At 68.1% G+C, this 109551-nt stretch carries 120 protein-coding genes, 2 tRNA genes and 3 pseudogenes (1 of these 125 only partly in view); 47 read left to right on the top strand and 78 right to left on the bottom strand.

Annotated elements, in window-relative coordinates:
• The 3 genes from ACGG9C_RS04720 to ACGG9C_RS04710 all read left to right on the top strand — a co-directional run.
• Nucleotides 1-599: the 3' portion of a DNA polymerase Y family protein gene (locus ACGG9C_RS04720; RefSeq protein WP_390178324.1), read on the top strand. It extends 985 nt beyond the left edge of the window; only the last 599 of its 1584 coding nucleotides appear in the window; its start codon lies beyond the left edge, outside the window; the stop codon is at nucleotides 597-599.
• Nucleotides 599-4015, top strand: a complete 3417-nt coding sequence (locus ACGG9C_RS04715; protein WP_390178323.1) for an error-prone DNA polymerase — start codon at nucleotides 599-601, stop codon at nucleotides 4013-4015. The genes ACGG9C_RS04720 and ACGG9C_RS04715 overlap by 1 nt, the downstream gene beginning before the upstream one ends.
• Before the next feature lie 43 nt (nucleotides 4016-4058).
• A tRNA-Arg gene (locus ACGG9C_RS04710) sits at nucleotides 4059-4130 on the top strand.
• A 219-nt stretch (nucleotides 4131-4349) separates the two neighbouring features.
• Here the strand turns inward: ACGG9C_RS04710 and ACGG9C_RS04705 are convergent.
• Together ACGG9C_RS04705 and ACGG9C_RS04700 are read right to left on the bottom strand one after the other, a co-directional pair.
• Nucleotides 4350-4619: a tyrosine-type recombinase/integrase gene (locus ACGG9C_RS04705; protein WP_390178322.1), complete on the bottom strand. Its 270-nt coding sequence runs from the start codon at nucleotides 4617-4619 to the stop codon at nucleotides 4350-4352.
• 12 nt (nucleotides 4620-4631) lie between these two features.
• Nucleotides 4632-5480 (bottom strand): tyrosine-type recombinase/integrase, encoded by an 849-nt coding sequence (locus ACGG9C_RS04700; protein ID WP_390178321.1) that lies wholly within the window; start codon nucleotides 5478-5480, stop codon nucleotides 4632-4634.
• 437 nt (nucleotides 5481-5917) lie between these two features.
• Here ACGG9C_RS04700 and ACGG9C_RS04695 point away from each other — a divergent pair, with 437 nt between their 5' ends.
• Nucleotides 5918-6187, top strand: coding sequence for a hypothetical protein (locus ACGG9C_RS04695; RefSeq protein ID WP_390178320.1), 270 nt, complete (start codon nucleotides 5918-5920; stop codon nucleotides 6185-6187).
• A gap of 45 nt (nucleotides 6188-6232) precedes the next feature.
• Here the strand turns inward: ACGG9C_RS04695 and ACGG9C_RS04690 are convergent, their stop codons facing one another.
• The 4 genes from ACGG9C_RS04690 to ACGG9C_RS04675 all read right to left on the bottom strand — a co-directional run bounded on the left by ACGG9C_RS04690 (nucleotide 6233) and on the right by ACGG9C_RS04675 (nucleotide 8500).
• Nucleotides 6233-6661 (bottom strand): very short patch repair endonuclease, encoded by a 429-nt coding sequence (locus ACGG9C_RS04690; protein ID WP_390178319.1) that lies wholly within the window; start codon nucleotides 6659-6661, stop codon nucleotides 6233-6235.
• Between the two features lie 45 nt (nucleotides 6662-6706).
• Entirely contained in the window at nucleotides 6707-7438 is a 732-nt protein-coding gene (locus tag ACGG9C_RS04685; protein ID WP_390178318.1) for a hypothetical protein, read from the bottom strand.
• Complete coding sequence (locus ACGG9C_RS04680; RefSeq protein WP_390178317.1) at nucleotides 7435-8112, bottom strand: hypothetical protein; 678 nt, start codon at nucleotides 8110-8112, stop codon at nucleotides 7435-7437. Before ACGG9C_RS04680 ends, ACGG9C_RS04685 begins: the two co-directional genes overlap by 4 nt.
• Nucleotides 8113-8215: 103 nt before the next feature.
• Nucleotides 8216-8500 (bottom strand): integrase core domain-containing protein, encoded by a 285-nt coding sequence (locus ACGG9C_RS04675; RefSeq protein ID WP_390178316.1) that lies wholly within the window; start codon nucleotides 8498-8500, stop codon nucleotides 8216-8218.
• Nucleotides 8501-8663: 163 nt separating this feature from the next.
• On the opposite strand from ACGG9C_RS04675, the gene ACGG9C_RS04670 reads away from it, so the two are divergent.
• The 4 genes from ACGG9C_RS04670 (at nucleotide 8664) to ACGG9C_RS04655 (ending at nucleotide 9889) form a co-directional block, all read left to right on the top strand.
• Nucleotides 8664-8984 (top strand): hypothetical protein, encoded by a 321-nt coding sequence (locus ACGG9C_RS04670; RefSeq protein ID WP_390178315.1) that lies wholly within the window; start codon nucleotides 8664-8666, stop codon nucleotides 8982-8984.
• A gap of 246 nt (nucleotides 8985-9230) precedes the next feature.
• Nucleotides 9231-9476: a glutaredoxin-like protein NrdH gene (nrdH, locus tag ACGG9C_RS04665; RefSeq protein ID WP_390178314.1), complete on the top strand. Its 246-nt coding sequence runs from the start codon at nucleotides 9231-9233 to the stop codon at nucleotides 9474-9476.
• 3 nt (nucleotides 9477-9479) lie between these two features.
• Nucleotides 9480-9686 (top strand): hypothetical protein, encoded by a 207-nt coding sequence (locus ACGG9C_RS04660; protein ID WP_390178313.1) that lies wholly within the window; start codon nucleotides 9480-9482, stop codon nucleotides 9684-9686.
• Nucleotides 9686-9889 (top strand): hypothetical protein, encoded by a 204-nt coding sequence (locus tag ACGG9C_RS04655; RefSeq protein WP_390178312.1) that lies wholly within the window; start codon nucleotides 9686-9688, stop codon nucleotides 9887-9889. The genes ACGG9C_RS04660 and ACGG9C_RS04655 overlap by 1 nt, the downstream gene beginning before the upstream one ends.
• Before the next feature lie 81 nt (nucleotides 9890-9970).
• Here ACGG9C_RS04655 and ACGG9C_RS04650 read toward each other — a convergent pair whose 3' ends face one another.
• The gene (locus ACGG9C_RS04650) at nucleotides 9971-10366 is read right to left on the bottom strand and encodes a heavy metal-responsive transcriptional regulator (RefSeq protein ID WP_286932801.1); all 396 of its coding nucleotides are present in this window, start codon (nucleotides 10364-10366) and stop codon (nucleotides 9971-9973) included.
• Nucleotides 10367-10420: 54 nt separating this feature from the next.
• On the opposite strand from ACGG9C_RS04650, the gene ACGG9C_RS04645 reads away from it, so the two are divergent.
• Complete coding sequence (locus ACGG9C_RS04645) at nucleotides 10421-10735, top strand: thioredoxin family protein (RefSeq protein WP_390178311.1); 315 nt, start codon at nucleotides 10421-10423, stop codon at nucleotides 10733-10735.
• A complete protein-coding gene (locus ACGG9C_RS04640) occupies nucleotides 10732-12084 on the top strand; it encodes a dihydrolipoyl dehydrogenase family protein (protein WP_390178310.1) in 1353 nt (450 codons plus the stop codon). Before ACGG9C_RS04645 ends, ACGG9C_RS04640 begins: the two co-directional genes overlap by 4 nt.
• A gap of 414 nt (nucleotides 12085-12498) precedes the next feature.
• Here ACGG9C_RS04640 and ACGG9C_RS04635 read toward each other — a convergent pair whose 3' ends face one another.
• From ACGG9C_RS04635 to ACGG9C_RS04580, 12 genes are all read right to left on the bottom strand, one after another.
• Nucleotides 12499-13131, bottom strand: coding sequence for a recombinase family protein (locus tag ACGG9C_RS04635; RefSeq protein ID WP_286932806.1), 633 nt, complete (start codon nucleotides 13129-13131; stop codon nucleotides 12499-12501).
• Nucleotides 13128-13886, bottom strand: a complete 759-nt coding sequence (locus tag ACGG9C_RS04630) for a Fic/DOC family protein (protein ID WP_390178309.1) — start codon at nucleotides 13884-13886, stop codon at nucleotides 13128-13130. The genes ACGG9C_RS04635 and ACGG9C_RS04630 overlap by 4 nt, the downstream gene beginning before the upstream one ends.
• Nucleotides 13879-14082, bottom strand: a complete 204-nt coding sequence (locus tag ACGG9C_RS04625; protein WP_071043057.1) for a hypothetical protein — start codon at nucleotides 14080-14082, stop codon at nucleotides 13879-13881. The genes ACGG9C_RS04630 and ACGG9C_RS04625 overlap by 8 nt, the downstream gene beginning before the upstream one ends.
• Nucleotides 14083-14310: 228 nt before the next feature.
• Nucleotides 14311-14931 carry a DUF305 domain-containing protein gene (locus tag ACGG9C_RS04620; protein WP_390178308.1) on the bottom strand — a complete coding sequence of 207 codons (621 nt, stop codon included), beginning with the start codon at nucleotides 14929-14931 and terminating at the stop codon, nucleotides 14311-14313.
• A 128-nt stretch (nucleotides 14932-15059) separates the two neighbouring features.
• Nucleotides 15060-15464: a four-helix bundle copper-binding protein gene (locus tag ACGG9C_RS04615; RefSeq protein WP_390178307.1), complete on the bottom strand. Its 405-nt coding sequence runs from the start codon at nucleotides 15462-15464 to the stop codon at nucleotides 15060-15062.
• A gap of 101 nt (nucleotides 15465-15565) precedes the next feature.
• Entirely contained in the window at nucleotides 15566-16402 is an 837-nt protein-coding gene (locus tag ACGG9C_RS04610) for a F510_1955 family glycosylhydrolase (RefSeq protein WP_390178306.1), read from the bottom strand.
• A gap of 65 nt (nucleotides 16403-16467) precedes the next feature.
• Nucleotides 16468-17082 carry a DUF305 domain-containing protein gene (locus ACGG9C_RS04605; RefSeq protein WP_390178305.1) on the bottom strand — a complete coding sequence of 205 codons (615 nt, stop codon included), beginning with the start codon at nucleotides 17080-17082 and terminating at the stop codon, nucleotides 16468-16470.
• A gap of 95 nt (nucleotides 17083-17177) precedes the next feature.
• On the bottom strand, nucleotides 17178-17597 hold the full coding sequence (locus ACGG9C_RS04600) for a DUF6153 family protein (protein WP_390178304.1): 420 nt from the start codon (nucleotides 17595-17597) through the stop codon (nucleotides 17178-17180).
• Nucleotides 17598-17631: 34 nt separating this feature from the next.
• The gene (locus ACGG9C_RS04595; RefSeq protein ID WP_390178303.1) at nucleotides 17632-19689 is read right to left on the bottom strand and encodes a heavy metal translocating P-type ATPase; all 2058 of its coding nucleotides are present in this window, start codon (nucleotides 19687-19689) and stop codon (nucleotides 17632-17634) included.
• Nucleotides 19690-19804: 115 nt separating this feature from the next.
• Nucleotides 19805-22069: a heavy metal translocating P-type ATPase gene (locus tag ACGG9C_RS04590; RefSeq protein WP_390178302.1), complete on the bottom strand. Its 2265-nt coding sequence runs from the start codon at nucleotides 22067-22069 to the stop codon at nucleotides 19805-19807.
• Nucleotides 22066-22389, bottom strand: a complete 324-nt coding sequence (locus ACGG9C_RS04585) for a heavy-metal-associated domain-containing protein (protein ID WP_179561448.1) — start codon at nucleotides 22387-22389, stop codon at nucleotides 22066-22068. The genes ACGG9C_RS04590 and ACGG9C_RS04585 overlap by 4 nt, the downstream gene beginning before the upstream one ends.
• Nucleotides 22390-22419: 30 nt before the next feature.
• On the bottom strand, nucleotides 22420-22701 hold the full coding sequence (locus tag ACGG9C_RS04580; protein ID WP_114587688.1) for a metal-sensitive transcriptional regulator: 282 nt from the start codon (nucleotides 22699-22701) through the stop codon (nucleotides 22420-22422).
• A 132-nt stretch (nucleotides 22702-22833) separates the two neighbouring features.
• On the opposite strand from ACGG9C_RS04580, the pseudogene ACGG9C_RS04575 reads away from it, so the two are divergent.
• Together ACGG9C_RS04575 and ACGG9C_RS04570 are read left to right on the top strand one after the other, a co-directional pair.
• A pseudogene (locus ACGG9C_RS04575) lies at nucleotides 22834-23152 on the top strand (ArsR/SmtB family transcription factor).
• A pseudogene (locus ACGG9C_RS04570) lies at nucleotides 23149-23591 on the top strand (cobalt transporter); the annotation flags it as partial. The pseudogenes ACGG9C_RS04575 and ACGG9C_RS04570, both read left to right, overlap by 4 nt.
• Before the next feature lie 196 nt (nucleotides 23592-23787).
• Here ACGG9C_RS04570 and ACGG9C_RS04565 read toward each other — a convergent pair.
• The 22 genes and pseudogenes from ACGG9C_RS04565 to ACGG9C_RS04460 all read right to left on the bottom strand — a co-directional run.
• The gene (locus ACGG9C_RS04565) at nucleotides 23788-24396 is read right to left on the bottom strand and encodes a cadmium resistance transporter (RefSeq protein ID WP_210006387.1); all 609 of its coding nucleotides are present in this window, start codon (nucleotides 24394-24396) and stop codon (nucleotides 23788-23790) included.
• Entirely contained in the window at nucleotides 24393-24866 is a 474-nt protein-coding gene (locus ACGG9C_RS04560) for a signal peptidase II (protein WP_228176924.1), read from the bottom strand. The genes ACGG9C_RS04565 and ACGG9C_RS04560 overlap by 4 nt, the downstream gene beginning before the upstream one ends.
• 61 nt (nucleotides 24867-24927) lie before the next feature.
• Nucleotides 24928-26847 (bottom strand): heavy metal translocating P-type ATPase, encoded by a 1920-nt coding sequence (locus ACGG9C_RS04555; RefSeq protein ID WP_390178301.1) that lies wholly within the window; start codon nucleotides 26845-26847, stop codon nucleotides 24928-24930.
• Nucleotides 26844-27203 carry an ArsR/SmtB family transcription factor gene (locus tag ACGG9C_RS04550; RefSeq protein ID WP_390178300.1) on the bottom strand — a complete coding sequence of 120 codons (360 nt, stop codon included), beginning with the start codon at nucleotides 27201-27203 and terminating at the stop codon, nucleotides 26844-26846. The genes ACGG9C_RS04555 and ACGG9C_RS04550 overlap by 4 nt, the downstream gene beginning before the upstream one ends.
• A 123-nt stretch (nucleotides 27204-27326) precedes the next feature.
• Nucleotides 27327-28337: a c-type cytochrome biogenesis protein CcsB gene (gene ccsB / locus ACGG9C_RS04545; protein ID WP_390178299.1), complete on the bottom strand. Its 1011-nt coding sequence runs from the start codon at nucleotides 28335-28337 to the stop codon at nucleotides 27327-27329.
• An 80-nt stretch (nucleotides 28338-28417) separates the two neighbouring features.
• Nucleotides 28418-28618, bottom strand: coding sequence for a M23 family metallopeptidase (locus ACGG9C_RS04540; protein WP_307803450.1), 201 nt, complete (start codon nucleotides 28616-28618; stop codon nucleotides 28418-28420).
• A gap of 91 nt (nucleotides 28619-28709) precedes the next feature.
• On the bottom strand, nucleotides 28710-30332 hold the full coding sequence (gene lnt / locus ACGG9C_RS04535; RefSeq protein WP_390178298.1) for an apolipoprotein N-acyltransferase: 1623 nt from the start codon (nucleotides 30330-30332) through the stop codon (nucleotides 28710-28712).
• 3 nt (nucleotides 30333-30335) lie between these two features.
• Nucleotides 30336-30674, bottom strand: coding sequence for a cytochrome c oxidase assembly protein (locus tag ACGG9C_RS04530; protein WP_390178297.1), 339 nt, complete (start codon nucleotides 30672-30674; stop codon nucleotides 30336-30338).
• A complete protein-coding gene (locus ACGG9C_RS04525; RefSeq protein ID WP_274179341.1) occupies nucleotides 30607-30861 on the bottom strand; it encodes a hypothetical protein in 255 nt (84 codons plus the stop codon). Before ACGG9C_RS04525 ends, ACGG9C_RS04530 begins: the two co-directional genes overlap by 68 nt.
• 120 nt (nucleotides 30862-30981) lie before the next feature.
• Nucleotides 30982-32670, bottom strand: coding sequence for a cytochrome c biogenesis protein ResB (locus tag ACGG9C_RS04520; RefSeq protein ID WP_390178296.1), 1689 nt, complete (start codon nucleotides 32668-32670; stop codon nucleotides 30982-30984).
• Nucleotides 32651-33415, bottom strand: coding sequence for a cytochrome c biogenesis CcdA family protein (locus ACGG9C_RS04515; protein ID WP_390178295.1), 765 nt, complete (start codon nucleotides 33413-33415; stop codon nucleotides 32651-32653). Before ACGG9C_RS04515 ends, ACGG9C_RS04520 begins: the two co-directional genes overlap by 20 nt.
• Nucleotides 33412-34014: a TlpA family protein disulfide reductase gene (locus tag ACGG9C_RS04510; RefSeq protein ID WP_390178294.1), complete on the bottom strand. Its 603-nt coding sequence runs from the start codon at nucleotides 34012-34014 to the stop codon at nucleotides 33412-33414. Before ACGG9C_RS04510 ends, ACGG9C_RS04515 begins: the two co-directional genes overlap by 4 nt.
• A gap of 58 nt (nucleotides 34015-34072) precedes the next feature.
• A complete protein-coding gene (locus tag ACGG9C_RS04505; RefSeq protein WP_390178293.1) occupies nucleotides 34073-34735 on the bottom strand; it encodes a DsbA family protein in 663 nt (220 codons plus the stop codon).
• A gap of 89 nt (nucleotides 34736-34824) precedes the next feature.
• Nucleotides 34825-35277, bottom strand: a complete 453-nt coding sequence (locus ACGG9C_RS04500) for a hypothetical protein (RefSeq protein ID WP_390178292.1) — start codon at nucleotides 35275-35277, stop codon at nucleotides 34825-34827.
• A 268-nt stretch (nucleotides 35278-35545) separates the two neighbouring features.
• Nucleotides 35546-35809, bottom strand: coding sequence for a hypothetical protein (locus tag ACGG9C_RS04495; protein ID WP_390178291.1), 264 nt, complete (start codon nucleotides 35807-35809; stop codon nucleotides 35546-35548).
• Nucleotides 35810-36070: 261 nt separating this feature from the next.
• Entirely contained in the window at nucleotides 36071-37096 is a 1026-nt protein-coding gene (locus ACGG9C_RS04490; RefSeq protein WP_390178290.1) for an arsenic resistance protein, read from the bottom strand.
• Entirely contained in the window at nucleotides 37057-37500 is a 444-nt protein-coding gene (locus tag ACGG9C_RS04485; RefSeq protein WP_390178289.1) for a MerR family transcriptional regulator, read from the bottom strand. The genes ACGG9C_RS04490 and ACGG9C_RS04485 overlap by 40 nt, the downstream gene beginning before the upstream one ends.
• A 192-nt stretch (nucleotides 37501-37692) precedes the next feature.
• Complete coding sequence (locus ACGG9C_RS04480) at nucleotides 37693-39078, bottom strand: FAD-dependent oxidoreductase (RefSeq protein ID WP_390178288.1); 1386 nt, start codon at nucleotides 39076-39078, stop codon at nucleotides 37693-37695.
• Between the two features lie 12 nt (nucleotides 39079-39090).
• The gene (locus ACGG9C_RS04475) at nucleotides 39091-39741 is read right to left on the bottom strand and encodes an arsenate reductase ArsC (protein ID WP_390178287.1); all 651 of its coding nucleotides are present in this window, start codon (nucleotides 39739-39741) and stop codon (nucleotides 39091-39093) included.
• Complete coding sequence (locus ACGG9C_RS04470; RefSeq protein WP_390178286.1) at nucleotides 39738-40154, bottom strand: arsenate reductase ArsC; 417 nt, start codon at nucleotides 40152-40154, stop codon at nucleotides 39738-39740. Before ACGG9C_RS04470 ends, ACGG9C_RS04475 begins: the two co-directional genes overlap by 4 nt.
• A gap of 52 nt (nucleotides 40155-40206) precedes the next feature.
• On the bottom strand, nucleotides 40207-40704 hold the full coding sequence (locus ACGG9C_RS04465; protein WP_390178368.1) for a low molecular weight phosphatase family protein: 498 nt from the start codon (nucleotides 40702-40704) through the stop codon (nucleotides 40207-40209).
• A gap of 180 nt (nucleotides 40705-40884) precedes the next feature.
• Nucleotides 40885-41127, bottom strand: a pseudogene (locus tag ACGG9C_RS04460) (ArsR/SmtB family transcription factor); the annotation flags it as partial.
• Nucleotides 41128-41160: 33 nt separating this feature from the next.
• Between ACGG9C_RS04460 and ACGG9C_RS04455 the strand changes: the two are divergent.
• Both ACGG9C_RS04455 and ACGG9C_RS04450 read left to right on the top strand, forming a co-directional pair.
• The gene (locus tag ACGG9C_RS04455; protein ID WP_210006355.1) at nucleotides 41161-41481 is read left to right on the top strand and encodes a helix-turn-helix transcriptional regulator; all 321 of its coding nucleotides are present in this window, start codon (nucleotides 41161-41163) and stop codon (nucleotides 41479-41481) included.
• Entirely contained in the window at nucleotides 41478-42443 is a 966-nt protein-coding gene (locus tag ACGG9C_RS04450) for an arsenate reductase ArsC (RefSeq protein WP_390178285.1), read from the top strand. Before ACGG9C_RS04455 ends, ACGG9C_RS04450 begins: the two co-directional genes overlap by 4 nt.
• Here ACGG9C_RS04450 and ACGG9C_RS04445 read toward each other — a convergent pair.
• From ACGG9C_RS04445 to ACGG9C_RS04410, 8 genes are all read right to left on the bottom strand, one after another.
• Nucleotides 42425-43126 carry a winged helix-turn-helix domain-containing protein gene (locus ACGG9C_RS04445; RefSeq protein WP_390178284.1) on the bottom strand — a complete coding sequence of 234 codons (702 nt, stop codon included), beginning with the start codon at nucleotides 43124-43126 and terminating at the stop codon, nucleotides 42425-42427. The genes ACGG9C_RS04450 and ACGG9C_RS04445 overlap by 19 nt on opposite strands.
• Nucleotides 43123-43917: a phosphate ABC transporter ATP-binding protein PstB gene (pstB, locus tag ACGG9C_RS04440; protein ID WP_390178367.1), complete on the bottom strand. Its 795-nt coding sequence runs from the start codon at nucleotides 43915-43917 to the stop codon at nucleotides 43123-43125. Before pstB ends, ACGG9C_RS04445 begins: the two co-directional genes overlap by 4 nt.
• A 77-nt stretch (nucleotides 43918-43994) precedes the next feature.
• Nucleotides 43995-44906 carry a phosphate ABC transporter permease PstA gene (pstA, locus tag ACGG9C_RS04435; protein WP_363360850.1) on the bottom strand — a complete coding sequence of 304 codons (912 nt, stop codon included), beginning with the start codon at nucleotides 44904-44906 and terminating at the stop codon, nucleotides 43995-43997.
• Entirely contained in the window at nucleotides 44906-45865 is a 960-nt protein-coding gene (pstC, locus tag ACGG9C_RS04430) for a phosphate ABC transporter permease subunit PstC (RefSeq protein ID WP_292858938.1), read from the bottom strand. The genes pstA and pstC overlap by 1 nt, the downstream gene beginning before the upstream one ends.
• 26 nt (nucleotides 45866-45891) lie before the next feature.
• Entirely contained in the window at nucleotides 45892-46851 is a 960-nt protein-coding gene (locus tag ACGG9C_RS04425) for a PstS family phosphate ABC transporter substrate-binding protein (protein ID WP_292858935.1), read from the bottom strand.
• Nucleotides 46852-46979: 128 nt separating this feature from the next.
• Nucleotides 46980-47276, bottom strand: coding sequence for a hypothetical protein (locus ACGG9C_RS04420; RefSeq protein ID WP_390178283.1), 297 nt, complete (start codon nucleotides 47274-47276; stop codon nucleotides 46980-46982).
• The gene (locus ACGG9C_RS04415; RefSeq protein ID WP_390178282.1) at nucleotides 47273-47779 is read right to left on the bottom strand and encodes a GNAT family N-acetyltransferase; all 507 of its coding nucleotides are present in this window, start codon (nucleotides 47777-47779) and stop codon (nucleotides 47273-47275) included. The genes ACGG9C_RS04420 and ACGG9C_RS04415 overlap by 4 nt, the downstream gene beginning before the upstream one ends.
• Nucleotides 47776-49092, bottom strand: coding sequence for an FAD-dependent oxidoreductase (locus ACGG9C_RS04410; RefSeq protein ID WP_390178281.1), 1317 nt, complete (start codon nucleotides 49090-49092; stop codon nucleotides 47776-47778). Before ACGG9C_RS04410 ends, ACGG9C_RS04415 begins: the two co-directional genes overlap by 4 nt.
• 86 nt (nucleotides 49093-49178) lie before the next feature.
• Between ACGG9C_RS04410 and ACGG9C_RS04405 the strand changes: the two genes are divergently transcribed.
• Nucleotides 49179-49547, top strand: coding sequence for a metalloregulator ArsR/SmtB family transcription factor (locus ACGG9C_RS04405; RefSeq protein WP_390178280.1), 369 nt, complete (start codon nucleotides 49179-49181; stop codon nucleotides 49545-49547).
• Between the two features lie 74 nt (nucleotides 49548-49621).
• On the top strand, nucleotides 49622-50734 hold the full coding sequence (arsB, locus tag ACGG9C_RS04400; RefSeq protein ID WP_390178279.1) for an ACR3 family arsenite efflux transporter: 1113 nt from the start codon (nucleotides 49622-49624) through the stop codon (nucleotides 50732-50734).
• Nucleotides 50735-50898: 164 nt separating this feature from the next.
• Here the strand turns inward: arsB and ACGG9C_RS04395 are convergent, their stop codons facing one another.
• From ACGG9C_RS04395 to ACGG9C_RS04385, 3 genes are all read right to left on the bottom strand, one after another.
• Nucleotides 50899-51339, bottom strand: coding sequence for a hypothetical protein (locus ACGG9C_RS04395; protein ID WP_390178278.1), 441 nt, complete (start codon nucleotides 51337-51339; stop codon nucleotides 50899-50901).
• Nucleotides 51317-51589: a hypothetical protein gene (locus tag ACGG9C_RS04390; protein WP_390178277.1), complete on the bottom strand. Its 273-nt coding sequence runs from the start codon at nucleotides 51587-51589 to the stop codon at nucleotides 51317-51319. Before ACGG9C_RS04390 ends, ACGG9C_RS04395 begins: the two co-directional genes overlap by 23 nt.
• A 90-nt stretch (nucleotides 51590-51679) precedes the next feature.
• On the bottom strand, nucleotides 51680-52564 hold the full coding sequence (locus ACGG9C_RS04385) for a helix-turn-helix transcriptional regulator (RefSeq protein WP_390178276.1): 885 nt from the start codon (nucleotides 52562-52564) through the stop codon (nucleotides 51680-51682).
• A gap of 135 nt (nucleotides 52565-52699) precedes the next feature.
• Between ACGG9C_RS04385 and ACGG9C_RS04380 the strand changes: the two genes are divergently transcribed.
• Nucleotides 52700-53044, top strand: coding sequence for a carboxymuconolactone decarboxylase family protein (locus ACGG9C_RS04380; RefSeq protein ID WP_390178275.1), 345 nt, complete (start codon nucleotides 52700-52702; stop codon nucleotides 53042-53044).
• A gap of 41 nt (nucleotides 53045-53085) precedes the next feature.
• On the opposite strand, the gene ACGG9C_RS04375 is transcribed toward ACGG9C_RS04380, so the two are convergent.
• The 7 genes from ACGG9C_RS04375 to nirD all read right to left on the bottom strand — a co-directional run bounded on the left by ACGG9C_RS04375 (nucleotide 53086) and on the right by nirD (nucleotide 61999).
• On the bottom strand, nucleotides 53086-53454 hold the full coding sequence (locus tag ACGG9C_RS04375; RefSeq protein WP_390178274.1) for a DUF2255 family protein: 369 nt from the start codon (nucleotides 53452-53454) through the stop codon (nucleotides 53086-53088).
• Between the two features lie 4 nt (nucleotides 53455-53458).
• Nucleotides 53459-54313 carry an aldo/keto reductase gene (locus ACGG9C_RS04370; protein WP_390178273.1) on the bottom strand — a complete coding sequence of 285 codons (855 nt, stop codon included), beginning with the start codon at nucleotides 54311-54313 and terminating at the stop codon, nucleotides 53459-53461.
• A complete protein-coding gene (locus ACGG9C_RS04365) occupies nucleotides 54310-54741 on the bottom strand; it encodes a cupin domain-containing protein (RefSeq protein WP_390178272.1) in 432 nt (143 codons plus the stop codon). The genes ACGG9C_RS04370 and ACGG9C_RS04365 overlap by 4 nt, the downstream gene beginning before the upstream one ends.
• A 164-nt stretch (nucleotides 54742-54905) precedes the next feature.
• Nucleotides 54906-55229: a hypothetical protein gene (locus ACGG9C_RS04360; protein ID WP_390178271.1), complete on the bottom strand. Its 324-nt coding sequence runs from the start codon at nucleotides 55227-55229 to the stop codon at nucleotides 54906-54908.
• A 100-nt stretch (nucleotides 55230-55329) separates the two neighbouring features.
• Nucleotides 55330-59442 (bottom strand): molybdopterin-dependent oxidoreductase, encoded by a 4113-nt coding sequence (locus ACGG9C_RS04355; protein WP_390178270.1) that lies wholly within the window; start codon nucleotides 59440-59442, stop codon nucleotides 55330-55332.
• 12 nt (nucleotides 59443-59454) lie between these two features.
• Nucleotides 59455-60870, bottom strand: coding sequence for an MFS transporter (locus ACGG9C_RS04350; protein WP_390178269.1), 1416 nt, complete (start codon nucleotides 60868-60870; stop codon nucleotides 59455-59457).
• Between the two features lie 64 nt (nucleotides 60871-60934).
• Nucleotides 60935-61999: a nitrite reductase small subunit NirD gene (gene nirD / locus ACGG9C_RS04345; protein WP_390178268.1), complete on the bottom strand. Its 1065-nt coding sequence runs from the start codon at nucleotides 61997-61999 to the stop codon at nucleotides 60935-60937.
• Between the two features lie 222 nt (nucleotides 62000-62221).
• On the opposite strand from nirD, the gene nirB reads away from it, so the two are divergent.
• The 7 genes from nirB to ACGG9C_RS04310 all read left to right on the top strand — a co-directional run bounded on the left by nirB (nucleotide 62222) and on the right by ACGG9C_RS04310 (nucleotide 70709).
• The gene (gene nirB / locus ACGG9C_RS04340) at nucleotides 62222-64783 is read left to right on the top strand and encodes a nitrite reductase large subunit NirB (protein ID WP_390178267.1); all 2562 of its coding nucleotides are present in this window, start codon (nucleotides 62222-62224) and stop codon (nucleotides 64781-64783) included.
• On the top strand, nucleotides 64783-65859 hold the full coding sequence (cobA, locus tag ACGG9C_RS04335; RefSeq protein ID WP_390178266.1) for a uroporphyrinogen-III C-methyltransferase: 1077 nt from the start codon (nucleotides 64783-64785) through the stop codon (nucleotides 65857-65859). The genes nirB and cobA overlap by 1 nt, the downstream gene beginning before the upstream one ends.
• 14 nt (nucleotides 65860-65873) lie before the next feature.
• Complete coding sequence (locus ACGG9C_RS04330) at nucleotides 65874-67022, top strand: uroporphyrinogen-III synthase (RefSeq protein WP_390178265.1); 1149 nt, start codon at nucleotides 65874-65876, stop codon at nucleotides 67020-67022.
• Nucleotides 67023-67133: 111 nt separating this feature from the next.
• Nucleotides 67134-67553: a glucose-6-phosphate dehydrogenase gene (locus ACGG9C_RS04325; RefSeq protein WP_390178264.1), complete on the top strand. Its 420-nt coding sequence runs from the start codon at nucleotides 67134-67136 to the stop codon at nucleotides 67551-67553.
• Nucleotides 67554-67635: 82 nt separating this feature from the next.
• Nucleotides 67636-70026, top strand: a complete 2391-nt coding sequence (locus tag ACGG9C_RS04320; RefSeq protein ID WP_390178263.1) for a phosphoketolase — start codon at nucleotides 67636-67638, stop codon at nucleotides 70024-70026.
• Between the two features lie 42 nt (nucleotides 70027-70068).
• Nucleotides 70069-70332: a hypothetical protein gene (locus tag ACGG9C_RS04315; RefSeq protein WP_071044502.1), complete on the top strand. Its 264-nt coding sequence runs from the start codon at nucleotides 70069-70071 to the stop codon at nucleotides 70330-70332.
• 68 nt (nucleotides 70333-70400) lie between these two features.
• Nucleotides 70401-70709, top strand: coding sequence for an ATP-dependent DNA ligase (locus ACGG9C_RS04310; protein WP_071044503.1), 309 nt, complete (start codon nucleotides 70401-70403; stop codon nucleotides 70707-70709).
• A 1-nt stretch (nucleotide 70710) separates the two neighbouring features.
• On the opposite strand, the gene ACGG9C_RS04305 is transcribed toward ACGG9C_RS04310, so the two are convergent.
• Entirely contained in the window at nucleotides 70711-71196 is a 486-nt protein-coding gene (locus ACGG9C_RS04305) for a MarR family transcriptional regulator (protein WP_390178262.1), read from the bottom strand.
• 185 nt (nucleotides 71197-71381) lie between these two features.
• On the opposite strand from ACGG9C_RS04305, the gene ACGG9C_RS04300 reads away from it, so the two are divergent.
• The gene (locus ACGG9C_RS04300; RefSeq protein WP_071044505.1) at nucleotides 71382-72347 is read left to right on the top strand and encodes a TIGR03557 family F420-dependent LLM class oxidoreductase; all 966 of its coding nucleotides are present in this window, start codon (nucleotides 71382-71384) and stop codon (nucleotides 72345-72347) included.
• On the opposite strand, the gene ACGG9C_RS04295 is transcribed toward ACGG9C_RS04300, so the two are convergent.
• The 7 genes from ACGG9C_RS04295 to ACGG9C_RS04265 form a co-directional block, all read right to left on the bottom strand.
• Nucleotides 72340-73209, bottom strand: coding sequence for a metal ABC transporter permease (locus ACGG9C_RS04295; RefSeq protein ID WP_390178261.1), 870 nt, complete (start codon nucleotides 73207-73209; stop codon nucleotides 72340-72342). The genes ACGG9C_RS04300 and ACGG9C_RS04295 overlap by 8 nt on opposite strands.
• Complete coding sequence (locus ACGG9C_RS04290) at nucleotides 73206-73946, bottom strand: metal ABC transporter ATP-binding protein (RefSeq protein WP_390178260.1); 741 nt, start codon at nucleotides 73944-73946, stop codon at nucleotides 73206-73208. Before ACGG9C_RS04290 ends, ACGG9C_RS04295 begins: the two co-directional genes overlap by 4 nt.
• Nucleotides 73943-74869, bottom strand: coding sequence for a metal ABC transporter substrate-binding protein (locus ACGG9C_RS04285; RefSeq protein ID WP_390178259.1), 927 nt, complete (start codon nucleotides 74867-74869; stop codon nucleotides 73943-73945). The genes ACGG9C_RS04290 and ACGG9C_RS04285 overlap by 4 nt, the downstream gene beginning before the upstream one ends.
• An 83-nt stretch (nucleotides 74870-74952) precedes the next feature.
• Nucleotides 74953-75237, bottom strand: a complete 285-nt coding sequence (locus ACGG9C_RS04280) for a Fe-S cluster assembly protein HesB (protein ID WP_194384840.1) — start codon at nucleotides 75235-75237, stop codon at nucleotides 74953-74955.
• 112 nt (nucleotides 75238-75349) lie between these two features.
• Entirely contained in the window at nucleotides 75350-75697 is a 348-nt protein-coding gene (locus ACGG9C_RS04275; protein WP_390178258.1) for an Lsr2 family protein, read from the bottom strand.
• A gap of 67 nt (nucleotides 75698-75764) precedes the next feature.
• Entirely contained in the window at nucleotides 75765-76625 is an 861-nt protein-coding gene (locus tag ACGG9C_RS04270; RefSeq protein ID WP_390178257.1) for a LuxR C-terminal-related transcriptional regulator, read from the bottom strand.
• A gap of 77 nt (nucleotides 76626-76702) precedes the next feature.
• Nucleotides 76703-77212 carry a methylated-DNA--[protein]-cysteine S-methyltransferase gene (locus ACGG9C_RS04265; RefSeq protein ID WP_390178256.1) on the bottom strand — a complete coding sequence of 170 codons (510 nt, stop codon included), beginning with the start codon at nucleotides 77210-77212 and terminating at the stop codon, nucleotides 76703-76705.
• A gap of 181 nt (nucleotides 77213-77393) precedes the next feature.
• Here ACGG9C_RS04265 and ACGG9C_RS04260 point away from each other — a divergent pair, with 181 nt between their 5' ends.
• Together ACGG9C_RS04260 and ACGG9C_RS04255 are read left to right on the top strand one after the other, a co-directional pair.
• On the top strand, nucleotides 77394-81128 hold the full coding sequence (locus ACGG9C_RS04260; RefSeq protein WP_390178255.1) for an AAA family ATPase: 3735 nt from the start codon (nucleotides 77394-77396) through the stop codon (nucleotides 81126-81128).
• Nucleotides 81115-81300, top strand: a complete 186-nt coding sequence (locus ACGG9C_RS04255) for a hypothetical protein (RefSeq protein ID WP_194384844.1) — start codon at nucleotides 81115-81117, stop codon at nucleotides 81298-81300. The genes ACGG9C_RS04260 and ACGG9C_RS04255 overlap by 14 nt, the downstream gene beginning before the upstream one ends.
• Nucleotides 81301-81312: 12 nt before the next feature.
• Here the strand turns inward: ACGG9C_RS04255 and mscL are convergent, their stop codons facing one another.
• The 3 genes from mscL to ACGG9C_RS04240 are packed head-to-tail and all read right to left on the bottom strand — an operon-like array spanning nucleotide 81313 to nucleotide 82662.
• Nucleotides 81313-81735 (bottom strand): large conductance mechanosensitive channel protein MscL, encoded by a 423-nt coding sequence (gene mscL / locus ACGG9C_RS04250; protein ID WP_286718403.1) that lies wholly within the window; start codon nucleotides 81733-81735, stop codon nucleotides 81313-81315.
• A gap of 28 nt (nucleotides 81736-81763) precedes the next feature.
• A complete protein-coding gene (locus tag ACGG9C_RS04245; RefSeq protein ID WP_390178254.1) occupies nucleotides 81764-82045 on the bottom strand; it encodes an FmdB family zinc ribbon protein in 282 nt (93 codons plus the stop codon).
• Between the two features lie 20 nt (nucleotides 82046-82065).
• A complete protein-coding gene (locus ACGG9C_RS04240) occupies nucleotides 82066-82662 on the bottom strand; it encodes a 5-formyltetrahydrofolate cyclo-ligase (RefSeq protein ID WP_194384847.1) in 597 nt (198 codons plus the stop codon).
• Between the two features lie 57 nt (nucleotides 82663-82719).
• Here ACGG9C_RS04240 and galU point away from each other — a divergent pair, with 57 nt between their 5' ends.
• The 5 genes from galU to ACGG9C_RS04215 all read left to right on the top strand — a co-directional run bounded on the left by galU (nucleotide 82720) and on the right by ACGG9C_RS04215 (nucleotide 86067).
• The gene (gene galU, locus ACGG9C_RS04235; protein ID WP_071044517.1) at nucleotides 82720-83607 is read left to right on the top strand and encodes a UTP--glucose-1-phosphate uridylyltransferase GalU; all 888 of its coding nucleotides are present in this window, start codon (nucleotides 82720-82722) and stop codon (nucleotides 83605-83607) included.
• Nucleotides 83608-83632: 25 nt separating this feature from the next.
• Nucleotides 83633-84262: a GNAT family N-acetyltransferase gene (locus ACGG9C_RS04230; RefSeq protein ID WP_194384849.1), complete on the top strand. Its 630-nt coding sequence runs from the start codon at nucleotides 83633-83635 to the stop codon at nucleotides 84260-84262.
• A 78-nt stretch (nucleotides 84263-84340) separates the two neighbouring features.
• A complete protein-coding gene (locus tag ACGG9C_RS04225) occupies nucleotides 84341-85222 on the top strand; it encodes a large exoprotein (RefSeq protein WP_390178253.1) in 882 nt (293 codons plus the stop codon).
• Nucleotides 85223-85273: 51 nt separating this feature from the next.
• Nucleotides 85274-85346, top strand: a tRNA-Ala gene (locus tag ACGG9C_RS04220).
• 94 nt (nucleotides 85347-85440) lie between these two features.
• Nucleotides 85441-86067 carry a hypothetical protein gene (locus ACGG9C_RS04215; RefSeq protein ID WP_071044520.1) on the top strand — a complete coding sequence of 209 codons (627 nt, stop codon included), beginning with the start codon at nucleotides 85441-85443 and terminating at the stop codon, nucleotides 86065-86067.
• Nucleotides 86068-86083: 16 nt separating this feature from the next.
• Here ACGG9C_RS04215 and ACGG9C_RS04210 read toward each other — a convergent pair whose 3' ends face one another.
• Complete coding sequence (locus tag ACGG9C_RS04210) at nucleotides 86084-87160, bottom strand: Glu/Leu/Phe/Val dehydrogenase dimerization domain-containing protein (protein ID WP_390178252.1); 1077 nt, start codon at nucleotides 87158-87160, stop codon at nucleotides 86084-86086.
• Between the two features lie 121 nt (nucleotides 87161-87281).
• On the opposite strand from ACGG9C_RS04210, the gene ACGG9C_RS04205 reads away from it, so the two are divergent.
• Nucleotides 87282-87755 carry a YbaK/EbsC family protein gene (locus ACGG9C_RS04205; protein WP_390178251.1) on the top strand — a complete coding sequence of 158 codons (474 nt, stop codon included), beginning with the start codon at nucleotides 87282-87284 and terminating at the stop codon, nucleotides 87753-87755.
• A gap of 274 nt (nucleotides 87756-88029) precedes the next feature.
• Here ACGG9C_RS04205 and ACGG9C_RS04200 read toward each other — a convergent pair whose 3' ends face one another.
• The 4 genes from ACGG9C_RS04200 to ACGG9C_RS04185 all read right to left on the bottom strand — a co-directional run bounded on the left by ACGG9C_RS04200 (nucleotide 88030) and on the right by ACGG9C_RS04185 (nucleotide 91351).
• Entirely contained in the window at nucleotides 88030-88500 is a 471-nt protein-coding gene (locus ACGG9C_RS04200) for a histidine phosphatase family protein (protein WP_194384854.1), read from the bottom strand.
• A gap of 38 nt (nucleotides 88501-88538) precedes the next feature.
• The gene (locus tag ACGG9C_RS04195; RefSeq protein WP_194384855.1) at nucleotides 88539-88880 is read right to left on the bottom strand and encodes a gamma-glutamylcyclotransferase family protein; all 342 of its coding nucleotides are present in this window, start codon (nucleotides 88878-88880) and stop codon (nucleotides 88539-88541) included.
• 19 nt (nucleotides 88881-88899) lie between these two features.
• The gene (locus ACGG9C_RS04190; protein ID WP_194385445.1) at nucleotides 88900-90105 is read right to left on the bottom strand and encodes a DUF445 domain-containing protein; all 1206 of its coding nucleotides are present in this window, start codon (nucleotides 90103-90105) and stop codon (nucleotides 88900-88902) included.
• 67 nt (nucleotides 90106-90172) lie between these two features.
• Nucleotides 90173-91351, bottom strand: a complete 1179-nt coding sequence (locus ACGG9C_RS04185; RefSeq protein ID WP_194384856.1) for an acyl-CoA dehydrogenase family protein — start codon at nucleotides 91349-91351, stop codon at nucleotides 90173-90175.
• 70 nt (nucleotides 91352-91421) lie between these two features.
• Here ACGG9C_RS04185 and ACGG9C_RS04180 point away from each other — a divergent pair, with 70 nt between their 5' ends.
• Both ACGG9C_RS04180 and ACGG9C_RS04175 read left to right on the top strand, forming a co-directional pair.
• Nucleotides 91422-92426, top strand: a complete 1005-nt coding sequence (locus tag ACGG9C_RS04180) for a TIGR00341 family protein (protein WP_194384857.1) — start codon at nucleotides 91422-91424, stop codon at nucleotides 92424-92426.
• Nucleotides 92427-92464: 38 nt separating this feature from the next.
• Nucleotides 92465-92869 (top strand): pilus assembly protein CpaE, encoded by a 405-nt coding sequence (locus tag ACGG9C_RS04175; protein ID WP_194384858.1) that lies wholly within the window; start codon nucleotides 92465-92467, stop codon nucleotides 92867-92869.
• Between the two features lie 8 nt (nucleotides 92870-92877).
• Here the strand turns inward: ACGG9C_RS04175 and ACGG9C_RS04170 are convergent, their stop codons facing one another.
• Nucleotides 92878-94083 (bottom strand): MFS transporter, encoded by a 1206-nt coding sequence (locus tag ACGG9C_RS04170; RefSeq protein ID WP_194384859.1) that lies wholly within the window; start codon nucleotides 94081-94083, stop codon nucleotides 92878-92880.
• Nucleotides 94084-94458: 375 nt separating this feature from the next.
• Here ACGG9C_RS04170 and nrdH (ACGG9C_RS04165) point away from each other — a divergent pair, with 375 nt between their 5' ends.
• The 6 genes from nrdH (ACGG9C_RS04165) to ACGG9C_RS04140 all read left to right on the top strand — a co-directional run bounded on the left by nrdH (ACGG9C_RS04165) (nucleotide 94459) and on the right by ACGG9C_RS04140 (nucleotide 100170).
• The gene (gene nrdH / locus ACGG9C_RS04165) at nucleotides 94459-94692 is read left to right on the top strand and encodes a glutaredoxin-like protein NrdH (protein ID WP_071044530.1); all 234 of its coding nucleotides are present in this window, start codon (nucleotides 94459-94461) and stop codon (nucleotides 94690-94692) included.
• 3 nt (nucleotides 94693-94695) lie between these two features.
• Nucleotides 94696-95160, top strand: coding sequence for a class Ib ribonucleoside-diphosphate reductase assembly flavoprotein NrdI (gene nrdI / locus ACGG9C_RS04160; RefSeq protein ID WP_194384860.1), 465 nt, complete (start codon nucleotides 94696-94698; stop codon nucleotides 95158-95160).
• Nucleotides 95142-97298 (top strand): class 1b ribonucleoside-diphosphate reductase subunit alpha, encoded by a 2157-nt coding sequence (gene nrdE / locus ACGG9C_RS04155; protein ID WP_194384861.1) that lies wholly within the window; start codon nucleotides 95142-95144, stop codon nucleotides 97296-97298. The genes nrdI and nrdE overlap by 19 nt, the downstream gene beginning before the upstream one ends.
• Before the next feature lie 12 nt (nucleotides 97299-97310).
• A complete protein-coding gene (locus tag ACGG9C_RS04150) occupies nucleotides 97311-98117 on the top strand; it encodes an NUMOD3 domain-containing DNA-binding protein (RefSeq protein WP_228480956.1) in 807 nt (268 codons plus the stop codon).
• A 4-nt stretch (nucleotides 98118-98121) separates the two neighbouring features.
• Complete coding sequence (gene nrdF, locus ACGG9C_RS04145) at nucleotides 98122-99096, top strand: class 1b ribonucleoside-diphosphate reductase subunit beta (protein WP_194384862.1); 975 nt, start codon at nucleotides 98122-98124, stop codon at nucleotides 99094-99096.
• A 363-nt stretch (nucleotides 99097-99459) separates the two neighbouring features.
• Nucleotides 99460-100170 (top strand): hypothetical protein, encoded by a 711-nt coding sequence (locus ACGG9C_RS04140; RefSeq protein WP_228480957.1) that lies wholly within the window; start codon nucleotides 99460-99462, stop codon nucleotides 100168-100170.
• Here the strand turns inward: ACGG9C_RS04140 and ACGG9C_RS04135 are convergent.
• A complete protein-coding gene (locus tag ACGG9C_RS04135) occupies nucleotides 100167-101405 on the bottom strand; it encodes an IS256 family transposase (RefSeq protein WP_194385447.1) in 1239 nt (412 codons plus the stop codon). The two genes, ACGG9C_RS04140 and ACGG9C_RS04135, sit on opposite strands and share 4 nt — an antisense overlap.
• Before the next feature lie 166 nt (nucleotides 101406-101571).
• Between ACGG9C_RS04135 and ACGG9C_RS04130 the strand changes: the two genes are divergently transcribed.
• From ACGG9C_RS04130 to ACGG9C_RS04105, 6 genes are all read left to right on the top strand, one after another.
• The gene (locus tag ACGG9C_RS04130) at nucleotides 101572-101949 is read left to right on the top strand and encodes a BlaI/MecI/CopY family transcriptional regulator (protein WP_194384863.1); all 378 of its coding nucleotides are present in this window, start codon (nucleotides 101572-101574) and stop codon (nucleotides 101947-101949) included.
• Between the two features lie 23 nt (nucleotides 101950-101972).
• Entirely contained in the window at nucleotides 101973-102773 is an 801-nt protein-coding gene (locus ACGG9C_RS04125) for a M48 family metalloprotease (RefSeq protein WP_228481048.1), read from the top strand.
• A 245-nt stretch (nucleotides 102774-103018) separates the two neighbouring features.
• Nucleotides 103019-103249 carry a heavy-metal-associated domain-containing protein gene (locus ACGG9C_RS04120; RefSeq protein WP_228480958.1) on the top strand — a complete coding sequence of 77 codons (231 nt, stop codon included), beginning with the start codon at nucleotides 103019-103021 and terminating at the stop codon, nucleotides 103247-103249.
• A complete protein-coding gene (locus ACGG9C_RS04115) occupies nucleotides 103246-105303 on the top strand; it encodes a cytochrome c oxidase assembly protein (protein ID WP_228480959.1) in 2058 nt (685 codons plus the stop codon). The genes ACGG9C_RS04120 and ACGG9C_RS04115 overlap by 4 nt, the downstream gene beginning before the upstream one ends.
• On the top strand, nucleotides 105300-107567 hold the full coding sequence (locus ACGG9C_RS04110; protein WP_194384864.1) for a cation-translocating P-type ATPase: 2268 nt from the start codon (nucleotides 105300-105302) through the stop codon (nucleotides 107565-107567). The genes ACGG9C_RS04115 and ACGG9C_RS04110 overlap by 4 nt, the downstream gene beginning before the upstream one ends.
• 51 nt (nucleotides 107568-107618) lie before the next feature.
• Nucleotides 107619-108245 (top strand): DUF5134 domain-containing protein, encoded by a 627-nt coding sequence (locus ACGG9C_RS04105; protein ID WP_194384865.1) that lies wholly within the window; start codon nucleotides 107619-107621, stop codon nucleotides 108243-108245.
• Nucleotides 108246-108360: 115 nt separating this feature from the next.
• On the opposite strand, the gene ACGG9C_RS04100 is transcribed toward ACGG9C_RS04105, so the two are convergent.
• Nucleotides 108361-109551: heparan-alpha-glucosaminide N-acetyltransferase domain-containing protein (locus tag ACGG9C_RS04100; protein WP_390178250.1), on the bottom strand; the 1191-nt coding region annotated here is incomplete at its 5' end.

The following is a 109551-nucleotide window of genomic DNA, read 5'->3' as shown; positions in this document are numbered from 1 at the left end:
GGCAGCTGAGTGAGGACACCGCCGAGGGGATGCTGGCCAGCGGCGTGTCCGTCGTGCGCATCTCTCCCGAGGCGGTCGATGCGGCGGCCCACCACGCCCCCACGGTGTTCGGTTCGGGGGCGGAGGAGCGCGTGCATCACGCGCTGTCGCGGGTGCAGGCGATGCTCGGGCACCGGGGTGTGGTGACACCGGCGGTGGGGGGAGGCCGGTGGCTGGCGGAGCGTCAGGTGATGGTGCCGTGGGGAGACCGCGCCGTGCTCGAGCATGACCGAGGGCAGCCGTGGCCGGGGAGTCTGCCCGATCCGCTCCCGGGAACGGTGTTCGCCGATCCTCCCGCGGTGAGCGTGGTCTCGCCGCGCGGCGAGAGCGTGTCCGTCGATGACCGTGGTCGCCTCAGCGATCCCCCCGCCGAGATGACCGAGGGAGGGTCGCGCCGGGGCATCCGCTCGTGGGCGGGGCCGTGGCCGGTCTTCGAGCGCACGTGGGATGCCGCGAGGGCGCGTCGGGCGCACCGGTTTCAGATGATCGACGCCGCCGGTGTCGCCTGGCTGCTGGTGTGCCAGTCCGGCGTGTGGCGGGCCGAGGCGAGGTACGACTGATGGGCTGGCGGAACCCCCCGGTGCCGTGGTCGGAGATGGAGGGGCTGCTCAGCGACCGGCGGCGGCCGGGGAACCGGCCCGCCGGGGCCGACGGCGGCGACAGTCCGGCCTGGTCCACCAAGCGCGCTCCCTACGTGCCGCCGGTGATCGAGCGCCCGGCGGGGGCGGTGCCCTACGCCGAGCTGCATGCCCACTCATCCTTCTCGTTCCTCGACGGCGCCTCTTCGCCCGAGGAGCTCGCCGAGGAGGCGGAGCGGCAGGGGCTGCATGCCCTCGCGATCACCGACCACGACGGCTTCTACGGCATCGTCCGCTTCGCCGAGGCCGCTGAGGGTCTCCGGCTGAAGACGGTGTTCGGGGCAGAGCTGTCTCTCGAGCTGCCCGCGCCGCAGAACGGCGAACCCGACCCCGTCGGCGCCCACCTGCTCGTGCTCGCCCGCGGCGAGGAGGGGTATCACCGGCTCGCCGGCGCCCTCACCCACGCCCAGCTCGCCGGGCGCGAGAAGGGTCGGCCGGTCTACGACCTCGACGACCTGGCCGCGCGCTCCCGCGACGCGTCGGGGGTCGGGCACTGGGTGATCATGACCGGATGCCGCAAGGGCACCGTGCGCCGCGCGCTCGCCGCCTCCGGCGCCGCCGGCGCCGCGACCGAGCTCGACCGGCTCATCGAGCGGTTCGGCGCCGATGCGGTGTGCGTCGAGCTGATCGATCACGGCTCTCCGCTCGATTCGCGGCACAACGATGTGCTCTTCGCCCTCGCCCGGGAGCGCGGCCTGGATGTGGTGGCCACCAACAACGTGCACTACGCCGTGCCGGACCGCGCGCACCTGGCTGCCGCGGTCGCCGCGGTGCGGGCGCACCGGGGGCTCGACGAGATCGACGGGTGGCTGCCCGCGCACGACGGCGCGCACGTGCGCTCGGGGGCCGAGATGGCGGAGCGGTTCGCGCGGTATCCCGGGGTGATCGAACGCACGGTGACGCTCGCCGACGAGCTGGCCTTCCCGCTGCGTCGGGCCCGGCCCTCGCTGCCGCGCCAGGAGGTTCCCGACGGTCATACGCCGATGAGCTGGCTGCGGCACCTGGTGTGGGAGGCGGTGCCGCGGAAGTATCCCGACCTCACCGACGACGACGCCGCGCGCATCGACAAGGAGCTCGGGGTGATCGAGGCGAAGGACTTCCCCGGCTACTTCCTCATCGTGCACGGCATCGTGCAGGAGGCGCGTCGGCGCGGCATCCTGTGTCAGGGGCGTGGGTCGGCCGCGAACAGCGCGGTCTGCTATCTGCTCGACATCACCGCGGTGGATTCGATCGCCTACAAGCTGCCGTTCGAGCGGTTCCTGTCGTCGCTGCGCGACGAGGAGCCCGACATCGACGTCGATTTCGACTCCGATCGCCGCGAGGAGATCATCCAGTGGGTCTACGAGCGTTACGGGCGAGAGCGTGCCGCGCAGGTGTCGAACGTCATCCAGTACCGGCCGAAGAATGCCGTGCGCGATATGGCGAAGGCGCTGGGGCATTCGCCCGGGCAGCAGGATGCGTGGTCGAAGCAGGTGGAGCGCTGGGGGGCTTCGCTCGACAGCGCGCCCGACCACGACATCCCGGACCGCGTCATCGCGTACGCGTCCGAGCTGCTGAAGGCGCCGCGGCACCTCGGCATCCACTCCGGCGGCATGGTGCTCACGGACCGGCCCGTCGGCGAGGTGGTGCCCATCGAGCACGCGCGCATGGCGGGTCGCACCGTCATCCAGTGGGACAAGGACGACGCCGCGTGGATGGGGCTGGTGAAGTTCGATCTGCTGGGCCTCGGCATGCTCGCCGCGATCCAGTACTGCTTCGACATGATCCGTGCGGCCACGGGGGAGGAGTGGGAGCTGGCGACCATTCCCAAAGAGGAGCGGGCGGTGTACGACATGCTGTGCCGGGCCGATTCGATCGGGGTCTTCCAGGTCGAATCCCGTGCCCAGATGGGGCTGCTGCCGCGGTTGCAGCCGCGGCGGTTCTACGACCTCGTGGTCCAGATCGCCCTGATTCGGCCCGGACCCATTCAGGGGGGCGCGGTGCATCCGTTCGTGCGACGCAAGCTCGGTCACGAACCGGTCGTCTACGCGCATCCGAAGCTCGAGCCGGTGCTGGAGCGCACGCTGGGCGTGCCGGTGTTCCAGGAGCAGCTGATGCAGATGGCGATGGCGGTGGGGGAGTGCACCGGTGAAGATGCCGATCTGCTGCGGCGGGCGATGGGCTCCAAGCGCGGGGTGGAGCGCATCGAGTCGCTGCGCGAGAAGCTGTATGAGGGCATGGCCACCAATGGCCTGGTCGGAGAGGCCGCCGACGCGATCTACGCGAAGATCCAGGCGTTCGCGAACTTCGGCTTCGCCGAGTCGCACTCCCTTTCGTTCGCCCTGCTCGTCTATGCCAGCTCGTGGATCAAGCTGCACTACCCGGCGGCGTTCCTCGCGGGACTGCTGCGCGCCCAGCCGATGGGGTTCTATTCGCCGGCGACGCTCACCGCCGACGCCCGCCGCCACGGCGTCGAGGTGCGGCGCCCCGACCTGCACGCCTCGGGGGTCGAGGCGGTTCTCGAACCGGTGTCGGGGGATGCGGTGGCGGCGCCCACTGGGCGTGCCGCGTGTGCGGAGCGCATCCAGGATCCCGTCGGCGACTTCGACCCTCAGGGCGTGGATGAATCGGCGGCTCACCGCCGCGACGCGGGATATGCCGTGCGGCTGGGGCTGGCGGCGATCAAGGGCATCGGTGCGGCGCCGGCCGGCCGCATCGTCGCCGAGCGGGGGAGCGGTGGGCCGTTCCGGGACATGCGGGATCTCGTGCGGCGCACGGGTCTCACCGCCGCCCAGCTCGAGGCGCTCGCCACGGCCGGGGCGTTCGAGTGTCTCGGGCTCAGCCGGCGCGAGGCGATCTGGATGGCGGGGGATGCCGCGCAGGACCGCGCCGAATACCTTCCGGACTCCCTCGTCGCGGTGCAGCCGCCGCTGTTCACCGACCCTTCCGGCTACGACGTGCTCGCCGCCGACCTGTGGGCGACGGGTGTCTCCACCGACGACCATCCGATGACGCACTTCCGGTCCCGTCTCGACGCGCGCGGCGTGCTGACGTCGGCGGGGCTGAGGACCCACGAGACCGGACGCCGCGTCGAGGTCGCCGGGCTCGTCACCCACCGGCAGCGCCCGGCGACGGCATCTGGCGTGACCTTCATCAACCTCGAAGACGAGTACGGGCTCGTGAACGTGATCTGCTCGGTGGGGGTGTGGAACAGGTATCGCCGTGTCGTGCGCGACGCGCCCGCTCTCATCGTGCGGGGCATGCTGGAGCGCTCGGTCGAGGGCGTGACGAATCTGCTCGCCGACCGCTTCGACGACCTGCGGGTGGATGTGCCCCACAACGCGCGGAACTTCCGCTGACGAACCGGACCGCCACGCCTCGGCCGGTAGACTTCTGCGGCCAGCCTCTGTAGCTCAATGGAAGAGCAGTTGCGTCCTAAGCAAACGGTTGGGGGTTCGAGTCCCTCCAGGGGCACAACATATTTTTGCTTCCGACCAGGTCTTTATTTTGGGGCAGCCTAGCTAGTTTTCCGGTTTTGCCCGCATTTTGCCCGCATTTGAGAACGCTATGAGCCGAAAACCGGGCAGCTTCGAGGGGCATCACGACGCTTCGTTCGACGTCTCAGAACGACGAAATCGAGCGTTTCTGGTTGGGTTTGCCTCGTCGAAAAACTGAGCAATCTGCTCTCTGCGGCTACTGCGGTCGGGCGTAGCGCGTCTGCGGACCCGACGGCAGCGCCACCAACGGCATCCGGGCGTTCAGTCGCGTCGCGACGGCATCCAGATCGTCGTCGAAGAGGTCGGCGTAGGTGTCCAGCGTCATCGCCGCCGGCGCATGCCCGAGCATCCGCTGCACGGCCTTCACGTTCGCGCCCGAGCTGATTGCGAGTGACGCGGCCGTGTGACGGAGGTCGTGGGGCGTGACCCGCGGGATCGACGGATCAAACTCCTGCGCGCGCCGCACCGCGTTCGCGAATCATCCCTTCGCGCCGGAGTTGCGCATGTGATTGACCCCGTCCCCGAACAGCAGACCCTCCGGGCCCTTACCTACGCACGCCTGATCGATCATCGGCGCGAGACGCTCCGGGTACGGCACCGATCGCTTCTCGTGCGTCTTGGGCGTACCGACGTGGATCTCGTAGGCGATCATCACCGCGTTCTCCTCGATGACGAAGCGTCGACGAAGCCGGTTCACGCTCCGCACGCGCAGACCCGTAGCCTCGCCCCATCGCAAGCCGCAGTACGCCAGCGTCAGGACGAGCGTCGGATGCGCGGAGCACGCGGCCAGCGTCGCCACCTGGTCATGTGTGAGGTAGACGCGGCGCTTGCCCGGCCCATGCCGAGGAAGGTTGCGCACCTGGCGGGCCGGATTGCTCGCGAGGCGACGATCGTCGATGGCGACGTCGAGGATGCCGGCCAGGATCCCCAGCGAGCGAAGGACGACGGTCCGTGACTTCTGCGTCGCGAGGTTGGACCCCCAATCCTGGACTTCGGAGCGCCGGATCGACGAGATCTCCCTGTGGGCCCAGACCGGCGCGACGTGGTTCTTCCATGCCCGCTCGAGCGTCATGTAGTACGAGGGCTTCGACATCGGCGGTTGCTTGGAGCGCAGCCAGCTATCGGCGAACATGCGGACGGGAACTCGCGACGAGGCGGGGTCGATGTACTCGCCCTTCGACTTCGACACCGTGACCATCGAGAGGTAGAGCTTCGCTTCGCGCATCGTTGTGAAGCCACGCTTCTCCGCCTCGGTGCGATCCGGCTTGCGATAGCGCACCCGGTAATGGCGACCGTTCACCGACTCGTACGGGGTGATGCTGCCCATCTCGACCTCCGCTCGTGCCGGCTCGACAGTCAGTATCGGGCCAGTGTCGGACACTGATCGGATGCCGTCAATGCGGCCGGTGAGACATGTGGATAGATGACGGAAGACGTCGTCAACTGGCGTTGAGGCGAAGGGGCGTCTCGCTCGACGCCGAGAGTGTAGCGATCGTTCGCGTCTCCGTTCTCGCCGCTCACTCCTTGCAGACTCCGCGCTGGAGCGCGTCGCTTAGCAGCCGTTCGGCGACGAGCACTGCGCCGCGCCCAATCGCTGATGTGGCTGAATGTCGGAGCGAACGAGACGTGTGCGGTACCGTCACACCGGGACTAGAGAGCGTTTCGAGAAGTGCTATCGGAGTTCGCCAGTGAGCGTGACTGAGCTGTCTGTCGGGTAATAGCGACTCACCGCTCACGGCTGGCGTGATGTAACGGGAGGAACAAGTGGCACGGGTGGAGCGGATTGAGAAGGGCGACCTTGAATCGGGAGTCCATCCCACGAGCGTGGTGTGTGCCGCGCAGCTGGTCCCTGATGACCAGGGGTCGTTTGTGGTGCAGCTCGCTTCGTTCGGCTCGAAAGCGGCCGAGTCCAGTGGGAAGCGGCACGTCACGCAGACCTATCAGTTCGATCGTTATGCCGCTGCAACCCTAGTGCGCTACTTCACGGAGGCGTTCGGCGACGACTTCGTGAGTGAGACTCCCGGCGACATGTAGAGGCCCACAGCGGAGGCGCGTTCTCGACGCCGGCCAGTCTGTTACTCATCTCGCGGATTCTTCGACTGCCAGCCAATTGGCGATGATCCACTGTGCCACCTGGGCGGGATCTTCGTGTTCCCAGAATCGCAGTACCGTCCAGCCCGCTGCCGTCAGCGCCGCCGTGACCGCGGAATCACGCTCCGCGTTTCGGTCGAGCTTGGGTCCCCAGTAGGCAGCGTTGGCTTTCGGGGCGGTGCCGTGGATGGGGCAACGATGCCAGAAGCACCCGTCGATGAACACGGCGATCCGACGCCGTGTGAACACGATGTCGGCGCGCGACGTCGACGCCGCAATCGGTCGTGTATCAACACGGTATCTCAGGCCGGCGGCGTGCAGAATCCGCCGAACACGCATCTCGGGCTTGGTGTCGCGCCGACGATTCGACACCATCGTCCGTCGTGATGCTTCGCTGGATGCCCAGGAGCCTGTCATGACCTGGAGCGTACCTTCCGGATGGGCAGTGGGCCCCGCGAGGCGTCAGCCACCTGATGATTCGAACAGTCCGCCAAGCAGCGCGCGCAACGCCTCATCCTCCATCGCAGCCACATCCGTCACACGCAACTCAAACTGCAGAGCCTTGAAGCCGGTTCGAACTGCCTCTCGACGACTTGTGCTGCGGTCGAGCGCGACGATCTGCTCGCTGACCATGCGTGCAAGTCGATGGTCGGACGAGAGGTTGCGGTCAATAAGGCCGACGAGTTCGTCCTCGAACAGCGGCAATTCAGGGTCGTTGAGTAGCTCACCGAGGATCGAGGACCGAAGGTACAGGCGTTGGAAGACGTTGCGACGGCCAGAGCGATATCGATCGTGGGGAAGATGACCGTTCGCGTCAGGTCCGAAACGCTCTACTGCGAGGTCCGGCAGGACCACCAGAGCCAGGTATGGCCAGACGTCAGGATGTGCGGCACCCGCCCGCCCCTCCGATTCGAACCATCGAGCAAGTGCGCCGCCCACCGCTATGTCGAAGAGGCGGTCGCGATCGCCGCGCTTGCGGCTGCTTGCTTGAGGAAGGGCATCGGCGACCGCCTCGTGGAGATCGCGAAGGCGCTGTGCAGGAACGGGGATCCCAGTTGCAGGGAAGATGGCACCCGGATGGTGGCCGCCGTCGGGAAACGGCTGAGCGGTGCCCCCTGCGGCGAGGGTGCGCTCGATTCGCGAGATCTCGCTATCCACATCAGCGCGGCTGAGCCGAGGATAGGTGAATGTCACTTGCCGCTTGCCTTTCCATGAAGTGCCAGCGCCTCACGCGAGCGGGATACCAGAGTCATTGGATCCTCGAGAGCCAACCGGCATCCCTCTTCCAACGTCAGGCCCAGGGACGAGGCGATGGACAGGCCCAAGGCAACGACTGAGCCTAGATCATCGTCGGCGATGTCCCGCATGCGGTCGGCGGGAATCGAGTTACGCCATCCACCCAAAAAATGAAGCACGCCCAGGTGAATGTCGCACTCGATTGCCTTATAGACGTCCTCCGGAGCATCGCCGTCGACGATCTGGTGACAGATTTCGAGATCGGTATTCACGAACAGTCGAATCGAGGAGCTGATGCTCCAATGCGGTTCGGCATCGGCTGCGATCTCGAGCGCCCACGGCACGGAGCGCCGCCCGGTCGAGCCAAACGATGTGGCGGAGGTCGGGAAGTCTGCTTCATCGCGTTCAAGCCGGAGCGAGATGGGGCTGGGGAGTTGCCAGAGCCTCGCGCTCTGATGAATTGCTTTCATCGGATCCGGGCTGGCGGTGCGGCCGGGACCAACCACCCATAGGTCAGCCGTCAACTCGACTGCGAGCTCGCTCCCATCGGCTTTGAGCTCGACGTCCGCGCGCCACACTCCATCCTGTTCTCTGAAGTGCGCCTGGGAGCGCCAACGAGTTCGGGCGGCCATGCAGCCCACAATTGCCACAAGTAGCACACCCTCGCCGGGCGAGATTCCAGTTTCATCCCAGAAGCTCTCTGCCAAAGTGGCCGACGCGCGAACGTGTCCCGCGTCAAGTTGTTGGCAGGATTTCTTCTCTTTCGAAGGTGGGGGTGGTGGGGTCGGCCAGGCCCATGTGCACCTCTATCGGCCGGTTCCAGGCGATCGCCTCGTGCGGGCGTTCGGTGTTGTACTCGGTCCGGTAGTCCTCGGCGCGTTCGATCAGCGTCAGCGCGTCGGGGATCTCGTCGAGGAACAGTCGCTCGTACTTCAGGGTCCCGAACCCGCGTTCGCGTGACCCGTTCTGCCCGGGGGTCTTCACCCGGGTGCGGACGTGCCGCAATTCGGGGTGTCTCATGATGAACAGCTCGAAGTTCAGCGACCGGAACGGGCCGCCGTTGTCGGTGACGATCTCTGCCGGAGGCTCCGCTCCGACGAGAACGGTAGTGCCGCGAGGGTCACACCGCTAGGGGTCATCCTCGCGGTGTTCGAGGGACTCGGCGCGAATTAAGCTGAGTCGCATGAGCGACGCGATTTTGAACCCCGATGATGCAGCGCAACGAGCGCGCGAACTGATCGAAGCCGACGTGAACGCGCGGGTTGAGGCCGTGCGTCAGGTCGTGGCGGCGACCAACGATGCGGACGATGCCGAGCGGCGATGGAAGGATGCAACAGCCATACACGAACGGGCGTGGCGTGCCGCGCTCGATGCTGGCTGGTCGGAGAAGGATCTGCGCGCAACGGGCGCGCGCGCACCTGGTCAGACGAGCCGCCCCCGGCGTGCTCGAACCGCCGGCACACGATCCTCCAACGGCGCTGGTTCTGCTTCTTCTGAGGAGTAGCCTTCGGCTCTGATCTTCTCAACGGCCCCCGTCACGCTTCGCGCTGATGGGGGCCGTTGCGTGGGCAACTTCGTTGCCTTCCGGCCTGTGGATGATACGCGCCGGTTTCGCTGCGGCAAGGGCTTTCGCGGCATATCCTCCCTCGCTGCGCTCACTCCGGTATTCCACGGTCCCCTGCCTCCGCGCCCCCAACGCTGTAATTCGGCTTTTGCCGAAAGGCAATGAGGTTTGGAGAGGAGAAGTGCCATGAACGATGAACCGCTGACCGTGTACTCCAAGGCCGGCTGTGTGCAGTGCACGGCGACGCTGCGGGCGCTCGATGCCGCCGGCATCGCGTACCGGGTGATCGACCTGACCGGTGACCCGGTGGCGCTGGAGCACGTCAAAGAGTCGGGCTTCCTACAGGCTCCGGTGGTCGAGGGCGCCGGCGACCCCTGGTCGGGTTTCCGACCCGATCGGATCGACGAGCTGGTCAAGTCGAGGGCGGCGTGAGCGATGAACACGACAGTGAGCTTCGCCACGATCCAGACGACGTTCCCCAGCGGCGACGACGACCACTACCGGTTGTCGCAGAAAGTCGGGGAACGCGACCAACAGCTGCACGACTACGGCCGGCACGGGTACCGGCTCGCGAACACGGTGACAGTCCCCGGAGCCGAGTTCGTGACGGTGATCGACACACTCACGAGGGAGAACGACTGATGCCGTACGAACACTCCCCCGCACCCATTCTGCTCACCCCCCACGAGGCGGCAGTCATCCTCGGCCGTGACGTGGCAGAACTGCGGCGGTGGCGTGGCCAGAACGTCGGGCCCACGTTCCACGACCTCGGCCGCGGACTCATCCGCTATGCCCGTAAATCGGTGATCGAGGAGGCCAGCTACGACGCCGAATCAAAGCGCTAGCAGAAACCGCTGCACGCACAGATAGTCATCATGACGAGGCATCGCTCCCGAGCACCGCCTCTTCCCCTCCGGAGCTGCTGGCTACTGCGGAATTATGTTGCAAATGCTGCGCTCGGAGCACGTCGCCGGGTCAAGCGTCCGACTTATCGCGATCATGCCGACCAGTTCCGCCTCGAGGCGGGCGAGTTCTTCTTGCCGTGCCCGGACCTCTGCAAGTTTGCCAGCTAGCAGGGAGTTCACATGTGAGCACGGGGCCCGTCCGACCTCGCGCAGTTCAAGAACTCCTGCGATGTCGGTCAGCTTCAGTCCGGCCGCTTTAGCGGCGCGGATAAACCCGACACGTGCAACCGCACGGTCCTCGTACGCCCGGTATCCGTTGCCTTCCCGAGTTGGCGCCGGCAGCAGTCCTTCCCGTTCGTAGAACCGGATGGTCTGTGTGCTGACGCCGGTCATTTCGGCGAGATCTCCGATGCGCATGTCTCTATCCCACCACTTGACCTTGCACCTGGCTACAACGTCTATGGTCGGTGGATGGAAATCACGGTGCAGTACTTCGACGGTTGTCCGAACTGGGAGACGATGGCGGAACGTTCCGCGGTGATTGCCGCGGAACGTTCCGACCTCACGGTGAAACAACAACTCGTGTCGTCGCAGGCGGACGCGGAAGCGCTCGATTTCCGCGGGTCACCCAGGCTCCTCGTCGACGGGGCTGTCTTGTTTCCGGCACCAGATGGGCCGCCAGGCTTGTCCTGCCGGGTCTACCTGACCCCCGAGGGTCTTGCCGGGTCTCCGACCCTGGATCAACTGCGCGATGCCATCGCCCACACGGAAGCGGCGGCGCAATGAGTGGCAGGTTCGATCTGGTCGTGATCGGCGCGGGTATGGCGGGAATGACCGCGGCCAACAAGTGCGCCGCGCAGGGATGGCAGGTTGGGATCGTCGATGAACTGCCCTACGGCGGAACCTGCGCGCTGCGCGGTTGCGATCCGAAGAAGATTCTGCGCCGCGGCGCAGAAATCATCGACGCCGCTCAACTGATGAGCGACACCGGGGTCCAGGAGAACGGGGTATCGGTGGATTGGCCAGCGCTGATGCGGCGGAAACGCGGCTTCACGGACCGTGTCCCGAAGCGGATGGAGGACGAACTCGTCGGCAATGGCGTCACTACCTTCCACGGGCACGCCGAGTTCAGCGGGCCGAACGAGCTCATCATCGACGGCACTGCCCATCGGTCGGACCGGTTCCTCATCGCCTCTGGTGCGACACCGCGCCCCCTGGTCTTTCCCGGTGCGGAGCATCTGATCGACAGCACCGGGTTCCTGGATCTCGATGAGCTGCCTCGCCGAATGGTGTTCATCGGCGGCGGCTTCATCTCGTTCGAGTTCGCGCACATCGCCGCTCGTGCCGGTGCGGAGTGCACGATCATCGACCGCGGGTCCCGACCGCTGCGGGAATTCGATCCGGACCTTGTCGAACTCCTCGTTACCCGATCCGAAGAGGCTGGCATCCGTGTGCTTCGCAACACAACGGTCACCGGAGTTGGGACCACGCTCGCCGGTTACCGGGTGGGTATCGACACCGCCGGAACAGCGGCCAGCATCGACACCGGCCTCGTAGTCCACGGCGCGGGTAGGGTTCCCAACCTCGACAGCCTGCATTTGGACGCTGCGGGTATTGCCAGCAGTCCACGCGGTGTGACTGTCGCCGCCCACTTGCAAAGCATCACCAACCACGCCGTGTTCGCCGCCGGCGACGCCGCGAACACGATTGGCCGTCCCCTCACGCCCGTTGCCGTGTTCGAAGGCAAAGTCGTCGCGTCCAACATGATCAAAGGCACCACTACCACGCCCGACTACACGGGCGTGCCCACCACCGTGTTCGCCATCCCTGAGCTCAACCGCGTAGGTCTTCTCGAGCACGAAGCCGCTGACGCCGGACACGAAATCGCCGTCCGTTTCACTGACACCAGCGACTGGTACTCCACCTACCGGGTAGCCGAAACCACCGCCGCAGCAAAGATCATCATTGACACCGCATCGGACCAGATCCTCGGCGCACACCTCCTAGGCCCCGGCTACTCTGAACTCATCAACACCTTCGGCCTCGCCATCAAACTCGGCCTCACCACCCGCCAACTCAAATCCGTTACTGCCACTTATCCCTCCCTTGGCTCGGACCTCGGATCCCTGCTGTAGTAGACCGCGAAATCGCTCGCTGTGACGGGGCGAGATAGCCTTCCATGGTTGGTCTCTGCTGAGGACGCAATCCAGGTCCGTTTCGAGTCTCGCCCGATCCTTCTGACTGGCCAGGATTACGTTCGCCACACGGAACCGAGGTTGAATCGGCCTGGCGTATACGCGGCATCGGCTGGCTGGGCTTGGACTGCCGGCTACCGATTACCGAGCAGATATTGACGCGATGAGCTCGAATGAACGTTGACACGGCCACCCAGTGCTCATGCTGTGGCAGAACGATGCCGCGGTTCAAGCTGCATGAGTTGCGCGACGGAGCGGCCTACCTGTGTCGCCGATGTGGCCTGTGGATCGCCGTGCGGCTGCGCAACGACAGCGTTCGCTAACGCGCCCTGGCACGGCTGGACGCGAGTAAGTCTATTGCTGGTCGTAGGGAGCAGATGCCTGGAGCGTAGCCGCGCCATGCTGGCGCTCACTAGCTGTCATTTCTGGCTGAGCCATAGCGCGGCGCACGGACGCGGAGCTGACGTGGAGGGTCTTAGCGATCGTTTCCCACGTCGCCGGGGGGTTCTGAGCGCGCATCTGCCGAGCGACCTCGACCCGCTCAGCGCTCATCACCGTTGGCCTCCCACCGACGCGACCCTGGGCGCGTGCGTACTCCAAACCCAGCCGGGTGTTCTCCCGAATCGTGTCCACGCGCAGCTGTGCGAATACGGCGACGATGCCGAACAGGGCTCGGCCCATCGGGGTCGTGGTGTCGATCACCGGTTCGGTGAGGCTCTTGATGTCGACGCCCTTGTCCTCCAGTTCGTGCAGCGTCTCGATCAGGATGCGCTCGGTCCCGCCGAGCCGATCGAGGCGGCGCACCAACAGCACGTCGCCGGCGCGGAGGTAGTCCATGCACGCGACCCACTGCGGGCGGTCCTTGACCCGGCTGGAGTCGCCGTGGTCGACGAACACGCGCTCCGCTCCTGCCGCGTGCAGCTCGGCCTCCTGGGCCTTCGGGTTCTGCTCACGCTTGGACACTCGGGCATATCCGACGACGGTCATAGGTCCCTCCCCTGTTCCGCTTCTCGGCCGGGCGTCGTCGGCCGGCGCGAGCGGCCCGTCGACGTCGACGGTGCGGAGCGTCCCGGCGCGACGCTGCTGCTCAGGTTGGCGAACGCGCGCAGCTGCTCCATCCGTTCCGGGGTGAGCCGGCCTCCCGCGGCGGGCTGCACGATGCGGTCGAAGATCCCGCGCAGTTCGGTGAAGTCCTGGCGTTCCATAGCGCTACGTGACGCCTGGTCGTTCTCCGCCCCGGTGACTCGGCTCCAGTCGAGGTCGAATCCGGCGCCGGCGGCGATCTGTGTCCAGAAGATTCGTTGCGTGCGGCCGTTGCCCTCCCGGAATGGGTGGAGGTAGTTCACCTGGTCGTAGTGGTGCGCCAGGCGATCTACGAACCGGTCACGGTCCAGGCCGTGCAGCTGGTGCTCGTCCGCGAGCTCCGCGAACGCGAACCCCGCGCCGGACTCCAGTCGGGACACCGGCATGAAGAACTCCGCGCCCGGGTCGGTGCCCTTGCGGATGTCGACGGTGCGCAGCTGGCCGGCCCAGTCGTAGACGTCCTGGAAGAGCTGCCGGTGGATTGCCTGGAGCTGTCGCAGATCTCCGGTGACCTTCACCGGGCGGGTGATCATCTCGGCCCGTCGCCACTCGGTCAGTTCCGCTTCGGCGCGATCCAGCGTGGCACGGTCGGTCAGGCCGAGCCGGTTGTGGAGGATGCCCGATGCGGGCTCGAGGTACGGGTCGACGAAATCAGGCAAGGCCCCAGCGGGCCCGTGTGCGGCGTCCCAGCTCGTCGACGTCGAACTCCCCCGCTGCGTAGGCGGCCGCGTCGGCGCGGTACTCAGCGCCGGCGGTGAGGCCTTCCATCGCGGAGCTGTGGGCGGCGTCGGCCACGACGCGCTCACGCAGCTCGCGCTCGGCCGCGGAAATGGTGCTGGCGGTCTTGACGCTCATGGTGGCCTCCCTCGTTGCTTCTAGTCTACCCGACTTGCTCAAAAACCTATAGTGGAGGTTTTGCACAGAATGGGGTTTTGACAAGGGTTTTGAGCACCGGAGCTTCCCCGACATCTCGCGGCTTGCACCGCGCGCTGGTCGGCCTGCTCAGAATCGATCGTTTTCGGCGCCACGTGGTTAGGCTCGCTTCTAGATCACCGCGCTCCGATAATGGCAGATTGAGACCTGCTACTCGTTGGGGCATTCTCGCAGGGCTGTCTCATCGAACGTTGGGGCGGGACGGGCCTGCGCCTCTTCTGGGGTTTCAGCGATTCCGTTGCTCGAAATGTCGTCGATGAGCCAGTTCATCTCGAGGATTTCGTTGCGCTGTGCCGCGCTGATTTCGGCGGCGAGTTCGCAGACACGGACGTCCTGGATCTGCGCACGCTCCGAACGGGTGATGGCGAGGGAGTGGTGGGGAATCATCGCGTTCATCCAGGCGGTGTCGTCCACGGTGATCTGACTGCGGTCAAGCGCGACTCCGCCGGCGAGCAGCAGGACGCTAACTGTGGCGACGGCGATGTTGGCTTTGACGCTCTTGTACATATTGAGCATCCACGCCAGCATCACCAACCCCATCGCACCGCCCATGGTCAGGGCCATGAAGACGCGGCTTTCGCTGAAGCGGATGTGGCTCCACTCCCAGGAGCCGACGAACATCACCCAGTACATGACAACCATCCCAGTGAGGATCATCGCCCCGAATCGGAGATACATTTTCCAGGGCTTGGAATGACCCTGCTGGCTGTGATCGTCGGTCGCTGCTCTTTGCTCGTTCTGCTTGGGATCGTGGTGGTCGTTCGCGGTCATGACGTCTCCTGTTCGGATGGGAGGAGGTGCGGCGACGGTGACGGGGCGGGCGATTGTGGCATCGACCGTCCCGTCAGCGACCGCCAATGGAAGGTTGTGCTCGCAGGGCGACTGCGAACCTGGCCGCCTTAGAGAGCGGCGAGAAGGTCGGTGCATGCCTGCTCGCAGCGGCGGCAGGATTCGGCGCACACGCGGCAGTGCTCATGCATGTCTGCGTGCTGTTCACACTCGGCGGCACAGGACGCGCAGGCGGTGCGGCAGGCTTCGAGCAGGACGCGAACCGTTGCAACATCCGGTGCGGTTTGGCGGGAGAGCACTGCACCTGTGGCGGCGCAGATGTCTGCGCAGTCCGAGTTCTTCCGGATGCATGTAATGAGCTCCGCGACCATGTCTTCTCCGAGACATGCGTCTGCGCAGGCGGTACATGCCTGGGCGCATTCGGCGCACGCCTCGATACAGCGCAGAAGGGCGTCCTGGGTTGCGGCGAAACCGACTTTCGGGTGGGTGGCGAGCATCTGATCTGCAACAGTCATGGCTGCTTTCCTTTCTTCGGGGGCCTTTCCCCGGCATGCGATCACGCTAGAGCGAGGTCGAGGGTCGACGTAGGGGGTTGATGTCTGTCGATGGATGGTGGCTAGGGGGAGGGCAACAGGCTGAGTCCGCTGTCGTCGACGATGAGGATGTCGCCGGCGTCGGTGACGGTGATTGCCTGTGTGGAGCCGTGCGCCGTGCCGATGTTTCGCCACGACGGATCGCGTGTGGTGCTGCTCCACAGGCTGCCTTTGCTTCCCACGCCGATCAGTTGCTGGCCGTCCGGTGACACAGCGATGAGAGACATGATTGGGCTGTCTGGCAGTGGTCCGAACGTCGCCCCGTGGTCGGTGCTGACCTGGGGTCCGTCCGGCGTCGTGGCGATGATGCGTCCGGTGGCGTCGACGACGAGTGCGAAGGCCAGCAGGGTTGCCCCCGTGGGAGACCAGGTGGCCCCGAGGTCGGTGCTTGCCAGCATCTGGGCGCTACCGGTTTCTTGTCCGTACAGGGTGCCGTCCGGTGCGGCGGTGAGGACGTGGAAGTCTTTCTCCCCTGTGAATGCCACAGGCTCCCATGTCGTGCCGCCGTCGCTGCTGCGGATGATGCCGAGGTTCCCTTCCCCAAGCTCCCCGGGGGTGCCTCGGCCGGGGTGGCCGGAGGCGATGAGGGTGTCGTCGACGGCGGTGAGGCCCATCGCGTCGAAGCCGTAGCTGCCGACGCGGGAGCCGAGTTGCCCGTCGGCGGTGGCGGCGTAGAGGCCTTCGTGGGTGCCGAGGAGGAAGCCGTCATCGTCGGGTGCGGGCACGATCGCGTGAACGTGAGACAGCGCTGTGTCGGCGTGGTCGCTGCCGGTCGACGGCGGTTCGGCTGCGGCGCAGCCGGTGAGGAGCAAGCTGGTGAGCGCGACGAAGCTCGCCGTCGCGCGCAGGTGAATGCGCATTTCGCACCCTTTCGATTCCAGGGGTGAGGACGCCCTGCGGGGGCGTCCTCACCGGTGGGGTGCGTTTAGAGCTGCGCGAGCAGTTCCTGCATCTGGGCGATTTCGGCGGTCTGCGTGTCGACGATGGTCTGCGCCATCTCGACCGCGTCAGGGTTCTGGCCGTTGTCGACTTCGTCTTGGGCCATCTCGATCGCGCCTTCGTGGTGCATCGTCATCTGCTCGAGGAACAGCCGGGACGCCTCGGCGCCGGTGGCGGCTTCCAGCGCGGCCATGTCGTCCTCGCTCATCATGCCGCCGCCGTGGTCCATGCCCTCCATGCTGTCCATATCGGGCATGTCGGCGCCCCACTCGGTCAGCCAGGACTGCAGCTGGTCGATTTCGGGCTGCTGGGCGGCTTTGATGTCGGAGGCCAGGGTGAGCACGCCCGGGTCGATGCCTTCCTTGTCCAGGATGATGTCGGCCATCTCGACGGCCTGCTGGTGGTGCGGGATCATCATCTGCGCGAACATCACATCCGCGTCGTTGAAGTCTGCCGTCGTCGCGGACGATGAGGACGGGGACGAGCTGCTGCCGTGGTTCATGCCGGGCATGGACTCCGGGCTGGAGCCGTCGGCGCAGCCAGCGAGGGTGAGGGCGGCGGCGAGGGTGAGCGCAGCGGTCGCTGCGGTACGAATCTTCATCAGGGTTCTCCAGATACAGGGGTACGTGAACGAACACCGGTCACATCGACAGGTGGGTGAAGGCCGGGCCGGCAGGGTGCGCCGGCTCGGCCGCATCACGTACGGCTGATGCAGAGAGCTGTGAGAGAAGGTGGCCGCAGGCCCGGCCTGCCGGGGAGTGCGGCGCTGAGTGGCTGCGGGCGCGGCAGGACGGACAACCACACTTGGCTCGGGCGGAGTCGGGCGAGCAGCAGCACGGTGGCTAGGAGCGCCAGCACACACGCCATTGCGAGCATGTCTGAGTGGCCGGAGCCGCAGTCCGCACATGGCTCGTCCGTCGCGGTGCTGCCGGAGTGGTGATCATCCGCGGTGGCGATGGTGGTTTGGTGGCCGGTGTCGGCGGCGGTGTGGGTGTTGAGGGAGTGCATGGCCAACAGGCCGACGATGACCGCGCCGGTCACCGCGATGAGCAGCAGAAGGGTGCGCGCCATGGACCGTCCGGCGTGGAGCCGTTCCGTCAGTGCGATCAGCGACATGTCACCTCCCTCCTTCCACGGTACGACACTCCTGTCAGCGGCCGGTAACCGCGTCCGGGCTGAGGTCGAGACGTCGCAGCAGTTGAGCGTTGAGGGCGACGACGATGGTGGACAGCGACATCAGGATGGCGCCGACAGACATGGGTAGGACGAACCCGATGGGGGCGAGTACCCCGGCGGCCAGCGGGACGGAGATGAGGTTGTACCCGGCGGCCCACCACAGGTTCTGCTTCATCTTGCGGTAGCTGGCGCGAGACAACTCGATCACCGACAGCACGGAGCGGGGATCGTCACTGGCAAGAATGACACCGGCGGACGCTATCGCCACATCAGTGCCCGCACCAATGGCGATACCGACGTCGGCTTGCGCGAGAGCCGGTGCATCGTTGACCCCGTCACCGACCATGGCGACCTTGCGGCCTTCGCTTTGAAGCTCCTTGACCTTGGACGCCTTGTCCTCCGGCCGGACCCCGGCGAAGAACCGGTCGATACCGAGGTCGGCGGCGACGGAGGCGGCGACCGCTTCGGCGTCTCCGGTGATCATGACCACCTGCACGCCCCGCTGGTGCAGGGCGTCGACGGCGTTGCGGGACTCGGGACGGATCTCGTCCGCCAGGCGCAGGGCCCCTGCGACCTGCCCGTCGACGAGAACGTGCAGGATGATCGCGCCCTCCTTGCGCCACTCGTCCGCGACCGGTAGCTCCACCGCGCCTTCCTGGTCGAGCATGTGCGGGCCGCCGACCTGGATGGTGCGGCCGGTCACCCGCGCACGGACACCGACGGCCGGTGAGGACTCGAAGTCGCTGGCGGCAGGGACAGTGAGCTGCCTCTCCTGCGCGGCGTTCACGATCGCCCGAGCCAAGGGGTGCTCCGAGTCCGCTTCCGCGGCCGCGGCCCACGCGAGAAGCTCGTCCGCATCGATGCCGGCGGCCGGGTCGATCGCGGTGACGGCGGGGGTGCCCTTGGTGAGGGTGCCGGTCTTGTCGAACAGGACGGTGTCGACGGTGCGCATGCTCTCCAGCGCGAGGCGGTCTTTCACGAGCACACCGCCGCGGGCGGCGCGCTCGGTGGCGATGGACACCACCAGCGGGATGGCAAGGCCCAATGCGTGCGGGCAGGCGATGACGAGGACGGTGATGGTGCGGATGACCGCTTGATCGGGGAACCCGACCAGGGTCCAGACCGCGGCGGTGACCGCGGCCGCGCCGAGAGCGAACCAGAACAGCCACCCGGCGGCACGGTCCGCGAGGCGTTGCGCGCGGGAGGAGGAGTTCTGCGCTTCGGTGACGAGTTTCTGGATGCCGGCGAGAGCGGTGTCCTGCCCGACCGCGGTGATTTCGACCCTCACCCCGGAGTCTGTGGCGACGGTGCCTGCGATGACCTGGTCGCCGTCGGTGCGGCGAACCGGGCGGGATTCGCCAGTGATCATGGACTCGTCCATGCTGGCCGAGCCCTGCACGATCCGACCGTCCGCGGGTACCCGTCCACCGGGGCGGACAACGACGACGTCTCCGACCTGCAACTCGGCGGGGGCGACGGTGACGGTGGTGTCCCCCTCGACTTTCACTGCCTCGTCGGGTAGGAGCGCGGCGAGGGAGTCCAGGGCGGAGGTGGTCTGGGCGAGGGATCGCATCTCGATCCAGTGCCCGAGGAGCATGATGACGATCAGCAGCGCCAGCTCCCACCAGAAGTCCAGCTCGTGGTGCAGTAGCCCGATGCTTGCGCCCCACGAGGCGAGGAACGCGACGGTGATCGCGAGGGCGATGAGGAGCATCATGCCGGGCTTGCGGGCGCGCAGTTCGCTGACGGCGCCGGTGAGGAACGGGGCGCCACCCCACACGTACATGACGGTGCCGAGGATGGGGGACACCCATTCCACCCATGCGGCGTCGGGCAGCGGGTATCCGATCAGCATCGAGAACATCGTGGAGAACACGACGACGGGCACCGCGAGGATCAGCATGATCCAGAACAGCCGCCGGAACCGGGCAACGTGGTCTCCGTGTCCGGCGTGCCCGCCGTGGTCGGCATGCCCGTGCCCGGAGTGCCCTGCAGCGGGTGCCCGGTCGTCTTCGCTGTGCGGGTGACCCATCGCTGCGTGATCGTGTTGGGTGGTAGTCGCCGGGACGTGGTGGTCTGGGTGATCGGAGTGGTTGTGCTGGCTCACTGGAGCCTCCTTCGCTGGGTGCGCCGGTGCGGCGGCACGTTCAGGCCGGTTGGGGCACGGGAACGGGGGTCGTAGGGGCGGGTGCCGGGTCGGGTCGGAACCGGCGCAGCCGGAGGCTGTTGGTCACGACGAACACCGATGACAACGCCATCGCCGCTGCGGCGACGAGAGGATTGAGCAGGCCGGCCATGGCTATCGGAATGGCGGCGACGTTGTACGCGAACGCCCAGAACAGGTTTCCCTTGATGGTGCCGAGAGTGCGGCGGGCGAGGCGGATCGCGTCCACGACGACGGTCAGGTCGCCGGAGACGATGGTGATGTCGCTGGCTGCGATCGCGGCGTCCGTGCCTCCACCCATGGCCAGACCGAGGTCGGCGGCGGCGAGGGCGGCGGCGTCGTTGACGCCGTCACCGACCATCGCGACAACGTGCCCGTCGTCCTGGAGCTGGCGGATCACGTCGAGCTTTCCGGCGGGAGTGACCTCGGCGTGCACGTCGGAGATACCCACCTCGGCGGCGATCCGCGCGGCGGTGGTGGCGTTGTCGCCGGTCAGCAGCACCGGGCGCAACCCGAGCGCCTGGAAGCAGGTGATCGCGGCGGCGCTGGTCGGCTTCACGGTGTCGGCCACCCCGATTGCGCCGAGGTACTCTCCGTCGCGACCGACCGCGATTGCGGTACCACTCTGCGCGAGAGCGCGCAGCTCAGCGGCGGCTTCGGCCGGCGGGTGGATGCCCCACTGATCGGCCAGCCAGGACGCTCGGCCGGCGACGATCGCCGCCCCGTCCACGATGCCCTGGACGCCAAACCCGGCGTGCGACGCGAAGCTGTCCGCGTAACCGCTCGCGGGTGCAGCAGTGACGACGGCGCGGGCGACCGGATGCTCAGATCCCGACTCGACCGCCCCGGCAACGCGCAGCAGCTCGTCCGGGGTGACGCCGTGGGCGGGGCGAATGTCGGTGACGGTCATCTGACCGGTGGTGACGGTGCCGGTCTTATCGAGCACGATGGTGTCGACCATGCGGGTCTGCTCCAGCACCTGCGGTCCGCGGATCAGAATGCCCAGCTGGGAACCGCGGCCGGTCCCGACCAGGAGCGCGGTGGGGGTGGCGAGCCCGAGAGCGCAGGGGCACGCGATGATCAGGGTGGCAACGGCCGCGGTGAAGGCCAGCTCGAGCGAGGCTCCGGCGATTGTCCAGCCGAGGAACGCGGCCACGGCCAGTCCGATGACGATGGGGACGAAGACGGCAGAGACGCGGTCAGCGATGCGCTGCACCTTGGCCTTGCCGGTCTGGGCTTCCTCCATCAGCCGGCGCATGCGGGCAAGCTCTGTGTCCGCGCCGACCCGGGTGATTTCGACCGTGAGGCGACCACCGACGTTCACCGTGGCGCCGACGACACGGGAACCGGTGGTCACCTCGACGGGCACCGACTCTCCGGTGAGCATGCTGGCGTCGATCGCGGAGGAACCATCGATCACCAGACCGTCAGAGGGAACCTTCTCCCCCGGTCGAACCAGTACGGTGTCTCCGACCGCGAGCTGCGCGACCGGCACCGTCCGTTCGACGCCGTCGACGAGCTTTGTGGCGTGCTTCGCGCCCATCTCCAGCAACGCCCGCAGCGCCTCCGACGATGATTTCTTCGCGCGTGCTTCGGCGTACCGTCCGGCGAGGATGAATACGGTGACCAGCGCCGCGACTTCCAGGTAGATCTCATGGCCACCCGCCTGCGGGGCGCCGACGAGGGTAAAGGTCATCGTCATCCCCGGCATACCTGCCCCGCCGAAGAACAGTGCGTACAGGGACCACCCGAACGCCGCGATCACACCGACGCTGATGAGGGTGTCCATAGTCGCCGCGCCGTGACGGGCGTTGACCGCCGCGGCCCGGTGAAAGGGCCACGCCCCCCATACCGCGACCGGCGCGGTGAGCGTGAGGGCCAGCCACTGCCAGTACTCGAACTGCAACGCCGGGACCATCGACAGCACCGCCACCGGCAACGACAGTGCAGTACTGATCAGCAGGCGCCGCCGCAGCGTCCCGACCTCGCCGTCCTCACGGTCCGGGGTGTTCTCATCGATGTCATCGCTCGTCGGCGGTGCGGGAAGGGCTGCCTGGTATCCGGCGGATGCGACGGTGGCGATGAGGGTGGCGGGGTCGACGTCGTGCCCGCGAACACGCGCTTTTTCGGGGGCGTAATTCACCGACGCTTCCACACCGGGAAGCTTGTTCAGCTTGCGTTCGATCCGGGTCGCGCACGACGCGCACGTCATCCCGGAGATATCGAGCTCGACGTCGACCGTGCTCATGCGGGGCTACCTGCCACGGTGTAGCCGGCCTCCTCGACCGCGGCTTTCACGGCGTCAGAGTTGATCGGCGCGGCGCTGTGAATGGTGACCCGTGACGTACCGCCGGCGTTCAGGTCAACTGTGACGTTCTCCACACCGTCGATCGCGGTCAGCTCCTCGGTGACGCTCGACACGCAGTGCGAGCACGTCATCCCGTCTACGAGGACGTCTTTCGTGACGGCGGCGGAGGTCGATGCGGGAGCGTCCGTCGCTGCGGATGTGGTGCAGCAGGCGCAGCCGGCGTTGGTGTCTTTCAGACCGAGGTCGATGCGGTCAGTCATGATGTGCTCCTTCAAGGGGATTCGGTGTGATCAAGAACGGACGAGTCGGGCGATGGCGTCGTTGGCCTCACGGATCTTCTCCGCAGCTACCTGGCCGCCTTCGGCGCTCGCTTCCGCGACGCAGTGGCTCAGGTGGTCGCCCAGCAGGGACAGCGCCACTGTTTCCAGGGCCTTCGTCGCGGCAGAAACTTGAGTGAGGATGTCGATGCAGTACTTGTCTTCGTCGATCATTCGGGCGATCCCGCGCACCTGACCCTCGACCCGACGCAGTCGCTTCTGCAGGTCGTCTTTGTTGCCGTCGTATCCGTTCACAGATATACCATACCCCCCTAGGGTATTGATAGCAACAGGACGGGTAATCACCTCGCACGCGGCGTACAGCGTTCTGCTTATTCAGCGCTCTCTGTATTTCGGTGTCATGTCCACCCCGACCGCTACCGCACCGTGACGCACACCGCGGCGCTCGCCCGCCTCGGCCACGCGCTCTCTGACCCGACGCGCGTGGGCGTCCTCCTGGCGCTGCGCGAAGCACCCGCCTACCCCTCCGACCTGGCCGACGCCCTTGCCGTCTCTCGTCAGGTCATGTCGAACCAGCTCGCGTGCCTGCGCGGCTGTGGCCTCGTCGAGGCCTGTGCCCGATGGTCGATGGACCTGGTATCGACTCGCGGACGCACACCTCGCCCCTGCCTTGGACGAGCTGCTGCGCGTTGTCCTCTACGTCGAGCCCGGCTGCTGCGCCGGAGAGAGCTGCACCTGCGCATGACCACCTCCGCTTCCCGCATCGCTGACAACCGCCGACAGGTCCTGCAACGCCGCATCCGGTGGATTGTCACGGCGACGATCGCCTACAACCCGATCGAGGCCGTCGTCGCGATCGCCGCCGGCACGGTGGCATCCTCGGCCGCGCTGATCGGGTTCGGCCTGGACTCGACGATCGAGGTTCTGTCGGCAGCCGCGGTCGCCTGGCAGTTCACCCGTCGCGACCCCGAGCGGTGGGAAAAGGGCACGCTCCGCGTAATCGCGGTCGCGTTTTCGCCCTCGCCGCGTACGTCACCGTCACGTCCGTGCTCACTCTCATCGACCAAGTGGACGTCAAGCACTCCACTCTCGGTATCGTCATCACCGCCCTCAGCGTCGTCATCATGCCGTTCCTCTCGCTCGCGGAGCGTCGCGCCGGTCGCGAGCTGGGATCGGCCACGGCCCGACACGCCATATCGCCGCCGCGGTCGTCGGACGGGAAGAGGTCTATAGCCGCGACAACGATCACGGGTGAGCTAGGACAGCCTTGTCAATTGCGTTCGGCGGAACAATCGCTCGGCGTCGTCGAGTAGCTCAGAGCGGCGACAATCATGACGTCTAGACGCGCAGCTGCCTAAATTGCCCTGCATGACGGTTGTGTCAGAGCCCGAATGCTCCCCCGCTGATCAAGATGAAGATGCCAAGCCCGATAAGAACGAGAGGGAACAAGATGTGCTCCCAACGTTCCAGGATCTCCGCGATCGGACGTCGCGTGGCAATGAACTTGGCCACGACCACCAGCACTGCAACGAACACGAGGAACACAACGCAGTATGCGACGACGGCAGCGGGCCCCACGCTGAGGAAGACGGGAACGTAGACGCCGATGTTGTCCCCACCGTTAGCGAAGGTGACTCCAGCCACGGCCCAGACAGCGACCTTCTTGCCTTCGATCTTGCTCTCATCGTCATCGTCGTCGTCGTCGTGTCGGCGGTGCCAGGCTTGCCAAGCCGCCCACAGCCCTAGACCTAGCGGAATGAGCCCGAAGTAGGGAATCACCTCTGGAGGCAGAAATGCCCCAGCGCCGAGGGATACGAGCACGGCGGCGCCGAGAATACCTGCGAATCCCACATACTGACCAACGAGGATCCGAACTGTCGTTCCCCGTTGCCCGGCGCCGCGGGCGAAGAACAGTGAGAGCACGATGATGTCGTCGATGTTCGTCGCGAGGAACAGCCCGATCGCCTGCAGAACGGAGGAGAAGATCATGCTCGGGTCTTTCCCTGACGGAGGTATAGCAGGAGGCCGAATCCGACGCCGATGCCGATGATGACGTCGGCGAGGTTACCGATGAACAGGTTGCCGTAGGCGAGAAAGTCTGTGACATGACCCACTCCGAATCCGGGTGGAGCAAACAGCCGATCTAGGAGGTTACCGACCGCGCCGCCCCAGATTAGCCCGATCACGACGGCCCACCCCGCGGTGCGGGCGCGTGTGGCGGCAAGGAGCAGACCCACGGATGCTGCGGCCGCGATGAGGGTGATCAGCCAGGTTGAGCCGGATCCGAGGGACATGACGGTGCCGGGGTTGAACGCGAGTTGTAGGCCCAGCAAGTCTCCGAGGAGCGGGATGCGGGCTTGCTCGCTGAGTCGTGCGAGGGCGAGTGCTTTGGTGCCTTGGTCGATCAGCACGGCACTGGCGGCAACGGCGAACGCGAGCAGAAACAGTCGGGGTCGCACGCGCGCACCAACTGGGCCGGCGGCACTCAATACGGCACCCGCCCTCCCGGACGCACGGCTGTCAGCGGGCCCGGTCATCATGTGTGCGCCGCGCCGCGCGGAGGCCGTTGAGGATGACGATGACTTCCGCGATTTCGTGGACGAGCACCACGGCCGCAAGTCCGAGGATTCCGGTGATCGCCAGCGGTAGGAGGACAGCGATGATCGCGATGGACAGTATGACGTTCTGGTTGATGATATTGCGGCCGCGGCGGGCATGGGCGAGGGCCTGCGGAATGAGGCGCAGGTCGTGGCCGGTGAATGCGACGTCGGCGGACTCGATGGCGGCATCGGCGCCCTTGGCTCCCATCGCGATCCCTAGGTCGGCGGCTGCGAGAGCGGGGGCATCGTTGATACCGTCCCCGATCATGGCGGTGGGCTGCGACTTCGACAGTTCCGCGACAGCGGTGGCCTTATCCTCGGGGCGTAGTTCGGCACGTACGTCGCTGATGCCGGCCTGTGCGGCGAGGGCGGCGGCGGTGCGGGCGTTGTCGCCGGTGAGCATCGTCACGCCGATCCCACGCCGGTTCAGTGTGTCAATGACTTCGGGAACCTCGGGGCGCAGCTCGTCCCGCACTCCGATCGCTCCGGCGGGCTGGTCGTTGCGGTGGACGATCACAACGGTCATGCCCTCGGACTCCATCGCCTGCACCTCGTCGGCCAGCGTGCCAGCGTCCAGCCAGCGTGGACTCCCTACCGCGAGACGAGCACCGTCGAGGGTGCCGACGATGCCGTGGCCCGCGGTCTCGCGGACGTCGGTAGCAGCCGGAGCGCCGGGAACCGCGTTGTTGGTGATCGCTGCGGCGAGGGGATGTGTGCTGTGACCTTCCAGGCTCGCTGCCCATGCCAGCACGTCATCCTTGGTCGCGCCGGTGGTGACGACACGGGTCACGGTGGGCTCATTGCGCGTCAGGGTGCCGGTCTTGTCGACGGCGAGGTGGCGGATGCCACCGAATCGCTCGAAAGCGGCCCCGGACTTTACGACCACGCCGAACTTGGAGGCTGCGCCGATCGCAGAGACGACGGTGACCGGGACGGCGATCGCCAGAGCACATGGCGAGGCTGCGACCAGCACGACCAGGGCGCGGGTGATCCACAGCTCGGGGTCGCCGCTCAGCAGCGACCCGAGCGCGCCGACCAGTACGGCGAGGATCATCACCCCGGGCACGAGGGGTCGGGCGATCCGGTCGGCCAGGCGGGCGCGGTCGCCCTTCTCGGCCTGGGCCTGCTCGACCAGCTCCACGATCGTGGTGAGCGAGTTGTCGGTGCCGGCGGCGGTGGCCTCGACTTCGAGGACGCCGGTGGTGTTGATCGACCCGGCCGACACGTCGGTGCCGGGCTCGACCTCGACCGGGATCGACTCGCCTGTGATCGCCGACGTGTCCAGGCTGCTCCGCCCGGCGCGCACGATGCCATCCGTGGCGATCCGTTCACCGGGCCGGACCACGAGCACGTCACCGACTCGCAGCTCCTTCGCCTCCACCTCCGCCGTGACGTCGCCGCGCTTGATCAGCACGGTGTCGGGGACGAGCTTCAATAGCGCCCGCAACCCTGCGCGGGCGCGGTCCATCGCCTTGTCTTCCAACGCCTCCGCGATGGAGTACAAGAACGCCAGCGCGGCGGCCTCCTCGACATAGCCGAGGATCACGGCGCCAGTGGCGCTGATTGTCATCAGCAGGCCGATGCCTAGCTTGCCCTTGGTGAACAGCTTGCGCAGCGCGCCCGGCACAAACGTGTAAGCGCCCAGCAGCAGACCGATCCAGAACGACACCAGGCCCGCGGTCTCCGCGCCGGTCCACTCGCAGACCAGGCCGGCGGCGAACGCGACGCCGGAGGCGATCGGAATCAGTACGCTCGGGCTCCGGTACCACGGCCGGTCATCGTCATTATCGTCGTCGTCGAGGTCGACGTGCTCGACTTGCGAACCCGTGACCGCGCTCATGCCCGAACCTTCCCCGCCACGCAAGCCTCGACCCCGCAGTCCGGGTCCATGCACGGCACGCTCTCGTCGACCGCTAGCGTCACATCGACCAGCGCCGTCAGGGCGCGGGCAAGGTGCGGGTCTGCGACCTCGTAGCGGGTCTGCCGGCCCTCTGGCTCGGCCACCACGATCCCGCACCCCCGCAGACATGTCAGATGGTTCGACACGTTTGAGCGGGTCAGTCCCAGCTCGCGAGACAACACCGCCGGGTAGTTCGGTCCGTCTAGGAGAGTCAGAAGGATGCGAGAGCGGGTCGGGTCAGCCATGGCGCGCCCCAGCCGGTTCATCACGTCGAGTCGATCAGCATGAGTCAGCATTCGATGAATAATACACTGCACAATGAACTAATCAAGCTGGACAATCGGGCAGGCGATCGTCGACTGTTGAAGCAGCATCGGATCCGCCTTGCGGGAGCCGGTCGGCTGAATGGCTGGGTATGGTCAGCTAAGGCCGGAGTATGCGTGAAGTCCTTTGAAGAACATGTTGACGACGGTGAAATTGAACAGCACAGTGGCGAACCCGGTGATGCACAGCCAGGCGGAGCGGGTGCCGCGCCAGCCTCTCGTTGCGCGGGCGTGAATGTACCCCGCGTACAGCACCCAGATCACAAAAGTCCACACTTCCTTGGTGTCGAACCCCCAATAGCGTCCCCAGGAGTCGTTGGCCCAGATGGCGCCGGCGATCAGCGTGAAGGTCCAAAACACAAACCCAACGATCACGAATCGGTACGCGAGGGACTCGAGCGCGTCTGCGGTGGGCAGCGTCGCCAGGAACCGCGGGCCGCCATTTCGAGCTGAGGTGGTGTCGGCCCGTCGTTCCCGGCGGGTTTGCATGAGCTGGGTGACTGCGAGGCCGCAGGCTATCGCGAACAGGGCAGTGGCGAGCGAGGCGACGAAGACGTGGATGACCAGCCAGACGCTCTTGAGCGGGTCCATCAGCGGGACGACCTCAACGTAGAACGCAATGGTTGCCCCACCCAGCAGCAATACGATCATGCCGATGAGGAACGCTCCCAGGAAGCGGAGGTCGTAGCGGCGCAGAACCAGCAGGTATACGGCGACGATTAGGAGGGTACCCGTCAGCGCGAACTCGTACATGTTCGCCCACGGCACCCGCCCAGCAGCGATCCCGCGCAGAACTGTGCCGGCCAGGTGGAACAGGAACGCGAGGACCGTCAGTGACGTCCCGATCCGCGCCCACAACAGCCGTTGCCGATTCGCGGGCGGCGTGCGAACGCTGTCCACCGGCCCACTCTGCCTGCTCTGTGTCGACCGGTCCGCTCGTGCGGCAGCGCCGACCAGGGCCGGCTCCGGCTGTGGGACGCTGGCGGGGACGGAGCGCCCGGCGAGGTCGATGGTGTACGCGATGAACGCAAGCAGATAGGTGGCGATCGCCGTCCACACCACAAGCAGTGAGATGCCGTCGAGGGACAGCGGGTCGGGTCCAGTCATGACAGAGTCGTCCTCTTCGTCGTATCGGTCAGGGGGTGCCCGCAAGCGGGGTGGTGCGGTAGATCCGTGCTGCGCATAGGTCAGCCCGCGTTTGCTTCCAGCAAACGCGGCGTGTCCACGGCGGTTCTGTCGAGGTAAACCTCGAAGTGCAGATGGTTCGCGGTGGAGCGTCCCGTGTTGCCAACGAGTCCGACCAGCTGCCCGGCCGTGACGGTCTGCCCGGCCGTGACGGTCTGCCCGGCGGCAACCTGCCGGCTACCGGTCCCGCACTCCTCCGCCATCCAGCACCAGGCAGTGTGGGATCACTGCCCGTCGCCAGCGTTCGCAGCGACCCGGCAAGTCGACCTCCGGCAGGCCTCACCCGTGGCGTGTTCATGGCTGACTCCCCGGGTAAGTCGGACGATCTGCGCCGTCCGCACGCGTGCGGGCACGGTGGGAGAACCCCGCCGCGGGGAGAGCGCCGGCGGCAGCGAGGACGATGAGAGCGGTGAGCCAGGGCCCGAGGATCACCGCGGGGGTGAGTCCGGTGCGCAGCGGGACGGTGCTGATCGACGCGCCAGCGGTGTCGACACCGATGCTGTCGACGGTGGTGCCGTCCGGGGTGATGACCTGACTGGTGCCCACCGTTGAGACGTTGACGACGGCGCGGCCGGTTTCGATGGCGCGCATCCGGGCGAACGCGAGCTGCTGCAGGTTCTCGTCGGTGCCACGGAAGTCGGCGTTGTTGGTCTGGAACACGAGCATCTCCGCGCCGGCGCGGGCGGCCTCCCAGATCACGGCGTCGTAGATCACGTCGAAGCAGATCGCCAACCCCACCCTGACATCCCCAACCTGCACGATGGGTGGGTTGGTGCCCGGGGTGTACTCACGTTGGATGAGTCCCACCAGGTCGGGGACGATCAGCTCGTAGAACCACCGGTCGGGCACGTACTCCCCGAACGGGACCGGGTTGACCTTGTCGTGCCACTGCCGGTCCGTGGGATCCGCAGTCCACAGCAGGGACGTGTTGAAGACATCGTCGCCGCGGGTGGTGGCGGCGTTCATCAGCAGCGGGGCCTCGGCCGAGCGCACGACCCGGTCCAACGCCTTGGCGGCGGCGAGATCACTGAGCGGGTCGCCGTCGACGCCGCCCTCCGGCCAGGCCAGCAAATCCATCGGCTGCCCGTACAGCGGCACAGTGGCGGCGGTCTGCGCGGCCAGGACCTCGCCAGGCGCCTTGTCGTCGAAGTACCCGGTGGGGCCGTTGCCCTGCACCCATCCCACGCGGAACTCCCCGGCCGGCGCGGTGGGGAACTGCGGTGTCACGACCAGGAGAACAGCGACGCTCACGGCAGGGTGCAACCCGAGCATGAACCGGATGGCGCCGGCGCGGATCCACTGCACCACTGAGGCGCACACCACGACGATCAGCAGGGACAGTCCGGTCACACTCGTCCACGACGCGACCTCCGCGAGCGGCCCACCCACCTGGGTCATTCCGAGGCGCGCCCACGGGAACCCGGAGTACGGCCACGCACCCATCACCACCTCCCGGGCCGTCCACAGAACCGCGATCAGCGGCGGTACCACGAGCATCTGCACGAGGCCGCGGGCCGGATAGCGGGCGATCCACCGGTAGGCGAGCGCGATCGGCACCGCGCCCCCGCCGAACAGGACCGCTTCCAGCCCGGCGAGGGCAAGCCACGGCACCGGGCCGAGGAACTCCCCCACCCACACCAGATGGATCGTGTAGAACACGGCGCCGAAGACAGTGCCAACCAGCAACGCCCCGCCGAAGCTGCGGCCGATCAGAGCCACCAGGGCGACCGTGACACTCACGAACGCCAACGGCCACCACCCCACCGATGCGGAGGCGAGATCCAGCAGCAGGCCGGCTGCCGCGGATGCCAGCACCGCCGCCCACACCGGCAGCGACCATGCCGCAACGGGGCGGCGCGGCGGCGTCTCCTGCTCCGGCGCGACGGCCGGGGCAGGTGTCGGCAAGGGCGTGCGCATCGGTTAGCTGTCTTTCTGGTGGAGGCGGGTGAGGTAGTCGTTGTAGGCGTCAAGCTCAGGATCGCCGTGCGCGTCGGCGCGACGGTCGGCGGCGACCGCCTGGGCGGTGTCGGCGCGGAACCAGCGATGCATGCCAAAGATGAGCATCAGCAAGGTGGGGGCCTCGCCGTACGACCAGGCCAACCCGCCGGCGAGGCGCTGGTCTTCGATCGGGTCGATGCCCAGCGCGCTCGTCGGGCCGGCGAACCCGTCGATGAGGGTGGGGTGGCCATCATCAGGAAGACGCCGAAGAAGGCGTGCAGGGCGGCTTCGGCGAACACACATCCAAGGCGCGGTCGCCATGGCTCATCCGCACCGGCAGCCGGTCCGAGAACAGGATCGGGATGGTGAACCGCATCCCAGCGACCAGGAACCCGACCTCGCCGAGGAGGGTGTGCCCAGTAACCATGTGCAGGATCGGGTCGGCGAAGTCCGCCACGTAGAGGCCGTAGAACGCCAGCAGGTATATCGACACCGCCAGCCACGACATGCGCGCCACGCAATACCAGAGCACTTGGGCCGTGGTGCGGGGTGGCACGCAGCAGCGGAGCAACGGCCGGCGTGAGGAACCCGCCCGGAGTCGCCGGCGAGTCCGGGATCCACACGGTCGTCACGGCTCGTTCTTCTTCGGCTGATCTACGTGGAGGGCGCGCGCGTGGCGGGTCGCGAGCTCGTCGACGGCGCGTGCCAGCGCCGGGTCTTCGCCTCGGGCGAGGCCGGCGTATTCGACGTGCACGCCGTCCGGGGTGGTGCGGGCTTTCGCCCAGAGCCGGCGGCGGGGCACGAACAGGCCGGCGAACAGGCCGAGGGTGGCGAGCACGGAGAACGCGAGCACCCAGCCGCTGCTGGGGTCGCGTTGGATCTGCAGCGACGCGAACCGCTTCACCGGCTCCTCCGCCGTGACTTCCTCCCAGGTGATGGTGCCCCACCCGTTCGGCAGATCAACAGTGGCGCCGGGGGTGAGCTCAAGGGAGTCGGCGGCGGTGTCGCCACCAGTGTGCTGGGTAAGCCCGTCGACCTCGAGCGTGTACACCGACCTCGGGGTGCCGTCGTCGATGCCGAGATCCCCGCTGAACACGTTGAGGGTGATCACCGGGTTGACCACGTCCGGGTAGACGGAGGTGAACGCGCCGGAGGGCAACACCCCCTGGGTGGGGTAGAAGAACCCGATCAGTCCGACCTGCTCAGGCAGCCCGTCCGGGACCTTGATGATTCCCAGCGAGGTCATGTTGGAGTCCTGCGGCAGGAACGGCTGCGATTCGCTGTACACGACCTCGCCTGCGGCGTCGCGGATCGTGAGGGTGGGGGCGTAGCCGTTTCCGAGCAGGTAGATCCGGTCGCCTTCGACGGTGATCGGATAGTTCACGATCACGCTCTGCGCCCGGTCGGTTTGCCCGGGCTGGCGAACGGTGACGTCGGCGGAGAAGTCGCCCGCCTGGCCTGCGCCAGGGGTGCCGGGCAGCCGGTAAGAGACCTGGAAGTCATCGAGGGTGAGCGAGTAGGGGGCAAGCCCGGTGCCGTCGACGAACCGGCCGGGGTTGAACGAGGAATAGTCGCTGAGCGCGTTCACAAACGTGGTGCCCTCCACCACCACCCGCTGCCCGGTATATGCGAACGACCCGCCGATCGCCACGGAGACCAGCACGCCGACGAGGGCGACGTGGAAGATCAGGTTGCCGGTCTCGCGCAGGTAGCCGCGCTCGGCCGACACCGACGCGGCGCCGCGAGCGTCGTAGCGCTCCACCCGGTATCCGGCCTTCCGCAGCTGCTCTGCGGCAACGTCGATCGCGTGCGCGGCCGGGTCGGTCTGCCCTCCCTCTCTCGGCAAAGTCAGTTCCCGGAACTCCGAGAGCCGCGACAGCCGCGCCGGAGTGCGCGGCGGGCGAGAACGCAGCGCCTTGTAGTGATGCTTGGCGCGCGGGATCACGCAGCCGATCAGGGAAGTGAACAGCAGCAGATAGATCGCGGAGAACCACGGCGACAGATACACGTCGAACAAGCCGACCGCATCCGCGAGGGGGAACACGTCGGGGTTGTCCCGCTCCCACTGGATGACCCCGTTGGGGTCAGCGCTGCGCTGCGGGAACAGCGACCCGGGCACCGCGGCAATCGCGAGGAACAGCAGCAGCACCAGCGCAGTGCGCATACTGGTCAGCTGCCGCCACGCCCACCGCAACCACCCCGCAACGCCCAGCGCCGGCTGGGCGATCTCGGTCGCGGCTTCGCTGTCGGCGTGGTCGCCGGGGCGCAGCGGGTCGGCCGTGACCTCGGTGCCGGTGTCAGAGCGGGAGGGGGACATTGATCACCACCTGCTGCAGCTGCGACATCAGCGCCGTCCACAGTCCGCTTACCATCAGTAGGCCGAGGACGATGAGCATGGCCCCGCCGATGATGTTCAGCGCGCGAATGTGTTTCCGCAGGAGCGCCACCGATCGGGATGCCCACCCCCACCCGGCCGCGAGGATCAGGAACGGGATGCCCAGGCCCAGCGAATACGCCAGACCGAGCAGGCCTGCGCGGGCGGGGTCGCCGAGGTTCCACGACATCGAGATGATCGCCGCGAGCGTCGGGCCAATGCACGGCGTCCAGCCGACGCCGAGCGCGAACCCGAGAAGCGGCGCACCGATCAGTCCCGCCCGACCCTGGGCGCGGGGGCGAAGGCTGCGCTGCGCGATCCCGAAAAAGCCGAGAAAAACCATCCCCAGGGCGACGATGACGACCCCGAACACCCGGGTGAGGATGCCTGCGTACTGCACCAGCAGGTATCCGAAGGTGCCCCCCAGTATCGTGACGGCGACGAAGACGACCGTGAACCCGGCGATGAATAGCGTCACGCCCAACAACAGGCGGGCGCGCTCCGCAGTGGCGGTGCGACCGCCTTTGACAGTAGGGGGTGTGGTTGTGGCGGTACTGCCAAGGTAGCCGAGGTAGCCGGGCACCAGCGGCAGCACACACGGGGACAGGAACGAGACCAGCCCGGCGAGGATCGCGATGGGGATCGCGACCCACAGGGCGCCGTCGACGATGACCGCTCCTGGGTTCATGGGCTGTCCTCGGCGAGGGTGTCGGCTACCAAGGTGGACAAGATCGAGGCGCTGGCCAACTGCCCGATAATTCGCGCAGCGACCCTTCCCTCCCGGTCGATGACCAGGGTGGTGGGGGTGGCCTGGATCGGAGTGACCTGCGCGAAGGCGAGCTTCACTTTGCCGTCGTTCACGTCGATCACGCTTGGGTAGGTGACGTTGTTGTCCCGCGCGAACGACAGCGCCGTCGCGGGCTGGTCGTAGATGTTCACCCCGAGAAACGCGACACCCTGCTCCTGGTACTCCTGCCACACCTCCTCAAGCAGAGGCGCCTCGACGATGCACGGCCCGCACGCGGCGTACCAGAAGTTCACCACCAGCACCCCGCCGCGGTAGTCATCGCTGGACACACGCTCCCCGGTCTCGGTGACCCCCTCGAACACGACCGGCTCCCCACGATCAGCTTCGGGGATCTCGACGACCCGGAAGTCGCCGGCGATATAGCCCTTCTCGTTCCCGTCCCGGTACTGCTGCGCGAGCGAATCGCTGGACACGCACCCAGCGAGCACAACGACGACGAGCAGGGCCAAGACGGCAGCGATCAGAGCACGGAGGTTCATGGCCGCTCGACCTTGGTCAGTGCGGCCACCTGGAACACAACCGACGACCCTGCCCACATCACCGGCCACCGTTCACCGCGGCCTGAATGGCGCTTTCGAGGTCATCCCATTCCTGCAGCTCGGCGATCTCACCATCCACAAAGAACGTCGGAGTGCTGCTCACCCCGAGAGCACGCCCCTCCTGGAAGTCCGACTCCACCCGCTCCGCCGTCGACGGGTCAGCCACAGCGGCATCGTAGGCAGCCATGTCCAGCCCGAGCTCCTCCGCGAAGCCGCGGAACAGGTCAGCGCGCGACTCCTGCGCCTCACCCCACTCCGCCTGAGTTTCGAACAACCGGTGGTACATCTCTTCGAACCGGCCCTGCTGCGCCGCCGCCTCGGCGGCCAGGGCCGCGTTCTTCGAGTTGAAATGGCCTGGCAGCGGGAAGTACCGGACGACGTACGTGATCTCCCCCGCGAACTGCTCCCGCAGATCCTCCACGATCGGGTAAAAAGCGCCACACGCCTCACACTCGAAGTCCAAGAATTCCACCACGGTGACGGCGCCCTCACCTCCGTCATCGAGAACATGCGAACTCTCTCGCAGGACTTCCGGCGGCGAGGATCCGTCCCCAGAGGCAGGGGTTTGACTGCGGTCGATAAGGACATAGATCAACGCGGCCACAACCAGCACGGCTACGACGGCAGCGGTGATGAGGGTCGCTTTCAGAGGGGTTTTCACGGATACTCCAAACCAAGACACGGCACAGGGACGATCCCGGGCACGCAGCCCGGGACGAAACACCACCCCACGGGGCGGCGTGCCAAATGTCAGGTTTGAGAAAGACCCAGCTGCGTCAACGACAACACGACCGGATTCGTGCGCAGGGCCGGCATAGGAAGCAGCGCAGGCCCCCGCGACACCTCAGTGAGAACGAGCGGCATCCGTCGACGCCATAGCCTCCGCAACGCCACCATGAACGTGAGGCCACACAGAACACCGAATACGCACAACGCCGCACCGGCCAGCGCGTCCGACCCCGACCAGGCGCCGCTGGCGACTTCCTCGTGCTCTACAGGGGCGTCGGCCACCGGTTCTACATGCGGGTCCATCAGCCCGGATATCACCAGCGGGATAGGCGGCGATCCTTCCGACTCCGTATGAGCAGTCGCCGTCAGACCGATCATCAGCAGCAGCGCCAAACCGACACTGGTAATGAGCCTCATTATCAACCAGCGCTCATTCAGCGTCGCGGGACGCGGAATCCGGGCCGAAGAGATCATCCCTCACAGCCTACCGTGCAGACCTAAGCCGCTCAGAGCCGCAACGTCGATGCTGGCGAACGGGCAAAGGGAGCGGGAGCCTTGACCGTTACAGTCAGCCTCGACTCGCCCGCCGGATCCGGTGCGTGGCGGAGTCCGTGATCGTCGGCGGCAGCCGCGGTGGCAATCGGCAAGTACGTCCGACCTAAGGCGAGGAGGGCCTGCATGTCGAAGCCGTGCAGGCCCCCCGCCCCGTGGCCGAGTGCATCGTCTGCCGCGAGGCTGTGCGCTACTGCTCCCTGGGGATGAGGGTGAGGCCGCTGTCGTCGACGACGAGGATGTCGCCGTTGTTGGCGATGGCGACCGCTTGCGCGGCACCGTGGACCGTTCCGACTTCGAACCAGTTCTGTGCCCCGACGGTTGTGGCCCAGATTCTCCCCTGAGTGCCGATACCGACCACTCGATTGTGATCCGGGGAGGCGCTGAGCCCGGCAAGGAGGGGAGCATCCGGCCACGCGCGGAATGTGGCGGCCCCGTCGGTGCTGATCAGCATACCTTCCGAGGTGGATGCCATCACTCGTCCCGCTGCGTCGACAGCGAGCGACATGGCGTAGACGGGTGCCCCGGTGGGCCGCCAAGAGACACCCCCGTCGGTGCTGGTGAGCGCTTGGTTGGCGTCTCATACTATACCCCCCTAGGGTATTAATCGCAACAGGACGGGTATTAACCTCGCACCCGGCGTACAGCGTTCGACCTAGAAGCGGCAATCCAGGCCGCTCTCCAAGACTGATCGAGCCGTCCGGGCCGGTACTGGTCACTCGGTCGTCACTGTAGGAGCGCTCTGCCGAGCAATGCGGGGCACCAAGCGTACGAGTACGACCATTGCGACGAGTTCCACCAGCGTCTGGGTGACGACGGCAAGCGGCGCGATGCTCAGCGAGGCGGGCAGGGCGAGCGCGAGTGGCAGCACGACAAGGGAGTTTCGTGTGGCCGCCGAGAACATCACGGCACGAGTGGAGGGATCGTCGAGCTGCGCGAATCGAGCAGCGAGGAGCCCTGCCGCGACAGCAAGTACGACGAATGCGATGTAGAGCGGCACCACTCGCAGCAGCGTGAGCGCCTGGGAGCCGACGGCGGCGATCTGCGATCCGACGACCACGGCCAGCGTCACCATCATCAGCGGGACCATCGCACCCGCCATCACCTGTTCTAACGCGCGACCGATGCGGTGGCGTCGCGCGACGGCCTGCACAATCGCTGCGGCCGCAAGAGGGAAGACGATCAGCAGCAGGAATGCCTCGACGAACGGCCCGACGTCGATCAGGGCGAGCACATCGCCCCCGGCGAACAAGAACAAGAACACCGGCAGGAGAACGATCTGGACAAGCATCAGCAGTGGCGCGGCGGCCAGCAGACGCGCGCGAGCTCCGCCGGCCAAACCGGTGAACACGATCACGTAGTCGATGCACGGCGTCAGCAGAACGAACAACACCCCCAGCAGCAGCCCCCGGTCATCCGCGACGAATCGAGATAGCCCCCACGCGAGCACAGGCACGACGATGAAGTCGGCGACCAAGACCGTCCCGAGGAAGCGGATATCTCGAAGCGCCCGCCCGACCTCGATGAGGGGGACACCGAGGAACGTCGCGAACAGCAGCAACATCAGCACCGGCTCGATGGAATGCTCCAAAGCGGGCGCGATCTGTGGCGCCGCCAGTCCGAGGGCCGTACCAACCCCGATCGCAACGACGTAGAGCGTGATCTGCCGGCGATCCCACCACTCGACGAGTGGGCCGAGCCTCACCGGTCCCCTCCGCCTGTCAGCGGGTCCGTGACACATGAGGCGCCCGGTCGCGCGAGCACACATTCTGTCCGGCAGCGATCGTCGCTGTCGGGACAAGCCGTTACCCGGTCCGCCGCCTCCACCAGCCGCTCTCGAAGCTTCATCAGAACCGCCAACCGCTCGTCGACGTCACGCAGACGCTCATCCAGCTTCGGCCGCAAGGTCTCGCGAACCTGAGTGCAACTCGCCGCCTCCACCACGTCGAGCAACTCGACGATCTCGGGCAGCGACAGGTCGAGCTGTTTCGCCCCATGCAAGAAAGTCAGCCGGTCGACGGCGCTCTCGTCATAGTCGCGGTATCCGTTCGCCGCGCGCGCGGCCACGATGAGGCCCACCGACTCGTAGAACCGAAGAGCGGTCGCCGGCACGCCGGAGCGACGGGACAGCTCAGAGATACGCACCCCCTGACACTAAACCTTCTAGTTGAGTCGAAGGTCAAAGCCAGGACCGAAATTGTGCCCCGAAACCGATCCTCCCGAAAGGGCGTTACGAGACGGCCCTATGTTTCGGGAGGTCGATTCCAGGAACACCGCCCCCATGCCGCAAACGATCAGTTTCGGTACGTGGCGGAACCTACAAACGGGAGCGGTGGGTCACACGACAGACACCAAAGCGCGCGCGTCGCGCTCCCATGCCTGGGCTGCCATCTGCACGGCGTCCCACGGGGAACCGAGCGGGGGCGTGTAGGAGAGGTCGAGGTCGTTCATCCCGGCAACCGTCATGCCGTGGTGCAGGGCGGTGGCGTAGGTGTCGACGCGCTTGGAAATCTCGGCTCCGCGGGTGCCGACGAGCTGTGCGCCCAGGAGGCGGCCGTCGCGGGCGTCTCCGGTGATGCGGATGCTGATGGGCGTGGCTCCGGGATAGTAGCGCTTGTGGTCGTCAGCGACGGCGGTGTAGCTGTGCGGGGCGTAGTCCGCGGCGGCTGCCTCGTAATTGCGGAGCCCCGTACGGGCGGCCACGACGTCGAAGACCTTGACGACCTGGGTGCCGAGGCTGCCGGCAAATCGGGCGTTGCCGCCAATGGCGTTCTCTCCGGCGACGCGGCCCTGCTTGTGGGAGGTGGTGCCGAGGGGCAGGTAGGTGACGCCGAGGAGCCGGTGGTGGGTGACCACGCCGTCTCCGGCCGCCCACACGTTCGGCAGGCCGGTGCGCATGTGCTCGTCGACGACGACCGCGCCACCGGCCCCCGTGGTTGCGCCAGCCGCGGTGAGCAGGCTGGTGTTGGGGCGCACGCCCACGACGACGAGCACGAGGTCGGCGCTGCGAGAGAAAGCGTCACCGTCGCGGATGCCGGTCACGGTGAGCCGTCCCGCGTCGCGGGTGACCGCTTCGACGCGCGTTCCGGTGAGCACGTCGACGCCGTGGCGGGAAAGTTCGTCGCGGACGAGGGAGCCCAGTTCGGGGTCGAGGGTGGAGAGCACTTCGGGGCCGCGTTGGAGCTGGGTGACGTGCAGGCCCCGGACGGTGAGGGCTTCGGCCATTTCGAGGCCGACGTAGCCGGCGCCGACGATGATCGCGGTTTCGGGTTGTTGCTTGTCGAGGTAGCGCTCCAGCGCGAAGGTGTCGCCCATCGAGTGCAGCAGGTGCACACCGTCGTCGGGGCCGAGCTGGTCGAGGCCAGTGATGCCGGCGGTGGACGGGGATGCTCCGGCGCCGACCATGAGCGCGTCGTACGCGATCGTCGATTCGGTGCCGGCGGCGTCGCGGACGGTGAGCGTGCGCCCGTCGACGTCGATGCCGGTGGCCAGGGTGTCCAGACGCAGGTTCATGCCGGTGGCTTCGAGGTCAGCGTGCGTGCGGTGCGCGAGGGACTGCCAGGGCTGCACTTCGCGGGAGAAGTAGTACGGGATGCCGCAAATGGAGAAGTTCGGGTAGGCGTCGGCCACGACGACGGTGACATCGACGGAGGGGTCGAGTTCGCGGGCGCGCAGGGCGGTGGAGATTCCGGCGTCGCTTCCGCCGATCGCTACGAGGTGCATCAGGCTCTCCTCCTACGCTGTCGCGGTGGTCAGTTCGGAAAGTAGCTGCTGCACTCGAGCTTGGACGTCGTCCCGGATTTCGCGGACGGCCACGATGTCGAGATCTGCGGGGTCGGTGAGGTCCCAATCGAGGTATCTCTTGCCGGGGTAGATCGGGCACGCATCGCCGCAGCCCATGGTGATCACGGCGTCTGCGGCACGGACGACGTCGTCGGTGAGGGGTTTGGGGAACTCTTCGTTGACGTCGATCCCCAGCTCCGCCAACGCTTCGACCACGACGGGGAGGATGCCTTGGCCGGGCTGTGATCCGGCGGAGCGGACGTGCACTCGGTCGCCGGCGAGGTGACGGGTGAGTGCGGCGGCCATCTGAGAGCGACCGGAGTTTTGTACGCACACGTAGAGCACTTCCGGGACGGGCTTGGGGATGAAGCCGCGGGACTGTGCCAGCGCGGTGAGTCGGTCGCGGGAGAACTTCTCCGCGAGTGATGGCAGGTGGGTGGAGACGGTCGCCGTGCGGGCGAGTGCGGTGTAGGACTCGAAAACGACCCGTTCGACCGTTTCCGCCCCCACCATGCCGGTGAACTGGGCAGTGAGACGTTCCGCGACACGGTGCAGCACCGAGTCCGCGGAGAGCAGCGCGTCTTGCCCTTTCTGCCAGGTCATGCGACACCACGGGCGGGAAGGAGCTCTTCGATGAGCGTTTCCACGCGCCGGCGGATCTCGTCGCGGATCGGGCGGACAGCGTCGATGCCCTGACCGGCGGGGTCATCCAGCTCCCAGTCCTCGTACCGTTTGCCGGGGAAGATCGGGCAGGCGTCACCGCAGCCCATCGTGATCACGACGTCAGATTCTTTGACAGCTTCGACGGTGAGAACCTTGGGCGTGTTCCCTGTGATGTCGATGCCCTCTTCCGCCATGGCCTCGACGGCGACCGGGTTGATCTGGTCCTTGGGGGCGGATCCGGCCGAGAGGACCTGGATGCGTCCTCGCGCGAGCTCGCGGAGGTAGCCGGCGGCCATTTGCGAACGACCGGCGTTGTGCACGCACACGAACAGGACAGTGGGGATATCAGACATGGTGGGCTCTCTTTCGCATGCTCGAAGCATAGAGGATCATCTATGTATCAGACTACAACGCCGAGTGAACGGCAAGTGACTCACCCTTTTTGAGGCGCGGTAGGAGATCGCGCACGCGAAGGTCGATGTCGTTGCGGATGGTTCTGAGTTCTGTCAGAGAGAGCCCAGCGGGGTCGGGAATGTCCCAGTCGAGGTGCGTTGCGCCGATGCGGGGCACGCAGATGTCGCCGCACCCCATCGTGACGACGATGTCGGCCGCCTCGAGGACTTCGGTGGTGAGGGGTTTGGGGAACTCACCATCGAGCGAGAGGCCGACTTCGTCGAGCACGGTGATGATGGATGAGCGCACATCGTCTGCCGGCGCAGATCCCGCTGTATGCACGCGGATGTGAGGGCCGGCGAGCCGGCGGAGGACGCTCGCTGCGATCTGCGACCGTCCGGCGTTCTGTACGCACACGAAGAGCACGGTGACGTCGGGGTCGCGATGGAGCCGGTTTTTCAGGGATGCTTCAATCCGTTCGATGGCAAAGGTGGCGGTGCGGGAGGCCAAGAGGTGGTGCGGCGTTGACTCGGAGAGACGTGTATGAGCGTCGGACACGACCTTTCGCACCTCTTCACGGGTCAGGGTGCCATGAAACCGCACGAGAAGATCACCTACCACGCGGTCCAGATCCGGCGGTGCGGAGGGTCGCTGGTCCGTCAGGGAGAGCAGCGCGGTGATCTTGTCGCGATGAGGCGGGGCGATGGCGTACCACGTGCGCCGGCCCTCGGGCTGGCGGGTCACGATCCCCTCGTCCATCAGCCGCCTCATGTGATGGCTGACGGTCGGCTGTCGCAGACCGAGGATTTGTGCGGTCTCCCCGACGAGGACTCGGCCGGTATCGGCCGTCGACATCAGTCGCAAGAGCGCCATACGGGTAGGGTCAGCGAGAACGGACGCCGTTCGGGTCGCGTCCGACACCACCGCATCCATAGATGAAAGTCTATCTTCAGGTAGGATCACAGTGTGACCTCTTCCCACGGCAGCCCTGCAGCAGGTGCGAGCGCACCGCTCGGCCGCTCGGCCGCGGAAGATCTCGCTCGGACGCTGCGGGCGGTGGCAGACCCGACGCGGTTGCAGATGTTGAGCGTCATCTTGGACTCGGAGTCTGGGCGTGCAACCGTGAAGCAGCTGACCGACGCCCTGGGGTTGCGGCAGCCGACGGTCACCCACCACGTGCGCATCCTTGTTGATGACGGTCTCCTGGCTCGTGAGCCGGAGGGGAAGTACGTGTGGCTTTCGGTGGTTCCGTCTCGGCGTAGCGCGATCGAGGATCTGCTGCGGTGAACGAGGGTGCGCGGCACCGTGTCGGGCGCCCGCTGGATGACGATGCCGCGCAGGAACGTGCCGCTCAGGCCGCAGTGCTCGGCGATCTGCTCACGTTGCGAGTGCTGAGTGCTCTGGCCGCGGGGGCTCCGGCAGACGTGCTCTCCTCGTTGCTGCATGTTCCGGCTATCGAGGTGGAGGACGCAATTGCCCGGTTGTTGGCCGTGAACATCGTTCACACTGACGAGGCGGGGGCCCATGTGTTGCCGGCGGCGTCGTGGGTGCGGTTCGGGCGTTTGTTGGTGGGTGATATGCCGGCCCTGCCCGAACCCGACTCCGCTCCGACCGTTGCCGTGTTGCCGGCGGCGATCGCGACGGTCGCGCACGATCTGTCGTACCGGTTCGCTTCCACGTTCAGCAGCGAGACGGTGTCGCAGTATGTCGTGGAGAGCTATCTGTTGCTCAGTCAGAGAGCCCGGGTGCGAAAGCATTTGCCGTCTTTGACGGCACGGTATGCCGCTGATCGTCTTGACGCTCTGGCGTCGGCGCAGGGCCTGGTGCTTCGCGGTACGCCTGAGGTGCTGTTCGTCTGTGTTCAGAATGCCGGTCGTTCGCAGATCGCGGCCGCGTATCTGCGGTATCTCGCGGGCGATCGTGTCCATGTGCGTACCGCAGGGTCGCAGCCAGCCGACGCGGTCCACCCTCGAGTCGTTGAGGCTCTGGCGGAGGTGGGTGTTCCTCTCTCTGACGAGTATCCGAAGCCGTTGACGGACGAGGTCGTGCAGGCCGCGGATTTCGTGGTCACGATGGGGTGCGGGGATGCGTGCCCGGTGTACCCCGGTCGCCGCTACATGGATTGGGATCTTGAGGATCCGCTCACCCTCGACGACGAGGGGCTGCGGGTGGTTCGTGACCAGACCCGAGGGCACGTTGAGGATCTTCTGGCCGAGATGGGGATGACGTCTCACGCGGCCAGTCGGTAGCCGATGCCGCGGTGGGTTTCGATCACCGCGTCCCTCGGGGCGCCCGTGAGCGCGGCGAACCGCGACCGGAGACCCGCGACCATGACCCGGATGGATGCTTGCCGTTGTGTTCCACCCCCGTGCGTGTGTGCGAGTTCATCGAGTGTGACGATCCGCGGGTGGGACGTCGCCAATGCCAGCAGGATGTCGAACTCCCTCGGAGTGGTCGTGATCGGTGTGCCGTAAAGCTCGACCCGGTGCCGGTCCGTGTCGACCAGCAGCGCGCCCACCGCGACCGTGCTCGGCACTTCCACGGATGCGGGGGGCAGCTGTCGCAGCGCGGACGCGAGGCGTTCCGGGGTGAGGGGAAGGTCTACGACGCCGCCCACGCCAGCGGCGATCGCGGTATCTACTGTTGCGATCCCGGTGGAGGGATGTATTCCGAACAGCACCGTTGATTTGCTGGTGGCGATCGACAGTTCCAGGACGGCGGCGATGTCTTGGCAGGCCACGTCCGAGGACACCAGCAGGATCGTGTGCGGGTCGCGGATCAACTCCGTCAGCGCACTGATGATGTCGGTTCGCCGGATCAGCGACGCACCGAAGTGGCGGAATTCGGCGACGGTTCCTCGAGCCACGTGCGGGTCGGTGGACAGTACGACGACTCGTGCCGATCCGACCACTGGGCTCGTGAGGGTGCTCATCCGAACCTGCCGCTGATGTAGTCCTCGGTGCGCTGATCCTGGGGGTGCTCGAAGATCTGTGAGGTGGGGGCGTATTCCACCAATACTCCGGTCCGGTCTCCGGTGGTTTCATCTGCGAGGGCGGTGAAGAACGCGGTGCGGTCGGCGACTCTGGCGGCTTGCTGCATGTTGTGGGTGACGATGATGATCGTGTAGTCCCGGCGCAGATCGTGCATGAGGTCTTCGATGCGCATGGTTGCGATCGGGTCCAGCGCCGAGCACGGTTCGTCCATCAGGATCACGTCCGGCTGGGTGGCGATCGTGCGGGCGATGCACAAACGCTGTTGCTGTCCGCCGGAGAGACCGAACGCGGATTGCTTCAGCTTGTCTTTGACCTCGCCCCACAGCGCTGCTTTGGTCAAAGCTTCTTCGACCAGGTCGTCCATGCTCGACACCTTCATCCCCGTGACCCTGGGGCCGTAGGCGATGTTGTCGTAGATGGATTTCGGGAACGGGTTGGGCTTTTGGAACACCATGCCGATGCGACGGCGCACTTCGATCGGGTCGACGTCTTTGGCGTAGATGTCGTCGTCTTGGAACAGCACCTGCCCTTCGACGCGGGCGCCGTCGACGAGGTCGTTCATCCGGTTCAGCGAACGCAGCAGCGTCGACTTCCCGCACCCGGAGGGGCCGATCAGCGCGGTGATTTCGTTCTTTCCGAAGCTGAGGTTGACGTCGGTGACGGCACGGAAGTTGCCGTAGAACACGTCCACGTTCTCGCAGCGGATCAGCCCGCTCGGCGTCTCGCGCAGGTTCGGTTCTGGAGACTGGGCGTGGAACTGCGGGTGAGGGGTGTCCTCGGTTGAGGTGGCGATCGGGTCGCTCATGGCTACCACCGTTTCTGGTACTTGTTGCGGATGAAGATGGCGAGGGCGTTCATCAGGAGCAGAACGCCGAGGAGGAGCACGCTGGTGGCCGCGGCAAGCTCGTGGAAGCCCTCCTGCGGGCGGCCGGTCCAGTTGAAGATCTGGATGGGGAGGGTGGTGTACCCGCTCATGAGTCCGTTCGGGTCGAACGTGATGTAGACCAGCGCGCCGAGCACCAGTAGCGGTGCCGCTTCCCCGAGTGCGCGGGAGAGGGCGAGGATGGAGCCGGTGGCGATGCTGGGTACGGACGCGGGGAGCACTTGCCGCCACACGGTCTGCCACTTCGTCGCTCCGAGCGCGAGGGACCCGTCGCGGATTTCGTTCGGTACGGACCGCAACCCTTCTCGGGTGGAGATGATGATGACCGGCAGGATCAGTAGCGAGAGCGCTAGTGCGCCGCCGATGACGATGTTCTTGTTCTGCACCTGTAGCAGGCTGAGGAATCCGAGGGCGAGCAGGCCGTAGATGATGGCGGGGACGGCGGCGAGGTTCTGCACGTTCAGTTCGATGAGCCGGTTGAACCAGCGCTTCTTGTCGGCGAACTCTTCGAGGTGGATGGCCGCGGCGATCCCCAGCGGCAGTGTCAGCACGGCGGTGGTCGCGATCACCCAGGCGGACCCGAGGATGGCGGGGCGGGCGCCCGCGGTTTCCGGGGTGGCGGAGGGGTAGTTGGTGAACAGTTGCAGGGACAGCTTTCCCCACCCGTCCATCAGGATCGTGACCAGAAGAGTCGCGAGCACGCCGAACGCGACCAACAGCGACAGCCACAGCAGGATGAGGAAGATCATCGGGCCGGGTTTCCGGTCACCGTGTGTCCCCGTCCCGAGGGGCGCGGAGGCGCGGATCTTCGTCGGGGTGCTTCGGGTGGTTGTCATCAGTAGGCCTCTCGGAAGCGGCGAACGAACCGGATGCTGATGAAGTTCATCAGCAGCGTGATGAGGAACAGCAGCAGCCCGACCGCGAACAGGGTGTTGTATTCCAGGCTTCCCACGCGGGAGTCTCCGAGAGCGGCGTTCGCGATGAATCCGGTCATCGTCTGACCTTGCTCGAGCGGGTTGGTGACGATCCGGGCCTGGCTTCCGGCGGCGATCGCGACGATCATCGTCTCTCCCACGGCGCGGGAGACGCCGAGGACGACAGCGGCGACGATGCCCGACAGGGCGGCGGGGAACACCACGCGAAGGGTGGTTTGCATCCGGTTCGCGCCGAGCGCAGCGCTGCCCTGACGGAGCGCACCGGGAACGGCGGACATGGCATCTTCGGAGATCGACGCGATTGTGGGGATGATCATGACACCCATGACGAGTCCTGCGGCGAGGACGCTGAATGCGCCGGTGGGCAGCTGCAGCCAGTCGCGGAGCACGGTGGCTTGCACGAACTGGAGGGCGAAGAACCCGTAGACGACGGTGGGGACGCCGGCGAGGATCTCCAGCATCGGCTTGAGGATTTTGCGGGTGCGGGGCTTGGCGTACTCGGCGAGCATGATGGCTGCGCCTAGCCCGAACGGCACGGCGACCAGCAGGGCGATCACGGTCGTCCATAGCGTGGCGGAGACGAGGGGGATGACTCCGAAGGACGCGTCTGCGAACCGGGGTGCCCAGCGCGTGCCGAATAGGAAGTCCAGGACGGGAACCTCGGCGAAAAACGAGAGGGAGGGGATCAGTAGGGCGATCAGGATCCCGACCGTCGTCACGATCGTGAGTACTGCGGCTAGCCGGAGAACGAGTCTGATGAGGGCTTCGCCGGGTCGGCGGCGGCCGGCGAACTGGGTGCCTGGCCGGGGGCCCGAGGAAGTAGTCCTCGAGCCCCCAGCCTTGGTGATCACAGCGGTCATGGAGTGTCTCCGCGGAGGGGGCTCGCTCAACCGAGCGAGGCGAGTTCTTCCTGCGCGGTGGTGATCTGCTCCTCGGTCAGCGGCACGAACAGGGCGAGCGAGGCGATGTCGGCGGAGTTGGCGACGTAGAAGTCGACGAACTCCTTCACCTGCGGCTTGTCGGTGTACGCGGCGTTCTTGACGTAGATGAACAGCGGGCGCCCCAGCGGCGTGTAGGTGCCGTCCTGCACGGTCTCGGTGCTCGGGTAGACGCCGTCGATGGATGCGGCGATGATCGTGCCCTCGTTCTCTTCGACGTAGCTCAGGCCGAGGAAGCCGATCGCACCCTGGTCCCCGGCGACGCCCTGGATGGTGATGTTGTCGTCCTCGGAGGGGCTGTAGTCGGTACGGATCGCGCCGGTCTCCCCGTTCACCTCTTCGGTGAAGTAGTCGAAGGTGCCCGAGTCGGTGCCGGCACCGAACAGGACCAGCGGCACGTCGGGGAAGCTCGGGTCAACGTCGGACCAGCTGTTGACGACACCCTCGGATTCCGGTGCCCAGATCTTCGCGACCTGCTCCAGGGTGAGGTCGGTTGCCCAGTCGTTTTCCGGGTTCAGGATGACCGACAGGCCGTCGTTGGCGGCGACGATCTCGGTGTACTCGACGCCGTTCGCTTCACATTCAGCGGCCTCTTCGTCCTTGATCGGACGGGACGCGTTGGAGATGTCGGTCTCGTCGGCGCAGAACGCCTTGAAGCCTCCACCGGTGCCGGAGGTGGCGACCGACACGTTGACCGACGAGTCCTCTTCGCGGAACAGGTCCGCGGCGGCCTCGGTGAGGGGGGCGACGGTCGACGAACCATCGGTGGTGACAGAGCCGCCGGCCCCGCCTCCGCTGGCCTCTCCTCCGCCAGTGCTGCCGGCGGACTGTCCGCCGCAGGCACTCAATGCCAGGGCGGCGGCGGCGAGCGTCGCAACGGCAGCGAGCTTTGCTGTGGTCTTGTTCACGGGTGCGCTTTCCTTCGTGCCCGACAGGGGCGTCAGGACCCGCCGGTGCAAGGCAGGCCAGATAGATGATCTTCTATCCGTTTCACATAGAAGCTAATCTATGTGAACGCGTGGTGAACGCAGCCCAGCTATTCGGAGGCGATTGCGATGCCGTCGTGGACCCGACGCCCCTCAGCGGTGAGGAGATACTGCTCGCCTCGACGAGCCACCCAGCCGAGATTCTCCAGCCGCCACAGAACCTGGCCGCTCATGCGGGGAAGGGCGGACCTGTGGCGGGGACTGATGGTGGAGTGCTGCCGCGCCCACTCGGTCGCGATGTGCTCGACGCTGATCGGTCCGTGGTCGGCAACGATGGCGAGGACGGTGCGGCGCACGCCGGTGAGATGTCGGCGGATGAAGTCCGCGTCTGGGGAACCGTCAGTCACGATTCTGCCGTGCTTCTCCGCTCGATGAGGAGGGTGTCTCGCCACTGTCCCGCTTGGGCACCGAGGCGGGACCGAGCGATTCTTTCCCGGCGGCCCACTACCCGGAACCCGGCGGCGACATGCAGTTGGAGGCTGGCGCTGTTCTCCGGGAAGATGCTCGACTGAATCGTCCAATACCCGGCCGATTCCGCGCCCGTGATGAACGCGGCCAACAGCGTTCGTCCCATGCCCTGACCGCGGTAGTCACGATCGACATACACAGAGTGCTCGATCACACCCCGATATGCTTCCCGGCTCGACACTTGCGACGCCGCCACCCAGCCGCGAACCCTGCCGCCGTCATCGGCGGCGACAAGACGGGGAGTGGGCAGTTTGCTGGTGGTGAACTCTTCCCAGGTCGGCGGGTGCGTCTCGAAGGTCGCATCGCCCTCATCGATTCCCTGCCGGTAGATCCTCTCCACGTCGGGCCAATCCGCTGGGACGAGGGAGCGGACGTCTGTCACGAACAGCAACCGCTAGCTGACCCGAGGTCTGTGGAGCAGACGCCCGTGGCGGGGAGGACCAGCTCGACCTGGGTGGCGGCAGCCATGTCGCCGGCCAGCCACGCGGTCACCGACCGGACCTGCTCGTATCCAGTCGTGAGCAGGAACGTGGGGGCGCGACCGTACGACTTCATCCCGACGATGAAGAACCCGCGCTCCGGGTGGGTGAGCTCACCGAACCCGTGGGGTTCCACCGTGCCGCAGGAGTGCACGTTCGGATCGATGAGCGGGGCGAGCCGCTTGGGGGCCTCGACGATGTCGTCCAGTTCCAGGCGAACCTCGCGCAGCATGTCCAGGTCGGGCCGGAACCCCGTCGCGTTGACCACGATGTCGGTGGTGTGCGTCACCACCTCGCCGTCTCGATGACCGATCAGTTCCACCGCGGCGTCCACCCGGCCCGCACGGATGACCTCGAATCCGTCGACCAGATTGATGTCACCGCGGTCCACCGCGCGATCCACGCGCGCGCCCAGGTGAGCGCGCCCGACGAGTTCATCGTCCGGCGACGAGGACACCCGTACAGCCTGCCCGTTGCGAATCAGCCAGGACACCGTCGTGCCTTCCTCCTCGCGGGCAAGTGACACCAGCCCGAGAAGTGTGTTCGCAGCAGAGTGCCCAGCACCGACGACGGTGACGTGCTTGCCTGCGAAGTGGGCGCGGTCACGGCCGAGCACGTCGGGAAGTGCCGGCATCACGTGGCCGGCGATCTCGCCCAGTCCCAGAAGTTCCAGCCCGCTGGAAGCCAACGAGTTCGGTGATGAGTAGGTGCCTGACGCGTCGATTACCGCGCGCGCCGCAACCTCGGCAACGTTGCCTTCGGTATCGCGCGTGCGGATGACGAACGGTGTCGCTTCCCGCCCGCGACTGCGCGTGCGATCCATTCCTTCCCGGGACACGGCAGTCACGTGCACCCCCGTCCGAATCCTCGATGCGATCTCCTCTAGCTGAGCCAGTGGGTCGACGTACAAGTCCACCAGCTCGGCTCCCGTTGGCGCCCGATCCGGTGAAGGAAGTTCCCAGCCTCGTGCTTCCAGAAGGCGACGCGACGCCGGATCCACCAGGTGCTTCCACGGCGAGAACAGGCGAGTATGTCCCCACGCCCGCACGCTCGCGGCGACCGTCTCGCCCGCCTCGAGAACCACGAAGTCGATACCGCGCTCTACGAGATTCGCAGCCGCAGCCAACCCGACCGGTCCTGCACCGATGATCACCACGGGCAGCGTCGCCAGACGATCGCTCACAGCGACACGCGGCGTGAGATCCAACAAGGTCATGACCACTCCTTCAATACATCGACAAGCTTCGATGTTTATTCCTACTCGCCCTATAGATCCCTGTCAATATCGGCTATTGTCGATGCATGGTCACCACGCTCGACGTCACCGACATCACTGCCATCGCCGAGACCGGCGCTGATAGCTGCTGCACCTCGCTCGTTCGTGAACCGATGACTGCGGAGGAGGCCGAGTCCCTCGCTCTGACCATGAAGGCTCTGGCAGACCCTGCCCGCCTGCGGCTGCTTTCCATCGTTGCCGCATCCGAGAACTCGGAAGCCTGGGTGTGCGACCTGATCGAACCCATCGGCCTCAGTCAACCGACCGTCTCGCACCACCTGAAGGTCCTCACCGCGGCGGGGTTCCTCACCCGTAGCAAGCGCGCAACCTGGGCCTATTTCACTCTCGTACCGGGGGCTCTCGACCGGGTCTCGCGCTTCTTCGCCACCGCATAAGACCCAGCCACTCCGCGGAAAGCATCGACGCCTGTCGATATTCTGCTACGCTTCATATCGAAGTTCATCTATGAATGAGGAGTGAAGTGAGCACGACTACCGCGCCCGCCCGTCTGGGAACACTGGACAGATACCTGCCCGTATGGATCCTGCTCGCCATGGGCGCAGGTCTTGCTCTTGCCGTCCTCGCCCCCGGTTTCGGAGAGTTCCTTCACGCGGCGTCGATCGGCACCATCAGCATCCCCATCGCCATTGGACTGCTGGTCATGATGTATCCCGTCCTCGCCAAAGTGCGGTACTCCGACGCAGCGATCGTCGCCCGCGACAAGCGGCTACTCATCTCCTCGCTCGTCCTCAACTGGCTCGTCGGCCCCGCGCTGATGTTCGCTCTCGCCTGGCTGCTCCTGCCCGACCTCCCCGAATACCGCACCGGGCTGATCATTGTTGGCCTTGCCCGCTGCATCGCGATGGTCCTCATCTGGAACGATCTCGCCTGTGGCGACCGCGAAGCAGCAGCCTTCCTCGTCGCCATCAACTCCGTCTTCCAAGTGATCGCGTTCGCCGCTCTCGGCTGGTTCTACTTGCAGATCCTTCCCACCTGGCTGGGCCTCTCCACAACCAGCGCCGAGTTCTCCATCTGGGCCATCACCCTCAGCGTGCTCGTTTTCCTCGGTATCCCCTTACTCGCTGGGTACCTCTCCCGCCGCATCGGAGAACGCCGCCGCAGCCGCGCCTGGTACGAAACGGTCTTCCTCCCCCGGATCAGCCCACTCGCCCTCGGCGGCCTCCTCTTCACGATCGTCATGCTCTTCGCCCTTCAAGGGCAGCAAGTCATCGACCGTCCCCTCGACGTCGCCCGCATCGCCCTGCCCCTCCTGGCCTACTTCATCGCGATGTTCCTTATTGGGTTCGGGACTGGCAAGACCATCGGCCTGAGCTACGAACGCACCACGACGCTCGCTTTCACGGCCGCCGGCAACAACTTCGAACTCGCTATCGCCGTCGCTATCGGCACCTTCGGCGCCACCAGCGGGCAAGCTCTGGCTGGCATTGTCGGTCCCCTCATCGAAGTCCCGGCGCTCGTCGGACTTGTCTACGTCGCCCTCTCGTTGCGCGGTCGACTTTTCCCCGCCACCAACGAGGATCTTCACATCGATCGCCGACGCGTGCAGGACATCACCACTTGAGCCCTCGGCAGCAGCAGCACTGTTGCCCACCATTGAAGGAACACTCATGATCTGTTATGAACACGCCACTCTGGACATCGCCGTTCCCGCGGTTGCCGTCTGTCCTCACTGCGGCGCCGCTCTCTGCACCGAGCATCTCCACAAGTGCGAGAAGGAGTCATTCTTCAACAACGTCGTCGGCAACCCTCGCCAGCTCGCGCCCAAAAGGGAGATGTGCTGCGCTTCCTGCGCCCAATCCCAATCGTCAGCACCGGCAGCACCTCACCGGTGTCGGGGTCGACCTCGCATTCGTCGACGAGCGGGTGCCCGAACATGACCTCGTAGTCGGCGAGGGCGAGCTCGATCGCGGCGATCGCGTCGTACTGGTTCGCGGTCGGCGAGACGTGGAACGGGTGCTCGAGCTTGGGGTACCAGTCTCGGCACCCCGCGATCCGCCACGTCCCGCCGGTCGTGGTCTCGAACTCGCTGAAGTCCAACTGCCAGACCTGGTTCGGGCCTGTCGGGTTCTTCGCGAACGCGGCCTTGCGATCCTTCGCCAGCTCACGCCGCTGCTTCTGATACTCCGACGGCAGGATCAGCCCGTCATCGCGCAGCAGCCGCAGCACCGGTCGCCTGCGACACCTTGTGGCCGTCGTGACGGGTCAGCGCCCAGATCTTCCGGTGCCCCCACGCCGGCTTCGCCAGCGCGTGCTTGGTCACCAGGTCCCGCGCCGCGTCCCTCGCGGGCTGCGGCCACGGCCCCTTCGGCGGCTGCTCCTGCTTCGCCTTGGCCTGCCAGCGACGCCAGGTGCGTTCGGGCATGTCGATCAGCCTGCAGAACCTCGCGGTCGACATGCCCGCCTCGATGCGGATCACCTCGAGGTCCTCGAAGGGCCCAACCGGCCCTCCGCCGACTTCTTCCACACCCGGATCTCGACCGCGGAGTTCCCGCTGACCCGTGCGGGCTCAGGACCCGCCGCTCGCCGCTTCAGATGCCGTCGACGCGTGCGTGGCGGCCCAGCTCGCGAGGAGGCGGAGCTTCTCCTCGGCGGCGCTGCCCTCCTCCGCGGCATAGATCATCAGCGACAGGCCGGGTTCCGTGATGACCTCGGTGCCGACCATGTGCAGCGCGAGGTCGCCGACGACGGGATGCACCGCCACTTTCATGCCGGCGTCGTGGCGGTGGACCACCGCGTTCGCCCAGCGGTCGCGGAAGACCTCGCTGCGCGTGGAGAGCTCGCCGATGACCTCCGTGATCCGCTTGTCGTACGGGTTCCGGCCGGCCTCGTGCCGGAGGACGGCGACGGTGCCGTCGACGGCTTTGATCCAGTCGGGATAAAAGCTCTGTGCAGCCGGATCGAAGACGTTGAAGATCGCGATGTTGGGCGTATCGGGCGCCTTCGCGAACATCGGGGCGTAGTACGCGCGGCCCAGATCGTTCGCGGCCAGCACGTCGAGGGCGCCGTTGCGCACGAAGGCGGGCGCGGTCGTGATCGACTTCACCGCCGCGAGGATTCCGGGCCGCAACGAGGGAGACGCCGGCTTCGCGCGTCGTGCCCGGGGGCTGGCCGACGCGGCACGGGCGAGGTTGGCGAGGTGGTCGCGCTCGGTGTCATCGAGCTGGAGGGCGTCGCCGAGGGACTCGAGAACCTGATTCGAGACACCTGCGACATCCCCTCGCTCGAGACGCGCGTAGTACTCGGTGGAGACCCCCGCGAGCATCGCGACCTCTTCACGGCGAAGACCCTTCACGTGACGTCGCCCTCCGAAGTGCGGCAGTCCGACGTCTTCGGGCTTCAGTCGGGCACGACGCGCCGTCAGGAAGTGGCGAACCTCGGTGCGGTAGTCCATGCCCTCACGCTACGTCGCCATCCGCGCGCAAACCAGGTACCCGCAGTACACGCAGAACCAGACTCTCGCCCGCAGCCTTCCCCTCTGATCGGGTAGCAGAGAAGGTACGACCGCACCGATCGAAGGAGCACCATCATGACCGATTCGCCCACCACCGGTTGGACCGGCGGCCAGCAGGCGTTCGGCGATCTCGCCCCGGCCCTGGCCCACTACACCGACAAGGTCCTCTTCGATGAGGTGTGGGAGCGCGAGGAGCTCTCCAAGCGCGACCGCAGCCTCATCACCATCGCTGCGCTCACCGCGATGGGAAACACCGACCAGCTCGGCTTCCACATCCCCTTCGGCATCGCCAACGGCCTGACCCAGGACGAGGTCATCGAGGCGATCACGCACCTCGCGTTTTACACGGGCTGGCCCAAGGGATTCTCCGCCATGGGCGTGGCCAAGAAGGTCGCCGCATCAGCCGGCGACGACGCCTGACAAAGAGGAAGGGTCCGCTGCATCGCAACGGACCCTTCCTCTTACGGCTTCGCAGTGACTTCGAACGCCGCCGCGCGTGCCTGCTCACTCAGCATCGGCGCGAGGTAGGCGCTGCCGGCGTATTTCGCCCGGTAGGCCTCGTCGATACGGTCAGCGAGCTCGATCGGGGCGGGGGTGAAGGTCACATCCACCGCTCGAGAGCCGGAGGTGACGCGCCCCGCACGACGGGCGAGCACCCCGCGGTACCACCGCCCCTCCGTCCCCATATAGGAGCGGATGAACAGGCGCCCGTCGACCAGCACCGACCAGATCGGCACCGGCCGGCTGTACGTGCCGTCGGAGCGCCGGCTCGACACGCTGAGCTCGCCGCGTCGGCCCACGCCCTCGAGCGCATCGTGCTCGCCCGTCACCGGGTCACTTCCCGCTGTAGACCGGGAAGAACGAGAACTCGCCGTACTCGCGGTGCTCCAGCCCGCGGAGCGTGGCCATGTCCTCCTCGGAAATCGTGAAGTCGACCTGGGCGTTGTCGCGCATGTGCGCCGGGTTCGCCGTCTTCGGCAGCGACACCGTGCCGAGGTCGAGGGTGTAGCGGATGCACAGCTGCGGCACGCTGACGCCGTACCGCTCGGCCATCGCGGTGACCTCGCTGTTCTTCATCATCTCGCCGTGCGCCATGGGGGAATACGCCTCGACAAGGATGCCCTTGCCGGTGCAGTACTCGATGAGCTCGGCCGGGGTGTTTCCGACGTGCACCAGCAGCTGGTTCACGTGCGGGACCACACTCGCGCCTTCGAGCAGGCTCTCGATGTCCGCCTGCTGGAAGTTCGAGACGCCGATCGAACGCAGCTTGCCGGCCGCGAGGGCTTCTTCGAGCGCACGCCAGGCGGCGCGGTTGCCCTCGGCGTAGTCGCCGCCGCGGAAGTCATCCCACGGCTGCGGGCTGTGAATGAGCATCAGGTCGATGTACTCGAGCCCCATCGTGGCAAGCGAGGAATCGATCGCCGCGACCGCGCCCTCGTAGTCCTTGATCTCGGCGGCGAGCTTCGTCGAGACGAAGAGCTCCTCGCGCGGCACGTCGGCGGTGCGCACGCCCTCACCGACGCCTCGCTCGTTGCCGTACGCCTGTGCGGTGTCGATGTTGCGGTAGCCGGCGGCGACGGCATCGCGCACGGCCTGCGCTGCCTTGTCGTCGTCGATGAACCAGGTGCCGAGCCCGAGCTGGGGGATCTCGACGCCGTTGGACAGGGTGTAGGTCTCGTCGGTGATCATGCGTTCTCCTTCGTCGTAGGGAGGGTGTTGTAGTACTCGTCGTCGACCGGCTCGTGCCAGATGTTGTCGACATCGTCACCGGGCACGGAGATGGCGACGTGGCTGAACCACGAATCGGCCTTCGCTCCGTGCCAGTGCTTCTGGCCGGCCGGAACCTGCACGACCGAGCCAGGCTCGAGACTGACCGGCTCTTCGCCCTCGGCCTGGAACCAGCCACTGCCGGCGACGGCGAGGAGGATCTGCCCGCCCCCGCTGCTCGCGCTGTGCACGTGCCAGTTGTTGCGGCACCCGGGCTCGAACGTCACGTTCGCGACGAACATCCCGAGATCCGCCAGGGGAGCGAGGTAACTCTGCCCGCTGAAGTACTGCGCGAAGGCGTCGTTCGCGGCGCCGAGAGGAAACAGGCTGTCGAAGTCTGAATCGGTCATGATGGGTCTCCTTCCGACCAGTCCCACCAGACAACTCTGGTCGCCGGCACGGGGGAAGGACCTGTCACGACGCGTACTGGCAGTACGTGGGAAGACCCGAGAGGGTGCGCCTCGCTCCGGCGAAGGCGGCTCGTGCGGTCAGGCGGTCACGTGCATCGGCTGACTCACACCATCGCCGACCACTCGCGGGCCATCACGACCACGGCGCACGCGAGCGCCGAGACGGCCATCGCGCCCATGAGCCACGCCATCGCACGGTTGCGGGTGCGCGCCTGCCCGACGGTGACGGCCACGACGACCATCGCCGCGAACAGCGACGCGGTGAGCACGAGGCCGATCGTCGGAACGAGGATCTGCAGCTGCAGCATCCCGATGAACAGCGCGATGCAGATCGCCGCGAAGATCGCCCCGGGGATCAGCCATCGTCTGCGCCCGCCCCCCTGCAGCGATCGCTGAGAACGCACCCGGGTCGGATCCGAATCGGCCATCGTCGACCTCCCTTCCTCGCGCGGCGACGCTACGCCCGCGTGTGCGCAGGCCGCACCGGGGTTGACACCCGCCGCGCCGGCATCGAGACAGAGGCCCTGATCAGTAGACGTCGCGCACGTAGCGCTTCTCGCGAGCCATCCGTGCGAAGTACTCGGTCGCGTCGTCCTCGTCGAGACCGCCCCAGGTGCGGGCGACCTCGATCAGCGCACGATGCACGTCGCTGGCCATGCGCGTCGCGTCGCCGCACACGTACACGTGACCGCCGTCCTCGAGCCACGACCACACGTGCGAGCCCTGCTCGCGCAGGCGGTCCTGCACGTAGACCTTCTGCCGCTGCTCCCGCGAGAACGCCAGACTCAGCCTGGTGAGCAGACCGTCGCTCTGCCACGCCTCGAGCTCGTCGCGGTAGTAGAAGTCCGTGGCGGAGTCGCGCTCGCCGAAGAACAGCCAGTTGCGGCCCGGATGCGCGAGCGCCCGCCGCTCCTGCAGGAAGCCGCGGAACGGCGCGATCCCGGTGCCCGGGCCGATCATGATCATCGGCGCCGTCGGGTCCTCGGGAGGGCGGAAGTGCTTCGTCCGCTGCACGAAGACCGGAACATCGGCGCCGTCGCCGTGATCGGCGAGGAAGGTCGAGCACACGCCGCGGCGCGGTCGCCCGAGGTGCTCGAACCGCACGGCGGAGACCGTCAGCTCCACCTCGCGCGGACTCACCAGGGGGCTCGACGAGATCGAATACAGCCGCGGCTGCAGCCGTCCGAGCACGCCGAGCCACTCCTCTGCGCTCGCCGAGACGGGAAGCTCCGCGAGCACATCCACCGCCTGTCGCCCCCACAGCCACTTGTCGAGGTTGAGCGTGTTGCCCCCGCGCAGCAGGGTCGCCAGCTGACGGTCGCCGGTGCGTTCGCCGACGAACCGCAGGAACGGTCGGCCCACGTTCACGATCTCGAGGTGACGCGTCGCCGCCTCGCGCAGCGCGATCGACCCCACCCCGTCGAGATCGACGGGAGTGTCGCCGTCGAGACCGGTCGCCGACAGCCACGCGTCGACCGCGGGCACGCTGTTCACCGGGCGCACCCCCAGGGCATCTCCCGCGCGGTAGGTCAGGTCGTCGTCAACCGCGAGTGAGAAGCGGCGCACGTCTTTGGACGACGCCGCAGCGCTCAGCCGCTCGTTGCAGGTGAGCCGGGTCACCAGCGGCGAGGCGCGAGAGTACCGCTTCGCGGTGTCGGGGGCCCCGAGGGGTGTCCGGTCCGCCGTGGTGGCCGCCGGCGCCGCATCCGTGCCGAGGGCCCGGACGACGGCGTCGTACCAGTGGGCCGGCGCCTCGTCGGTGTCAGGATCGCAGTCGACCCGCGGCACGAGCCGCTCGGCGCCGAGCTCGGCGAGGCGTTCGTCGACGCGTCGTCCGTGCCCGCAGAACGTCGAATAGCTCGGATCGCCGAAGGCGAGCACGGCGAAGCGCACCCCCGGCATGCGCGGTGCCGCGTCGGCCGACAGTGCGCGCCAGAACGCGTCACCGTTGTCGGGGGCGTCGCCGTCTCCGAACGTGCTGCTGACGACCAGCACGAGCGGCCGCTCCGCGATCTGCTGCGGAGAGGTGTCGTCCATGCAGACGAGATCGACGTCGTGCCCGTCGGTGCGCAGGCGCTCGGCGATCTGCGCGGCGTGGTCTTCGGCGGTGCCGGTCTGCGACGCCCACAGCACCAGCACCGACTCGCGGTTCCCGGCCACCGCGGCGGCCGCGGGCGCGGTGCGACGCGCCAGCATCCCGTTCAGCCACGCTCGATCGGTCGAGGTGAACGGCGCCGCGTCAGGCAGGGTCGCGAGACCGCCGCCCTCCTGCTCCTGCGCCCACAGGAAGCCCTGAAGATAGGCGCTCTGCTCGGGGGTGAGCACGGGCGGCGGCGCGGGGTGCAACCCCAACGCGGTGACCGCCGTTGCGGGCTCTCCGGCGTCGTGCGCAGGGTTCGGCGAGGTCGACTCGACGGCTGGCTCCACCTCGAGCGACACCGGGACGGAAGCCTTCGTCACCGCGACGGCGGCGATCTTGAACTCGGGCTGGAACGACAGCGGATCGACCGCGTCGTTCGTCACGGCGTTCACGGCCAGGTACTCCCCGTACACGTCGTTCCAGTGGAACGGGGCGAACAGCGCCCCGCGCTGCACGCGATCGCTCACCGCGGCCGGCAGCACCGCGCGACCTCGCCGCGACGCGACCTCGACCGCGTCGCCGTCGGCGACCCCCAGCCGTGCGGCGTCGTCGGGGTGGATCTCCACGAACGGCTTGGGGTTCAGCGCGTTCAGCTTGGCAACCTTGGCGGTCTTGGTCATCGTGTGCCAGTGGTGGGGGAGACGCCCGGTGTTCAGCACGAACGGGAAGTCGTCGTCGGGCATCTCGCGCGCCGGCATGTGGGGGCGCGGATGGAAGATCGCACGCCCGCTCTCGGTCGCGAACGCCAGCGCGGGCACTGTTCCGTCGTTGCCCGTGCGCAGCGGGCTCGACGTGCCGTCGTTGACGTAGCGGATCGGATGCCGGCCGTCGCCGTCGCCGCTCTCGGGCGGGGACGGCCACTGCACCGGGGTGCGCGCCAGGCGGCCGTAGTCGACGCCGCGCAGGTCGTACCCGGTCTTCGGGTTCGAGAAGGCGCGGATCTCCTCGAACACCTCCGCCGCCGAGGCATACGAGAACGCCTCTCCGTAGCCCATCGCGGTCGCCACCCCGGCGATGATCTGCCAGTCGGGCATCGCGTCGCCGACGGGATCGGCGGCCTGGTTCAGCAGGGTGAGCGTGCGCTCGGAGTTGACCGAGACCGAGGTGGACTCCGCCCACAGCGCCGCCGGCAGCAGCACGTCGGCGTAGGCGTTGGTCTCGGTCTCGACGAACACGTCCTGTGTCACGACGAGCTCGCAGGCCTCGAGGCCACGGATCACCGTGCCGCGATTGGCGACCGAGGCAACGGGGTTGGTGCAGATGATCCAGCTCGCGCGGATGTCTCCGTCGGCCATCTTCTCGAACATCTCGACCGTGCCGCCGCCCACCCGAGTGTCGATCGCGCCGTCCGGCAGGCCCCACACGTTCTCGACGAACGCCCTGTCCTCGGCCGACACCACGCTGCGCTGGCCCGGCAGCCCCGGGCCCATGTAGCCCATCTCCCGCCCGCCCATGGCGTTGGGCTGTCCCGTCAGCGAGAAGGGGCCCGCTCCCGGGCGGCAGATGGCGCCGGTGGCCAGGTGCAGATTGATGATGGCGTTGGTGTTCCACGTGCCGTGGGTCGACTGGTTCAGCCCCATCGTCCAGCACGACATCCACGCCCCGGCCTCGCCGATCCAGCGGGCCGCGGTGCGCAGGTCGTCTTCGGACAACCCGGTCAGCTCGGCGACGGCGTGCACCGGATAGTCGGCGAGCAGCTCCGGCATCCGCTCCCACCCCTCGGTCGAGGCGGCGATGAACTCCTCATCGAGCGCACCGTCCTCCTGCAGCAGGCGCAGCAGGCCGTTCATGAGCGCGAGGTCGGTGCCGGGGGCGATCGGCAGGTACAGGTCGGCCTTGTCGGCCGTCGCCGTGCGCCGCGGGTCGACGACGATGAGCTTCGCGCCGGCCTTGACCCGATCCATCATCCGCAGGAAGAGGATCGGATGCGTCTCGGCCATGTTGGAGCCGATCACGAAGAAGACGTCGGCGTGGTCGAAGTCGTCGTACGAGCCGGGCGGGGCGTCGGATCCGAGCGACAGCTTGTAGCCGGTGCCCGCGCTGGCCATGCACAGGCGCGAGTTGGACTCGATGTTGTTGGTGCCGATGAAGCCCTTCGCGAGCTTGTTCGCCAGGTACTGCGCCTCCAGCGACATCTGACCCGACACGTACAGCGCGACCGCATCGGGGCCGTGCTCATCGATCACCGCCCGCAGACGCCGCCCGGTCTCGGCGATGGTGTGGTGCGTCGGCCGCGGCTCGAGAGGCGCGCCCCGCTCCGGCCGCGCCATCGCCGTCTCCACACGACCGCCGGCCGAAAGCATGTCGGCGCTCGTGGCGCCCTTCGTGCACAGCCGGCCGCGGTTGGTCGGATGCTCCTTGTCACCGCGCACCTTCACCACGCGCCGGCGGCCGCTCTCCGGATCCACCGCGACATCGAGCACCATCCCGCAGCCGACCCCGCAGTAGGAGCAGGCCGAGCGCACCGAGGTCGTCGGCGTCAGGGGAAGGGAGGATGTCACGGCGGACCCGTCTCAGATGCGCACGCCGGCCCGCCGGCCGCCGCGCAGGTAGACGATCCCGGTGAGGGCGAGCATCACCGCATAGGCGACGACGAACCACGACAGGCCCGCCTCGTACCCGCCGGTCGCGGTCTTCGAGGCTCCGAGCGCCTGGGGGATGACGAACCCGCCGTACGCGCCGATCGCGGAGATCATCCCCAGTGCCGCCGCAGCCTTGCGCTGCGATCCCATGTCGCCGGCGGTGCGGTGCGCGTCGGCGGAGCCGGCCCGCCAGGCGAAGACCGTCGGGATCATGCGGTACGTCGCCCCGTTGCCGATGCCACTGGCGGCGAAGAGCACGAGGAACAGTGCCAGGAACAGCCAGAAGCTGCCGAGTGGAAGAGTGAGGACCACCGTCACGACCACCACGGCCATGACCGCGAACGAGGCCATCGTCATGGCGGCTCCGCCGAAGCGGTCGGCCAGGCGCCCGCCGTAGGGGCGCGACAGCGATCCGACGAGGGCGCCGAGGAAGGCGAGCGACAGCGTCGCCGACCCCACCTGGAAGGTCGAGAACGCCGGGAACTGGTCTGCGATGAGCTTGGGGAAGACACCCGCGAAGCCGATGAAAGAGCCGAACGTGCCGATGTAGAGCACGGCGAGCACCCACAGGTGCGGCTCGCGCAGCGCCGCGAGCGACGCGGCGACATCGGCCCGCGCGTGCGACAGGTTGTCCATGCGCAGAGCCGCACCGATCGCGGCGACGAGGATGAGCGGCACCCAGATCCAGCCGGCGAGGGGCAGATTGAGGGTGACACCGGCACCGATCGTGATGGCGATCGGCACGATGAACTGCGCGACCGATGCGCCGAGGTTGCCGCCGGCCGCGTTCAGGCCGAGCGCCCACCCCTTCTCGCGCTGCGGGTAGAAGTAGGTGATGTTCGACATCGACGACGCGAAGTTGCCGCCGCCGACACCGGCGAGCGCCGCGACGGCGAGCATCACGCCGAAGGGCGTGTCGGGGTTGCCGACGCACAGCGCGAGTCCGATCGCGGGGAGGAGCAGCAGGAGAGCGGAGATGATCGTCCAGTTGCGGCCGCCGAACTTCGGCACCATGAAGGTGTACGGGAAGCGGAGGGTGGCGCCGACGAGGCTCGGCATGGAGATGAGCCAGAAGGTCTGCGCCGTGTCGAACGAGAACCCGGCGGCCGGCAGCGCGACGACCACGATCGACCAGAGCTGCCAGACGACGAAGCCGAGGAATTCGGCGAAGATCGACCACCGCAGGTTCCGTGCCGCGATGGGCCGACCGACGGTGTCCCACTGCGCACGGTTCTCGGGGTCGTAGCCGTCGAGCCATCGCCCGGGCCGGGCGACGATCGGCGGCGCTGTCGATGTGTCGGCGGGTGGTGTCGCGACGTGAGTGGGTCGTTCGTCGAGGGAGGTCATGCGGTACTCCTCAGAGGGCTCGAGGCGGGGTGGAGCGTCGGATGAGGGGGGTGCGGCGACGTCGTCAGTGGACGATGTCGGTCGGCCGGTCGTATCGATCGACCACGATCTGGACGAGCTCGGGAGGGACGGGGCCGTCGGCGGTCAGGAGCGGAGGGGTGGTGACGTCGGCCCCGGCGCGGGCCGCGAGATCGGCGAAGTAGCCGGGCGCCAGCAGATACGTCGAGACCACGACGCGTCCGGGCGTCGAGGCGCGCACCTCGGCGACCGCGTCGGCGACGCGCGGACGGGCGGCGGAGATGAACGACGTGGTCACCGGCCGGCCGAGCTCGGCCGAGAGCATCTCGCCGGTGATGCGGCAGTCGTCGACGGCCCGTTCGTCGCTCGATCCCGCCGCGGCGAGCACGACGGCGTCATCGTCTCGCAGACCCGCTTCGCGCAGCCGTCGAGCGAGCACGGTCACGAGCCGTCGATCAGGACCGAGAGCGCGTGTCACCGTCACCTCGCGGTCACTGCTCGCGGCGGCTTCGGCGAGATCCACGTGCACGTGGTAGCCGGTCGAGAGCAGCAGCGGAACGATCGTCGCCGACGATTCCGGAGTGAGGCCTGCCAGCACGCTCGGCACGTCGGGCTGCTGCACGTCGACGTGAGCATCCGCCACCGACAGCTCGCTGCGCGCCGCGCGGACCGCATCGACCAGCGCGGCCACGGCGCGGCGTCCGTCGGGGTCGGAGGTGCCGTGGGATGCGGCGACAAGGGCGCGCGCCGGGGCGACCGAGATCGAACCGTCCGTCTCACGCACCCGCCACACCGGAAGGCTCAGCGCGCCGGGCTTCGTGTAGCACTCGCCGGTCTCCAGGTCGAAGACGTCCTTGTGCAGCGGGGAGGCGATCGTCGCACGGTCACCTCGAGAGCCCACGATCCCGCGCGACATCACGAAGGCGCCGGTCGCGGGGTCGGCGTTGGAGACGGCCGCGATGCGTCCGTCGGGAAGCAGGAAGACGGCCACCTGCTGGGCGCCGATGAGAGCAGCCTCGCCCCAGCCGGCTTCGAGATCGCTCCGGCGGCAGACCGGCGTCCACACGGTCGACGGCGCCGAGCTGTCGAGGATCGCGGGTGTCGTGTTCACGTCGTCGACTGTAGGAAGCGCAGGTTTCCTGCCGTGTGCCCCTGCCGTGTCGAGGTCGTAACGGTTCCCTCACGCGCCGCATTCGCCCACGTGAGGCGCCCGTCACACGACGTTACGGAGGCGCAACAGCCGTGGAACCGCGTCTGCCTAGTGTGGTGCCCACGCCCGTTCGGACGGGGTCGATCGATCCCGTTCCGAACCCAGCAACGAAGCGAGAATCGCATGAGCCAGACACGTCACGTCATCGTCGTCGGCGGGGGCCCCGCAGCCCACCGCCTGGTCGAGTCGCTGCTCGCCCGCGACGACGACGCCCTGCAGATCACGGTCTTCGCCGACGAACCGCATCGTCCCTACGATCGCGTGGCGCTCAGCCGACGCCTGGACGGCTCGCACGACCTGACGCTGCCGACCGCGGTGTGGGAGCACGAACGCGTGACGCTGCGCACCGGAGAGCGCGTGGAGGCCATCGATCCGAGCGCGCGCACCGTGACGACATCCGACGGGGTGACCGGGTACGACGAGCTCGTGCTCGCCACGGGATCCTCCGCCGCGGTGCCGGCCATCGAGGGGTGCGAATCCGGCCGCGTCTACCGCACCGTCGACGACGTCGACGCCCTCGTCGAGGAGATCTCGGTCTTCTCCGCGCGCCACGGCCGAGCCGCCAACGTGCTCGTCGTCGGCGGCGGCCTGCTCGGGCTCGAGGCCGCCGGGGGAGCGGCGCGGCTGGGGGCGAACGCCGCGATCGTGCACTCGGGCCGGTGGCTGATGTCGGCGCAGCTCGACGAGGGCGCGGGGCAAGCGCTCGGCCGCATCATCGCCGCCGCCGGCATCCGGCTGCACCTCGGCGTGCGGCCCGCTTCCATCCTCACCGGTCCGTCCGGCCGCGTGCTGGGGGCGAGCCTCACCGACGGCACGTCGGTGAGCGCCGACATCGTCGTGTTCTCGATCGGCATCACCGCCCGCGACGAACTCGCTCGGGATGCGGGTCTCACCCTCGGCGCGCGCGGAGGGGTGGCCGTCGACGACACGTGCGCCGCGAGTGCGCCCCACGTGTGGGCGATCGGCGAGGTCGCCGCGATCCGCGGCGAGGCGACCGTGGGCCTCGTGGCGCCCGCGAACGCGATGGCCGAGGTGGTGGCCGACCGCATCAGCGGCGGCGAGGCGCGCTTCCCCGGCGTCGACGACGCGACCAAGCTCAAGCTCGCCGGCGTCGATGTGGCGAGCTTCGGCGACGCGATGGCGCGCACCGAGGGGGCCCTCGAGGTCGTCTATGCCGATCCCGCGCGCGGCCTGTACCAGAAGCTCGTCGTCTCGGATGACGCCAAGACCCTGCTCGGCGGCATGTTCGTCGGCGACGCTGCGCCCTACTCGACCCTGCGTCCGCTGCTCGGGCGCGAGCTCGGCGCCGAGCCGAGCGCGTTCCTCGCCGCCGCCGGCGCCGAGCCCCCCGCGGGTGGCGAGCTGCCCGACGACGTGCAGATGTGCTCGTGCAACAACGTCTCGGTGGGTGAGGTGCGTCACGCGGTGCGCGAGGGATGCACCGACCTGGGGGAGCTGAAGGCGTGCACGCGTGCCGGCACGCAGTGCGGGTCGTGCGTGCCGCTGGTGAAGAAGCTGCTCGAGACCGAGCTCACCAAGGCCGGCGTCGAGGTCTCGAAGGCCCTGTGCGAGCACGTGTCGCTGAGCCGGGCGGAGCTGTTCGAATCGGTGCGGATCCTCGGTCTCTCCAGCGCCGAGGCCGTCTTCGCCCGGTTCGGCACCGGGCTCGGCTGCGACATCTGCAAGCCGGTGATCGCCTCGGTGCTCGCCAGCCAGACCAACGGGTACATCCTCGACGCGGGGCAAGGACCCTTGCAGGACACGAACGACCGCGCCCTGGCGAACATGCAGCGCGACGGCACCTACTCGGTGGTGCCCCGCATCCCCGGCGGAGAGATCACGCCGCAGAAGCTCAAGGTCATCGCCGAGGTCGCGGAGCAGTTCGACCTCTACACGAAGATCACCGGCGGCCAGCGGATCGACCTGTTCGGCGCCCGGCTCGAACAGCTCCCGGAGATCTGGCGCATCCTGGTGGATGCCGGCATGGAGTCGGGTCAGGCCTACGGCAAGTCGCTGCGCACGGTGAAGTCGTGCGTGGGTTCGACGTGGTGCCGCTACGGCGTGCAGGACTCCGTCGGCATGGCCGTGTTCCTGGAGGAGCGGTATCGGGGCCTTCGCTCCCCGCACAAGTTCAAGCTGGGGGTCTCCGGATGTGCGCGCGAGTGCGCCGAGGCGCGCGGCAAGGACATCGGCGTGATCGCCACCGAGCAGGGCTGGAACCTCTACGTGGGCGGCAACGGCGGCTACCAGCCGGTGCACGCGCAGCTTCTGGCCAGCGACCTCGACGACGAGACGCTGGTGCGCTACATCGACCGCTACATCATGTACTACATCCGCACCGCCGACCGGCTGCAGCGCACGGCGCGGTGGCAGGAGGACCTGCCCGGCGGCCTGGACCACGTGCGTGACGTGGTGTGCGAGGACTCGCTCGGCCTCGCCGCCGAGCTCGAGGCCGCGATGGCCTCGCACGTGGGCACGTACCGCGACGAATGGGCAGCGACCCTCGCCGATCCGGAGCGCCTCAAGCGCTTCCGCTCCTTCGTCAACGCCCCGTCGACGCCCGACCCCGGCATCCGCAAGGTCTCCGAGCGCGGCCAGAGCCGCCCGGCGTTCGCGCACGAGCGCGTGATGCTCGCCGGCCCGGTGATCCCGGTGCGGGATGCGGCCGCGGAGGAGGTGGGCTGATGCGCGCCGAGATCGACCTCGCGGGGCGCCTCGTGCTCGTCGTCGGCCGCGCCGACCGCGCTCGCCGCGCGGTCGCGCGATACCGCGCCGCCGGTGCGAGCGTCGAGGTCACGGACGCCGACACCGCGCTCGCGCGCCTTGCGGGTGCCGTCGGCGACCAGGCGGTGCCGGGTGTCATCGCGTGGGTCGAAGGCGACGAGCAGGCGCGGGATCGCTTGCGACACAGCGCCCGGATCGCCCGCGCCGTGATGCTCTCCGACGACCCCGTCGCGCCCACGCCGCGCGGGCACGTCAGCCTGATCGGCAGCGGCCCGGGCGATCCGGAACTCATGACCATCGCGGGGCTGCGCGCGCTCGCCGAGGCCGACGTCGTGCTTCATGATCGGCTCGGCCCCTCGCACGTCGTCGCGGAGTACGCGCCCGGTGCGCTCTTGATCGATGTGGGAAAGACACCCGGACACCACGCGGTTCCCCAGCGCGAGATCGAGCGGATCATGCTCGAGCACGCCGCGCGCGGCCTGCGGGTGGTGCGGGTGAAGGGCGGCGACCCGTTCGTGTTCGGGCGAGGGGGCGAGGAGGTCGTGGCGTGCCGTGCCGCGGGCGTTCCGGTCACCGTCATCCCGGGCGTCAGCAGCGCCGTGGCGGTCCCGTCGGCGGCGGGCATCCCCGTCACCCACCGCGAGGTCTCCCGCGCGTTCACCGTCGTCTCCGGTCATGCGCCGTTCTCGGAGGAGGAGCTCGGGCACCTCGTCGGGCTCGGCGGCACGCTCGTGGTGCTCATGGGCGTGGGCACCCTCCCGCATCTGGCGGCCGGCCTGCAGCGGCACGGCATGGCTGCCGATATGCCTCTCGCGATCCTCGAACGCGGATTCTCGGCCGCCCAGCGGGCGGTCGCGACGACGGTGGGTGAGGTGGTCTCGCTGCTGCCAACGGTCAAGCCGGTCTCGCCGGCCGTCATCGTCATCGGCGAGGTCGTGGGTGTCACCGGGCCGGTGGGCTGGGGGATCGGTGAGATCCTGTGCCAGGATGAGGCTCTCGCGGCGCCCGAAGCTCGCGCCGCCGATCTCGCCATCTGACCCGGGAGGTGCGGGTGCACGCGACGCCTGAGGACACATCCGAACCCACGGTGCCCGGATTCCGCGCGGACCAGCTGGAGGGCTTCCGGATCGGGGTGACTTCGGACCGCCGCTCGGAAGACCTCATCGCGGCGTTCGAGCGTCGCGGTGCGGAGGTGCTCCATGCGCCCACGATCCGGATGACCGGGGTGTCCGACGACGCGGTCGTGGTGGCTGAGACGCGCGCGATCATCGAGGCGCGACCGGATTACCTGCTCGCGACCACGTCGTACGGCATGCGGCGCTGGGTGGAGTTCGCCGATGCCGCCGGCGTGGGCGACGACCTGCACGACGTGCTCAGCGACGCACGCATCCTCGTGCGAGGACCGAAGGCCCGCGGCGCGGTGCGGGCCGCCGGGCTCGACGACGTGGGAATGAGCGAACGCGAGACGACCACATCCCTGGTGGACCTCGTGCTGCGTCACGACATCGCCGGAAAGGTGGTCGCCGTTCAGCTGCACGGCTTCACCGATCAGACCCAGCTCGAACGCCTCGCCGCCGCGGGAGCCCGCGTGCTCACCGTCGCGCCCTACCGGTGGACGGCCCACGAAGACGAAGCCCGGGTGCTGCGACTGATCGACACGATCTGCGCCGGTGGACTCGACGCCGTCACCTTCACCAGCGCCCCGGCCGTGGAGGCGCTGTTCAACGTCGCGAGCGCGGCCGGCCGTCTGGACGCGGTCCAGGCGGCGCTCCGCGAACGCGCGGTCGCCGCCGCGGTCGGGCCGGTGACCGCCGCGCCGCTCGTGGAGGCCGGGGTGCTCCCCATCGTTCCCGATCGGTTCCGCATGGGGGCGCTCATCCGGCTCGTGTGCGAACACCTGGAGTCATCGGCCGTGCTGCGCGCCCAGACCGAGGTCGGCACGGTGGAGCTCCGCGGCCGTCTTGTGGTCTGCGACGGTGGCTCGGCCGTGCTCGGACCGGTCGCGCTGTCGCTGTTCCGCACGCTCATGATCGCCGAGGGAACGACCGTGTCGCGAGAAGAGCTGGCCGAATCGGCGCCGGAGCGGCTGGACGACCACGCCGTCGACGCCGCGATGAGCAGGCTCCGGCAGGCGCTCCCCGACGCCCGGGTCGTCGCGACCGTGATCAAGCGCGGCTACCGACTCGCCCTTCCCGTCTGAGCCCACGGCCGCCCGTCGCCGGTCGCCGCACGAGGTCGTGCCACGCTTGGGCGTTTCGTCGGGCGACGACGTACCGTGGAAGCGGATCGTCATCCGACGGAAGGCAGGGGAATGAAGATCGTCGCGTCATCGGACTGGCGGGACGCTCTCCCGTACGACAAGCCCATCCGGGTGGCCGACGTCGCCGACGGCGAACCGGCGCGCTGCTTCTCGTGTGGCGCCGACTCCGATCCGCTCGCCCGCACCGAGCTGTGGGCGGTCAAGCACCGGCATCCGAAGAACCACAGCGGCTACGTGCGCTTCTACTGCAGCGCGCATGTGCCCGCATCCCCGGCCGCCACGGCACCGACCACCACCCCTGCGCGCCGCGGCGCGGCACCGCGCGCGCAGCGTCGCCCCACCCCCGAGCGCCGCCCCGCACCGCGACGCGTGAGCGCCGCCGAGCCGATCGTGCGCGCGAAGTGCCCCGACTGCTTCATCGAGGTCTCGGCCACCGGTGAATGCGGCATGTGCGGGCAACGGGTCAGCTGAGCCGGCGCCACATCCGCTAGCGACCGGCTCCGCGGGTCTCAACCCCCTAGCCCTGGTTTCGGATGCGGGAGAGCGTGGGGAGATGGCATCCCACGACATCGATCTCGCACGCCTGGACGCCTGGTGGCGCGCCGCGAACTACCTCAGCGTCGGCCAGATCTACCTCCTCGACAACCCGCTGCTGCGCCGGCCGCTCGCCGCGGAGCATGTCAAGCCCCGACTGCTCGGTCACTTCGGCACGGTGCCGGGGCTCACCCTGATCTACGCGCACGCGAACCGGGTGATCCGCGAGCGCGACCTCGACGCGATGTTCATCGCCGGTCCCGGGCACGGCGGTCCGGGCATGGTCGCAGCGGCCTGGCTCGAAGGAACGTACTCGGAGCTGTATCCCGAGGTCACCCGAGACGCGGAGGGGATGCAGCGCCTGTTCCGGCAGTTCTCGTTCCCGGGCGGCATCCCGAGCCATGCCGCCCCGGAGACACCCGGGTCGATCCACGAGGGGGGAGAGCTGGGGTACTCGCTGAGCCATGCCTACGGAGCGGTGTTCGACAAGCCCGATCTGACGGTGTTCTGCGTCGTCGGAGACGGCGAGGCCGAGACCGGGCCGCTGGCGACCGGATGGCACGGGAACAAGTTCGTCGACCCCCGCACCGACGGAACGGTCGTGCCGATCCTGCACCTGAACGGGTGGAAGATCGCGAACCCGACGGTGCTGGCGCGCATCCCCGAGTCGGAGCTGGCGGACCTGTTGCGCGGATACGGGCACGAACCGATCTTCGTCACCGTCGACGCGGCGGACCCGCACGAGGAGGTGCATCGCCGCATGGCCGAGGCGATGGACGAGGCGCTCGACTCGATCGCGCGGCAGCGGAGCGACCTGACCGTGGTGCGTCCGCGCACGCCCATGATCGTGCTGCGCTCGCCGAAGGGCTGGACCGGACCCGTCGAGGTCGACGGTGAGCCCGTCGAAGGCACGTGGCGCGCCCACCAGGTGCCGGTCGACGCCGCACGGGACGACGACGAGCACCGCCGCATCCTCGAGGACTGGATGCGCTCCTACAGGCCCGAGGACCTCTTCGACGACCACGGACGCCCCGTCGACGCGATCGACCGGGCGACGCCCGAGGGTGCCCGGCGGATGTCGGCGAACCCGCACGCCAACGGCGGCCTGCTGCGACGCGAGCTCGACCTGCCCGACATCGCCGATCACCTGTCGGGTCTCGAGCCGGACGGTTCCGCCGAACGCTCGGCCATGGGCGAGCTCGGGCACTATCTGGCCGAGGTGATCGAGCGCAACCCGACCGACTTCCGGCTGTTCGGACCCGACGAGACCGCGTCGAACCGGCTCGCGCCGGCGGTGTTCGAGGCGAGCGGGAAGCGGTGGAACGCCGGCTCCGATCCGCGCGACGAGAACCTCTCGCGCACGGGGCGCATCATGGAGGTGCTCAGCGAACATCAGGCGCAGGGCTGGCTCGAGGGATACCTCCTCACCGGCCGGCACGGGCTCTTCGCGACGTACGAGGCCTTCGTGCACATCGTCGACTCGATGTTCAACCAGCACGCCAAATGGCTGGAAGCGGCCTCGGGCATCCCGTGGCGAGCGCCGCTGTCGAGCTTCACCTACCTGCTCTCCAGCCATGTGTGGCAGCAGGATCACAACGGCTTCACCCATCAGGATCCCGGCTTCCTCGACCTCGCCGTGAACAAGCGCGCCGACGTCGTGCGCGTCTACCTCCCGCCGGATGCCAACACCCTCGTGGCGACGGTCGACCACTGCCTGCGCACCACCGACCGCATGAACGTCGTCGTCGCCGGCAAGCAGCCGGCACCGCAGTGGTTCACCCCCGACGAGGCGGAGCGGCATCTCGCACGCGGCGCGAGTCGGCTCGCGTGGGCGGGCACCGATGCCGACGGCGTGGATGCCGTGCTCGCCTGCGCGGGAGACGTTCCGACCGAAGAGGTGGTCGCCGCGGCGCGGCTGTTGCGCGAGGACGCGCCGGGACTGCGGGTGCGGGTGGTGAACGTGATCGACCTGATGCGGCTGCAGACACCCTCGCAGCATCCGCACGGCATGGACGAGGAGTCCTTCGACGAGCTGTTCCCGCCGGAGGTGCCGATCATCTTCGCCTTCCACGGCTACCCCTGGCTCGTCCACCGCCTCGCGTACCGGCGCGCGGCGCATCCCCACCTCCACGTGCGGGGCTACAAGGAGCGGGGCACGACCACGACGCCTTTCGATATGCGCCTGCTCAACGACATCGACCGGTACCGGCTGGCGGCCGACGTGCTCGATCGTGTTCGCGGAGCCGCAGAGCGCCACGCTTCGCTCCGCGCACAGCTCGACCGGCGTCGGGAGGAAGCGCGCGCCTACACCAGGGACCACGGGGTCGATCATCCCGCGGTCGCCGGTGGGGCCGAGCGAGGAACGTCTAGCTCACCGACCGGCACAGTTCAACCCATCGACGCCGGGTGATCAGCACGCGTACCGTCGGAGAATGAGAAGCGAGGGAGCGTGATGCGTCGGCACCAGTTCGTCATCGACGACAGGACCTACGTCCTCTCCGAGGAGGACCTCGCCGAAGACACCAAGCAGGCGGTGCTCGAGGCGGTGCGCGATGGCGGCGGCTACGTCGAATTCGCGACCACCGAAGCCACGGTCACCGATGTGCTGATCACACCCCACTCCAACGTGCGGATCGAACACACCGACGTGATCGAGTCGGACCGCCCCGCCGACCCCTTCAGTGACCAGCACTTCGACATCGACTCCTGGCTCTGAAGCTCGAGAACTAGTTAGGGCGCCTAATCAGAGTTACTTCGGCGACGCGGTGCTTGTAGCGTGTTGCGGTGGGCAAACTCATTTACGGCAGCGACGGGTACTCGTTCGACATCGACGACCGCACCCTCGCACACCTCCGAGTCGTCTTCATGAACAAGCTCCGCCGCGCGGAGCCGTTCTTCTTCCACCACCCCGAGACCGTCGGCAGCCGGAGCGTCTGGGTGCACCCCTCGGTCTCGATCGTGTTCCACTTCTACGGCAGCCGGAATCCCGCGCTGAACCGCGCCTGGATCGAGACGCTTCTGCACGACGCCAGCGGGCCGCACGGGCTCGCCGTGGGTCCGGAGCCTGCCGAGCCGGCGACGGCCGAGGGCTGAGTCAGCGACACTCGTCGTCGACGGCGTCGGTGACGAGGTCGATGAAGGCCGCGACCGCCGCGGCCTGATCGGCCGTCAGGGTGTCTGCCAGGCCTCGGATCTGCGCGGTGAGCGGGTCGATCCCGTCGATGTCGCCGTCGCGATCCAGCGGCACCACGTACTTGCTCCGCCCGTCGTCCGGATGCCGGAGGAACGTGATGATCCCCCCGGTGTGCAGGCGGTTCAGGATGCCGGTCACCGACGGCGTCGAGATACCCAGGTGCTCGGCGACATCCGTCGGCGTGACCGCGATGCCCTGGTCGCTCATGTCGAAGATGAACCGCGTCGCGGCACGCGCGTTCTCACTCGGTCCGCACTCGTTCTGACGACGGCGCGCAAGGCGCCCCTCGGCGAGTCGAAGGCGCTCGATGGACCGAGCGGCATCGACCTTCGCGCGCGTTGCGCCGGGGTCGTTCGCGGTGGTGTCGTTCTCGACGATGTCGGTCATCCTGGGCCACGTTTCGGTCGACGGCGGTGAGACAGCACGAGCGTACCCGCCCCGTGCCTGTACCGTCTCGCGTGGCGACGCGCTCGGATCCTGTGATACGGCCGCGGGGCTCATCCGTCAACCCCCTTCGCGCGCCGAACGGCGGGGCGAAGGTGGAGGGACGACGACGCGATCGGAGGATGCACATGCGTTTCGGATACACCCTCATGACCGAGCAGAGCGGACCGCGCGAACTGGTGCGATACGCCCAGGCGGCCGAAGACGCCGGGTTCGACTTCGAGGTCTCCAGCGACCACTACTCGCCGTGGCTCACCGAACAGGGACACGCGCCCTACGCCTGGACGGTGCTCGGCGCCGTCGCGCAGGCGACGTCCTCGGTCGAGCTCATGACCTACGTCACGTGCCCGACGGTGCGCTACCACCCCGCGGTGGTCGCTCAGAAGGCGGCGACGCTGCAGATCCTCGCCGAGGGCCGGTTCACCCTGGGCCTCGGGTCGGGCGAGAGCCTCAACGAACACGTCGTCGGCGAAGGCTGGCCGGGCGTCGACACGCGACAGTGGATGCTCGAAGAGGCCATCCAGATCATCCGGCAGCTGCACACGGGGGAGCTGGTGACCTACGCCGGCGAGTACTTCCAGGTCGATTCCGCGCGCATCTGGGACCTGCCCGACGAGGGCGTGCCGATCGGCGTGGCGGTCTCGGGAGACGCATCCATCGCGCGATTCGCCCCGCATGCCGACCACATGATCACCACCGAGCCGAAGGCGGAGCTCGTGACCGGCTGGGATGCCGCGACCTCGACGAGCTCGCGGAAGATCGCCCAGGTGCCGATCTCGTGGGATCCCGATCGCGACCGGGCCGTCGAGCGGGCGCATGAGCAGTTCCGGTGGTTCGCCGGCGGCTGGGGAGTGAACGCCGACCTGCCGACGCCGCGCGGATTTTCCGCCGCGACGGCGTTCGTGCGCCCGGAAGACGTCGCCGCCTCGATCGCGTGCGGGCCGGACCTCGACGAACTCGCCGCCAGCGCGCAGCCGTTCCTCGACGCCGGCTTCACCGACCTCGCCTTCGTGCAGATCGGCGACGAGGCGCAGGATGCCTTCCTCGCCGAGGCCGCCGAGGGCCTCCTCGAGCGCGCCCGCGCGCTCAGCTGAGCGAGGCGCGGCGACGACGCGCGGCGCTCCAGCGGCGGCCGAGAACGCCCTGACGGGGACTGAAGAGGTAGACCAGGGCGAACACTGCTCCCTGCGTCACCACGACGAGGCCGCCGGAGGCGGCGTCGGCCCAGTAGCTGATGTAGATGCCGACGACCGAGCAGACCGCCGAGATCGCCGGCGCGAGGATCAGCATCCGGCTGAAGCGATCGGTCAGCAGATAGGCGGTCGCGCCCGGGATGATGAGCATCGCCACGACCAGCACGACTCCCACCACCTGCAGGGCGACCACCGCGGTCAGGGCGAGCACTCCGAGGAGCAGGGCGCCGAGGAAGCGCGGCGACAGCCCGATCGCGTGAGCGTGGGTGGGATCGAAGGCGTACAGCGTGAGGTCGCGGCGTCGCACGAACAGCACGACGAAGGCGACGGCCGCGAGCACGGCGATCTGCACGAGCTCGGCGGCGGAGATGCCGAGGATGTTGCCGAAGATGATGTGGCTGAGGTCGGTCTGGCTCGGCGTCACCGAGATCATCACGAGCCCCGCGGCGAACAGGGTCGTGAAGACGATGCCGATGGCGGCATCCTCCTTGATGCGGCTCGTGCCGCGCACCAGGCCGATGAGGCCGACGGCGAGGAAGCCGAAGACGACGGCGCCGAGCGCGAACGGCACACCGACGACGTAGGCGAGGACGACCCCCGGCAGCACGGCGTGCGACACGGCGTCGCCCATGAGCGACCACCCCACGAGCACGAGCCAGCAGGACAGCACCGCGCACACGACCGCCGCGATGACGGTCGTCGCGATCGCCCGCACCATGAAGTCGTACTGGAGCGGCTCGAGGATGAGATCGAGGAGGCTCATGACGGGGCCCCGTCATCGCGCGGATCCAGACCGAAGGCCCGGGCGAGGTTCTCGGGCCGGAGCGCCTCGGCGACCGGACCCTGGAACAGCACGCGGTGTCGCAGGAGAACCGCGTGGTCGGCGAGCCGGGGGAGGGCGTGCAGGTCGTGCGAGGAGACCAGCACCGCGCAGCCGGCGGCGGCGAGATCGCGCAGCAGTCGCACGATGGTCGCCTCCGACGCCTTGTCGACGCCTGCGAACGGCTCGTCCAGCAGCAGGATCTCCGCCTCCTGGGCGATCGCGCGGGCGACGAAGGCGCGCTTGCGCTGCCCGCCGGACAGGCGCCCGATCTGCCTGTCAGCGAGGTCGGTGAGCCCGACGCGGTCGAGTGCGCCCGCGACGGCCTCGCGATCCCGGGGGCGAGGGCGCCGCAGGATGCCCTGCCGCGCGTACCGGCCCATCATCACCACGTCGTGCACGCTCACCGGGAACTGCCAGTCGACGGCCTCGCTCTGCGGCACGTATCCGACGCGACCGGCCTTGCGGGCGGCGGCCGGTGCGGCTCCGTCGATGCTCACACGACCGTGGTCGGGACGCCGCATCCCCATGATCGTGGTGAACAGCGTCGACTTGCCCGATCCGTTCATGCCGATCAGGCCGGTGACGCCTCCGCGGTCGAGAGTGAGGGACACCCGGTCGAGTGCGCGGATCTCCCCGTAGGAGACCGACACCTCGTCGACCTGCACCGCGGCGGTCATGACGCGTTCGTCAGCCCGGCCACGATCGTGTCGACGTCGTGGCGGATGAGGTCGAGGTAGGTCGGGACGGGCCCGTCGGACTCCGAGAGCGAGTCGACGTAGAGGATGCCGCCGAACGTCGCGTCCGTCGCCTCGACCACCTGCTGCATCGCCCGGTCCGAGACCGTGGACTCGCAGAACACCGCCGGCACATCGCGGTCGCGCACGAACTCGATCGTCGCCGCGATCTGCTGCGGAGTGGCCTGCTGCTCGGCGTTGACGGCCCACAGGTACTGCTCGGTGAGGCCGGCGTCGCGAGCGAGATAGCTGAAGGCGCCCTCGCACGTGACCAGGGCGCGGTGGTCGGCGTCGAGCTCGGACAGTCGTGCGTCGAGATCGTCCTGGATCTGCTGCAGCTGCGCCTTGTAGTCGGCGGCGCGGGCGGCGAAGGCGTCGGCGGCGGCGGGGACAAGGTCGGCGAAGGCCTCGGCGATGTTGTCGACGTAGACCTGCACGTTGGCGGGACTCATCCACGCGTGCGGATTCGGCGTACCCGCATACGCGTCGTCGGCGATGTCGATCGGCTCGACGCCGTCGGAGACGACGACGTGCGTCACATCGACGGTCTCGACGAACTGCGCGAACCACGCTTCGAGGTTCAGCCCGTTGTCGATGACGAGGTCGGCGTCGCTCGCGGCTCGGATGTCGCCGGGCGTGGGCTCGTACCCGTGGATCTCGGCACCCGGCTTCGTGATCGAGGTGACCTCGATGTCGTCTCCCGCGACGTTCTTCGCGATATCCGCGAGCACCGTGAAGGTCGTGAGCACCTGCGGACGGTCCGCGGCCGCCGACTGCGGGTCAGGCGCAGAAGAGCAGCCGGCCAGAGCGAGGGCGCCGGCGGCCGAAGCCGCGACGACCCGCATCCGACACGAATATTTCGGCATACCGAAACTTTAGGATTCGGCACCCCGAAAAGCCAATCGGGCCCGGTGCATGAAGCACCGGGCCCGATGGGAAAAGCCTGGGGTCAGGACTGGCTGGCGATGGCGAATCGCACCGAGCCGTCCTGGTTCATCTCCGCGTCGAGCACGCGGTCATCGAGCGCGGTGTTCGCGCCGTTGTCGAGGAAGACGCGTGCGCCGTGGTCCTCGACCACCTGGTCGCCGTTCTCGGGAGCCGAGGCGACGGCGAGTTCGAAGCCGGTCTCCTGCGAGCCGGTGTCACGGATGCGCACACCGCCCTGGTCGGCGTCGGGCAGCTGGGCGATGATCGTCTTGACAGCCGTGGCGGCGTTCTCGGTGAGCGTGAGCATGGGTGCTCTCCTCTCGTTCGGGACGTTCGGACCGGCCACGATTCCGAGAATCCGGCGTCGCCGCAAGCGGAGGGCCCCATTGTGAGGGGATTCCCAAACTCGCCGCGTCGGGTCAGCGCGCGGCCTCGTACGCTTCGAGCACCGTCGCTGGAACGCGGCCGCGGTCCGACACCTGGTAGCCGTTCTCCTTCGCCCACGCGCGCACGGCCCCGTAGTCCTGGCCGGCTTTGCGACGCCGCGGGGCGCTCGACGAGGAGCCTCCGCCTCGTCCGCCCGATACGCGCCGCGCCGCGTCGACGTAGGGGGCGAGGATCTCGCGGAACGCGGCGGCGTTGGCGTCGGTCAGGTCGATCTCGTAGGCGGTGCCGTCGAGGGAGAACAGAACCGTCTCCCCGTCACCGACCTCGAGAACGCTTCCGTCCAGGTCGTCGACGAGCTGGTGCACGATTCTGCGGGCCATGGGCCCACCCTACTGAGCGCGCCGTGACTTGACCATGAGCGCTCATCACGCGGCGCGCCGCGCGATCTCAGGGCAGGATGCCGGCTCGGCGTGCGCGAGCGACGGCGGCATGCCGCGTGCCGGCGTCGAGCTTGCCCATCGCCGACTGCAGGTACGACTTCACCGTCGCCTCCTTGAGGGCGAGCGTCGCGGCGATCTCCGCGTTCGTCGCTCCCAGCGCCGCACACGCCAGCACGTCGATCTCGCGCGGTGACAGGCGGGCGCTCGGGCCGTCGTCGACGGCGTCATCCCGGGCGAGAGCGGCCCACCGCTGTTCGAGGCGGGACAGGCGATCGCGCATCGCCGGGTCGGTGATCGCGGCGGCGATGCTGCGCAGCTCGGCGTAGCTCGCGCGCAGCTCTTCGCGTGCGGCAGGCGGCAGTGCGGCGGCGTCGCGCGCATCGGCGGGCGGCATCGTGGCCACCCGTCGATCGAGATCGTCACGCAGGCGCAGCTGCGCCGCGAGGTCGTCGGCGGCGGCGATCGTCGGCTGGGCGATCGCCCCGCCGGTCGGGGTGGAGCGGCGAGATCCGCAGTAGAGCATGCCGCGGGGTCGCCCGGAGACGACCACCGGCACGGCGACGAGGGTGACGATGCGGGCGCCGAGGATGGCCGCGTCGTAGTCGTGGGTGATCGTGCGCGAGGTGCGGTAGTCCAGCGCGAGCCGCGGGCGGCTCTCCACCATCGCGCGACCACCGAGACCGCGGTGCTCTCGCACCACCAGTCCCTCGATCGACTGCGTGTGCTCGCCGAAGATCGCGCTGACGTGCACGGCACCGTCGTGGGCGAGGCCGCCGAAGGCGACCGTGTGAGGCGAATTCCGGGCGAGGGTCACCACCGCCTGCTCGACGAGGGCCTGATCGCTGCTGCGCGTGCGGATTGCGGACATGGGCACCTACCGGTCGGACGGCCTCGGCGCCGTCGCGACGACGATACACCGGTGCCGGGAGCGGGCGGGTGGGCGGCCTACACGCTGTCCGCCCGCTCCAGGTCGAGAAGCCGGCGCTTGAGCTCCGGCCGGCCCCCGTACTCGCCGAGCGAGCCGTCGGCGCGCACGACGCGGTGCACGGGGACGACGATCGAGAAGGGGGTCGTGGCGCAGGCGGTTCCGACCGCTCGCGCCGCCCGCGGGTGGCCGGCGAGGATCGCCACCTCGCCGTATCCGGCGGTCTCGCCGTAGGGGATCTCGCACACCGCCTGCAACGCCGCTCTGGTGAAGCCGCGCACCTGCTCCCAGTCGAGGGGCAGGTCGAAGGCCTGTCGTTCGCCGGAGACGTACTCCGACAGCTGCGCCGCCGCACGAAGAGCCAGCGGATCGCGATCGTCGGGCGTCAGCATGCCGGGATGACGTCGGGAGACCGCGGTGAGATCGGTCTCCAGGTCGCGGGCCGGGTGGAGCCAGACGACGTGCTCGTCATCGACGACGATGAGCACCTCGCCGACCGGGGTCGGGTGCACGTGGAAGCGGAGTGTCATGGCGTCATCCTGTCGCGAGCGCCGCGACGTCGTCGATCCTGCGCGGGGGGCTGGGGAGCGTCGCTTGGTGCGACACGGCTGGGGAGGAGCGGTCCACCCCGAGCGGTGCCGCGCCTTCCAATACCGCGAAACTCTGTCGGGATGCAAGAGGAGCGCGCGTCCCGCGCATAGTGTGACTGTCGTGTGGCGAGCAGAAGGCAGCGTCGCGGTCGGTGAGCAGGTGGCCGGACCGGCGGCGACCGTGACCCCCGGCGACCTCGATCTCTCGGAGCCGGGCGTGCGGGTGACCCATGTCGCCGAGTCCGAGCGCGATCGGCTGCGCCGTCAATCCGCGCGTCTGGGCGGGCGCTCGACGCTGCTGCACTTCGACGAGAGCGTCGACGCGGGCATCGAGATCACGAAGGCGCACCCGGGAAGTCTGCCGCAGTTCATCACCGGGCGCTCGACGCTTCTGTCGAACCTCTTCCGCGACGAGGTCGCGCTGCGGACCGCACGCATGGCGGCCGAGCAGATCACCGCCAAGAACGTGGAGCTGCGCACGGCGCGCGGGATCGAGGCCGTGCACCTCGCCGTCGGTCTCGCGGTCTGGCGCCTCGGCGGGCTGGAGTGCTCGGCGCCGGTGCTGCTGCGGCCGCTGGCGATCCGTCGCCACCACAGCGACTTCGAGCTGAAGCTGCACGGTTCGTTCTCGGTCAACCCCGAGCTCGTGCGCGCCCTGCGCACGCACTTCGGCATCGACCTCGACGGCGACGCGCTCGCCGCCCTGGCCTACGACCAGGGGGTGTTCAAGCCCCAGCCCGTCATCGACCACCTGCGCGCGCTCACCTCCGGCTTCGATCACTTCCGGGTGCACCCCCGGCTTGTGGTCTCGAGCTTCGCCGACGTCGGCGAGACCATGACGCGCGACTGCCGCGACCTCGACCATCCCGTACTGAATGCGCTCGCCGGGCATCTCGCCGACCGCGAGGCCTTCACGGCTCGCCGCGACGTGCCGCAGATGCCGCACCCCGACGAGCGACCGCCCGCCGCCGACACCCTCCTCCTCGACGCGGACGCCGAGCAGGAGGCGGTCCTCGCGCGCATCCTCGCCGGACAGTCGCTCGCGGTGCACACCCTGCCCGGCACGGGGGGCACGCAGACCGTGATCAACACCGTCGGCGCGCTCGTGCGCGACGGCAAGCGCGTGCTGGTGGTGAGCGCGCGACGGTCGACCCTCGACGGCATCCGGCACCGCCTCGCCGGCATCGGGCTGCCCGGCCTCGCCGTCTCGCCGCGATCGCTGCGCCGCGACCTGATCCGGGCGATCGGCCGCAACGAGAAGGCACAGGCGCCGAAGGTCGCCGACATCGACGACGCGCTCGTGCGCCTGCGCGGCGTGCTGCGCGACTACCGCACCGCCGTGACGAAGACCGACGACGCCCTGAAGGTGTCGGTGCTCGACATCCTGCGCGCGCTGTCTCGCCTGTCCGCGCGGGATGTGCCGCCGTCGACCTCGGCGCGCCTCGGGGTGCGCACCCTGCTGCGTCTGGCGGCCTCGCGCGATGTGGCCGCCGCGAAGCTGGCCGCCGCCGCGCGACTCGGTGAGTTCCGCTTCGGGCCGGACGACTCGCCGTGGTACGGCGTCTCGTTCGCGACGACGGAGGATGCGCGCGCCGCCCACGCCCTCGCGGGGCGCCTGCACCGCACCGACGTGCCGGCCCTCCTGGAGCGCGGATACGAGCTGATCGCCCAGACCCGCATGCACCCCTTCCGCACGGTCGCCGACCTCGGGGAGTACCTCTCCGTGCTGCAGGGCATCCGCGACACGCTCGACCGGTTCAGCCCCACGGTGTTCGAGCGACCCCTCGTCGAGCTCATCCAGGCGCACGCGCCGCGCCGGGACGCACCCACGATGAGCGGGGCGAATCGCCGTCGGCTGCGGCGCCTGTCGAAGGAGTACATCCGTCCGGGCGTGCACGTGCCCGACATGTACGAGGCGCTGCTGCGCATCCAGCACCAGCGCACCCAGTGGCAGCGCTTCGTCGACGCCGGGATCACGCCGGAGGTGCCGCTCGGCCTCGCCGACGTCGTCACCGCGTGGCAGCGGGCCGACGCGGAGCTCGCCGACCTCGACGGTGTGCTGGGCCGCACCGGCTCGCACGCGCTGTCGACGCTTCCGGTCGCGACCCTCGTGCGCACCCTGGCGTCGCTCGCCGCCGAGTCGTCGTACTTCGACAACCTCGTCGAACGCGCCACCCTCCGCACCGAACTCGGCGAGATGGGCCTCGAGCCGCTGCTGTCGGAGCTGTCGGTGCGGCACGTTCCCGAAGAGAACGTCGAGGCGGAGCTGGAATTCGCGTGGTGGCAGTCGGCGCTCGAGCACGTGCTGCGCTCGGATCGCGCTCTTCTGGGCGCGAACACCGCGGTGGTGGACCGACTGGAACGAGACTTCCGGCTCGTCGACGAGGCCCACGCGGCCGCTGCCGGTCCGCTCCTCGCCGCACAGCTGGCGACCCAGTGGCGGATCGGCCTGGTCGACCACGCCGACGAGGCCGACGCCCTCAAGCGCGCCCTGAAGGACGGCGTCAGCGCCACCCACGTGCTGCAGGCCGCCCCCACCCTCATGCGCACCCTCGCTCCGGTCTGGCTCGCCTCGCCCTACGACGTGCCGCGCATCCCGGGCGACGAGGACTTCGACGTGGTCGTCGTCGCGGATGCCGCCTCGCTCGCCCTCGCCGAGGCCACCCCGGCCCTCCGCCGGGCGCGCCAGGTCGTCGTGTTCGGAGACCCCGTCACGCAGAAGCCCACGCCCTTCCGCGTCGCGGCCGGCGAGCTGTCGGAGGACGACCGCCTCGAAGCCGAGGACGCGGAGCCGTTCGACAGCGTCAGCGTGTTCGAGCGCCTCGCCGAACTCGTGCCCATCGCGACCCTCACCCGCAGCTACCGCGCCGGGGGAGAGGACCTCGCCGAACTCGTCAACGACGCGTTCTACGGCGGCGAGCTCTCCTCGCTGCCGTGGGCGGGGTCGTATCTCGGACGCGGGAGCCTCAGCGTCGACTACGTCGAGGGCGGCACGGGCGTGCCCGATCCCGTGACCGGTGCCGTGGAGAGTCCGGATGCCGAGGTCGCTCGCGTGGTCACGCTCGTGGTGGAGCACGCGGTCAACCGCGGCCAGGAGTCCCTCATGGTCGTCACGGCCAGCACCCGGCACGCGGCGCGGATCCGGGCCGCCGTGGAAGCGGCCTTCGCCGGCCGCTCCGACGTGGCCGACTTCGTCTCGCGCGACACGGCGGAGCCGTTCGCGGTGCTGAGCCTGGAGGAGTCCGTCGCCGAGAGCCGGGATCGTGTGGTCTTCTCGCTCGGTTTCGGCCTCACCCGCCACGGTCGCGTGCTGAGCGACTTCGGCGATCTCTCCACGCCCGACGGCGATCGCCTGCTGACCGTCGGCATGACGCGCGCGCGGCGGTCGATGGTCATCGTCTCGTCCATCCGCCCGTCGTCCTTCGATGACGGTCGACTCGAGCACGGCGCGGCGACGCTCATGAGCATCCTCGGCGGACTGGCCGCACGGCAGCGCGACGCGCGCCTGGAGGATCTCGCCGACCCGCTCACGCGCTCCCTGGCCCGCGAGCTGCGGCGGCTCGGTGTGGCCGTCGACGTCGACTACCGGGGCCTGCTGCCCCTCGTCGCCCAGCACGACGGCAAGGCGGTCGTGGTCGAGAGCGACCCCGAGACGGTCGCGGACTCGCTGCGCGAGGCCCTCCGGCTGCGGCCGCAGATCCTGCGGCGCCTCGGCTGGCACTACGTGCGCGTGCACTCGTTCGACCTCTACAGCGACCCCGCCTCGGTCGCGGAGCGCATCGCCGGCCTGCTCGGTGTGTCGTCCGAAGCGCCGCGCGCCGACGCGGACACACAGCCGATCGATGTCATCGAGTGACCGGCAGCGTGTGGAGAAGGTCCGCGGCGCCCGACGGGCGAAGCTGACCGCCGCACCCGGCACCACCGACGAGCCCGGCGAGCCCGACGCCGACCGTGACGCCGAGGCCGCCGCGCCGGCATCCGGACCGAACGACGAGCGGATGCGCCGCGAGGTGCCGCCCCACTACTGAGGCGGAGCGGGTCTAGACCTTCGGGGTGGCGTTCTGCTTCTCGAGCAGATCGCGGATCTGCACCAGGATCTCCTGCTCGGTGGGCAGCTGCGGCTCTTCGGGTGCCTTGTCGACGCCCGCCTTCGCGGCGGCCCGCGCCTTCATGAGGTTCATCGGGTGCACGAAGACGAAGTAGACCACGAGCGCCACGGCCAGGAACGAGATGACGGCGTTGATCAGGGTGTCCACGGGGAAGGTCACGTCGCCCCAGAGACCCTGCACCGTGAATCCGATGGTGCCGTCTTCGGAGGGCTGCCACACCAGCTGGATCAGCGGATTGATGATGCTCGCGACGATCGCGTTGACGACCGCGGTGAAGGCGGCGCCGATGACCACGGCGACGGCCAGGTCGATGACGTTGCCTCGGAGGATGAACTCCTTGAAACCCTTGATCACGGTGTCTCCTTCCGGCCTCGGCGGCCGCTCACGCGCCCGACGGTGCGGGGGCGGATGTGCTTTCGGACTTCGATGATGACGAAGACGAGCCCGCGTCGCCACCCTGGGACGCTTTCGCGGTCGACGACGAGCCCGAGCGCGAGTCGGTGCGGTAGAAGCCCGAGCCGTTGAAGGTGACGCCGATCGACCCGTACTCCTTGCGCAGCACGCCCCCGCATTCGGGGCACTCGGTCAGGGTGGGGTCGGAGAAGGACTGCACGGCGTCGAAGCGGTGTCCGCAGTTCTTGCAGGCATAGGCGTAGGTGGGCATGGGCGACTCTCGGTATCGGCTCAGCGCGCCGCAGGCGCGAACTCGTGGATGCGGGTGGGGGTGACCGCGCCGGTGACCGGCTGGTCGTGGAGCTCGGAGGGGACCTCGTCGAGGATTTCGCTGTCGTAGACGACGGCGTAGACCGGCGGGCAGCCCTCCATCGATCCGATCGTCTTGTCGAAGTAGCCGCGACCCCATCCCAGGCGCATGCCGGTGCGGTCGACCGCGGCGGCCGGCACGATCATGAGGTCGACATCGTTCACCGCGATGGGGCCGAGCAGCTCGCCGACGGGCTCCGGCAGCCCGAACAGGCCCTCGGCGATGTCGCCGTCTTCAGTGGCGACCGTCCAGTCCAGCAGGCCGTCGGTGCGGGTGATGGGGAGGAGAACGCGGATGCCGCGGGCGACCGCGCCCTCCACGAAGGCGCGCGTCGACGGCTCGAACGGGGTGGAGAGGAAGCAGGAGATGGCCGAGACCTCGTGACGGGCGAGCAGGTCGTCCAGGTGCGCACTCAGCTGCTCGCCGGCCGCCTCCACAGCGGCGGCCGACATCACGCGGCGGCGTTCGCGCAGTTCGGCACGGAGGGCGCGCTTTGCGTCGTCGATCGCGTCGGACATGGATCGATTGTATGTCGCCGACACGGGCCCGACACATGATGCCGGTAGGATCGCGCCATGCCGTCACAGCCCTTCAAGGCCGTCATTCCCGCCGCCGGACTCGGTACACGATTCCTGCCCGCGACGAAGGCGATGCCCAAAGAGATGCTCCCCGTCGTCGACAAGCCCGCCATCCAGTACGTGGTCGAAGAGGCCACTGCGGCCGGCATCGACGATGTGCTCATCATCATCGGTCGCAACAAGAACAACCTCTCCAACCACTTCGACTCGGTGCCCGAGCTCGAGGTCAAGCTCAAGGAGAAGGGCGACGAGGACAAGCTCGCGCGCGTTCAGCACTCCAGCGACCTCGCCGACATCCACTTCGTGCGTCAGGGCGAGCCCAAGGGCCTCGGGCACGCCGTGCTGCGCTCCCGCGCGCACGTCGGCGACTCGCCGTTCGCGGTGCTGCTCGGCGACGACCTCATCGACGAGCGCGACGTGCTGCTGACCAAGATGATGGAAGAGCACGAGCGCACCGGCGCCGCGATCATCGCTCTCATGGAGGTCGACCCGGAGCACATCCACATGTACGGGGTCGCGACGGTCGAGGAGACCGACCAGGACGACGTCGTCAAGGTGAAGGGGCTGGTCGAGAAGCCCAAGCGCGAAGACGCCCCGTCGAACCTCGCGATCATCGGCCGCTACGTGCTCTCTCCCGCGGTCTTCGACATCCTGGAGCGCACCGAGCCCGGCAAGGGCGGCGAGATCCAGCTCACCGACGCTCTGCAGGAGATGGCCGCCGACCCGGACGGTCCGGGTGTGTACGGCGTGATCTTCCGCGGCCGCCGCTACGACACCGGCGATAGGGTGGACTACATCAAGGCCATCGTGCAGCTCGCCGCCGACCGTGACGACCTCGGTCCCGACCTGCGCCCCTGGTTCAAGGAGTTCGCGGCGTCCCTGTGACGCCGCCGGTTCGGAGGGGGAGCGCATGGACCTCGCGTCTCCCCGCTCGTACGGATCGATCGCGATCCGCCTGATCCGGCAGCGGGACTCTCGTGCGCTGCAGCAGGAGCTGCTCACCAACCGCACCTGGCTGCGCCCGTGGGAGGCGACGAACCCCGACGGGCCCGTGTCGATCGACATGCGCTCGGCGGTTCGTCGCCTTCTGCAGCAGTACCGCGACGGGGGCGGCATCCCGTTCGTGATGGAGGAGAACGGGACCATCGCCGGGCAGCTGAACGTGTGGGGCATCGCCCGCGGTTCGCTCGCCTCCGCGACCATCGGCTACTGGGTAAGCGAGCGTTTCGCCGGGCGCGGCATCACCCCCACGGCGGTCGCCCTGGCGACCGACATCTGCTTCTCGGAACTCCGCCTGCACCGCATGGAGATCTGCATCCGGCCCGAGAACACGGCGAGCCTGCGCGTGGTCGAGAAGCTCGGCTTCCGCTACGAGGGGCTGCGTCGGCGGTACATCCACATCGACGGGGACTGGCGCGACCACTACTGCTTCGCCGTGGTCACCGAGGACGTGCCCGACGGCGTGCTGCGACGCTGGGTGGAGGGGCGCGCGCCGCAGGACGCCGCGGCGATCCCCCCGGCCGACAGGCTGCGCGCCTGACACACTCTCGCGCCGGTTCGGCCGCGACACGCGGGCGGATGCGGCATCGAGACGCAGCGGTCGCATACCGTTGACGCCATGGGCGGACAGGTACTCGGCGGGGGCGTCATCGTGCTCGTCGCGGTGCTCCTGTGGCTCGTCTACCTGCTGCCGTCGTGGAACAGCCGCCGGCAGTTCGACGCCGCTGAACGCAATGCGGTGCGTCTGAACCAGGCGCTGCGCGTGCTGGCGGAGACGAGCGAGACCCCCCGCGAGGTGCGCCTCGAACTCAACGCGCGCACCGCGGCAGCCCAGCAGCGCCTCGCGCGTCAAGCGACCCAGGAGCGCGAACAGGCCGCGCTGGAGACGCAGCGGCTGGAGCTCGAACGGGCCCGCCTCGAACGGGCGGCCGCTCGAGCGCATCCGGATGCCCGCCGCCGACGTGCGCGTCGGCGTGCCCGCGCGGTCTTCACCGTCACGGGCGTGGCCGGCCTCGGTTTCGCGGGAGCCGGCGCGTGGTCGCTGGCCGTCGGGGGCCCCGTGACGCTGCTGTGGGTCGGGTCGACCCTCGCGGTCCTGTCGGCTGTGCTGCTGCACCGCATGTGGCGCGTCGCCGTGCGTGCGGCCGCGCGTCCGGCGGCACCCGCGGTGGCGGAGCGCGTCGCGTCGACGGTGCAGGATGTCGCCCTCGCACCGACGCCGGCACCGACCTGGACGCCCCGCCATCTTCCACGCCCGCTCACGGCCTCGGTCGGATCACGTGCCTCCCTCACGCTCGACGCCGAGGATGCGCGCGCGTCGCTGCGCCGCGCCGCCGTGGACGAGGCGATGCGTGCCGAGGAGGAGCGCCGCCGGCCGGTCGCGCTGCCGGAGCCGGCCGCGCGGGAGAGCCGGCCGGAGTATGGGCGCATGGGCTTCGTGGACGACGCCGAGATCGAAGCCCACGTGCGCGATCTGCTCGCCAGGCGCGCCGCCGGCTGACCGTCGCGTCGGGTCGCTCCCCGTCACCGTGATAGTGTTGCTGAGGTTCACGGGCCTGTGGCGCAGTTGGTAGCGCGCTTCGTTCGCAATGAAGAGGTCAGGGGTTCGAATCCCCTCAGGTCCACCCTTTCCGAGGTTCTCGGTCCGACTGTCGCTTCCGTCGAGTCGAACCGGCCGCGCTACGCTCTTCTCACCCGCTCGGGGCAGAAGGAGCACTCATGGCCGAGACGTCTGGCACCGAAGCGCGTTCGCGCGACATCCGCGACATCGTCGCCGTCGTGCTGCTGTCGACCATGGCCGTGTTGACCGCCTGGTGCGGATTCCAGGCGTCCAAGTGGGGCGGCGAGATGTCGATCGCCTTCAGCCAGGCCTCCAGTGCGCGTGTGCAGGCGACGAACTTCGACGGCCAGGCGCGTGACCAGCGGCAGTTCGATCTGACGGTCTATGCCTCGTGGGTCGAGGCGCAGGCCGCCGGCCAGGAGGAACTCGCCGCGTACATCGCGGAGCGCTTCCAGCCGGAGTTCCGCGTCGCCTTCGACGCGTGGCAGGCGGAGGGTGCAGACGAGGGCGGCCCCTTCGTGCAGGAGGAGTACGTTCCTGCGGGCTCCGTCGAGGCGGCGGAGTACTCCGCCCTCGCCGACGCGAAGTTCGCCGAGGCGCTGGAGAACAATCAGCGGGGCGACAACTACTCCCTGCTGACGGTGCTCTTCGCGCTCGTGCTGTTCCTCACGGCGATGTCGCAGCGCAACATCGCCGCGTGGGCATCGCGCACCTTCCTGGGCCTGGCGATCGTCGTCGGGATCGCGGGCATCGTGATCCTCCTGACCTTCCCGATCAAGGTCTGATCGGCCCGATCCGGCGTCAGACCGGCAGTGCCGGGTCGTCGGCTCGAGCGCGCAGGCGCTCGCCGGCGATCTCCTCCGCCGCGACCAGGGGAGTGATGCCCGAAGCGGCGGCGGCGTCGAACACCCGGCGCATGGTCTCACCCACTCCGGCGACGCGGTCCATGATCTCCGCTCGCGTGCCACGGCTCTTCGCCTCGAGATCGAGGTAGATCACGCCACCGGCGTTGGCGACGAAGTCGGGAGCGTAGAGGATGCCACGCGCCGCGAGCCGGTCGGCTCCGGACCGCGTGGCGAGCGGGTTGTTGGCGGGCCCGCACACGGCGCGCGCGGCGAGGGTGTCGATGACCGAGTCGGTGAGCAGGCCGCCGATGCCGGCGGGTACGAAGACGTCGGCATCGATCAGATGCTCACTTCCCGGTTCGACCCACTGCGCTTCCAGCTGGAGCGCCAGGTCCCGCTTGGCGGGGTTCACATCGGTCACCGTGAGGATGGCTCCCTCGGCGGCCAGCCGGAGGGCCAGACGGCTGCCGACCTGGCCGAGCCCGGAGACGGTGATGCGCCGCTGTGCGATATCCGCGGATCCCGTGCTGCGCTCCAGGGTCGCGCGTATCGCCTCGTACACGCCGATGCTGGTCGGCCCGGCCGGTTCGCCGGAGCCGCCGACGCTGTCGGGCAGGCCGACCACGTGCGTCGTGCGTTCGCTCACCACGAGCATGTCGTCCGTGGTGCTGCCCACGTCCTCCGCCGTGCGGTACCGCCCGCCGAACGACTCGACGACGTCGCCGAGATCGAGGAACGCGTCGCGTCGTCGGCCGGCATCGAGCGCGTCTTCGGACGACAGCGCGATCACGGCCTTGCCGCCGCCGGCATCGAGGCCCGCCGCCGCGTTCTTCAGGGTCATCGCCGACGAGAGCCGGAGCACGTCGCCGAGGGCGTCGCTCCAGTGCGGGTAGCGCCACAGGCGTGCACCGCCGAGGGCGGATCCCAGGGTCGACGAATGGAGGGCGACGGCGACGAACAGGCCGCTGCGCGGGCCCGTGGTCACCTCCACGCGTTCGTGGGTGAAGTCGGGCAGGGGCAGGATGTGCGTCATCGCTCTTCTCTTTCGGCCGGCCTTGTGGGCTGCGCTCAACGGCGTCGCGGCGTTGCGACCCCGTCATCTCATTCTGCCTCCTCCCTCCGTCGGCGGCGAGGGTCGGCGCTACGCTGTGGCCATGGCAGACCTTCCCGCCCGTAGCCAGCTCGTCCGCGACCGCCTGCGCGAGGAGGGGATCGAGGGAGAGATCATCGTCCTCCCGGACGCCGCCTCGACGGCGCCGCTGGCCGCCGCAGCGCTCGGCGTCGAGGTGGGCGCCATCGCCAACAGCCTCGTGTTCTGGAGCGACGACGGTCCGCTCCTGGTCATGACCAGCGGCGCCCACCGCGTGGACACCGCCGCCCTGTCGGAGCGCCTGGCGATCCCCGGAATCACGCGCGCCACGGCGCAGCAGGTGCGTGAGGCCACCGGGCAGGCGATCGGCGGCGTCGCGCCGTGCGGCCATCCGGACCGTCTGCGGACCGTTGTCGACCAGGATCTCGCAGCATTCGACGAGGTCTGGGCGGCGGGCGGCACGCCGCACACCGTCTTCCCGATGACCTTCGATCAGCTCGTGCGGGTGACCGGCGGCACGGTCTGCCGCGTGGACTGACCGCGCCGCCGGCCGGCGTCAGCCCTCGCCGAGGCGGAAACGCAGAGTCTGCGCCCGCCGAGCAGCGCTTCCCCTTTCGCTCCGCAGTCACAATCTGCGGGTCGTCCCGCCCTGGACCCGCATGAAGTGACTGCGGAACGCTTCCTCTTCCGCTCCGCAGTCACAACCTGCGGGTCGTTCCGCCCCGGACCCGCATGGAGTGACTGCGGAGCGACGGAGGACACGACACGGGACCGGCCCACGGGGCGATCGAAGAGACCTGACGACGCTCAGGTCAGCGTGGCACCAGGTGGTCCCACGAGACGGGGTCGACCGCTGCGACGACGGCCCAGTCGTCGGTCTGCCAGGTGAACGTCGCGATCGCGCAGGTCGGCATCCGGTCGATCCGCCCCCGCGAGAGAAGCGCCGCGAGCTCGGTCATCCCGGGATCATGGGCGACGACCATCACATCGTGCGATCCCGACGCGACGGCCGCGGCGAGCAGCTCGTCGGCCGAGGCGCCGTAGAGGTCGGGATCGAGGCGCACCGTCACGCCGAACCGCTCGGCGAACGCTTCGGCCGTCGTGCGCGCGCGAACCGCCGTGCTCGACAGCAGCACGGCGGGATGCACGCCGGCATCGGCGAGACGTTCGGCCATGAGCGGGGCGTCGTGACGGCCGCGCGCATTCAGGGGACGGTCATGGTCGGACCGCACGGAGTCGGACCAGTCGGATTTCGCGTGGCGGGCGATCGTCAGACGGATCATGGGGCCTCCTCGGTCTCTCTTCCGCACCGGATCGGACGTCACGCCGTGACGTACACCCACGCCGTGCGGCCGCTCTCCACGGCCGCTTCGACGCGACGATACAGCGACACTTCGTATTCGTCTGCCGCGTCGATCTCCTCTTCGCTGAGGTACAGCACGACGCCGGTCACCTTGTCGCGGGGGCTCCCGGTCTCCCGGACGATCGGGTGCACGTCCAGGCCGGACAACCCCGCGACCCGCGCGTCGCCGATATCGGCGTAGTCGACGGTGTAGCCGGGGAGCACATCCTCATCCGACCGCGGCACGCGACCGAACGTGTCCAGCTGCACGTCGCGGTGCTGCAGGGTTCCGTAGCTGAACAGCAGCTGGTCTGCACTCACCCGGCCAGCGTAGCGACACTCATCCCAGGATCGCGTGGGCGACGGTGTAGATCGCCACGCCCGCGAGGGCTCCGATGACGGTGCCGTTCAGCCGGATGTACTGCAGGTCTCGACCGACCATCAGCTCGATCTTGCGGGTCGTGTCCTCGGCATCCCACCGCTCGACCGTGTCGGTGATGATCGACGCGATGTCGTGACGGTGACGGTCGACGACGAACACCACGGCGTCGGTGACCCAGGTATCCACGCGGCGTTGCAGGCCGGCATCGGTGCGCAGGCGCTCGCCGATCTGCGCGAGGGCCTCGGCGGCCCGGCGGCGGAGGTCGCTGCGTTCGTCTTCGAGGGCGGTGAGCAGACCGGCCTTCGCTGTCCCCCACGCGTCCGCCGCGAGCGCGCGCACCCGCGGGCTGTCGAACACGGAGGTCTTCGCGTCCTCGAGTCGGCCGATGGTCACCGGGTCGTTCTGGAGGTTGTCGGCCAGGCGCGACAGGTAGCCGTCGATCGCGTGCCGCGCCTGATGGTCGGGATCCGCACGCACCTTGTCGACGAAGGCGACCGCCTCGTTGTAGACGGTGTCATCGACCAGTCGATGGGCGATCTTCGGCACCCACGACGGCAGGCGGCGGGAGACGAGCCCCGAGAAGGCCGAGCGGTTGGCGTGGAGCCATGCCCCGATCGTGTCGACCGCCAGGTCGACGGCGGGGCGGTGCGCGTCGGCGGCGACCACGCGCTCGAGGCGTTCGCCGAGCGGCGGGCCCCAGTCGGGCTCGATGAGGTGCTCACGGGCGAGCGACTCGATGACGTCGCGCACATCGTCGTCGCTGAGCGCCCGCAGCACTCCGGCGGCAGCGGCCGCCGCCTCCGCCGCCACGCGACGGAAGTTCACCGGATCGACGAGCCACTCGCCCACGCGCGACGCGATCGGCGTCGACTCGAGCTTGTCGCGGACGACGTCGGCGCGCAGGAACTCGGTCTCGACGAATTCCCCCAGGGTGCGCCCGATCTCATCCTTGCGCCGAGGGATGATCGCGGTGTGCGGAATCGGGATTCCGAGCGGATGCCGGAACAGGGCGGTCACGGCGAACCAGTCCGCCAGTGCGCCGACCATGCCCCCCTCGGCGGCGGCCCGCACGTAGGAGAGGGCCGGGATGTCGCGCTCGAAGGCGAAGGCGATCGCGAAGACGAGCGCCATCGCCACGAGGGCTCCCGCTGCGACGGCCTTCATCCGCCGCAGGCCCCGCAGGCGCGCGCGGTCGGCGGGACTCAGGTCGGCCGCCCGGATCGATGCCACCTCAGTCCTCGACCGGACCGAGCAGCGCCGTCGCCACCGCCGCGTGCGCGGATTCGGGGTCGGACGGGTGGAACAGGCCGGCCTGCACGTCGCGGGCCAGACGCGACAGCTCGGAGCCGGAGAAGTAGGAGCTCCCGCCGGCGACGAGCATCGCATCGTCGACGATCCGCTTCGCGGAGGTCACCGCGCGATGCTTCACACCGGCCAGCAGCGAGAACCACCGGTCTCCGTGATCGACCTTCGCCTCGACATCGCGGGCGAGCCGGTCGATCTGCGGCGGGAGGGCGTCGTAGGCGAGGGCCATCTCGGCGATCCGCCATCGGATGTCGGGATCCTGCGTGTAGGCCCTGCCGGACTTCTTCGACCGGCGGGCGCCCGCGGTCTCGATCGCGACGTCGATCGCGCGGCGGGCGATGCCGGTGTAGACGGAGGCCAGCAGGATCTCGAACACGCTGAAGATGCCGAACAGCAGCGGATCCGGGCTCGGTCCAGGGGGCAGGCGGCGCACGACCCGATCGGCCGGCGCCCGCGCGCCCTCCAGGCGGGTCGTGCGGGACTGGGTCGCGCGCATCCCGAGCGTGTCCCAATCGTCGGCGACGACGACGCGGCCCGCCGACTCCTCGTCGCGGGGCACGAACGCGAAGACGATGCGCGGCGCGTCCGGCGAGGTCGTGTCGATTCCGTGCAGACCCAGCTGCGTCCAGGCCGGTGCGAGCGAGGTGAAGATCTTGGTTCCGGTGAACGCGTAGCCGCCGTCCTCGCTCGGTGCTGCGGTGGTGTCGCTTCCGAACAGCACGAGGTCGTTGCCGGCTTCGCTGATGCCGAAGGCGAACAGCTCGCCGGCCGCAGCCCCCTCCTGCACGAAGCGGAGGGTCTCCAGTCCCCGATCGGCGGCGACCTTCGCCACGCCGGTCCAGACCAGGTGCATGTTGACCGCCAGGGCGGTCGCGGGAGCCGCCTCCGCCAGACGCTGCTGGAGCCGGGCGACCTCCGCGAGCGTCCGTCCCGATCCGCCGAGCTCGGCCGGGACCAGCGCGGCCAGGTAGCCCGCGGCCCGGAGGTCGGCGAGGTCGTCGTGGGGGAACGTGTTGTCCCGGTCGTGCGTCGCGGCTCGCGAGCGGATGCGCTCGAGGAGCTCGTCGTCCAGATGATCGGCGGGGTCGAACGCGTCGGCAGCCATGTCGCCATTCTGCCCCTCGCACCGCGGCGAGGGGTCGAGGCGGCGGTGCGGTGTGGGTCATGATGATCGCATGTCTCGGCTCACGCGGATGCTGATCCCCGTCTCCCAGCGCCAGTCGATGGGCGATCTGCTGGAAGCGGTGGATCTCTCCCGCGGCGACGGCGCCGCGAAGCGGAGCGGATTCTTCATCATGCTGGTGCTCTCGGGCGTCATCGCCGTCGCCGGGGTGCTGGCCGACTCCACGGCGACCGTGATCGGGGCGATGATCATCGCGCCGCTGGGCACCCCGATCCTCGGGATCGCGGCGGGCATCGTGACCGGTCACCGCGGCCTCGTGGCCCGGTCCTTCCTGTGGGTCCTGTCGGGACTGCTGATCGTCGTGCTCATCGGAGGGGCGCTGTCCACGTTCATCGCGGACCCGGCCGAACTCGACAGCAACTCGCAGATCAGCGGACGCACCTCGCCGCAGCTGCTGGATCTGCTGGCGGCCCTGGCGACCGGGACCGCCGGAGCGTTCGCGATGACGCGGCGCGACCTCAGTGCCGTGCTGCCCGGCGTCGCGATCGCGATCTCGCTCGTGCCGCCCCTCGGGGTCGTCGGGGTGTGCGCCGGTCAAGGGGCATGGGACGAGGCGTTCGGTGCGCTGCTGCTGTTCGCCTCGAACGTCGTGTCGCTCGTGATCGCCGGCAGCATCGTGTTCACGCTCGCCGGCTACGCTCGGGAGCCCGGTGCATCGCAGACGGCGAACCGTCGCCGCTCCTACGTCGTCGTCGCGGTGCTCTCGGCCGTCATCGTGCTGCCGCTGCTGCTGAACACCGCCGTGACGCTCGCCGTCACCCACTGGACGGGCGTGATCCGCGCCGCCGCCGGCTCGTGGCTGTCCGACGATGAGAATGCCCAGGTGCAGGGGGTGACGTGGACCGCGACCTCCGCGACGATCGAGGTCACGACGGAGGACGGCCGCATCCCGCCGCTCGAGCCGCTGCAGAGTGATCTCGAGGAGGCCGTCCCCGGGTTCATCGATGTCGACGTCGTCGTCTCGCCGGCGGTGGAGCACGACGTCCTTCCGCGCTGACCGGCCCCGCGCGCATCCGTGCGCGGCACAATGGCGTCATGATCTCCACCGAGCTCGCCGTCGCGCTCCGCGACGCCGGACTGATCTGGCGGCCCGCGTCGGGTGACCGCTTCCAGCTGAACGAGCCCGAGTTCGAGGCGGATGTCTTCACGGTCAGCGAGATGACCGTCGAGCCGCGCGAGTACCCGACCGGGCGCATCCTCGCCTTCAACGGCACGACCGAGTGGGCCCTCGACTCCGTCGCTCTCGAAGACGCGCTGTGGCTTCCGCACGAGGCGCAGCTGCGGGAGATGCTGCGGGGAACCTTCCGGAGCCTGCGACGGCTGCCCGACACGCACGAGGTCGAAGTCCGCATCGCCGAGGAGGACCTGGTGTTCGAGCACCCGGAGCCGTGCGACGCCTACGCCCTGGCGGTGCTCGAACTGCTGCGCCGCGTGGCCTGAACGGACCGTCAGAGGATCGTGGAGACGGGCTCGGTGTCCGGAAGAGGCGACGCGTCGCGGCCGCGCAGATCCGGGAACCCGCGCACGAAGACGACCGCGACCACGACGCCGACCACCGCGAAGGCGGCCGCGGCGACGTAGGCGCCCTGAGGGCCGACACCGTCGATGAGGAAGCCGGCGACGGCGGAGCCGGCCGCGGCGCCGATCAGCTGACCGGTGCCGATCCATCCGTACGCCTCGGCGGTGTCGCTGAACTTCACGCTCACGGAGGTCATGGCGAACATGACGGCGAACGCCGGCGCGATTCCGGCTCCGGCCAGCAGGAGGGTGCCGCCCAGCCACCACACGTCGAGGGAGATCATCGTGAGAGCCAGCCCCGCGGCGACGATCGCGAGCCGACGGGCCATGGCCCAGCGCCCGATCGGCAGGTGCCCGAAGCCCAGCCCGCCGGCCAGGCTGCCGATGGCGAACACGGCGAGCACGAGACCCGCCTCGAGGCCGCTGTGACCGAAGGTCGCCACGACGCCGGCCTCGACGGCCGCGCACGCGCCGATGAGGAGGAAGCCGGTGACGGTCGCGAGCACCACGGGAGGCTTGGTCAGCACGATGCCGAGGCGACGACGGCTGCGGGGGATGCGCACGCGACCGAGCTCGGGTGAGGAGATGAACCACGCACCGCCGCCGACGAGGATCACCACGACCAGCAGCAGGCCCTCGACGGTGCCGACCTGGGTGGAGACGAAGGTGATGACCACCGGGGCGAAGATCCAGATGATCTCCTGCAGCGATGCATCCAGCGAGAAGAGCGGGGTCAGCTGTCGCGAGTTGACCATCTTGGGATAGATGGTGCGCACCGCCGACTGCACCGGGGGCGTCGCGAGGCCGGAGAGCAGGCCGAGGGCCATGTAGGCGGGCACGGCCATCTCGACGAGGGCGATCGTGGCGATGGATGCGGCGCACACCACGAGGGTGAGGGTGAGGACGCGTCGCATGCCCCAGCGCCCCATCCAGCGGCTGGTGACGGGGCCGGCGACGCCCTGGCCGATGGATGCCGCCGCGAGCACGAGACCGGCGGCCCCGTAGGAGTCGGTCACCTGCTCGACGTGGAGGAGGAGTGCGAGGCTCGCCATGCCGTTGGGGAACCGCGCCGTCAGCTGCGCGGCGATGATGCGCGCCACGCCCGGTGTGCGCAGCAGTTCCCGGTATCCCGCCACGGATAAACGATACGCGCTGCCGGTCGCCCTCCCGTCGTCGGAACGGCGCACGGGCTCGGGCGACACGCCGGGCGGGTTCTCCACAGCCTGTGGGATGTCGGAGGCGCCGATTAGCGTGCGAGCTGTGGATGGCGCCGAAGGCGCGCTCCGATTCGGGCGGGAATCTGCGGTTCTCGACCGCTCGACGTGCTCGTCGGGCTGTGGATGAAACGGTGGAGAACCTGTGGTGGGGGTGTTGATGACGAAGGAAAATCACACCGATGTAACTACTATCCCTTGTGGTGCTATCCAATGTCGGTACCCATATGTAGTATTGAGGTCCCGGTGGGGCGCCGCCGGCGACATCACCGGATGTGAGGGGAGAAAAGGGTAAGAATGGCGATCACGGTCTACACCAAGCCGTCCTGCGTGCAGTGCACCGCGACCTATCGGGCACTGGATTCCAAGGGCATCGAATACGAGGTTCTCGACCTGTCGGAGGACCCTTCGGCCCTCGAGCAGGTGAAGGCGCTGGGCTACCTCCAGGCGCCGGTCGTCATCACCGATGAGGACCACTGGTCGGGCTTCCGTCCCGACAAGATCGACGAGCTCGCCGGCCGTCTGGTCTGACCCGTGGCAACCGCCGTCGCAGATCGGCGCGGCGCGGTTGCCGACCGGGCCGCCGCGCCCCTGCTCGTCTACTTCTCGAGCGTGTCGGGAAACACGACGCGCTTCGTCGAGAAGCTGGGCATGCGGGCGATGCGCATCCCTCTCCATTCCTCGGAGGCCTCACCGCACATCGAGGAGCCGTACGTTCTGATCACCCCCACGTACGGGGGAGGCCAGGGCCGCGGCGAGGAGAAGGGAGCCGTCCCGAAGCAGGTCATCCGGTTCCTCAACGACGAGGGCAACCGCGGGTGGCTTCGGGGCGTCATCTCCACCGGGAACACCAACTTCGGTGAGCACTTCGGGCTCGCCGGTGACATCATCAGCCGCAAGTGCCGCGTGCCGCACTTGTATCGCATAGAGCTCTTCGGCACGCCAGAGGACATCGATCGCGTCAGCGAGGGATTGGAACGATGGTGGAAGCAGCACTGACCGAGACCGACTTCAAGAGCAACCCGCGGTTCGAGGGGCAGGATTATCACTCCCTCAACGCGATGCTGAACCTGTACGACGCCGACGGGAACATCCAGTTCGACGCGGACAAGCGTGCCGCGCGGGAGTACTTCCTGCAGCATGTCAACCAGAACACCGTGTTCTTCCACTCCCTCAAGGAGCGGCTGGACTACCTGGTCGACAAGGAGTACTACGAGGGCTCCGTGCTCGAGAAGTACCCGTTCGAGTTCATCCAGCAGCTCAACGATCTCGCCTACGCGCGCAAGTTCCGGTTCGAGACCTTCCTGGGTGCGTTCAAGTACTACACGAGCTACACGCTGAAGACCTTCGACGGCAAGCGCTACCTCGAACGCTTCGAAGACCGCGTCGTGATGACCGCCCTCGGTCTGGCCGACGGCGACCAGAAGCTGGCCACGGAGCTGGTCGAGGAGATCATCGCCGGTCGCTTCCAGCCCGCCACGCCCACCTTCCTCAACACCGGCAAGGCGCAGCGCGGTGAACTCGTCTCGTGCTTCCTGCTGCGCATCGAAGACAACATGGAGTCGATCGCCCGCGGCATCAACTCGGCTCTGCAGCTGTCCAAGCGCGGCGGCGGCGTGGCACTGCTGCTGTCGAACATCCGCGAGGCCGGCGCACCGATCAAGCAGATCGAGAACCAGTCCAGCGGCATCATCCCCGTCATGAAGCTGCTCGAAGACAGCTTCAGCTACGCCAACCAGCTCGGGGCTCGTCAGGGTGCCGGTGCGGTCTACCTCAACGCCCACCACCCCGACATCATGCGGTTCCTCGACACCAAGCGTGAGAACGCCGACGAGAAGATCCGCATCAAGACGCTGTCGCTGGGTGTGGTCGTGCCGGACATCACGTTCGAGCTCGCCAAGAACGGCGAGGACATGTACCTCTTCTCGCCCTACGACGTCGAGCGCGTCTACGGGGTGCCCTTCGGTGACATCTCGGTCACCGAGAAGTACCGCGAGATGGTCGACGATCCGCGCATCAAGAAGACGAAGATCAACGCGCGCGAGTTCTTCCAGACGATCGCCGAGATCCAGTTCGAGTCCGGCTACCCGTACATCATGTTCGAGGACACGGTGAACAAGGCCAACCCGATCAAGGGTCGGATCAACATGTCCAACCTGTGCTCGGAGATCCTTCAGGTCAACACCCCGACGACCTACAACGACGATCTGTCGTACGACCAGATCGGCAAGGACATCTCCTGCAACCTGGGGTCGATGAACATCGCCCTGGCGATGGACGGGGGTGACCTCGGCAAGACCGTCGACACCGCGATCCGCGCGCTCACGGCCGTCAGCGACCAGAGCCACATCCGCTCCGTCCGTTCGATCGAGGACGGCAACGACCGCTCGCACGCGATCGGTCTGGGGCAGATGAACCTGCACGGCTACCTCGCCCGCGAGCACGTCCACTACGGGTCCGACGAGGGCCTGGACTTCACGAACATCTACTTCTACACGGTGCTCTTCCACGCGCTGAGTGCGTCGAACGCCATCGCCAAGGAGCGGGGAACGACCTTCGACGGATTCCGTGACTCGACCTACGCGTCGGGAGAGTTCTTCGACAAGTACACCGAGCAGGAGTGGGCTCCGCAGACCGAGAAGGTCAAGGAGCTGTTCGCGGGCATGTCGATCCCCACGCAGGACGACTGGCGGGCCCTGAAGGCCAGCGTCATGGAGCACGGGATCTACAACCAGAACCTGCAGGCGGTGCCGCCGACCGGGTCGATCTCGTACATCAACAACTCCACGTCGTCCATCCACCCGATCGCGTCGAAGATCGAGATCCGCAAGGAAGGCAAGCTCGGACGCGTCTATTACCCGGCGCCGTTCATGACGAACGACAACCTGGAGTACTACCAGGACGCGTACGAGATCGGCTACGAGAAGGTCATCGACACGTACGCCGCCGCCACCCAGCACGTCGACCAGGGCCTGTCGCTGACACTGTTCTTCAAGGACACCGTCACCACCCGCGACATCAATAAGGCTCAGATCTACGCGTGGCGCAAGGGGATCAAGACGATCTACTACATCCGCCTGCGCCAGCTCGCGCTCGAGGGCACGGAGCTCGACACCTGCGTCAGCTGCACGCTCTGACAGGACGTCCGCATGATCGCCAGCCCGGATGGCGCGCACGCCAACTGGCCCTTCATGGGGTCGATCTATGGCGTCAGCGAACGGGGATCGTCCGAGGTTCGATACGTCGGTCTGACGACGAAGCTCGTGAGTCGCAGAAGGATCGAGCACTGGAAGTCGGCGGAAGCCGGCCGAAGGACTCCCTTCGCAGACTGGCTCCGGTCCAGGCGCGATCGTGAGGTGGTCGTCTTTCGTTCGTTGGAGGTGATCATGGGGACTGAGTTGAGTGAACTCGGTAACGCTGAGCAGCGGTGGATCTCGCACTTCCGCGCGTCCGGCCATCGACTCCTGAACGTGACGGACGGTGGCCTGGGCCCAAGGGGGTACGTCTGGACGGTGGAGCAGCGGGCTGCTGCGAGCCTGCGGAGCAAGGGGCGAAAGCACCCCAACCCGCTGCGCGGTGAGGACAACCCGATGTGGGGTCGGCGACACAGCGACGAACAGAAGGCGATCTGGTCAGAGCTCCGGCGTGGATCCATCACAGGCGAGAAGAACCCGAATTGGAATCGCCGCGGGGCGGATCATCCGTCGTTCGGTCGTACGTGGACGGATGAGCAGCGTGAGCGCCTCTCGGCGTCGCGCCGAGGAGAGAAGAATCCCAACTTCGGCAAGACGGCGAGCGAGGAGACACGGGCCAAGATGTCGGCGGCGCGTCGCGGCCGCCCAATGCCCTCGAGTGTGCGCAGCGCCCACACGAGACATCACACCAACAAAGGAATCGTCTCGGAAACATGCCGGCACTGCCGAGACGACCAGTTGAACAGCAATTCAGAGGAATGACGACATGACGGAAAAGCTCAAGCTCCTGAACGAGGTCCAGGCGATCAACTGGAACCGCATCCAGGACGACAAGGACCTCGAGGTGTGGAACCGCCTCGTGAACAACTTCTGGCTTCCCGAGAAGGTGCCGCTGTCCAACGACATCCAGTCGTGGAACACGCTCACCCCCGAGGAGCAGACGCTGACGATGCGGGTGTTCACCGGCCTCACCCTCCTGGACACGATCCAGGGGACGGTCGGGGCGGTGTCGCTGATCCCCGACGCGCTCACCCCGCACGAGGAGGCCGTCTACACGAATATCGCGTTCATGGAGTCGGTGCACGCCAAGAGCTACTCCTCGATCTTCTCGACGCTGTGCTCGACGAAGGAGATCGACGAGGCGTTCCGGTGGTCGATCGAGAACCCGAACCTTCAGAAGAAGGCTCAGATCGTCATGGAGTACTACCGTGGCGACGAGCCGCTGAAGCGCAAGGTGGCCTCGACGCTGCTGGAGTCCTTCCTCTTCTACTCCGGCTTCTACCTGCCCATGCACTGGTCGTCGCGGGCGAAGCTCACCAACACCGCCGACCTCATCCGCCTCATCATCCGCGACGAGGCCGTGCACGGCTACTACATCGGCTACAAGTTCCAGAAGGGACTCGAGAAGGTCGACGAGGCCTCCCGGCAGGACATCAAGGACTACACGTTTTCGCTGCTGTACGAGCTCTACGACAACGAGGTGCAGTACACGCAGGACCTCTACGACGGCGTCGGCCTCACCGAAGACGTCAAGAAGTTTCTGCACTACAACGCCAACAAGGCGCTGATGAACCTCGGGTACGAGGCGATGTTCCCGTCGAGCGTCACCGACGTGAACGCAGCCATTCTGTCGGCCCTGTCGCCGAACGCCGACGAGAACCACGACTTCTTCTCGGGGTCGGGCTCGTCGTACGTCATCGGCAAAGCCGAGGCGACCGAAGACGAGGACTGGGACTTCTAGCTCCCAGATTTGGTGACAGCCCGTAGGGGCTGGTGAGGGGCTCGGAACTGCAGGTTTCTGCAGGCCGGGCCCCTTTTCGTGCCCTCTGTCAACGAGACAGAGGAGGACACAGATGAACACCAGTACCCGTTCCGTGGGGCATGACGGGGGCACGAACGCACCTGAGACATGGGTGAGGGGGTGCCTGCCGAGCGGAAAACAGGTTCGGCATGCCCCTGATGTCGTGCCCCAGCGTGCCCCACAAGATGCTCTGAACGGCCCGAGATCCGCGAGATTCTGCGGGTTTTGCCGCCTTTGCTCCGCAGGGGGCACGAGGGGGCACAACCGCCCGCGAGAGTCCAATAGAGTCCACGGGAGAGCATCATGAGCACTCAGGAAAGAGAGAAATCCGCCAAGAAGCGCGAGGCATGGGGGCGGCTGCGGAAGCTTCCGTCGGGGCGCTGGCAAGCCCGCTATCCAGGACCGGACGGCGAGATGCACACGGCCCGCACGGACGACGACAAACCGTTGACGTTTATGACGAAGACCGATGCGCGGACGTGGCTCGCCGGAGTGCACACGAAGATCGCGCGCGAGCTGTGGGAGCCCCCGGCGGTACTCGCCGCGCGGCTGCGGGCGGAGGCCGAAGCAGACGAAGCCCGGTCGATCGGCTTCGCAGAATATTCCGAGCGCTGGATCGAGATGATCCGCACGCGACCGGGGCGCAGCGGTAAGAGGCGCGCGGCAGGAACCGTTCGTTCCTACCAGAGCAAGGTCACCGGATACCTTGTTCCTGAGTTCGGAGACACGCCTATCCGTGATATCGATGTGACTCGAATCAACGAGATGACCGACCGCTTGGACAAGATCCCATCGCCGCTCAATCCCAAGTCGAAGTTCAACTGCATTACGCAGCCGGTGCTGATCGTCTTGATGATGATCCTGCGCCAGGCCGCGCGAGACAGCATCATCTCGGCCGCGCCAAACATCTCGATTCCGAAACAGACCTCGGTGCGACACGATGCAGACCATGACCCCGATGAGGACGTGGCGGGTCTGTCCGATAAACGGTGGATCTGGTCGGGCGGTCACTAGTTGATTCGGCCTTCGAAGGCGATAGCGAACGCGTTCAGCGCGGGCTTCCACCTCGTCGCCCAGCGTGCCCTGCCTCGACCTGTGGGGTCAAGTGAGCGGGTCACGAGGTAGAGACACTTCAGTGCGGCGGCATCGTTCGGGAAGTGCCCGCGGGCGCGCACCGCGCGCCGGTATCTCGCGTTGAGCGACTCGATCGCGTTCGTCGAGCAGATGATGCGGCGGATCTCGACGACCCAGTCCAGGAACGGCACGAACTCGGCCCACGCGTTCTGCCACAGTTTGCTGATCGCCGGGTACTGCTGCCCCCACTTCGTGTCGAACTCGCGGAACCGTTCCGCCGCGGCGGCCTCGGTCGGGGCGGTGTACACGGGGCGGAGGTCTTTGCCCATCTCTTCCCAGTAGTGCCGGGACGCGAACCGGAACGTGTTCCGGATCAGGTGGATGATGCAGGTCTGCACCGTCGCGAGCGGCCAGGCCGTGTTGATCGATTCCGGCAACCCCTTGAGCCCGTCGCAGACGACGATGCACACGTCCTCGGCGCCGCGGTTCTTGATCTCGGTGAGTACGCCGAGCCAGAACTTCGCGCCCTCGCCGCCGTCGCCGGCCCAGATCCCGAGGATGTCCCTCTCGCCGTTCACGGTGACGCCCACGGCGAGATAGAACGGTTTGTTGCGCACCTGCCCGTCTCGGACCTTCACGACCAGCGCGTCGATGAACACCACCGGGTAGACGCGATCCAGCGGCCGGTTCGCCCACTCGGTCATCTCGTCGATCACCTTGTCCGTGATCCTCGAGATCGTGTCCTTCGACACGGAGGCGCCGTAGACGTCGGTGAAGTGCGCGGCGACCTCCCCGGTCGTCAGCCCGCGCGCGGTCAACGACAACACGATCTCGTCGACCCCGGTCAGCCGCCGCTGTCGCTTCTTCACGATCTTCGGTTCGAATGACCCGTCCCGATCCCTGGGCACGTCGATCTGCACCGCGCCGACTTCGGTGAGCACCGTCTTCGATCTCGTGCCGTTGCGGGCATTGTCGGTGACGCCGTTGCCGTGCTTCTCGTATCCGAGGTGCTCGGTCATCTCCGCCTCGAGCGCGGTCTCCAGCACCCGTTTGGTCAGCCCGTTCAACAACCCGTCGGGGCCGACGAGGTCGACTCCCTGTTCCTTCGCCTGCTTCAACAGCTGCTCCGCGAGCTGCTGCTCGTCGATGATCGCTCCCGTCACAGGATCGATCATCTCGATGACATCGGTCATCGCCCTTCCTTTCGGTCAGGCCCGACCAGATCCACCGTTAATCAGACACTCCCGGTTTTCAGTCAACCACTCCGGCAGCGTAAGGACCCCGCTCCCGTAAAGCATCATTGATCCAGCGGTTGTACTAGCGTGGGTGCCGAGGTGAGCGATGACGGGTGCACGGACCAGGGAGTGGGGCGAGCTCGAGCGTGAGCTGCTGCGGCTGCTGCGGGGGCAGGAGGAACCTCTTAGTGCTCGCCAGTTGCAGGAGTTGTTCTCGGGGCCTGTGCCTGCGTACACGACGTTGATGACCGCACTGACCCGGCTGGAGCGCAAGGGTCAAGTGCTGCGCATCGAGCAGTCGCCTAGGAAGGTGCGTTTTTCGGTACCGCGACCGGATGGCAAGGACGCGTGCGCGTCGATGATCTCCACCCTCGACCAGGCGGAGGATCGGAAGGCAGCGTTGCTGGCATTCGCGGGCAACCTGGACGCGCAGGACATCGCGCTGTTGCGGTCGGTGTTCCCTGACACGGGCCGTCCGCGGTGACAGGCGAAGGCCTGTTGCTTTTCGTGGCAGCGTGCGCGGGCGCCGCGGTGCTGACGGCGGTGTTGAGCCCGCTGGTGCTGACGGTGGGACGGTGGCAGTTGCTGCACCCGCGGGCGGCGCTGACCGCGTGGTTCGTAGCATTCTTCCTCGGGCTGAGTCTGGCCGCCGCCGCAGTGATGGGCAGTGTCGTGGCGGCCGTGACCGTCTCGGAGGTGGCCTCGCACGGTCAGGCTGTGCTGGTGACGGCGAGCGGGTGGCTGGGCCTGGGGGCTTTCGGGGCGGTGATCGCGTTCGTGGCCACGTCGGCTGCGGCATCGACCGGCGTCGGACAGTCAAGTCAGGTGGCGGCGGCGGTGGCCCGATCGCGGGAGGAGCGGGACGGGTTCACCCTGGTACGGTTCCGCGGCGACCAGCTCATCGCGTGCGCTGTCCCCGGGAAGCACCCGGAGATTCTCCTCTCCACGGCGATGGAGGAGACGCTCACGGTATCGCAGCTGCAGGCGGTCCTCGCGCATGAGTACGCGCATCTGCGGCAACGGCACGGGTGGGCGGTCCGGATCGCGCAGATCAATGCGTTGTGCCTGTCCCGCGTCCGGCCGGGGCGCGCACTGCAGCGAGCGACCGTGCTGCTGATCGAGTTGGCCGCGGATGACGCGGCCGCCCGGCAGGCCGGCGCTGCTCATCTTGCCAACGCGCTGACCGTCCTCGCGAACGCGGCCGGTGATGAGAGTATGCACCTGCGTGCCGTCCGCCTCACTGCTCGCCGCTGGCCGTCCGCGGCGCGTCGGCGGTTGCCGCAGGCGATTCGGATCCTCCCCACGTGACGGAGGGCACCGCAGATCGCATCGAACAGCTCCGGACAGTGGCAGGGCTCGGGACTCCCCATCGGTGACGTCGTCGCGCAGACGTCCAGACAAGCACTGAGGCGGGCGCGACTGCCCGTAACTCACCCTCGCGTCGCCGGTTCCAGTGAGAACGCCCGTCGAATCCCCCTGGCTCCACGGGTCGTCCTGACCAAGCGATCTTGGACATCTTGTAGAGTTAGGGGGGCGTGTGACGGGAGGATGTAATGGGTATAGATGAGTCCGAGTTCGTGGTGAACGGGATGACCTGCGCGCACTGCGAGCAGGCGCTGCGGACGGCACTGAGCGAGGTGCCGGGGGTCGTCCGGGTGGAAGCGGATGCCACGTCCGGCCGGGTCCGGCTGCAGCAGACGGGCCCGGTGGCACACGCCGCCGTCGAATCGGCGGTCACGGAGGCCGGCTACTCGGTGCTCTCATGGGCGACCGACCGGTTGTGACCGTCGCACCTCCGCCCGTACCCGGCGTCGCACCGGTGTCCGACCCCCCGGTCAGACGCCTCGGCCGGTGGCCGCTGGTCCTGCTCACCGTCTTCGTGGTGATGTTGTCGGTGGCGCCGGCGGTGGTGACCACGATCCTCGCCGGTGAGGCTCCGTACGACCGGATCTTCGTCAGCTTCCCGGGTCTGGATGTGGCGATCTCCACCGCGGCCGGGCAGGGGGTCGCGGACCTGTCCTCGACCGTCACGGTCGGTGCGGTGTTGTGGATTCTGTTCTTCCGCAACGTGCGCGGGCGGGATGCGTCCCGGATGGCCGGGTCGGTCGAGCTGACGGTGCTGCAGGTCGCGTCGGCGGCGTGGGCAACATCGGCCGGCGCGATGATCGTCTTGGAGATGCTGGACAGCAGCGGCATCCCGTTCTCCCGACTCGGCGAGCCGGGGGCGATGTCGTTCCTGTATGACGCGAGCGCGTTCCCGCGAGCGTGGACGGTCGCGTTCGTCGCGGCGATGGTGACGTTCGGGGCGAGCATGTTCACCGAACGGTGGACGGGGCTACTGATCCCGTTGTGGGCGTCCGTGTTCGGGGTGCTCGCACCGGTGGCGGTCGGACAGATCCTGGTCGGCCCGAACCACGACTTCGGCAGCGACGCGGGCATCTACCAGACGCTGCTGACCAGTGCGGCGTTCGGGCTGCTGCTGGTCGGCGCGGCCCGGGTCCTGACCGGTCGGCTCATCGACCCGTTGATTCTGTGGCGGCTAGGAAAGACACTGGCGGTGCTGCTGCCGGTCATCGTGGCCAGCGACCTGCTGCTGGCGTGGTTCAAGCTCGCCGGAACCGGGCTGCTAGAGTCGGTCACCGGCTGGCAGATCCTTATTCGGGGTCTCTTCCTGCTGGGCGTGGTGTCCATCACCGCGACCGGATGGGTGTGGGGGCGGCGCGGACGGTTGACCGCGCACCGGATCACCGGGCTGCTAGTGGTAACGACGGTCATGATCGGCGGATGGCTCGGTGTGACCACTGCGATGACCCGGATCCCGCCGCCGCAGTATTTCGCGCCGACGAGCATCTCGCAGGTGTTCCTCGGGTTCGAGGTCCTCGACCCGCCGACAGCGCTGGTGCTGTTCACGCAGTGGCGGCCGAACATCCTGTTCCTCGTCGCCGCGATCGCCGCGGTGACGGTGTACCTGTGGGCGGTGCGGCGTGTGCGGCTACGTGGCGACGCATGGCCGGCGGGGCGGACGGCCGCCTGGGTCGCCGGGTGGGCGGTGGTGGTCTTCGTTACCAGCTCGGGGTTCGGGAAGTACTCCGCCCCGGACTTCGGGGTGCACATGATCGTGCACATGAGCCTGAACATGGCCGCCCCGATCCTGTTGGTCCTCGGCGGGGTGATCACGCTGCTGCTGCGCGCGACCCGCTCCGACCCCGCCCGGCCGGTGGGAATGCACGATTGGATCACGTGGGTGCTGCACTGGCCGGTGCTGCGGTTCGTGTTCAACCCGCTGATCGTGTTCATTCTGTTCGTCGGCTCCTACTACGGCCTGTACTTCACCGGCATCTTCGGGGAGTTCATGCGTTTCCATTGGGCGCATCAGCTGATGAACGTGCACTTCCTGATCGCCGGGTACCTGTTCTACGCGCTCGTGATCGGCGTCGACCGGCCACCGCGGCCACTGCCCCACATCGGCAAGCTCGGGTTCGTGCTCGCCGCGATGCCGTTCCACGCGTTCTTCGGGGTGATCCTGATGACCGGGAACATGCTGATCGCCGAGGACTTCTACCGCTATTTCGGGTTGCCCTGGTCGGACCTGCCCGCCGCGCAGTACTTCGCAGGCGGGGTCGCGTGGGCGGGGGGTGAGATCCCGCTGCTGCTGGTCATCATCGCCCTGGGCATCCAATGGTCCAGGCAGGATGCGAAGGACGCCCGCCGGAAGGATCGGCATCTGGACACCGGCCGCGACGACGAGTTCGACCAGTACAACCGGATGCTCGAGCAGCTGGCCGCGCGCGGTGTCGCGCGGCCAGCGCCCCGAACCGTGGAGGAGAACGACACATGACCACCACGACCACCACGCCGGTGCTGGAGGCGGTGCAGCTAGATGTGTCCGGGATGACCTGCGCGGCCTGCGCGGGCCGGGTCGAGCGTGCACTGAACGGCCTGGACGGGGTGAGCGCAAGCGTGAACTACGCCACCGAACGCGCCCTCGTCACAGGACTCTCCCCGGACCGGGTCGACGAGGCGGTCCGGCGGGTAGAAAAGGCCGGGTACGGGGCGCACCCGCACGATGACGCGGACGACGCCTGGTCGCGGCGCGCCACCGAGGTGCGGATCAGCTCACTGCGACGTCGTCTGCTCGTCTCGGCGATCCTCACCGTCCCCCTGATGGACATCACCATCGTCCTGGCCCTGGTGCCGGGGTGGCGGTTCCCAGGATGGGAATGGGTGTGCGTGCTGTTGGCGCTGCCGATCGTGGGCTGGGCGGCCTGGCCCTTCCACAAGGCGACCCTGCGCAACCTGCGCCACGGCACGGTCAGCATGGACACCCTCGTCTCACTCGGCATCGCCGCATCTTTCGGGTGGGCGGTCGCCACCCTGCTGTTCGGCCTCGGTCAAGGGGGCGCCGGGTACTGGCTCGGGTTCGGGGTGACCCCGGAGGGCGCCAACTCCATCTATCTCGATGTCGCCGCCGGGATGACCACCTTCCAGCTCGCCGGCCGCTACTTCGAGACCCGCTCCCGACGCAAAGCCGGCGACGTGCTCGGCGCGCTGAACCAGCTCGCCGCCACCCACGTCCGCATCCGCACCGACAACACCGAGGAGATCCAGCCGGCGACCGCGCTGCGCGCCGGGGACGTGTTCGTGGTGCTCCCGGGAGAGACCATCCCCGCGGACGGCCTGATCATCGCAGGGGCGGCGGCCGTGGACACCAGCATGCTCACCGGCGAACCCGTCCCCGCCGACCTGACACCGGGAGATGCGGTGGTCGGCGGCACGATCAGCACGGACGGACGGCTGGAGGTGCGGGCGACCTCCGTGGGCGCGCACACTCAACTCGCGCAGATGGCGGCACTCGCGGAGCAGGCTCAGGCCCGCAAAGCCCGGGTGCAGACCCTCGTCGACAAGGTCACCAGCTACTTCGTGCCCGCCGTGATCGTCCTGGCCGTCCTCGTCGCCGCCGGGTGGATGATCGCCGGGACGTCGTTCGAGCAGGCCTTCGGGATCGGGATCTCGGTGCTCATCATCGCCTGCCCCTGTGCCCTCGGGCTCGCGACACCGACCGCGCTGATGGTCGGCATCGGCCGGGGCGCGACACTGGGCATCCTCGTCAAAGGCCAGGACGCGCTTGAAGCCAGCGGCACCATCACCACCGTCGTCCTAGACAAGACAGGGACCCTCACCACCGGGGCGATGACCGCCCACCACCTCGCCCCCGTGGACGGCGTCACCGAACAGGAACTCCTCGGCGTCGCCGCAGCCATCGAACGCGGCTCCGAGCACATCATCGCCCGCGCCATCCTCACCGCTGCGGAGAACCAGGGCATCGAGATCGCCCCCGTGACCGGATTCACCACCCACCCCGGGCGCGGCGCCTCCGGACAGCTCCACGGCGAGCAGATCCTCGTCGGCAGCCGGACGTTCCTCCTCGACCACGCCATCGACGTGCCCGCCGAGCCAGACACCGCCGAGAACACCGACGACGGTGCGGGTCAAGCCGCGGAGACATCCGTGCTCGTGGCACGCGGCGGCGTGCTCCTGGGGCGGATCGGGCTGCGGGACACGATCAAACGCGACGCCCGCACCGCGGTCGCCGCGCTGCACGCCCAAGGTTTGAAGACCGTCCTGCTCACCGGAGACACCCCCGCCGCGGCCGCGAGCGTCGCCGCCCGCCTCGGCATCGACACAGTGCTCGCCGGGGTGCTGCCCGCCGAGAAGGCCGACGCGATCCGCAGCCTGCAGGAGAACGGCGCCCGGGTCGCAATGGTCGGCGATGGCATCAACGACGCCGTCGCCCTCGCCGCCGCCGACCTCGGACTCGCCATGGTCTCCGGCTCCGACATCGCCCTGAAATCCGCCGACATCATCCTCGTCCGCGACGACCTCGCCGTCATCCCCGACGCCATCGGCCTGTCCCGTCGCACCCTACGCACCATCAAGACCAACCTCGGCTGGGCATTCGGATACAACATCGCCGCGATCCCGATCGCCGCCGCCGGACTGCTCAACCCGCTCATCGCCGCCGGCGCGATGGCGCTCTCCTCCGTCCTGGTGGTCTACAACAGTCTCCGGCTGCAGAACTTCCGCCGCACCCCTCGCCGCTGAGCGACCCCCTCGACGTTCGAGAACGACTACAACTTGTAGTAGTCTTTGGGTGTGATCGCTGCTCCGTGGAACATCATCCTGACCATCGCTTTCGTGTTCACCGGCCTGGTCTGCCTGATCGACCTCGCACCCCGGCTGACGAGGACGCGTCGGAAGGGAAAGCCGTTCGACGGGGAGATCCTGGTCGACATCAACCACATCCTGATGTCGGCCGCGATGATCTGGATGTCCTGGTCGATGGAGTCCGAGCTCGCACTCTGGGTGCAGGTCGGGGTTTTCGCGGTGCTCACCCTCGCCCTCGTGCCTTTTCCGGTCCGCGCCCGTACCGCCACAGGGCGCGTCGACCTGGTGGGGCACCTCACCCTGAACGCCGCGATGATCTGGATGCTCGCCGCAATGCCGCTGCTCATGGCCGACATGCACATGCCCATGGATGTGGGTGACGGCGACGCGATGGGCATGGACGGTCAGATGCCGATGGGTGACGCCGCCCCGATGATGATGGGCACCCCGATGTGGGTCGACGTCGTCAACGTTGTCTTCGTCGCGCTCAGCGCCGCGACCATGCTGTGGTGGCTCTTCCGGCTGATCCGTAGTGGCCACCACCGCCTGCACGCCACCTGCCATGCCGTGATGGCTGCCGGCATGGGCGTCATGCTCGTGCTGATGAACGGCTGACCCCGCCGGTCACGTCGCTCGAATCCCCCGACGGCGCAGGCTTCATCTCACGGAGTCTGTTGCGTCCGGCCAGCCCCGCGGCTTCTATCTCCGCTTGGTCGGTCGGGAGGACTCGTCAACGAACGTCGGAGCGGTGCGCATCGTCTCGCGAGGCGGATCGCCCGGAGGACGTCGAGCGACGGGCGGGAAGGTGGGTCATCGCCCGCTCGAGCGGGCCACGCCCGAACAGTAGCGCCCAGACGGTGCGGCCCGTGACGGTTGCGATGGTCAAGGGCCAGAACGGGGCCATGTCACGGAACGCGGCGAGATCGCCGGTGGTGCCCACGCCGATGCTGGCGATCACGGCCCACAGGAGCAGCTGCGCGATGTAGGCGGTCAGCGGCATGCTGCCGGTGGCCCGCAGCGGCAGGGTGATCCAGATCAGTGGTGTGCGACAGGCGAGTAGACAGACACTGATCGCGGCGATGGCGAACCCACCGGAACCGATCACCTCGAGAAGCCCGCTGGAGTGAGGCTCGGCCGTCCACAGCACGTCCCAGAACGCCCCGTCGTCGGGGACGTCCCGCGTGCCGGAGACGGCGTCGAGGCCGTACCCAAGGACCGCGAGAGCTGTGCCGGCACCGAGCATGGCCAGCTGGGTGCGCAGCCGGCGAATGTCGGTGCGGGCGAGCCCGAGCCCGGCGAGCACGAACGCGATCCAGACCGGGAACGGGTAGTACCAACCGAGCAGCCAGGCCGCCATGCGACCGCTGCCGGTCTCCCACCACGGGAACGCGTCGACCCATGCCTGCAGGAAAGGGGTGAGAAGCGCGATCCCTCCCGCGGCGAGCAGCACCTGTCGCGGGCTGAGCGAGAGAAATGGCAGCGCGAGCAGGAAAAGGATCGCGTAAGCGGGCAGGATGATGTAGACCGGGACCCCGAGGCCGAGGAGGACGACACCGATCAGCCAGAGCAGCAGTGACCGGTAGACCAGTCGTGCTCGCAGCGTCGGCAGTTCCGAGGAGGTAGGTCGCCGGGTCCCGCCGGCCATCAGCCCCAGGGAGACACCGGCGAGTGTGGCGAACAGGATCGAGGAGCGATCCTGCACGATGCCCGTCCAGGTTCCCGGATCGCTCCAGACCAGCGGGGTGATCCACAGCAGGTGCGCGGCGAACATTCCCACCACCGCCAGGCCCCGCGCGAGATCGATGCCGGGGATGCGGTCTTGCGCGTGCAGATGCGCCCAATTCACAGCTAAGCGCTCACGGAGCTGCGTCCGTGCGACCTTGGAGACGGGACCGTGCGGTCGGTCGGTGGGAGGCATGGG

It is taken from the genome of Microbacterium sp. MTN4-26 (assembly GCF_042846595.1).
In the GTDB taxonomy this organism is placed as follows: domain Bacteria; phylum Actinomycetota; class Actinomycetes; order Actinomycetales; family Microbacteriaceae; genus Microbacterium; species Microbacterium luteum.
This window is presented reverse-complemented; position numbering and strand designations above follow the sequence as displayed.

Coding starts and splice junctions, on each gene's coding strand:
- ACGG9C_RS04645 (WP_390178311.1), top strand. CDS start 10,421: ATGGAAATCACGGTGCAGTACTTCGACGGTTGTCCGAACTGGGAGACG.
- nrdH (WP_071044530.1), top strand. CDS start 94,459: ATGGCGATCACGGTCTACACCAAGCCGTCCTGCGTGCAGTGCACCGCG.
- ACGG9C_RS04445 (WP_390178284.1), bottom strand. CDS start 43,126: ATGAGCACCCTCACGAGCCCAGTGGTCGGATCGGCACGAGTCGTCGTA.
- ACGG9C_RS04615 (WP_390178307.1), bottom strand. CDS start 15,464: ATGACTGTTGCAGATCAGATGCTCGCCACCCACCCGAAAGTCGGTTTC.
- ACGG9C_RS04650 (WP_286932801.1), bottom strand. CDS start 10,366: ATGCGCATCGGAGATCTCGCCGAAATGACCGGCGTCAGCACACAGACC.
- ACGG9C_RS04475 (WP_390178287.1), bottom strand. CDS start 39,741: ATGACCTGGCAGAAAGGGCAAGACGCGCTGCTCTCCGCGGACTCGGTG.
- ACGG9C_RS04185 (WP_194384856.1), bottom strand. CDS start 91,351: ATGGCTGCCGACGCGTTCGACCCCGCCGATCATCTGGACGACGAGCTC.
- ACGG9C_RS04620 (WP_390178308.1), bottom strand. CDS start 14,931: ATGACCGCGAACGACCACCACGATCCCAAGCAGAACGAGCAAAGAGCA.
- ACGG9C_RS04605 (WP_390178305.1), bottom strand. CDS start 17,082: ATGAAGATTCGTACCGCAGCGACCGCTGCGCTCACCCTCGCCGCCGCC.
- ACGG9C_RS04690 (WP_390178319.1), bottom strand. CDS start 6,661: ATGACAGGCTCCTGGGCATCCAGCGAAGCATCACGACGGACGATGGTG.
- ACGG9C_RS04635 (WP_286932806.1), bottom strand. CDS start 13,131: ATGACCGTCGTCGGATATGCCCGAGTGTCCAAGCGTGAGCAGAACCCG.
- ACGG9C_RS04640 (WP_390178310.1), top strand. CDS start 10,732: ATGAGTGGCAGGTTCGATCTGGTCGTGATCGGCGCGGGTATGGCGGGA.
- ACGG9C_RS04515 (WP_390178295.1), bottom strand. CDS start 33,415: ATGAACCCAGGAGCGGTCATCGTCGACGGCGCCCTGTGGGTCGCGATC.
- ACGG9C_RS04520 (WP_390178296.1), bottom strand. CDS start 32,670: ATGTCCCCCTCCCGCTCTGACACCGGCACCGAGGTCACGGCCGACCCG.
- ACGG9C_RS04610 (WP_390178306.1), bottom strand. CDS start 16,402: ATGCGCATTCACCTGCGCGCGACGGCGAGCTTCGTCGCGCTCACCAGC.
- ACGG9C_RS04675 (WP_390178316.1), bottom strand. CDS start 8,500: ATGAGACACCCCGAATTGCGGCACGTCCGCACCCGGGTGAAGACCCCC.
- ACGG9C_RS04200 (WP_194384854.1), bottom strand. CDS start 88,500: ATGATCCGTCTGACGATCGCCCGCCACGCGAAATCCGACTGGTCCGAC.
- ACGG9C_RS04480 (WP_390178288.1), bottom strand. CDS start 39,078: ATGCACCTCGTAGCGATCGGCGGAAGCGACGCCGGAATCTCCACCGCC.
- ACGG9C_RS04295 (WP_390178261.1), bottom strand. CDS start 73,209: ATGAGCCTCCTCGATCTCATCCTCGAGCCGCTCCAGTACGACTTCATG.
- ACGG9C_RS04410 (WP_390178281.1), bottom strand. CDS start 49,092: ATGACCTTGTTGGATCTCACGCCGCGTGTCGCTGTGAGCGATCGTCTG.
- ACGG9C_RS04625 (WP_071043057.1), bottom strand. CDS start 14,082: ATGAGCGTCAAGACCGCCAGCACCATTTCCGCGGCCGAGCGCGAGCTG.
- ACGG9C_RS04565 (WP_210006387.1), bottom strand. CDS start 24,396: ATGATCTTCTCCTCCGTTCTGCAGGCGATCGGGCTGTTCCTCGCGACG.
- arsB (WP_390178279.1), top strand. CDS start 49,622: ATGAGGAGTGAAGTGAGCACGACTACCGCGCCCGCCCGTCTGGGAACA.
- nirB (WP_390178267.1), top strand. CDS start 62,222: ATGAGCCAGACACGTCACGTCATCGTCGTCGGCGGGGGCCCCGCAGCC.
- ACGG9C_RS04715 (WP_390178323.1), top strand. CDS start 599: ATGGGCTGGCGGAACCCCCCGGTGCCGTGGTCGGAGATGGAGGGGCTG.
- ACGG9C_RS04655 (WP_390178312.1), top strand. CDS start 9,686: ATGCCGTACGAACACTCCCCCGCACCCATTCTGCTCACCCCCCACGAG.
- ACGG9C_RS04290 (WP_390178260.1), bottom strand. CDS start 73,946: ATGACCGCCGCGGTGCAGGTCGACGAGGTGTCGGTCTCCTACGGGGAG.
- lnt (WP_390178298.1), bottom strand. CDS start 30,332: ATGCGCACGCCCTTGCCGACACCTGCCCCGGCCGTCGCGCCGGAGCAG.
- ACGG9C_RS04660 (WP_390178313.1), top strand. CDS start 9,480: ATGAACACGACAGTGAGCTTCGCCACGATCCAGACGACGTTCCCCAGC.
- ACGG9C_RS04590 (WP_390178302.1), bottom strand. CDS start 22,069: ATGAGCACGGTCGACGTCGAGCTCGATATCTCCGGGATGACGTGCGCG.
- ccsB (WP_390178299.1), bottom strand. CDS start 28,337: ATGACTGGACCCGACCCGCTGTCCCTCGACGGCATCTCACTGCTTGTG.
- ACGG9C_RS04365 (WP_390178272.1), bottom strand. CDS start 54,741: ATGACCGATTCAGACTTCGACAGCCTGTTTCCTCTCGGCGCCGCGAAC.
- ACGG9C_RS04490 (WP_390178290.1), bottom strand. CDS start 37,096: ATGTGTCACGGACCCGCTGACAGGCGGAGGGGACCGGTGAGGCTCGGC.
- ACGG9C_RS04135 (WP_194385447.1), bottom strand. CDS start 101,405: ATGATCGATCCTGTGACGGGAGCGATCATCGACGAGCAGCAGCTCGCG.
- ACGG9C_RS04315 (WP_071044502.1), top strand. CDS start 70,069: ATGCGTCGGCACCAGTTCGTCATCGACGACAGGACCTACGTCCTCTCC.
- ACGG9C_RS04325 (WP_390178264.1), top strand. CDS start 67,134: ATGAAGATCGTCGCGTCATCGGACTGGCGGGACGCTCTCCCGTACGAC.
- ACGG9C_RS04190 (WP_194385445.1), bottom strand. CDS start 90,105: ATGAAGGCCGTCGCAGCGGGAGCCCTCGTGGCGATGGCGCTCGTCTTC.
- ACGG9C_RS04255 (WP_194384844.1), top strand. CDS start 81,115: ATGTCATCGAGTGACCGGCAGCGTGTGGAGAAGGTCCGCGGCGCCCGA.
- nrdH (WP_390178314.1), top strand. CDS start 9,231: ATGAACGATGAACCGCTGACCGTGTACTCCAAGGCCGGCTGTGTGCAG.
- ACGG9C_RS04405 (WP_390178280.1), top strand. CDS start 49,179: ATGGTCACCACGCTCGACGTCACCGACATCACTGCCATCGCCGAGACC.
- ACGG9C_RS04265 (WP_390178256.1), bottom strand. CDS start 77,212: ATGACACTCCGCTTCCACGTGCACCCGACCCCGGTCGGCGAGGTGCTC.
- nrdE (WP_194384861.1), top strand. CDS start 95,142: ATGGTGGAAGCAGCACTGACCGAGACCGACTTCAAGAGCAACCCGCGG.
- ACGG9C_RS04175 (WP_194384858.1), top strand. CDS start 92,465: ATGATCTCCACCGAGCTCGCCGTCGCGCTCCGCGACGCCGGACTGATC.
- ACGG9C_RS04150 (WP_228480956.1), top strand. CDS start 97,311: ATGATCGCCAGCCCGGATGGCGCGCACGCCAACTGGCCCTTCATGGGG.
- ACGG9C_RS04385 (WP_390178276.1), bottom strand. CDS start 52,564: ATGGACTACCGCACCGAGGTTCGCCACTTCCTGACGGCGCGTCGTGCC.
- ACGG9C_RS04275 (WP_390178258.1), bottom strand. CDS start 75,697: ATGGCCCGCAGAATCGTGCACCAGCTCGTCGACGACCTGGACGGAAGC.
- ACGG9C_RS04350 (WP_390178269.1), bottom strand. CDS start 60,870: ATGACCTCCCTCGACGAACGACCCACTCACGTCGCGACACCACCCGCC.
- ACGG9C_RS04140 (WP_228480957.1), top strand. CDS start 99,460: ATGAGCACTCAGGAAAGAGAGAAATCCGCCAAGAAGCGCGAGGCATGG.
- ACGG9C_RS04360 (WP_390178271.1), bottom strand. CDS start 55,229: ATGGCCGATTCGGATCCGACCCGGGTGCGTTCTCAGCGATCGCTGCAG.
- ACGG9C_RS04500 (WP_390178292.1), bottom strand. CDS start 35,277: ATGATCTCTTCGGCCCGGATTCCGCGTCCCGCGACGCTGAATGAGCGC.
- ACGG9C_RS04530 (WP_390178297.1), bottom strand. CDS start 30,674: ATGGCGACCGCGCCTTGGATGTGTGTTCGCCGAAGCCGCCCTGCACGC.
- ACGG9C_RS04285 (WP_390178259.1), bottom strand. CDS start 74,869: ATGCCGAAATATTCGTGTCGGATGCGGGTCGTCGCGGCTTCGGCCGCC.
- ACGG9C_RS04110 (WP_194384864.1), top strand. CDS start 105,300: ATGACCACCACGACCACCACGCCGGTGCTGGAGGCGGTGCAGCTAGAT.
- ACGG9C_RS04120 (WP_228480958.1), top strand. CDS start 103,019: ATGGGTATAGATGAGTCCGAGTTCGTGGTGAACGGGATGACCTGCGCG.
- ACGG9C_RS04495 (WP_390178291.1), bottom strand. CDS start 35,809: ATGCTGATCAGCACCGACGGGGCCGCCACATTCCGCGCGTGGCCGGAT.
- ACGG9C_RS04280 (WP_194384840.1), bottom strand. CDS start 75,237: ATGCTCACGCTCACCGAGAACGCCGCCACGGCTGTCAAGACGATCATC.
- ACGG9C_RS04525 (WP_274179341.1), bottom strand. CDS start 30,861: ATGTCGTGGCTGGCGGTGTCGATATACCTGCTGGCGTTCTACGGCCTC.
- ACGG9C_RS04555 (WP_390178301.1), bottom strand. CDS start 26,847: ATGAGCGCGGTCACGGGTTCGCAAGTCGAGCACGTCGACCTCGACGAC.
- ACGG9C_RS04300 (WP_071044505.1), top strand. CDS start 71,382: ATGCGTTTCGGATACACCCTCATGACCGAGCAGAGCGGACCGCGCGAA.
- ACGG9C_RS04130 (WP_194384863.1), top strand. CDS start 101,572: ATGACGGGTGCACGGACCAGGGAGTGGGGCGAGCTCGAGCGTGAGCTG.
- ACGG9C_RS04240 (WP_194384847.1), bottom strand. CDS start 82,662: ATGTCCGACGCGATCGACGACGCAAAGCGCGCCCTCCGTGCCGAACTG.
- ACGG9C_RS04585 (WP_179561448.1), bottom strand. CDS start 22,389: ATGACTGACCGCATCGACCTCGGTCTGAAAGACACCAACGCCGGCTGC.
- cobA (WP_390178266.1), top strand. CDS start 64,783: ATGCGCGCCGAGATCGACCTCGCGGGGCGCCTCGTGCTCGTCGTCGGC.
- ACGG9C_RS04230 (WP_194384849.1), top strand. CDS start 83,633: ATGGACCTCGCGTCTCCCCGCTCGTACGGATCGATCGCGATCCGCCTG.
- ACGG9C_RS04380 (WP_390178275.1), top strand. CDS start 52,700: ATGACCGATTCGCCCACCACCGGTTGGACCGGCGGCCAGCAGGCGTTC.
- ACGG9C_RS04305 (WP_390178262.1), bottom strand. CDS start 71,196: ATGACCGACATCGTCGAGAACGACACCACCGCGAACGACCCCGGCGCA.
- pstC (WP_292858938.1), bottom strand. CDS start 45,865: ATGACCGCTGTGATCACCAAGGCTGGGGGCTCGAGGACTACTTCCTCG.
- nrdF (WP_194384862.1), top strand. CDS start 98,122: ATGACGGAAAAGCTCAAGCTCCTGAACGAGGTCCAGGCGATCAACTGG.
- ACGG9C_RS04700 (WP_390178321.1), bottom strand. CDS start 5,480: ATGGGCAGCATCACCCCGTACGAGTCGGTGAACGGTCGCCATTACCGG.
- ACGG9C_RS04215 (WP_071044520.1), top strand. CDS start 85,441: ATGGCCGAGACGTCTGGCACCGAAGCGCGTTCGCGCGACATCCGCGAC.
- pstA (WP_363360850.1), bottom strand. CDS start 44,906: ATGACAACCACCCGAAGCACCCCGACGAAGATCCGCGCCTCCGCGCCC.
- ACGG9C_RS04180 (WP_194384857.1), top strand. CDS start 91,422: ATGTCTCGGCTCACGCGGATGCTGATCCCCGTCTCCCAGCGCCAGTCG.
- ACGG9C_RS04680 (WP_390178317.1), bottom strand. CDS start 8,112: ATGGCCGCCCGAACTCGTTGGCGCTCCCAGGCGCACTTCAGAGAACAG.
- ACGG9C_RS04370 (WP_390178273.1), bottom strand. CDS start 54,313: ATGATCACCGACGAGACCTACACCCTGTCCAACGGCGTCGAGATCCCC.
- ACGG9C_RS04245 (WP_390178254.1), bottom strand. CDS start 82,045: ATGCCCACCTACGCCTATGCCTGCAAGAACTGCGGACACCGCTTCGAC.
- ACGG9C_RS04210 (WP_390178252.1), bottom strand. CDS start 87,160: ATGACGCACATCCTGCCCCTGCCCGACTTCACCCACGAACGCGTGGAG.
- ACGG9C_RS04595 (WP_390178303.1), bottom strand. CDS start 19,689: ATGGGTCACCCGCACAGCGAAGACGACCGGGCACCCGCTGCAGGGCAC.
- ACGG9C_RS04470 (WP_390178286.1), bottom strand. CDS start 40,154: ATGTCTGATATCCCCACTGTCCTGTTCGTGTGCGTGCACAACGCCGGT.
- ACGG9C_RS04550 (WP_390178300.1), bottom strand. CDS start 27,203: ATGCTGACTCATGCTGATCGACTCGACGTGATGAACCGGCTGGGGCGC.
- ACGG9C_RS04270 (WP_390178257.1), bottom strand. CDS start 76,625: ATGTCCGCAATCCGCACGCGCAGCAGCGATCAGGCCCTCGTCGAGCAG.
- galU (WP_071044517.1), top strand. CDS start 82,720: ATGCCGTCACAGCCCTTCAAGGCCGTCATTCCCGCCGCCGGACTCGGT.
- ACGG9C_RS04540 (WP_307803450.1), bottom strand. CDS start 28,618: ATGGCGGAGGAGTGCGGGACCGGTAGCCGGCAGGTTGCCGCCGGGCAG.
- ACGG9C_RS04320 (WP_390178263.1), top strand. CDS start 67,636: ATGGCATCCCACGACATCGATCTCGCACGCCTGGACGCCTGGTGGCGC.
- ACGG9C_RS04600 (WP_390178304.1), bottom strand. CDS start 17,597: ATGTCGCTGATCGCACTGACGGAACGGCTCCACGCCGGACGGTCCATG.
- ACGG9C_RS04670 (WP_390178315.1), top strand. CDS start 8,664: ATGAGCGACGCGATTTTGAACCCCGATGATGCAGCGCAACGAGCGCGC.
- ACGG9C_RS04225 (WP_390178253.1), top strand. CDS start 84,341: ATGGGCGGACAGGTACTCGGCGGGGGCGTCATCGTGCTCGTCGCGGTG.
- ACGG9C_RS04510 (WP_390178294.1), bottom strand. CDS start 34,014: ATGAACCTCCGTGCTCTGATCGCTGCCGTCTTGGCCCTGCTCGTCGTC.
- ACGG9C_RS04205 (WP_390178251.1), top strand. CDS start 87,282: ATGGCAGACCTTCCCGCCCGTAGCCAGCTCGTCCGCGACCGCCTGCGC.